This window comes from Polynucleobacter sp. Nonnen-W13 (assembly GCF_018881735.1).
Classification (GTDB): Bacteria; Pseudomonadota; Gammaproteobacteria; order Burkholderiales; family Burkholderiaceae; genus Polynucleobacter.
In genome coordinates, this window is sequence record NZ_JACVPU010000001.1 from 856673 (window position 1) to 968552 (window position 111880).

A 111880-nucleotide genomic window follows, 5' to 3' on the forward strand; every position below is an offset into this window, starting at 1 on the left:
TATACCCAGCACATTCTGCCCATAGCTCAGCTGGATAGAGCAACGCCCTTCTAAGGCGTAGGTCGCACGTTCGAATCGTGCTGGGCAGGCCAAACTCTCATATTCATTGTCACTCCAATCTTACTACTGTGCTCCATTGACAGGATTTTGGATGGGATCACCTATCCCTTAGAAATCTTCGTTTATAGTACAAAAAAGCACCCACTCGAAGCTTTTAATCCTTAAATTGCAAGATCCCTATTGGAAATGGAAAGCAGATGGGCGATTACACCAAGATGTCGGCACATTACGACACGATTATGACCTCAGGGTATTACGACTATCAGGCAATTGTTGATGGATTACTTAATCATCATCCTTTTGAGAATGTTTTAGAGATTGGGTGCGGTACGGGTCTAATTTTGGAAGAGATTGCCAAACGTGAACCAACAGCTAATATCCGTGGCATAGACTTAACTCAATCGATGCTTGACATAGCACAAAAACGTTTAGAGCCATATCCAAACATTAAGTTAAGTCAGCAAAATATTACTGAGTTAAGTCTTGAGCAGCAATATCGTTTGGCTTTCTCATACGGTGGCGTTTGGTATTTCGTGATTGATGGTAATAAAGAACCATTTCTAGTTAGCCATATTTATGATGAGCAAGCAAACCATCTTGGACTTGAAAGTTTAAGTAAATTTGTTCAGTCCGGCGGAAAATTGCTACTAGGAATTCAAGGGCCACACCATGATTATGAAAAGTCCATTTCTAATGGGATGATCTATTCACAAAAGATTGAACCTTTAGAGCTGGGGTTCACTAAGCACTATTACTTAGATGACAAAGATAATCGCGTCATGGCACAGACGATTCACTATCGCACCTATAATTTTAGCGATGCCAAGAAATTGTTATCAAGTTATGGTTTTGAGTATGAAGATCGCACAGAAAAGCACCAACATTTTCTTGAATTTAAGCGTGTTTAGTGGTGTTCACTAAGATGAATGATCCATTGATTGGCTTTATTGGTGTGGGTAATATGGGCAATCCCATGGCAGCTAATTTATTGAAAGCAGGTTACAGGGTCAGTATTTTTGATCGCGAACCTCACAAGGCGATAAATTTAGTGTCCTTAGGTGCAAGTCTTGCGGAAAATATTGCACAACTTGGTCAGAAATCGCAAGTGGTGATTTGTTCGTTGCCCGGTCCAACACAAGTCAAAGAGGTGATGTTTGGTAGTAGTGGGCTTATTGATGTAATGAAGCCAGGCTCAACTATTATTGATACTTCCACTAGTTCGGTAGAGCTTGCACAAGCATTATCGATCCTACTAGATCAAAAGAATGTAGGTTTTTTAGAGGCGCCAGTGACCAATGCCGTTGACTTTGCAGCACTTGGGAAGCTGTCAATTTTTGTTGCCGGCAAGCAATCAGATTTTGAGATATGTAAACCTATTTTTGAAGTTCTTGGCGAAAAAATATTTTATGTTGGTAAGCCTGGTAATGGGGCTACGATTAAGTTGCTTACTAATCTGCTATGGTTTACACACGCTGCGGTGATCGGTGAGGCTCTGATGTTAGGAGCTAAGGCTGATATTCCATTGGATATTGTTTCTGAAGCTATTCAATCAAGTGCTGGTAATAGCTGGGTAGCCCAACATGACATCCCTTCTATTTTTGCAGGACACTATGACCCAAGTTTTTCTTTAGCGCTATGTTGTAAAGATTTGGATTTGGTTAATCAAATTGCGCAGTCTCAGGGCTTCACGTTGACTATGGGTCAATTTGTTCAAAGCCTTTTCGAGGAGGCTCAAAAGACTTATGGCGCATCTGCGGCCGAATTACATGTGGTTAAGTTATTGGAAGATCGTGTTGGTACTTATTTGCGTCCTCACTTGCAAAATTCGCCCTCACAGCCCTTAGACAGATCATGACATTAAAGAATCAAGTCAAACTCATGCAAGAAGCTCACTTGCATATGCCTCAGGGAGTTGCAGAAAACTATCGCTATTGGGGTGATGAGCGCACTGTATTTATCTCCTCAGCCAAGGGGGCTCAGCTGACTGACTGTGATGGCAAAAAATACATTGATTTTCGTTTGGGATATGGCCCAATTATCTTGGGCTATCGCGATGATCGTGTTGATCAGGCTGTTATTCGACAAATTCAGGAAGGTGGAACGCTATCGGGCTTTTCTACCTCCTTAGATACAGAGGTGGCGAAGCAAATCAAAGCACTATGCCCACAAATTGATAAGTTACGTTTTGCTAATTCTGGTACTGAAGCAGTGATGGGTGCAGTTAGAACAGCACGTGGTTTTACTGGCAGAGATCGAATTGCTATTGTAGAAGGTAGCTTTCATGGCCTAGTTGATGAAATGATGTGGAAATCTGACATCGAGCACTGGAATGCTGACGATCTTCTTCCGCCCAAAATTATTCCATTTGGGTCAGGCATCCCTGGTAATACTCGAGAGCTGGTTGATTTTATTGAGCTCAATGATTTTGAATCTCTTGAGCAACTTTTTATGACACGGAAAGATTCTTTAGCCTGTGTTTTATTGGAGCCAATTATTGGTAATGCTGGCAGCATTGCAGCCTGTAATTGCTGGTTACAAAGGTTGCGTGATTTATGTACCGCAAACGGTACGATTCTCATTATTGATGAAGTTAAAACGGGTTTCAGGGTAGCTAAGGGTGGTGCTCAATCTTTGTATGGAATTTATGCAGACCTAACAACGTATGCCAAGGCCATGGGCAATGGCTATCCTGTAGCGGCTTTTGGTGGAAGATCCGAGGTAATGGATGTAGTTGGTTCTCATGCTGGAGGTGTTGTGCATGGTGGAACCTATACTGCCAATTTAGTCGCCTTAAGTGCAGCGCATGCAACCTTAGGTATTTTGGAAAATACCAATGCCCTCAAAACTGTGGATGAGGCGGGGCAAACGATACAGGCGCTTCTCGGGCGTGTCTTTACAGCTGCCAAAATAGAGCATGCCTTTGCTGGACCGCCTGCAATGTTTGGCATTCACTTCTCTAGGGAAGTACCCATAAATTATCGTCAGTGGCGAAAAGTTAACAATAGCCTGTATCAAAAATTTGCTTGGAAATTGATTGAGTATGGAGTGATGCTAGAGCCAGACTCAAGAGAGCCTTGGTTTATTTGCGAGGCACATAGCCAAATAGACTTTGCTTGGTTAGAGGATGTAGCCACTAAGGCAATTAAATCTGCGCTTTAGGGTTAGTAGTCAAACGACCTACGTCATTGCACGGTTGATCACACGGTACCAATTATAGGCAGTAACCACTTGAATTCATTGAATTTTCGAGTAAAAGCGATTTCTTCTAAGGCGTAGGCTGCACGTTTAAATCGTGTTAGTCAGGACAAATTTCAGGCTCAAAAGCAAATAAAACCAGCATTTTGAATCTTAAATTTGGATGTCACAGAAGTTTCATTTAATTGGTGCAGAATAAAATTCGGGAATTAAATTTACCTATAAGTTCCCTCAATGAATCATAAGATAACCATCCATTTAACAGAAATATGAGACCCGACTGGTGATCAATAAGCTTTAGGAAATAGATATGCAACACAAGCCAAACAAGCATCATAAACTCGAGAAGCACGATAAGCTAACTGTGAAGCACAAACCAAGCTTTTATGTCACTGCTTCCGCCATTTTAGTTTTTACTGCTGCTTTAAGTACTGCCGCCTTTGCTGCCTACGGTGTCATATCAACTGGTATCAAAATTCTTACTCTTTAGAGAAAAGATTTAAATCAATTAATTAATAACGTAGAGCTACAAAAAACCCCCTGATACCCTCATCAGAATTGGTGGGGGTGTTGACCTCAAAGGGACACACTAAATAATACTTATGCATTGCACAGCCGCTTTCACGCTATAAATCATCAAAATATATAGACTATTTGGCGGTTATGAATTCTTCTAAGGCTTAGGTCGCACGTTCGAACCGTGCTGGGCAGGCCAAAAAAGTTCTACCCCCTCCCTTTAAATCATAGCTTTTGTCAGTCTTTCTATTAGAGACGGCACTCTCTTAGTTACCCAAGATAGCAAAAACTTGTCCGAAGGGCCAGTTACATTAAAAAACCTTGAATCAGTTTCAATATTGAGGATATACTTTTGACAAGCAGGAGAGTGAGATCTGATCTCCACCGAAGGCGCAAACTCCCATGAACGCTCAGGTATCCATTAGGAAGGTACTGCTTATCCTAAATAGCCGTCTGGAGAGACACCATTTTTATGGTGCACCGAAGGAGCAAGCACTCAGCCACGCTGTAGTGTGAATCTCTCAGGTATCAGGGACAGGGGGAGCGGCAGCCATATTGATATGGCACTTTAGGAGATTTCGCATGCACACACTTCCGAGCTAATTCAGTTTTTGCTAACGCAGATCAATTGATTCAATTTTCACTTACTGAATAAGGATATACATCATGAGCAATAAACTAGTCCAAGAGGCTCCTTTCCATCCTGGATATGAGGACGCTTCATATAAAAATGAAGTTCCACCAGTGATTGCTGAATTAGAGAGCTTTAGAAAAACGAATGCTCGACATCTTGGCTTTTCGGAGCTAATAGTAGATTTCTGCAAGTCTTCAAAGTCGTTTACTCCAGCCTAATTGCTAATTAACAGCCCCAGTTAGAAATAGCTGGGGTTTTTTCAAGGCATATCTGGCGCGTTCGAATCCTGATGGGCGGGCCAAAATTTCATGTATACCTCATTCTGGAGTAGTCCATAACTAAAGCTAAGTTAATTCAATATCAATGTCATGAAACTTACCATTCATAGTTAGAGACATTCGGGTCTCCTGTGCTGTTTCGGATTGCCTTAAAGCACCGACTATCTGTAGAACATTCAGGGGTAATCCCTACGATGACGATGTTAGCTCGCATGTTAGATTGTTGGTAGTCAAAAACTTTTATAACAAGCATTGAATATGGAGAGAATATGGGCAACCAAAGACGTGAATTCTTAAAAGTATCTGCCATAGCTGGCGGTGCCGCGCTAACTACCCCCTTTATTGCAAATCAGGCTGAGGCAGCTGGACCTGGTGCGGGCGCTGTAAGGCTTGCTAATCCTGACATGGCAAAGAACATGACTGTTCTAAATTACAAAGTGGACAACAAATATGTTCTCGGCGTCAAGACAGACAAAGGCATTTTAGATGTTGCTAAGGCTGCAAAACAATTCAAAGTGAAGGCGCCAATTAATACTGATGATTTGATTCAGAATGGTGATCAAGGTTTAGGTAAGCTAGTGGGTCAGGCATTGAGCAAGGGCGGCCCAAATTTGTTTTTGGACGAATCTAAAATCGAATATGCACCTGCTGTTACCAACCCCGAGAAAATTATCTGCGTGGGATTGAACTATGCAAAGCATGCTAAAGAAACCAATAATCCCATACCAACCTTACCAATTTTATTCAATAAATTTAATAACACACTCAACAGCCATAACGGCGTTGTAAAGGCATCATTAGTCAACGCAGAAAAGTTTGATTACGAAGCGGAGTTAGTTATTGTGATGGGTAGGCGTGCGTATAACGTTAGTGAGGCCGATGCTTTGTCATATGTATTTGGTTATGCTACTGGACAAGACTTTACAGCGCGTGAATTACAGCAACGCAGTAGCCAGTGGATGATTGGTAAAACTAATGATGGTTTTGCGCCTATAGGCCCATATATTTTGACATCAGATTTAGTTGGAAATCCAAATCAACTAAAAATTGAGCAATACGTTAATGGTGAGGTTCGTCAGTCATCCAATACTAATGATATGGTTTTTAATTGCGCTCAAATCATTAGCTATGCCTCCAAAATTTTTACTCTAGAGCCAGGCGATATTATTTTTACTGGCACCCCAGAAGGAGTGATAACGGGGTATCCAAAAGATAAGCAGGTTTGGCTAAAGCCTGGCGACAAGCTCGAGACACGCATTGAAAAGTTGGGTAATCTCAAATTTACCGTGGCCTGATTCAGAATCTAAAACCCTCATCAGAAATGGTGGGGCCTTTTAAGCTGTAACCCATTCAAATAACAGGCGATTCGAGCAAAGGCGAATTCTTCTAGCGCTTAGGTCATATGCTCAAATCGTGCAGAGCAGTCCAAATCCCCACATTCTGCATGCTTAGCTACTCTGACCTTACTGGGGATATTGCCCTATTCATTTTGATATCTATATATACTAATGCTGTTATTTTTGATGTTAATGGAAGATAGAAGATATTCATGAAAAGCAAAAAAATTGGTTGTAATTGTTTGATCGCCGCAACGTTTTTGTTGGGTGCTGTAAATGCTCATGCTGCAAGCCAGACGATGGATAAAATTAAATCTACCGGAGCGGTCACTATGGGTGTTCGTGAATCCTCTATTCCAATGTCATACACTATTGGTGATAGTCGCTTTGACGGCTATCACGTTGAGGTATGTCGCATGATTTTGGCTGACATAAAAGCTAATCTTGGACTAAGTACTTTGCGCATTAATTACCAGCCCGTTACATCTCAGAACCGTGTACCTTTGGTTCAAAACGGCACGGTTGATATTGAGTGTGGAACAACAACTAACAATACTGCGCGTGCTAAGGATGTGGGTTTTGCAAATACGCTGTATGTTGAAGAAGTTCGGATCGCAGTAAAAGCAAACTCGGGCATCACTTCAATCGCTCAGCTAGCCGGCAAAAAAGTTGCTACAACTACCGGCACTACTTCAGTACAGTTATTGCGTAAACATGAAAAAGCCAATGGCGTAAATTTTGACGAAGTATTTGGTAAGGATCATGCCGATAGCTTCTTATTGCTAGAGTCGGGTCGTGCAGATGCATTCGTCATGGATGGTTCAATCCTGGCTGGCAATATCGCTAACTCTAAAAATCCAAAGGACTATAAGATTGTTGGTGAGGTACTTTCAACTGAGCCTATCGCTATCATGGTTCCAAAGAATGACCCCGAGTTTAAGGCGGCCGTCAATGCTGCGATTGCTAAGATTGTGGCTAACGGCAATATGCCTAAGCTTTGGAATAAATGGTTTTTAGCCCCAATCCCGCCAAAAAATATTGTTGTAGGTCTTGAGTTGTCACCGGCAACGAAAAATGCGTGGGCCAATCTCAACGACAAGCCTGCCGAAGACTACAATAAAAAATAATCGATTGCCCTCACTAAATACGAGCCAATAATATGTCCTTAGATTTAGGTGTTTTTTGTAAGAACACCTTAGATGGAGAGGTGGTAGATCACTGCTTCTCCGCAGTGTTTGGTTTAGCTCAAAATAGTGATCCTAGTTATTTGGATTGGCTGATGAAGGCTTGGGCCTGGACCTTGGCTGTAGCGGCTCTTAGTTTGACGATTGCTTTAATTCTGGGGGCAGTGATGGGCACTCTACGTACTCTGCCCACCACCAACTCGCTGCATAAATGGCTGATTCGGATTTCTACTGCTTGGGTAGAGTTATTCAGAAACATCCCTATCTTGGTACAAGTCTTTCTTTGGTATCACGTCATTCCATCTTTTGTATTGCCCTTAAAGTCTCTGCCATCGTATTGGTTGGTGAGTATTGCTCTTGGTTTCTTTACATCTGCTCGCATAGCTGAGCAGGTGAGGGCGGGTATTCAGGCTCTGCCCAGTGGGCAAAGGGCTGCCGCAACCGCCTTAGGTTTAACAACCGTACAAAGTTACCGTTACATTATTTTGCCAATGGCATTACGAATTGTGATGCCACCACTAACTTCGGAGAGTATGAATCTCATTAAAAACTCCTCAGTGGCTTTTGCAGTTTCCGTACCAGAGCTGACCTTATTTGCAATGCAGGCTCAAGAAGAAACATCGAAGGGTGTTGAAATCTACTTAGCAGTGACCTTGTTATATGCGCTCTCGGCATTTGCGGTTAATCGAGTGATGACTCTAATTGAAAAGCGTAGTCGCATTCCGGGTTTTATTGTTTCTAATGATGCAAGCTTGGCTCACTAGGTGTTAATAGGATTAATGACATGCTGAGCTTAGATCTGAGTTTTTATAATTGGGAATTATTTACCAACTATATTTTGAAAGGCTTGGTATTTAGTGTTCAGTTAACTATCTTTGCAACAGTCGGCGGCATTTTAGTTGGGACATTTTTGGCTTTAATGCGTTTGTCTGGACGGCCCGCATTGGTATATCCCGCTACCTTCTATGTGAACACCATGCGATCCATTCCCTTAGTCATGGTGATTCTGTGGTTTTTCTTGCTAATCCCTATGTTGATTGGCAGACCCATTGGCGCAGATCTCTCGGCCACGATTACTTTCATCGCATTTGAGGCAGCATTTTTCTCGGAGATTGTGCGCGCTGGCATTCAATCCGTACCGAGGGGGCAGAGCTATGCAGGAGAAGCTTTGGGTATGACTTATGGCCAGAATATGCGTCTTGTAGTTTTGCCTCAAGCTTTCAGAAACATGATCCCCGTTTTTATGACCCAGACCATTGTCTTGTTTCAAGATACCTCATTAGTCTATGCCATCGGCGCATACGACTTACTTAAAGGATTTGAGATTGCTGGTAAAAATTATGGCCGCCCAATTGAAACCTATATTTTGGCTGCAGCAAGCTATTTTGTAATTTGCTTCTCGCTTTCTAAAGTAGTGCGCAAGATACAAGCTAGAGTCGCTATTATTCACTAACCTCATTCAGTACAAATTCAATAAATCCACATGATTGAACTTCAAAACGTATCCAAATGGTATGGCTCATTTCAGGTTCTTACTGATTGCTCTACATCGATTAAAAAAGGTGAGGTGGTGGTAATTTGCGGGCCCTCTGGTTCAGGCAAATCCACTCTGATTAAAACTATTAACGCTCTCGAGCCTTTTCAGGCGGGTGAGATTAGGGTTGATGGGGTTGCGCTACATGACCCAAAAACCAATTTACCAAAACTACGTTCACGTGTTGGCATGGTCTTTCAACACTTTGAGCTTTTCCCGCACCTCAGTGTTACCGAAAATCTGACGCTTGCTCAAATGAAGGTTTTAGGTAGATCGGCAGATGAAGCCAAGACGCATGGCCTCAAGTATTTAGAGCGTGTTGGACTCATGGCTCAAAAAGATCAGTTTCCTGGACAGTTGTCTGGTGGCCAGCAGCAACGAGTCGCGATTGCCCGTGCCTTGAGTATGGATCCGATTGTGATGTTATTTGATGAGCCAACTTCAGCCTTAGACCCAGAGATGGTGGGCGAGGTGCTAGATGTCATGGTGAAGCTCGCAAATGAGGGAATGACAATGTGCTGCGTTACCCATGAAATGGGTTTCGCTCGCAAAGTGAGTCACCGCGTGATCTTTATGGATCAAGGCAAAATTATTGAGGACTGTAGCAAAGATGAGTTCTTTGGCAATCCTGAAGCGAGATCACCTAGAGCCAAGGATTTCCTCTCAAAAATTTTAGATTACTGATCTAAATTCCCATCTCAGTAAAGACTTCTTTGGCGCACCTGAAGCTATCGATCGCTGCTGGTACTCCACAGTAAATCGCGGCCTGCAAAAATACTTCCTGAATATCCTCTTTACTTAACCCATTATTAACGGCGCCTCGCACATGAAGCTTGAGCTCATGCGGTCGATTTAAAGCAGTGATCATAGATAGATTAATGATGCTTCTGGTTCTGCGGTCTAGACCAGGGCGATTCCAGATTTCATTCCAACAATACTCGGTGACTAGTTCTTGCATCGGCATATTGAATGCGTCTGCATTCTGAATGGAGTTGTCTACATACTCTGCTCCCAGAACTTCGCGGCGAGTTTTGAGGCCCTTTTCAAATGCTTCTTTATTCATGCTGATCTCCTATGCTGTTGCCATGTTTTGAATAGATTGCATATATTGCCACTATTCAGGCGCTCCCGTTTAGCCTAGAATGATCTGCATGAACAGGATTCTTTCTTTGCGTGTAGCTTTCTTATTTTTTATTTTGGCTCTTCTTAGCGCCTGCACTGTTGATAAGCTCGAGGCAAGGTTACAGGCTGACCCACAATGTAAATCAGTTATGAATGCTAAAACCGGAGCTTTAATGCCATGCCCTGGCACCGATAAAGAATTTTATAAATCAGTTCCAGCCTTAAATACGACAGCACCTATGTTTGCTCAAGCTGAGGTGGTGCAAGCATCTGCTTCTGGCTCAGCGCTAACTCCAAAAACTATTGCCGCACCAGTAGAGTGCATGCCACAACTGCATCAAAAGTCAGGAATCCTGATGCCCTGCCCAGCACCGTAATCAAAGATCACTTAGATCATTTACCGAAAGAAAATGTGAACAAATCAGGCGCTTTAATTGCAGCAATCTCTTTAGCTACTTTGTTGACTGCCTGTAGTAATACGCCTAAATTGGCAAGCCAGCCAATGCCTAGGTCTGGGTTTTTACCCAATTACTCAGTGCTGGTGCCGATGGCGACATCTGAAGCTGATACTCGTATTTGGAGATACCGTAAAGACGGCGTTAATCCAGGAGCCTACACTGCAGTGATCTTGGATCCAATTTACTTAAACCAAAACGCTACGAAAGAAATTTCTCCAGAGGTGATTAATCAAGCGCAGATTGCATTGCAAGATTCCATGGTGAATGCAGTTAATAGTCGTGGGAATATCAAGATCGTAAATCAATCCGGCCCAGGCGTTGCTCGTATCTCTGTTGGTATTACTGGTGCAGAGAGTTCAGCAGATAGTTTGCAGCCATGGAATTTCACGCCGATTGGCTTAGCAATGAATGCAGCTGCTTATGCTGGAGGTGTGAACTCTAAAACACCAGCAATGTTAGTAGAGAGCAAGATTACCGATAGCCAAACTAAAGAAGTCATTGGCGAGGGCTTAGTCACCATTCAGGGTGAATCCTTTCGCACAGGCGGCGGTTCGGTTGAATCATTTGTAGCTATGGCTAAGAAGGTGGTCAAGGTGGCAATGGAGACTTCTGCTGATCCAAGAGCAACTGGAACAAAATAAGAGCCTCAATGCGATTCCTGATCGGTAACTTATGCCTCATCTGCACGGCAGCATTCCTGTTTCTAGCAGCTCCTGTTTCTGCTGATGAAGCCTCACGTAATAGAGAGATCCAAGAGCGCTTCGCTAAATGCGATATCAATCGAGACGGTAAGTTGACCATGGAAGAGGCTAAGGGCTGCATGCCTCGAATCTATGACCATTTCAGTAGAATTGACGAGCAGCGAAGAGGCTATGTCACCGTTGCTCAAATTCAGGCGATGGCAGATCGTTAAGCTATTGAGCGAGCTTAGGTAACTTTTTAGAATCTGCAGGCCAAGTCAGCACAATCTTCGCATCAATCTTTAAGATCTTCTTATCTTTGTCTGGGTAGTCCATTCGTGACAATAAATCGGCAATCAGATTGAGGTGTGCAAGCTTTTTATCATTAGCACTTACAACTGTCCATGGGGCATCTGATGAGCTAGTTTTTTTGAGCATGCTATCCCTAGCGTCTGAGTAGGCGCCCCACATCTTTTGTGCTTTTTGATCTATCGGGCTAATCTTCCATTGCTTAAGTGGATCCTTCGCGCGATCCTTGAGTCGAGAAGCTTGCTCTTCTTTACTGATATCCAGGTAATACTTCATTAGCTGGATATCTGATCCGACAAGTAGAGATTCAAAATCATTCACCGTATGCATAAACTGCTTGTACTGCGCATCAGTGCAAAATCCCATGACTTTTTCAACGCCCGCACGGTTATACCAACTGCGGTTGAATAATACAAATTCACCTGCAGTTGGAAGTTGAGCAACATATCTTTGGAAGTACCATTCGCCTTCCTCGCGCGGGGAGGGCTTATTCAGGGCAACGACTCTGCTATCTCTAGGGCTTAAATGTTCCGTAATGCTTTTAATGGATCCGTCTTTGCCGGCTGTATCACGCCCTTCGAAAATGACTAAGAGTCGCTTACCCTTTTGAATAATGTGACGCTGAAGTTTGACCAATTCAATTTGAAGAAGTCTGAGGTCTGCCTCGTAAGTGTGTTCATGAATGTCAGATTTACTCACGGGCAGCCTTCACTATGCAATTGACTATGAAGCAGTTGGCGTTGCTGGAATCACTTTTTTCGCAACTACTTTCTTGGCAGGAGCCTTTTTCGCTACTACTTTCTTTGCTGGCGCTTTCTTAGCTACGACCTTTTTAGCTGGAGTCTTTTTTGCAGGGACTTTTTTGGCCGCTGCTTTTTTGGAGACTACCTTTTTAGCTGGAGCTTTTTTCTCGAGCTTGTCCAAGGCTTTTGCAAGCTTGTCGATGAGCTTTTCTCTATCTGCCTCGAGCTTATCTAGCTTTTTCAATAATTGCTTCACTAATTTTTTCTGACTCATGGTGTATTCCTTTCAATAGGATGCTGTTTATTCAATCTGCGTAAATGGCCGATGTCTCATTCCTGATCCTACTTTTTATTGGGATGAGTTTCAAGCGATTGTGACAGTCAGCGCCATATTTAATTGGGTGCTACGTGTATTTCATCCCCTGCAAGAGCAAGGAGTTAATATTTAGTCTTAGTCCCATTTTGAAAAGAAAGCATCTATATGCGCCCACCCCTGAAATACATCCTCTCCGTCAGCTTGCTGCTCCTGAGCTCTTTGGTTTCCGCGCAAAAAAATGATGCCATTATTCAGACGGGGCAAGTGCAGGAGGCCCTAGCACGAGGCGCAATTCTTTGGGATGTGCGTGATGAAAAGAGTTACCTGGAGGGGCATATCCCTGGCGCAATCAATATCGGCGATGCGGGCAATGTTCTGAGGGATGCAAATAAAGAGGACTATATCTCCACCGCAAAAATTCAATCCATTTTTAATGCTGCCGGACTCGATGTGAATAAAGACATTGTGGTTTACGGCTCCCGCGGAAATCCATATGCGTACTTTGGCCTTTATACGATTCAGTATTTTGGTGGCAAGCAAGCTCAAATCTATCACGATGGGATTGATGCCTGGAAATCGGCTGGATTACCGCTTCAAAAAGAGCGCCCGAGTCTGCCGGCTGTCTCCGTAACATTGGTGCCCCAGCCTCAGTTGCTGGTGACTAATGAGGAGATGCTGAAGTTGGTTCAATCTAAATCAGTCCAGATTATTGATGCGCGAACTCCTGATGAGTTTTCTGGAAAAGATGTTCGTGCCATTCGAGGGGGCCATATTCCCAACGCAATCAATATTCCTTACGAAGAAAATTGGCAGGATCCTGCTACGTCTATCAAGCTTGGCAAGAAGCAGGTATCTGATAATTCGGGGATGACTCTTAAAAGCCAGGCAGATTTGAAAAAGTTATATTCAAGCCTGGATCCCAATCAAGAGACAGTTGTCTACTGCCAAAGTGGTGTGCGTGCTGCCGAGACAGCCACGGTCCTCAAAAATCTTGGTTTTAAGAAGGTGAAGGTTTATGACTCATCTTGGCTGGGTTGGGGAAATAACCTCAAAGCCCAAGTGTCTGACGAAAGCTTTTTAAATGTAGGCGCCCTGAATGCAAAAATTTCCGCAATGCAAAACAAAATTAATCAACTGGAAGAGGCTTTAAAGGCCAAAGGTAATAATTAATGCCTGCTATTGATTGGCTCTAAATTGAAAAACCCCAGATTGGCGATCTTCTGGGGTTTTTTGAGTGAAGCGGATTATTCTGGATGGAAGTTATTGCTGGCCATAAAGCTAATAGTGCGCTCAAAGCCCAAAATACGGATGTAACGCCAGGCGATATCGCGGTATTTGCTGTCTAAATAGCCAATAGCGACCTCAGGCGTCCTTTTGGAAAGGTCGATCTGTTCAATGGTGCGGGCCCAACGTTTTAGTCTTGTTGACATATTTACTACCTCCATGAGCATACAACGCATGGAAAAGTAGCTGGGATGACAGAAATAAGTAATATTTTTAAAGAAAATGGCAAAAAGTGGGCTAATAAGCCCATTTACAGGCTTTACTCCTGAATTTCTGCTGCAGCCCGCTCTTTATTTGCTGCTTTAGCCCTCGCTTTGATGGGTTTGAGGAACATCAGCAGACATACAAAACCTACTGTTGCAATGGCGGTTTCTAGGGCAGCCATCCAGAAATTGACCCCAGTTTCCAAAATACGGACTAAGCCCTCGGTGATGTAGAGCAGGATCAGCATGGAGGCCCATTGCATGGTGTAGACATTGCCTTTCCATAGGCCTGGAATCGCAAATAACAAGGGGATGGCCTTGAGAATGAGCCAAGAGCCTCCTGGCCTGAGTGGTGAGATAAACCATTCCCAAGCAACGCACAGAATAAAAAGGTCAACAAAAGCTGCCGTAGCGATGAGTTGGTAGGGGTTTTTAGAGAGCCAGCTTTTGAGCATGAATTGCCTTAAATGAGTTTGAGCGCTGTAAGTGCCAAGCGTTTGCCTTGAGCAATAGCTAGGCGCTGTTCCTCGGCGCTAATGGGTGCTCGACCATCAGCATGCGCAAGGTGGGTAACGCCATATGGGCTACCACCGCTTGAGGTATTCATCAGGTCGGGCTCGCTATACGGAATGCCCATGAGCATCATGCCGTGGTGAAGCAGCGGAATCATCATGGTGAGCAGGGTGCTTTCTTGACCGCCGTGCAGGCTACCCGTACTGGTAAAGACGCAGGCTGGTTTACCAACGAGAGCTCCATTGAGCCACTCTGAGGAACTTCCATCCCAAAAGTATTTCATGGGAGCGGCCATATTGCCAAAGCGTGTAGGGGAGCCCAAAGCTAGACCAATACATTCTTTTAAATCCGCATACTCAACATAGGGGGCGCCATCAGTCGGAACAACGGCCTCAGTAGCTTCGCATACTGTAGAGATCGCTGGTACGGTGCGTAGCCTGGCGTTAACTCCCGGGACACTTTCAATGCCTTCGGCAATCAGTCGCGCTAAGTCTCGGGTTGCTCCGTAGCGTGAGTAGTACAAAACTAAAATGTCAGATTGGCTCATATTCTTCTCTTATCTCTTATGATATGGGCGATGCGCCTTATACAGAATCCTCAATTATGGCTCTCTCTTGGAAAAGAGATCTGGGAGCGTAACCGGGGTCAAAATCTAAAGCAAGTAGCGGCTAGCTTGGCCTTTACCACTACGCTTGCCTTGATTCCAATGCTCACTGTAGCTTCCATTCTGATTGGCTATCTCCCCAGTGTGGTGCGGATTAAGTATGCCTTTCAGGCCTGGCTACTAGATACCTATATGCCTGGTGGCCTAAATCAGCAGGTCTTTAATTACTTGGATCAATTTTCGGCTCAGGCCAAAGGCCTCACCTTGATTGGTTTGCTTGGCTTGGTGATTACGACCATCATGACATTGGCTGTGATTGAAAGCGCCTTTAATCAGATCTTCCGTGTCTCTGAAAGTCGACCTATTTTGAAGAAGGTCGCGATCTATTCCTCTGCAACCATATTGGGACCTATCCTATTGGGTATTGGCACCTATTTGAGTGGCCTGCTATTTAGTGCGGCAGAGGGGTGGACGGAAACCCTGAGCTTTGGTTTGGGGTTTGTGGCAACGGTAGTGCCAGTACTGCTGGCCATGTCCGTATTCTCAGTGGCTTACAAAATCCTTCCTTATACCCACATTGAGTGGCGTGACGCTTTAAGTGGTGCTTTCTTTGCAGCCCTCACGTTTGAGTTGATGAAGTTTGGCTTCGGTCTCTTTCTGACCAATGTCGCCTTTTACAAAACAGTCTATGGCGCTTTTGCGATCTTCCCCTTAGCGCTGATTTGGATTTACCTTACCTGGTGGATTACCTTGGCTGGTGCAGTCTTGGTTGCTAATCTTCCTAGCATTCGCAATGGTTTGCTTAGGGTTATTCGTTACTGAAATACTTCTGATGCCCCTTGATTCCTTTAGGGCATAAGAATATATTGGTTAAACAAGAACCAATTGCTGGAGATCAAATGAAAGTTTGCGACATACTGCGCGTTAAGGGCAGCACACTATTTACAGTGGCACCAGATACTGCTTTGCAAACTGCCGTCTTGGTCATGAGCGAGCATGACATCGGTTCATTGGTCGTGATGGAGTACGACAAGCTTGTGGGTATCCTGACATTCCGTGAAGTGATTGCAGCTTTAGCAAAACACCATGGCAAATTAGATGACCTCAAAGTGCAAAGCGTCATGAATGCCAAGCCTTTGACATGCAATATGGAAACAGAGATCGATGAGGTTCGTCGTATGATGCTAGTTGATCATGCCCGCTACTTGCCGGTGATCGATCAAAAGATGCTGATGGGTGTGATTTCTTTCTACGACGTGGCTAAATCCGTTGTTGAGGCCCAGGACTTCGAAAACTCCATGCTCAAGGCTTACATCCGCGACTGGCCAGAAGAGGCTGAAAAAGCTGCCCCATAGGCTCAGCCTAGCCCAAGCCCCCGAGCAATGACATAATGTCAATATGTCAGGAAATACTTTAGGCCTTCTTTTTACTGTCACCACTTTTGGTGAATCCCACGGTCCCGCTATTGGCGCTATTGTTGATGGCTGCCCTCCAGGCATGTCTCTGTGTGAAGCGGACTTACAGATTGATTTGGATCGTCGCAAGCCAGGAACATCTCGCCATGTGACCCAACGTCAAGAAGCCGACAGAGTGGAAATTCTGTCTGGTGTATATGAAGGCAAAACTACGGGTGCGCCCATTGGCCTACTCATTCGGAATACCGACCAACGCAGTCAAGACTACGGCAACATCCTGCAAACATTTAGACCCGGTCATGCTGATTACGCTTATCACTATAAATATGGTTTGCGTGATCCTCGTGGAGGTGGGCGCTCGTCAGCGCGATTAACTGCTCCGGTAGTAGCTGCAGCTGCAATCGCCAAGAAGTGGCTCAAAGAACAGTATGGCACTGAGTTTTATGGCTATATGAGCCAACTCGGTGAAATTGAAATCCCATTTAAAGATGCCGCGCTGATTGAGGGTAATCCTTTCTTTGCCGCTAATGCCGATATCGTTCCGCAATTAGAGGCTTATATGGATGCACTGCGTAAAGCAGGGGATTCTTGCGGAGCAAAGATTGAAGTGCGAGCACGTAATGTGCCCATCGGATTAGGCGAGCCTTTATTCGATAAGTTAGATGCCGATATTGCGCATGCCATGATGGGTATTAATGCGGTGAAGGGCGTTGAGATTGGTTCTGGCTTTAAGTCGGTAGCGCAACGCGGTAGTGAGCATGGCGATGAGTTGCATCCCAATGGATTTGCTAGCAATAATGCGGGCGGTACTTTAGGCGGCATCAGCACTGGTCAAGATTTGCGTGTGTCGATTGCCATTAAGCCAACCTCTAGTATTTTGAGTCCAAAAGAATCAGTTGATTTAGATGGTAAGCCTATTACTGTGCAAACCAAAGGTCGTCATGATCCTTGTGTTGGTATTCGGGCAACGCCGATTGCAGAAGCCATGTTGGCTTTGGTGCTGATCGATCATGCACTTCGTCACCGCGCTCAGTGTGGTGATGTGCAACACAGTATTCCGCCGATCCCAGCTGCACGTCCTGGCTCTGCAACGGATTAACACTAAATCCATTTTAGAAAACTAAAAAGAAAATGATACCTTCAGTACGTTGGGCCTTCGGGTCCTTTTTCTTTTTGTATTTCGCTTATGTTGGTTTAGTTTCTCCATATGCCAGCCTCTTTTTTCTAGATCGCGGCTTTAGCGTCATTGAGATTGCTATCTTAATGTCCATGTTGCAAATCACCCGAATAGTTGGCCCATTCTCCTGGGGATGGTTATCTGACTATCTATCTGATCGTATCGGCATTATTCGTTTTTGTGCTTGCCTTGCGGCAATTACTTTTTTATGCATCTTTCTTCTGCAAAGTTATATTGCATTCTTTATTTGGATGTTTGTGCTGCACACTATCCTCAGTAGCTTGATGCCCTTGGGCGAGTCCGCTACTGTGCATGCTTTATTTAAAGACAATTCATTTGATAAGCGTTATGGTCGTTTGCGTTTATGGGGATCGATCGGTTTTATTGCCATGGTCTTATTTGCAGGTGAGTTATTTCAGCGCAAAGGCATAGAGCTGTATCCCATTGTGGGCGCGGTAATTTTGATCTTCTTGGCATTGGTTACCTTTCGCTTGCATGAGCCCAAGATGGAGCGTCGTAAGATGGTTAAGGGTGAACTGCTGATCGTTCTATTTAATCCGGATGTGCGCTGGTTCTTGCTCTCAGGATTCTTTATGATTTTTGCGCATGCTGCTTTGTATGTGTTCTATTCGCTCTACTTGGCTGATTTAGGTTACGACAAATTACAGATTGGTTTGTTTTGGGCATTAGGCGTTGCAGCTGAAGTGATCTTCTTTTACTTCCAGAGCAAGGTGCTTAGTCGCTTAGATGCCGAGATTGTTTTGCAAATCGCTTTTGGTATTGGCGTGTTCCGATTTATCTTGATGGCCTTCTTCCCGCTAACTTGGGTACTGATTCTGGCTCAGCTCATGCATGCGGGTACTTTTGGCGCACATCACAGTGCAGCTACGAAGCTATTGCAACGTTGGTTTACTGGCCCATTGCAGGCGCGAGGGCAGGCTCTAATGGCGACCGTGTCTTACGGCTTAGGCGGAACCTTGGGTGGTTTGATGGCGGGTTGGTTATGGGATGCTACCCAGCCCCGTAATGTATTTGTGATGGCGGCTTTAGCCTGTGGTCTAGGGGGTATGGCGATTGGTAAATTGCGCCCTCGTCACTACCCCGCTAGGTAACTGAATCAGCTGTCTTTACATGGATCCATAGTTCGGGCCACCACCACCTTCAGGGGTAATCCAAACAATGTTCTGACTTGGATCCTTGATGTCACAAGTCTTGCAATGCACACAGTTTTGCGAATTAATCTGCAACTGCTGTTGCCCCTCTTTTTCTATATATTCATACACACCAGCAGGGCAGTAGCGTTGCTCTGGACCTGCATAAGTTTTGAGATTCAAGTTCACCGGCACTGATGCATCTTTTAAGGTGAGATGGATAGGTTGATTCTCAGCATGATTGGTATTGGAGATAAATACTGATGAGAGGCGATCAAAAGTAATCTTGCCATCTGGCTTTGGATAGTCAATTGCTTGGTGCTGCGCTGCTGGTTCTAGGCATTCATGGTCCGCATGCTTTACATGAATCGTCCAAGGCATGTTGCCACCCAACACTTTCTGCTCAAGGCCCACCATGAGAGTGCCAAGGTAGAGTCCTTTAGACATCCATGGCTTAAAGTTGCGTGCTTGGTTTAGTTCGGTATATAACCAGCTATTTTTAAAGGCGCTTGGATACGCAGCCAAAACATCAGCAGAGCGATTTTCGGAAAGAGCAGTTACTGCGGCTTGTGCAGCCAGCATGCCGGTCTTAATAGCTGCATGACTTCCTTTGATGCGTGAGGCATTCAGGAAGCCAGCATCACAACCAATGAGCGCACCACCGGGAAAAACTGTTTTAGGTAGGCTATTTAAGCCGCCCGCTGTCAGTGCCCGTGCACCATAGGCCAGGCGCTTACCGCCTTCAAAGGTTTCACGAATCTTTGGGTGCAACTTATAGCGTTGAAACTCCTCAAACGGAGAGAGGTATGGGTTTTTATAGGACAGTCCAACAACTAAACCAACAGCAACCTTGTTATCTCCTAAGTGATATAAGAATGAGCCACCATAGGTGTCACTCTCCAATGGCCACCCTGCGGTATGAACCACCAGACCAGGCTTACTCTTGGAGGGTTCTACTTCCCATAATTCTTTAATGCCAATACCGTAGCTTTGTGGGTCAGCATCTTTATCTAAGGCAAATTTGGCAATCAGTTGTTTGCCTAAATGTCCCCGCGAACCTTCAGCAAATAAGGTGTACTTGGCACGCAATTCCATACCAAGCTGAAATTGATCGGTGGGTTGACCTTCTTTATCCAAACCCATCGAGCCAGTGATGACGCCGCAAACTGCGCCTTGCTCGTTATAGAGAATTTCAGCAGCAGGAAAGCCTGGAAAAATTTCTACACCCAGGTTCTCGGCTTGTTGACCCAGCCAACGAGTGACATTAGCCAAACTAACAATATAGTTACCTTCGTTTTTAAAGCAATCGGGCAACAGCCAATTGGGAACTTGAAATGCGCTCTCTTTGGTCAGAAATAAAAGCTGATCTTGGCTTACTTCGGTATCTAGCGGTGCGCCTAATTCTTTCCAGTTGGGGAAGAGTTCAGTTAATGCCTTAGGGTCCATGACGGCGCCAGAGAGAATATGCGCGCCGATTTCAGATCCTTTTTCCAGCACGCAGACGCTAATGTCCTTGCCGGATTGATTGGCTAGCTGTTTTGCTTTGATGGCTGCGGATAATCCAGCTGGGCCACCCCCAACGATGACGAGGTCATAGTCCATGGATTCTCTGGGTCCAAACTGTTCGAGTAATTCCTGGGCAGTCATTTCATTTCTCCGACATTACATATCAATAGGGTGCCTTGGGCATTGTGGCTATTTGGGTATTTTGAGCATTTTTGACACCTTCAAAGCCATCAGCTACTCCTCTATTTTAGTTCCAAGGCATAAAAACCAAGTTAGTGCCCAATGCCAAGAGGCTTGGAGGTCTAAAGCGTTATGATTACTTTTTTACCTTTTTGGCAATATTAGGACGAATTTATGAACAAAACTTACCCATCGGCTGTGGATGCCTTGCGGGATATCTTGAAAGATGGCCAAAAACTGGCTGTTGGTGGTTTTGGCTTGTGCGGCATTCCTGAGGCATTGATTGCTGCTGTTAAGGATTTGGGTGCCCAGAATTTAACAGCAATTGCCAATAATGCCGGTGTAGATGGTTTTGGTTTAGGCCTATTGCTGAATTCAAGACAAGTAAAAAGGATGGTTGCATCCTACGTAGGTGAGAACAAAGAATTTGAACGTCAGTTTTTGGCGGGCGAGCTCGAGCTGGAATTTACTCCGCAAGGAACTCTAGCTGAGAAATTGCGTGCTGGTGGTTGTGGCATTCCTGCTTTCTATACCAAAACCGGTGTAGGTACTTTAGTTGCTGAGGGCAAAGAGGAAAAAGAGTTTGACGGTGAGCGCTACATCATGGAGCGTGCAATCGTTTCTGATATCTCACTCGTGAAAGCGTGGAAGGCAGATAAGTCCGGTAATTTGATTTATCGCTATACCGCCCGTAACTTCAATCCAGTGGTTGCAATGGCTGGCAAGATCACAGTTGCTGAAGTTGAAGAGATTGTAGAGAACGGTCAATTAGATCCTGATCAGATTCATACGCCAGGTATTTATGTGCATCGCTTGGTGCTGAACGCTACGCCGGAGAAGCGTATTGAGCAACGCACTTTGTCTGCTGCTTGATGCCCATAGACACCATATAAAAACAGTACAGAATATTTAGGAAGATTGATATGCCTTGGAATAGAGATGAAATGGCAGCGCGTGCTGCTAAGGAACTAAAGGATGGTTATTACGTCAATTTAGGGATTGGCATGCCAACCTTGGTGGCCAATCATGTGCCAGAGGGCATGGAAGTGTGGCTTCAGTCTGAGAATGGTTTATTGGGTATTGGGCCATTTCCAACTGAAAAAACGATTGATGCGGATTTAATTAATGCAGGCAAGCAGACGATCACTACCTTGCCTGGTTCCTCCATTTTTTCTTCTGCTGATTCCTTTGGAATGATTCGTGGTGGAAAAATTAATATCGCGATTTTGGGTGCGATGCAGGTGAGTGAACATGGTGACTTAGCGAACTGGATGATTCCCGGCAAGATGGTGAAGGGTATGGGCGGCGCCATGGACCTGGTTGCTGGCGTAAAGCATGTGGTTGTCTTGATGGAGCACGTTGCTAAGAAAAAAGACGGCACAGAAGAAATTAAGATTCTGCCGAAGTGCACTCTGCCATTAACTGGAGTGGGCGTTATTAGCCGCATCATTACTGACCTTTGCGTACTCGACATTACATCAAAGGGTTTGAGCTTGGTGGAACTGGCTCCTGGTGTAACTAAGGAAGAAGTCATATCCAAAACAGGTGCCCCTATAGACGTCGCAGGTTTCTAACCTTTTTTGATGGATAGTGAAATAATGGGGTCAATGACCCCATTTTCTTTTTTAAAGATTCCTTTATGAGCGTTGTAGATCACTCACTTCATGCACACAAGCAGGGTGATGCTAAGCATGCCCATAGCAAGGAAGTTTCCAACCAAAATCTTTTGCTGATTGCCTTGGTGCTCACACTCGGTTTTTCAGGGGTTGAGGGTGCCGCCGCTTACTTTGCGAATTCTTTAGCGCTGATATCGGATGCTGGCCACATGGTGACAGATGCTGCCGCACTAGGACTAGCCTTGTTGGCGCAAATCATTTCTCGTCGTCCGCCATCGCCAAAACATTCGTTTGGATTTGGAAGAGCTGAAGCCTTGGCAGCTTTTGTCAATAGCATTGCGATGCTGGCCTTAGTGGCATGGATTATGGTTGAGGCAATCAGTCGATTCTATGATCCGCATAAAGTCGATGGCTTAACTGTCACGATAGTGGCAGCCATTGGCCTACTAATGAATATTGTGGTGGCATGGGTACTGTCGCGCGATAAAAAGAGTGTCAACACTCGCGCTGCCTTAGTTCATGTCATGGGTGACTTGCTAGGCTCTATAGCCGCTCTGATTGCGGGTATTGTGATTCAGCTTACTGGATGGATGCCGATTGATGCCATCCTATCTATTTTGGTTTCCCTCTTAATTTTGAAGTCCACCATTTCTATTTTGAAAGAGTCTTATCACTTCCTTATGGAAGGGGTGCCTCTACACATAGACTATTTGCAAGTTGGCCAGGATTTAAAAAAGGTGCCAGGTGTTTTGGCAGTGCATGATCTGCATGTTTGGGAGATGACTCCCAGCTTTCCAGCGCTGATCGGCCATATTGAAATTGAGCGTATTGGCGAATGGCCTGAAATCATGGCGCGTATCAATGAGATGCTACTGAATAAACACGGAATTGATCACGTGACTTTGCAGCCAGAAGTTCCTGGCATGGCAGATGAGCGTACGCATGATGAACACCTCAATGCTGAGATTAAAAAGCCGAATGTTATTCAGCATGGCGATACTTTTTATGTGACTTGTACTAGCCCCGATGGCCCGCATCGGATGGCTTACCATGCTTGGGGTAATCCGAATAATGCCAAGGTCCTAGTTTGTGTTCACGGTCTGACACGCAGGGGAAGTGATTTCAAAACCCTGGCAGAGGCAATGAGTCAGGACTATTACGTTGTTTGTCCTGATGTGGTGGGCAGAGGTGATTCTGATCGACTTCAGAATCCTATGCTCTACGCTGTTCCCCAATACGTTGCGGATATGGCAAGCTTAGTTGCGCATCTCGGCGTTGCGCAAGTAGACTGGTTTGGTACCTCAATGGGTGGTTTGATTGGCATGGTCTATGCCGCAATGCCTAAGAGTCCGATTCGTCGCATGCTGATTAATGATGTAGGTCCACGCATTGAGCCTGAGGCCATCAAGCGCCTAGGTTCTTATGTTGGCCAGCCTTTTAGCTTTTCTCATCGTGCAGATGCTCTGCAGCGCCTCAATGAGATCTGTGCGTCTTTTGGTAGTCATACCCCAGAGGAGTGGGAGATTTATAACGGTCCCATGCTCGTTCAAAAAGATGGACTTTGGGTAATGCATTACGACCCTAATATTTCTGTGCCGTTTGCATCGGTTAATCCGATTATGGCAAAGGCGGGAGAAATGGCGATGTGGCATGCTTTCAAGCAAATCCATATTCCGATGTTGATCGTGCGAGGTGGTGACTCAGATTTGCTTTCCGCTAAAACTGTAGCCGAGATGTGCAAGGTCAATCCTTACATTCGGAGTATTGAAATTCCAGGAGTTGGGCATGCACCGGCTTTTGTGAAGTTGGAGCAAGTGGCTTTAGCAAAAGAATTCTTCAGTTAAGGATTTGAATCGCCCATGTCAAATGCTGCTTCTGCATCTGAGAGCATCAAAATTATTGATGGTTGGTACGGTGAGCCTTCTGAAAATCATGCATCTGGCGTTCTCAGCATACTGAAGCTGCTTCACCTAGATGAAGCAACGCTCACCGCTGCACATAATATTGCCCGCACCCATGGCAAAGAGTCGCTCACCAAACTGATTGGCGATGAGTCAGCCAGACTGTTGATTGGCTACCGGGGCCTGAGACAGGCTCAAGCCAAGCTGGTGCGCAATGATGGCGGTCTGAGTATTTCTGGGCAAGAAGAAATGCTGAGAAAGATGTTGCTCGCTTTTGGTGATGATCTACGCGTCGTTCTCATTTATCTTGCTTCACGCTTGCAAACACTGCGTTGGATTACTCATGAAAAAATTGAGATGCCAAAAGCTTGGGCGCAAGAGATTCTTAATATTGATGCATCACTTGCGAATCGCCTCGGTATTTGGCAAATGAAATGGGAGATGGAGGATTTGGCATTTCGAGTTCTCTCTCCAGAAACCTACCGCGACATTGCCAAGATGTTAGATGGCAAGCGTATTGAGCGCGAATCTTTTATTAATCAGATTGTTACTAAGCTTAAAGAAGAATTAAATGCTGCCCATATTGAGGGTGAGGTTCAAGGTCGCCCAAAGCACATCTACAGCATTTGGAAAAAGATGCAGGGCAAGTCATTAGACTTTGCCAATCTCTATGACGTCAGGGCATTTAGAGTTTTAGTAGATGACGTTAAATCCTGTTACGCAATTTTAGGAATAGTACATAACGTCTGGCAGCCTGTGCCACGGGAATTTGATGACTACATTGCTAGGCCAAAGCCAAACGGATATCAATCTTTGCATACCGTAGTGATGGATGAGCATGGGACAGCATTTGAGATTCAGGTACGTACTAATGAAATGCATCAACAGGCCGAGTATGGATTGGCTGCTCATTGGCGCTACAAGGAGGGTGCTTATATTGGCGCTGCAACTCCGCCAAAAAATAAGTCCAATGATGCAAATCCAAGTCATCAAATTGGCACCCACAGTGCGGCAGTTGCCTATGAGCGCCAAATTGCTTGGGCAAGACAACTTATCTCCTGGAAAGAAGACGCTTGGGAGCAACTCAAACACCATGAGATCGATGACCATATTTATGTGCTCACTCCATTAGGAAAAGTCATTTCCTTAGAGAAGGGTTCATCGCCTATCGACTTTGCATACGCAGTTCATACCGACCTCGGTCACCGTTGTCGAGGTGCTCGAGTAGATGGCGCGATGGTGCCTTTAGATACCTCATTGCAGAATGGTCAAACGGTTGAAATCGTCGCGGTAAAACATGGCGGCCCCTCGCGAGATTGGATTAGTCCCAGCCGCAATTACTTGCGCTCACAGCGTGCTCGCACACGTGTACGCGCTTGGTTCAATGCTTTGGATGATGAAGAGGCGGGGTCTAAGTCTAGTGACGCCAAGCTGGAGCAAAAGACAGAAGCGAAGGTCATTGCTCCAGCCCCGGAAATTATTCTTAAACAAAGCGCTCGTAAGCAAGGTCAGGCAAGTGATGTGTTGGTGGTGGGGGTAGATTCATTGATGACACAGTTGGCGCGGTGCTGCCGGCCGGTACCACCCGATGCGATTGCCGGTTTTGTGACCCAGGGTCGCGGTGTGTCGATCCATCGACGCTCTTGTAAAACGTTTAGAGGTTTATTGGAGCGAGCTCCTGAGCGCGTTATCCAAACGGCCTGGAATGATTCTGGGCTTGAAACGGCCGCCGGAAATGATCCTCGGCGTGTATTTCCTGCAGATTTAGCTGTTACCGGGCTAGATCGTCCTGAGTTGATGCGCGAGTTGTTTGAGATTCTGACAAGGCAGGGTGTCCACGTGATTGATCTTCGTAAATCTGCCAAGCGAGGCCTTGCTCAAATACTATTGACAGTGGAGATTAAAGACTCAGAAGCCTTGCGGCTCATCCAAAACGCCCTAGAAGAAGTCAAAGGGGTGACCCAAGTACGCCGCCGGTGATAAACTCTATGGCTTATATAGGCTCGTAGCTCAGCTGGTTAGAGCACCACCTTGACATGGTGGGGGTCGTTGGTTCGAGTCCAATCGAGCCTACCAACGAATAAAGACCCAAAAGTGCGCGGTTGCCGAAAAGCTCCCGCGCTTTCTTTTTGGTAGATGTTGTGCAGTAAATCAGTCTTTTGGCTGAATCTTAATAAGATGGAGCGGTCATGCTTGTAGTTACTCTGCCAGATGGATCTAAACGTGAGTTCGAAGCTCCCGTACGCGTTCTTGATGTTGCCCAAAGCATTGGAAGCGGTCTTGCTAAAGCTGCCCTCGGCGGCATAGTGGACGGCAAGATGGTAGATGCCAGTTTTGTGATTGACAAAGATAGTCAGCTGGCAATCATTACCGATAAAAGCCCAGAAGCGCTGGAGATTGTGCGTCACTCCACGGCGCACTTATTAGCTTATGCTGTTAAAGAGCTATTCCCGGAGGCGCAAGTCACTATTGGCCCTGTCATCGAAAACGGTTTTTATTACGACTTCTCGTTTCACCGCCCATTCACACCGGAAGATTTGGTAGCAATTGAGAAGAAAATGGCTGAGCTGGCTAAGAAAGACGAGTCAGTGATTCGTACAGTGATGCCGCGTGATGAGGCTGTGAAGTTCTTCAAGGATCAAGGCGAAAACTACAAAGCGGAAATTATTTCTAGCATCCCACAGGGTGAAGATGTGTCTTTGTATGCTGAGGGTAAGTTCACTGACTTATGTCGCGGACCCCATGTGCCATCCACTGGCAAGCTCAAAGTATTTAAGCTTCTGAGCGTTGCTGGTGCTTACTGGCGTGGCGATAGCAAGAATGAGATGTTGCAACGGATCTACGGTACAGCTTGGCTGAAAAAAGAAGATCAAGATGCGCATTTGCATATGCTTGAAGAGGCCGAGAAGCGCGACCACCGTCGCCTTGGTAAGTTCTTAGATTTATTTCACTTTCAAGCTGAAGCGCCTGGGTTAATTTTCTGGCATCCAAAAGGCTGGTCTATTTGGCAAGAGGTTGAACAGTACATGCGCCGTGTTTATCAGCGCGAAGGCTACCAAGAAGTAAAGGCCCCACAAATTTTGGATCGTGGTCTTTGGGAAAAGTCTGGCCACTGGGATAACTACAAAGAAAACATGTTTACAACGGAGTCGGAGAATCGTGCATATGCATTAAAGCCGATGAACTGCCCAGGACATGTGCAGATTTTTAATTCCGGCTTACATAGTTATCGTGAATTGCCATTGCGATACGGCGAGTTTGGTCAGTGTCACCGCAACGAACCGTCAGGTGCATTACATGGTTTGATGCGCGTCCGTGGTTTCACACAAGATGATGGCCATATTTTCTGTACTGAAGATCAGATTCAGTCTGAAGTGGCTGCGTTTGATAAGGCAGTTCGTGAGGTTTATCAAGATTTTGGCTTTACTGAAGTTGCCGTCAAGCTCGCCTTGCGCCCAGTAAAACGCGTTGGCGATGACGCTATTTGGGATAAAGCGGAGGCTGCCTTGCGTGGCGCCTTGACCGCTTCAGGCCAAGAATGGGAAGAATTGCCAGGAGAGGGTGCTTTTTATGGTCCGAAGATCGAATATCACCTTAAGGACTCGATTGGTCGTACTTGGCAGTGCGGTACGATTCAGGTAGATTTCTCGATGCCAGCCCGTTTAGGCGCTGAATATGTCACCGAAGAGAACACTCGCAAGGCTCCAGTGATGCTGCACAGAGCGATTGTGGGCTCTTTGGAGCGTTTTATCGGCATTTTGATCGAAAACCATGCTGGAAATATGCCAGTTTGGCTTGCCCCGACTCAGGCTGTAGTCCTTAATATCTCGGATAATTCTGCTGCATATGCCCAAAAAGTCCAGCAATCTCTGAAAAAACAAGGGTTTAGAGTCGAATCGGATTTGCGGAATGAGAAAATTACGTATAAAATACGCGAGCACGCATTACAGAAGCTCCCATTTTTGTTAGTTGTAGGGGATAAAGAAGCAGAAAGTAATTCGGTGGCCGTTCGTGCCCGTGGCGGAGTGGATTTAGGGGTAATGCCTCTTGATGCCTTCGTTGCCCGACTCCAGCAGGATATTTCTCAGAAAGTCGGACCCGAGCTTAGCTAGGGGTGGAATGGTTTTTATTGTTTTTTTAAAGGAATTAAGAAGATCGCTACTGATAAATCGCAGCGCATAAATCGGGAGATTACTGCTCCTGAAGTGCGTCTGATTGGACTGGATGGAGAACCCATCGGTGTAGTTAAGTTGAGTGAAGCCCTGGCTTTGGCAGAAGAGAAAGAGACCGATTTGGTTGAAATTGCTCCGACGGCTGTGCCACCTGTAGTCCGGATCATGGACTTCGGCAAATTCAAATACCAAGAAGCCAAACGTTTGCATGAAGCTAAGCTCAAGCAAAAAGTGATTCAGGTGAAGGAAGTTAAATTCCGTCCCGGCACAGATGATGGTGACTATGGTGTGAAGCTACGCAATCTAATCCGCTTTTTGGAAGATGGCGATAAGACAAAGATTACGCTGCGGTTTCGGGGTCGTGAAATGGCTCACCAAGAAATCGGAGTCAGAATGTTGGAACGTTTGAAGTCAGACCTGATTGAGCATGGTCAAGTAGAACAGTTTCCAAAGATGGAGGGTCGCCAAATGGTGATGGTGTTGGCCCCCATTCGTAAGGCTAAGTAATAAACCAAATCGCAAGATGAGGTTTGTTGTTTAAGTAGGGAGGGGTCGTAGACCCTGGTAGCAAGAAGTGCTTCTAGGTACAGGAAGCGTAACCGTCGGTTACCACCTAAGTTGCACATGCAGAAGAAGGGGTGCTTTATGCCCAAGATGAAGAGCAAGAGTAGCGCTAAAAAGCGCTTCACAGTTCGCGCAGGCGGAACGATCAAACGAGGCCAGGCTTTCAAACGCCACATCCTCACCAAGAAGACCACAAAGAATAAGCGTCACCTACGTGGTACTACCGAAGTTGCGAAGGCAGACGTTAAGTCAATTCGCTCTATGCTTCCTTACGCTTAACCTCAGACTAGATTAGGAGAATTAAATGCCAAGAGTCAAACGTGGGGTTACAGCAAGAGCCCGTCATAAGAAAATCACCGATGCCGCAACAGGCTATCGTGGACGTCGTAAAAACGTATTCCGTATTGCTAAGCAAGCAGTTATGCGTGCTGGTCAATATGCATACCGCGACCGTCGTAATAAGAAACGTGTATTCCGCGCATTGTGGATAGCTCGTATCAACGCGGCAGTTCGTCAACATGACATGACCTATAGCGTATTCATGAATGGTATGAAGAAAGCTGCGATCGAACTCGACCGCAAAGTGCTTTCTGATATGGCCATTGCTGACAAGGCGGCTTTTGCTGCTTTGGTTACTCGGATCAAATCCGTAGTAAGCGCTGCAGCTTAATTCTTAGTTCATTTAAAAAACTAAGCTGCAATGGTTTCTCTCGACCACATTGTCGAGGATGCTAAACGTGATTTCCTCGGAGCTGCCGATTCGGCGGCTCTAGAGGACGCGAAAGCCAAGTATCTCGGTAAGTCAGGTGTTCTCACTGAGCGTTTAAAAGCGCTTGGTGGAATGTCGCCTGATGAACGTAAGAGTGCTGGCGCCCAAATTAATCAAATCAAAACTCAAGTAGAGACTGCATTGCAGGAACGTCGCCAAGCATTGGCTGATGCGGTATTGCTGCAAAGGCTTGCAGCGGAATCCATTGACGTCTCTTTGCCTGGTCGTGGCCAATCTGTAGGTAGCTTGCATCCTGTGATGCGTACCTGGGAGCGCGTTGAAGAGATCTTCCGCTCTATTGGTTTTGATGTAGCTGACGGCCCTGAAATTGAAACTGATTGGTTTAACTTCACCGCCTTAAATAGCCCCGAGAATCATCCTGCGCGCTCCATGCAGGATACCTTCTACATTGATGGCAAAGATTCCAATGGAAAGCCTTTGTTATTGCGTACGCATACTAGTCCGATTCAGGTTCGTTATGCGAGTGAGCATGTCAAGAAATATGCTCACGCCGCTGTGATGCCGCCAATTAAAGTGATCGCACCAGGCAGAACCTATCGCGTAGATAGCGATGCAACCCACTCACCGATGTTTCATCAAGTTGAGGGCTTATGGATTGCAGAGAGTGTTTCCTTTGCTGATTTAAAAGGTGTGTACACCGATTTCTTAAGAACTTTTTTCGAGACCAATGAACTGCAAGTTCGCTTCCGTCCTTCGTACTTCCCATTCACTGAGCCTTCAGCAGAAATCGATATGGCTTTCGGAAGCGGCAAGCTAGCTGGCCGTTGGCTAGAGATTTCTGGTGCTGGGCAGGTTCATCCAAATGTATTGCGCAATATGGGTATTGATCCAGAGCGCTATACCGGTTTTGCTTTTGGCTCTGGCTTAGAGCGTTTGACGATGTTGCGTTACGGCGTGGATGATTTACGCCTTTTCTTTGAGAACGATCTCCGTTTCTTAGCGCAATTTCCGGCTTAACCGGCCAACCTTCTAATAGTAGATAGCGCATATGCAATTTTCTGAATCTTGGTTACGCCAATATGTAAACCCTTCGCTGGATAGCGATGCCTTAGGCCATGCAATGACGATGGCAGGCCTCGAGGTGGAAGAGCAGCATTCAGTAGCGCCTGCATTCACGAAAATTGTAGTTGCTCAAATTCTTTCTGCTGAGCAGCATCCTGATGCAGATCGCTTACGTGTTTGCAAAGTTGACGCAGGAACTGGCCAAGAATTACAAATAGTATGTGGTGCACCGAATGCACGCGCTGGCATCAAAATTCCTTGCGCCATGGTTGGCGCAGAGTTGCCGCCAGCAGAAACTGGTGGCAAGCCTTTCATGATTAAGCTTGGCAAGCTACGCGGTGTAGAAAGCCAGGGTATGTTGTGCTCCGGCCGCGAGCTCGGTTTAGGCGATGACCATGAAGGCATTCTCGAGTTGCCAGCGGATGCACCAGTTGGCGAGGATATCCGAAAGTATCTAAACCTAGACGACCAGATCTTTGTTATTAAGCTAACTCCTAATAAGGCTGATTGTTTATCTCTAATGGGTATGGCACGTGAAGTGTCGGCAATCACAGGCGCTGCCTTGTGTGCACCCAAGTGGACGCCAGTAAACGTCACTATTGCCGATAAGCTCAAAGTGACCGTTGAAAATTCAGATCTTTGCGGACGCTTTGCAGGACGCGTGATTCGTGGCGTTAATCCAAAAGCACAAACACCAGATTGGATGATTCAGCGACTTTGCAATGCTGGTCAAAGAAGTATTTCTCCATTGGTGGATCTTTCTAACTATGTCATGTTGGAAATGGGTCAGCCGACCCATGTGTTCGACATTGATAAATTGACTGGTGACTTATCTGTTCGATGGGCGAAGACGGGTGAAAGTCTTGAGTTATTGAACGGCCAGACGGTGACTTTGCAAGGTCCAGATTCTGCGGGCAAGATCCAGGATGCTGGTGTGGTTGCCGATCAAAATGGTCCTGTAGCGTTAGCTGGGATTATGGGTGGCAATCATTGCGCCGTGACTGATGACACTAAAAATATTTATGTTGAGGCCGCTTATTGGCAGCCTTTGGCAATTCAGGGGCGTGCTCGTCGTTTTAATTTCAGCACCGATGCGGCGCATCGCTTTGAGCGTGGTGTTGATCCACAAAATACGGCTAACTGTCTGGAATATTTAACTGCTCTGATTGTTGAGGTATGTGGTGGTCGAGTTGGTCCAATTGATGATCAAGTGTTATCTATTCCTGAGCGCAAACCAGTCAATATGCGTTTTGCTCGTGCTATGAAAGTCATCGGTATCCCACTCACGACTGAAATTGTTGCTGATGTATTTAAGCGTCTCGGTTTTGAGTTCAAGCAAGAAGCGGGTGATCTATTTGTTGTAACACCGCCAAGCTATCGCTTTGATATCGAAATTGAAGAAGATTTGATTGAAGAAGTCGCGCGCATGTACGGCTTTGAAAATATTCCTGATGTACCACCAATCTCCTCTTTAAAAATGAGCGCTAAGCCGGAGGCAAAGCGTGGCGTGCATTTATTGCGCCAGCGTTTAGCCCTACAAGGCTATCAAGAAGCTGTGAACTTTGGATTTACTGATCTAGAGAGTGAGCAACGATTGGTTGCGGCCACTGAAAAAGATCTCATTGCCGTACTCAATCCGATTGCTAATCAGTATGGTGTCATGCGCAGCAATCTGTGGGGCGGTTTATTGGCTAACCTGAAGTCAAACTTAAATCGTGGTGCTGGCCGTGTCCGTTTATTTGAAACAGGTCGCGTATTTAAGCGTGATGCTAGCGTACAAGAAGAGGCTGGCAAGGTTGCAGGATTTCATCAGCCGCAGCAGCTTGGCGGCTTGGCTTACGGCTCATTTGTAGCGGAGCAGTGGGCAAGTGCTGATCGAGCAGTCGATTTCTTTGATGTAAAGGGTGATTTGGAGCGTGTGCTCAATCCATTGCATTTCACGACCGAGGCTGCCGTTCATCCTGCACTACATCCAGGTCGCAGCGCACAAATTCACCTGATAACCTCGACTGGAAAACACCATATTGGCTGGATTGGTGAATTACATCCTGGCTTACAGCAAACCTACGAGTTGCCACAGGCTCCAGTTCTGTTTGAGATGGATTTAGAGGCTATTCGCAATTTAGGAATTCCACAGCCGGAAGAGTTGAGTAAATTTCCTGCTGTACAGCGAGATCTGGCGGTGGTGGTAAAGCAAGCTGTTTCTTCACAGACTTTGCTTGATGCAATGCATGCGACGAAGCAGAATTTTGTGAAGGCAATTGAGTTGTTTGATGAGTTCAAGCCAAAGGCTGGCTCTAGCAGCATGGCTGACGACGAGAAAAGCTTAGCCTACCGTGTAACCTTACTCAACTCGCAGGAAACCCTGCAGGATGCTCAAATTGAAGCTGTTATGAGTGCTTTATTAGCGACACTTGAGAAAAATTGCGCAGCTCGTCTGCGCTAGGTTTAATATTAGCAACAGATCTTGTCAGAAGAGACTTTCGCCATGAATGATTTAGTTAGCAACGATACCGTTACCAAGAATGAGCTCTCGGAAGCCCTCTTTGATCAAGTTGGCCTGAACAAGCGTGAAGCTAAGGACATGATTGATGCCTTCTTTGATCGTATTGGAAAGTCTCTGGAGACTGGTGTTGAGGTGAAGATTTCAGGATTTGGTAATTTCCAGTTACGCAATAAATCTGCTCGCCCAGGTCGTAATCCGAAAACTGGTCAAATGATTCCAATTGCCGCTCGTCGCGTTGTGACGTTTCATGCAAGTCAAAAGCTCAAGGATGTAGTTGAGTCTCATGCTCGAGAAAACAGCATTTGATGCTGGGACGGTGCTGCTGAGTTCGCAGCTCCCCCCAATTCCCTCTAAGCGTTATTTCACGATCGGTGAGGTATCTGATCTTTGTGGCGTCCGTTCTCATGTATTGCGCTATTGGGAGCAAGAGTTCACTCAGTTAAGTCCACAAAAGCGTCGCGGTAATCGTCGCTACTATCAACACCATGAAGTTGTCTTAATTCGGAAGATTAGGGCGCTTTTGTATGAAGAGGGCTTCACAATCAGTGGTGCCCGCAATCGTCTTGATGAGGCTCGTGGCGAGCTTCGCTTGCGTGATGAGTTGCAAGCTGTCCTGCAAATTCTCTCCAAATAGTTACTGATACAATTTCGTTTCTCGTCGGGGCGTAGCGCAGCCTGGTAGCGTACATGCATGGGGTGCATGTGGTCGGAGGTTCAAATCCTCTCGCCCCGACCATTCATTTGCACATCTCCTTCCTATGACATCAAACTCAAACAACACTACGTATTTTGGATTGACCATCCCATTTTTGGCGCACTTGGGAGTTGTTCCTGAGTATGCTGAAGGCGGTAAATCACGTATCAGCCTGGTCATCAAACCAGAATTCGAGAATAGCTTTCAGATTGCTCATGGTGGTGTTGTGATGACCCTGTTGGACTTTGCGATGGGAGCGGCAGCTCGCAGCACTGTGAACCAGCAACTTGGCGCCATGACAATTGATATGAACGTTAGCTTCTTGCGCCCTAGTACTGGCAAGATTGTGGTGGAGGGTAGCGTTCTCAAGTTTGGAAAAACGATTTATTACTGCGAGGCCGTAGTATTGAACGAGGCTGGCGAAGTTACCGCTAAATCTAGCGGCACATTTATGCTGAGACGGTAATGTTTATATACTTATTATAAATATAGTATTTATAATGATTATGCTGGTTATCTGATTAATTACTGCAATATAGGCTTATTTCTATAAGGTTATAAGCAGCATTTGAATATATATCATGATGACTTCAATATATGGATATAATAGTTAATCAGGAATAGCTAATCCTTTGTTATTCCATCAATCGATTATCTGGATAAACTAAAAATGTCATCTTATAAAGAGTTGTTAGCTCAACGTGATTTGTTGGATAAACAGATTAAAGAAGCGGTTTTACGTGAAAAGGCCGACGGTATTGCCAAGGCCAAGCTCATTATTGAGCAGTACGACTTAACAGCATCAGACTTATTCAGTCGCAAAGCGGGTGCCCGCAGTTCTGGTGGCAAGGTTGCTCCAAAGTACCGCAATCCTTCTACAGGTGATACCTGGACTGGTCGCGGTAAGGCGCCAAAATGGATTGAAGGTAGAGATCGCAGTAACTTTTTGATCTAAGATATTGATTTAATTAGACTTATTATTTAAAAAAGCCGCTCAGTACCAAAATTGAGCGGCTTTTTTGTGTTTTAAAGAACTGGTTTAGTATCTAGGCGCATTTTCTATTGAGCGCCTGGATAAATATAGGCTCTAAGAGTTCGTGGCGATTTTTATCTCCCACGGTGTTTTCAAGTTCTGGATTAGTAGCTGGATAGCCAATAATCAGCGGATTTTGGTCAATTAGGCCATTTTCAAGCTCCTCCTGAAGAACTTCAGGGTAGCGCGACTTCACCCCAACCGTATTTTCATCAGCTAGGCCTATTACCCCCGGATGAAGGCGAATAAATCCTTCATCCACTAAAATAGGAATACGCTGTGTGTCCTTGTTTTTGCTCAAATAATGGATGAGATGCACCTGCTCAACTGGTGGAATCAGGGCGTCTAGAAATATCAGGTCGGGGGCAATTGAAACTGCCTTCATTAGACCCTCAAGACTATCTACAGATACCTCCATATCCACTTTTAACTGCCAACATTGAATAGATTCGATTAATTCATGGCTATTTTCAGCTCTTCTGAATATGCCCATCGCAATACAGTTTTGGGTAGTTTTTTGGCGCATGGCTCTTTTACGGCGTGCTAGCTGCTGATCTAGAGAGCTTGCCAAGATACGTCGGTGACCCCCACGCGTCTTCCAGGCGATTAATTCACCTAATTCAACCATTTTCTGGACGGTGCCAAGTGACACCTGCAGTACTTTTGCGCTTTGACGGGTGCTTAGATATTCCAATTCTGGGGTAATCGCTTTCATATGTCCCTAATCTCATTAATTTATTTGGAGATTTAGAGAATACGAATCAAGTCTGTGGGAATCTGTCAGGCATGGTTTAAATCCGAGTAGGAAAATTCTTATTTGGACCTTATAAAGTGAGGATAAGCCTCTAAGCCCCTTAAATCAGGGAAAGCCCTTTATGAATCAATGGGTAATCGTGTTAAATTAGAGTGTAAGAGTATTCGCACAGATCAATTCGTAAAGCGGTTTAGCCGCTGAGCGAATGGTTTTAACCACAGTCTTTATTCGGGAAACCCGATGAAAGGTGAGCATCATGATGCAAGATCAAAGAGATAGCTCCTATCTCTTCGGTGGAAACGCCCCTTACGTAGAGGAACTCTACGAATCTTATTTGCACGATCCAGGCTCTGTAGCCGATCATTGGCGAGATTATTTTGATAGTGTGAAGCAAGTCCCGGCGTTCGATGGTTCGTCTAGGGCTGATGTCGCCCACGGTCCTATTGTTGCTTCCTTCGCTGAGCGGGCTAAGCAAGGTCCCATCAGAACAGTTTCTGATTCGGCTGACTCTGAGATGGGGCGCAAACGCGTTGCCGTTCAGCAGTTAATTGCCGCATATCGTAACGTTGGTAACCGCTGGGCTGATATTGATCCTTTGAAGCGAATCGAGCGCAAGGATATTCCAGAGCTAGATCCTGCTTTTTATGGTTTTACTGATGGCGATATGGATATCGTCTTCAATACGAGCAATACCTTCTTTGGCCGCAACGAAATGACCTTGCGTGATTTGCTGCAAGCATTGCGTCAAACTTATTGCGGCACCTTGGGTGCTGAGTACATGTTTATTGCTGACCAGACTATCAAGAAATGGTGGCAAGAAAAATTAGAGTCAATTCGTTCAACCCCTAGATTTAATATGGATGAGAAACGCCATATTTTGGATCGCGTCACTTCAGCAGAAGGTTTGGAGCGCTATCTTCAAGCAAAGTATGTTGGTCAAAAGCGTTTCTCCCTTGAAGGCGGTGAGAGCTTTATTGCCTGTATGGATGAATTGATTCGTGAGTCCGGTTCTAAAGGCGTGCAAGAGATTGTGATTGGTATGGCCCATCGTGGCCGTCTGAATGTGCTGGTGAATGTTTTAGGAAAAATGCCCTCAGATCTTTTTGCTGAGTTTGAGCATAAGGGCCCAGAAACATTGCCTGCGGGTGATGTGAAGTATCACCAAGGTTTCTCGAGCGACATTTCTACTCCAGCGGGACCTGTTCATCTATCGCTTGCATTTAATCCCTCTCATTTAGAAATCGTGAACCCGGTAGTAGAGGGCTCCGCACGCGCTCGCATGGAGCGTCGTGGTGATATGTTGGGTGAGCAAGTTTTGCCAGTATTAGTTCATGGAGATGCCGCTATTGCAGGCCAAGGTGTGATGCAAGAAACCTTAGCAATGGCAGAGGTGCGCGGCTATTACACTGGCGGCACGATTCATATCGTAATTAATAACCAAATTGGTTTCACCACATCCGATCCTCGCGATTTGCGTTCTAGTTTGTATTGCACAGACATCATGAAGGTGATTGATGCGCCTGTATTGCATGTGAACGGTGATGATCCAGAGGCGGTTGTTCTAGCTACCAAACTAGCTGTTGAGTTCCGCACACAGTTCCACAAAGATGTGGCTATTGATATTGTTTGCTTCAGAAAGCTGGGTCATAACGAGCAAGACACTCCTGCTATGACGCAACCTTTGATGTACAAAATCATCGCATCTCATCCGGGCACACGTAAGTTGTATGCGGATAAATTGGAGGCTCAAGGTGTTTTGCCTGCTGGCACCGGTGAACTGATGGTCAAAGAGTATCGCGCGGCGATGGACGCTGGTAAGCAGACTTCAGACCCCGTTCTCAGTAACTTCAAAGGTAAGTTTGCCGTTGATTGGTCACCATTTCTCAATAAGCGTTGGACTGATGAAGCTGATACTGCCATTCCATTGACTGAGTGGAAGCGTCTAGCAGAACGAGTTTCTACCGCTCGAGAAGGATTCAAGGTTCACCCCTTGGTTGAAAAGGTCTTAAAAGATCGTGCTGCCATGGGCCGTGGTGAAACTAATGTTGACTGGGGCATGGGTGAGCATATGGCTTTCGCATCCCTAGTGGCTAGTGGCTATCCAGTTCGCTTATCTGGCGAGGATAGTGGTCGCGGCACTTTTACCCATCGTCATGCAGTTTTGCATAATCAAAACCGCGAAAAATGGGATACAGGGGTCTACATTCCTCTGCGCCATATCGCTAAGGATCAGGCTCCTTTTTTAGTGATTGATTCCATCCTCTCCGAAGAGGCTGTGCTGGGTTTTGAGTATGGTTATGCCGCTGCAGAGCCAAATACACTGACTATTTGGGAAGCTCAGTTCGGCGACTTTGCGAACGGCGCTCAAGTAGTGATCGACCAATTTATCGCTTCGGGAGAAGTGAAATGGGGTCGTGCAAACGGATTAGTCATGATGTTGCCTCACGGCTATGAGGGTCAAGGGCCGGAGCACTCATCTGCACGTTTAGAACGCTTTATGCAGTTATGCGCTGACACAAATATGCAAGTGATTCAGCCAACAACTGCATCGCAGATCTTCCACGTCTTGCGTCGCCAAATGATTCGTCAGTTCCGCAAGCCGCTGATCTTAATGACACCAAAATCATTGCTACGTAATAAAGAGGCTGCTTCGCCATTAACGGAGTTTACAAAGGGTGGTTTTCATACCATTCTTCCCGAGCGTGATGAGAGTATCGATGGCAAAAAGGTCACTCGGTTAATCATGTGTTCTGGCAAAGTCTATTACGACTTAGCCAAAGTACGTGCTGATAAAAAACAAGAGGATGTAGCGATTATTCGTTTGGAGCAGCTCTATCCATTCCCGCATAAGGCATTGACTGTTGAGTTAAAGAAATATCCAAACTTAGAAGAGGTAGTGTGGTGTCAAGATGAGCCACAAAACCAAGGTGCTTGGTTCTTTGTTCAGCACAATATTTTGGAGAATATGTCTGAGGGGATGAAGTTGGCATATGCCGGCCGTCCAGCTTCTGCCTCACCAGCTTGTGGCTACGCCCATCTCCATCAAGAACAACAGAAGTCACTTCTCAACGCAGCATTCGCAAAACTCAAGGGTTATGTCATTACGAAATAATCGTAGACCTTACTCACATATAAATACTAAACAGGATTAATCATGGCTATTTTTGAAGTTAAAGTCCCCCAGCTCTCCGAGTCAGTAGCAGAAGCTACTTTGTTGCAATGGAAAAAGCAAGTCGGTGATGCGGTCGGTCAAGATGAGATCTTGATTGAAATTGAAACTGACAAAGTTGTACTAGAAGTTCCTTCACCATCTGCTGGCGTGATTACAGAAATCGTTGTTGCTGATGGTGGCACCGTTGTTGCTGAGCAATTGATTGCGAAAATTGATAGTACGGCTGTTGCTGCAGCGGCTCCTGCCGCCGCTGTACCAGCACCTGCAGCTGCACCAACCAAAGCTGCGCCTGCAGCAAAATCATCTGGTGCTGCTGCACCTTCTGCAGCAAAAATTTTGGCCGAAAACAATATGACCACAGGTCAAGTTGCAGGTTCTGGCCGTGATGGTCGCGTGACGAAGGGTGATGCACTTAATGCTGTCGCTGGAGGCTCAACCTCCGCTGCATTGCCGAGCGCACCAATTCCGCTGGGCAATCGCCCAGAAGAGCGCGTGCCAATGAGCCGCTTGCGTGCTCGTATTGCTGAGCGTTTACTCGAGTCTCAAGCAAACAACGCCATCTTGACTACTTTTAATGAAGTCAATATGGCCCCAGTAATTGCCATGCGTAACAAGTACAAAGATCAGTTTGAAAAAGTGCACGGCGTTAAGTTGGGCTTTATGTCCTTCTTTGTGAAAGCAGCTACCCACGCATTGAAGAAATTCCCATTATTAAACGCATCTGTTGACGGTAATGACATCGTGTATCACGGCTACTTTGATATTGGTATTGCAGTGAGCTCACCACGAGGCTTGGTAGTCCCAATTCTGCGCGATGTGGATCAAATGAATTTGGCTGATATCGAGAAGAAGATTGCTGAGTTTGGTGCAAAAGCTCGCGAAGGTAAGCTGTCATTGGAAGATTTAACCGGGGGTACATTCTCCATCTCTAATGGTGGTGTGTTTGGTTCGATGCTTTCTACCCCAATTATTAATCCTCCGCAGTCTGCGATTTTGGGTATTCATGCAACTAAAGAGCGTGCGGTTGTTGAGAACGGTCAAATCGTGATTCGTCCGATTAACTACTTAGCTTTGTCATATGACCACCGCATTATTGACGGTCGTGAGGCAGTACTTGGCTTGGTTGCCATGAAGGACGCATTAGAAGATCCTTCACGTCTTCTCCTTGATTTGTAAGAGGGAAGAATATGAGCCAATCATTTGACGTAGTAGTAATCGGTGGCGGCCCCGGTGGTTATATCGCTGCGATTCGTGCGGCGCAACTCGGCTTTAAAGTTGCCTGCGCCGAATCAAATGCTTATGACGATCCAAAGGGTGAGACACGTCTTGGTGGAACTTGCTTAAATGTCGGTTGTATTCCTTCTAAAGCTTTACTTGCCTCTTCAGAAGAGTTTGAGAAGATTAGCCATCATGTAGCCGATCACGGTATTACCGTTGGATCGGTGAAGTTAGACTCTGGCAAGATGATCGCTCGTAAGGATGCGATTGTGACTAAGATGACTGCTGGTATTCAGTTCTTGTTCCGTAAAAACAAAATTACCTTACTAAAAGGCCATGCGTCTTTTGAAGGTAAGAGTGCTGACGGCTACCAAGTCAAAATTGACGGTAAAGATAAAGAAGTAGTTAGCGCTAAAAATGTGATCATTGCTACTGGATCTAAAGCACGTCACTTGCCAGGCATTCCGGTTGACAACGTGTTGATTAGTGATAACGAAGGCGGTCTCAAGTTTGATTCTATTCCGAAGAAGCTTGGGGTCATTGGCGCAGGTGTCATTGGCTTAGAGCTCGGTTCGGTATGGCGACGTGTTGGTTCTGATGTGACTATTCTTGAGGCGCTCCCAACTTTCTTAGGCGCATGTGATCAAGGTATTGCAAAAGAAGCTCACAAGATCTTTACTAAGCAAGGCCTCAAAATCAATATGGGCGTCAAAATTGGTGAAGTGAAGGCAGATAAAAAAGGTGTTGTTGTTAACTATACCGATAGTGAAGGTAAGGCTCAGAAATTAGAATGTGATCGTTTAATCGTTTCTGTTGGCCGGGTTCCAAATACGGATAAATTAGGTCTCGATAAGATTGGTCTGAAAGTGGATGAGCGTGGTTTCATTCCAATTGATGATCACACTTGCGCAACAGCAGCGCCTAGCGTTTACGCTGTGGGTGATGTGGTACGTGGACCTATGTTGGCTCATAAGGCTGAAGATGAAGGTGTGCTCGTTGCTGAAACGATCGCAGGTCAAAAGCCACATATTGACTACAACTGCATTCCTTGGGTGATCTACACCGATCCTGAAATTGCCTGGGTTGGTAAAACCGAAGAGCAACTCAAACAAGCTGGTATTGCCTACAAAGCCGGACAGTTTCCATTTGCAGCTAACGGTCGTGCATTAGGTATGGATCGTGCGGATGGTTTCGTCAAAGTATTGGCCGATGAGAAAACAGATGAAATCTTAGGTGTTCACATCATTGGACCAAATGCATCGGATTTAATTGCTGAAGCGGCCGTAGCTATGGAATTTAAAGCAGCAGCTGAAGATATTGCTCGTATCTGTCATCCACATCCAAGCCTATCGGAAGTGGTTCGCGAGGCTGCATTAGCGACGGATAAACGTGCATTAAACATGTAATTGAAAGCATTAGAGTTTTATCATCAAGAGTTAAAGGCGCGCGGGTATCAAAGTGATCCCGCGCAGCTTGCTGCCATTGAGCGCTTGCAGCGCTGTGAAGATGAGTGGGTTGCTTATAAAGAAATCCGCAGCAGCGGTTTAAAAAAGAAACTCTTTAAACCAAAACTCCCTCGCGGCGTCTATTTGTGGGGCGGAGTAGGTCGGGGCAAATCTTTTTTGATGGATGTCTTTTTTGCGGCATCTCCCCTAGAGAAAAAGATCCGCATCCATTTTCATGAATTTATGCGAGAAGTGCATCGTGAACTTCATGAGCTCTCTGGTATGGCAGATCCACTAGATGAACTTGCCAAAAGAATTGCCAATAGATATCGACTCATCTGTTTTGATGAGTTTCACATCAATGACATAGCTGATGCCATGATTTTGTATCGCTTGCTGAGCGCGCTCTTCGAAGACCGCGTCCAGTTTGTGATGACCTCAAATTATCAACCCAGTCAGCTTTACCCCAACGGCTTGCATCGCGATCGCTTGCTACCGGCCATCAAGCTATTGGAAGAGCAGCTCGATGTGATGAATGTCGATGCTGGTAATGACTATCGTCGCGTGCAGATGGCTCAAGTTGAGGCCTATTTAACACCAGTGAATGCCGCAACTCATGCGGTTTTGATGCAGATGTTTCAAACCTTAATTGGCAATCAAAAAGAAACTGTCCGTCCAGTGTTGCGGATTGAATCCCGCGAACTCAGACCTCTGCATATGGCCGAGGGGGTGGTTTGGTTTGATTTCCAAACCTTATGCTGTGGCCCTAGGTCACAAAATGACTATCTGGAGATTGCCAAGCAGTTTCATACTTTAATTTTGTCTGGGGTGCCCTATATGCCCCCTAGAATGACTAATGAAGCCCGCCGCTTTATTTGGCTGATTGACGTCCTCTATGACCATAAAATCAAGCTAATCATCTCTGCAGAGGTCCCGGCAGTCGATTTATATACCGAAGGCCAGATTACCAGTGAGTTTTCTAGAACGGTTTCTCGTTTAATTGAGATGCAGTCTCGTGACTATCTAGATGCGCCTCGTCGGGTAATTGACACCAGCTTGACCTAAAATAGGGTCATGACTAGCAATTCGAGCCTAAACGCAGATTTACACTGCCATTCCGTTGTTTCTGATGGAACGCTAACGCCTGAGCAGTTGGCTGAGCGAGCCTTTGCTAATGGCGTGCGTTTATGGGCATTGACCGATCACGATGAGCTAGGTGGTCAAGAGAGGGCACAGCTAGCTGCAAGCGCGCTTGGTATGGACTACCTGCCTGGGGTCGAGATTTCGGTAAGCTGGATGGGGCAAACCATCCACATCGTTGGCTTGGGAATTGATGCTGCCCATGCAGGAATTCTAGAAGGCTTGCGTCGCACTCGCGAAGGTCGCGGTAATCGTGCAAAGCAGATGGCCGAACAATTATTAAAAGCCGGGATACCTGGCGCCTATGAAGGTGCATTGCATTTTGCGGGCAATCAAGAACTCATTTCTCGTACACACTTTGCGCGCTTTCTGGTAGAACAGGGCGTTTGCAAAGATACTGAGCAAGTCTTTAAAAGATATCTGGTTGAAGACAAGCCGGGCTACGTTCCGCATCTTTGGGCAACACTAGATGATGCAGTTGCTTGGATTAAAGGGGCAGGAGGTGCTGCTGTGATTGCACATCCTGGCCGTTATAAGTTAAGCGCTATGCAGATGGATGAACTCTACAAGCACTTTAAAGAAATTGGCGGCATGGCGATTGAAGTCATTACCGGCAGTCATAGTCCAAATCAATATCAAACCTATGGCAAGATTGCTCAGCACTATGGATTTTTAGCTTCTCGAGGATCAGATTTTCATGACCCAGAGGAAAGTTATATTGACCTTGGCACCTTGCCTCATTTGCCAGATCACCTCACTCCAGTGTGGTCGCTGTTTCATTAAGCGGCCTCTCCACACTTAACCCTTTTAAATACTCTTAAAGAATAAAGATCAAGATGTTTGCAGAACGCGTTCTCTCTGGCATGCGACCAACAGGTAGCTTGCACCTCGGCCATTACCATGGTGTTTTAAAGAATTGGGTTCGCTTGCAATCTGAGTATCCCTGCTACTTTTTTGTCGCAGACTGGCATGCCTTAACGACCCACTATGAAACTCCGGATGTGATCGAGAAATCAGTATGGGACATGGTGATTGACTGGTTAGCATGCGGCGTTGATCCAAACCAAGCGACTTTATTCATTCAGAGCAAAGTGCCTGAGCATGCAGAACTTTTTTTATTGCTGGCGATGGGTACTCCTTTGGGTTGGTTAGAACGCGTTCCAACATATAAGGATCAAATCGAAAAACTTAAAGAGAAAGATTTGCAGACTTATGGTTTCTTGGGCTACCCCTTGCTGCAAGCCGCTGATATTTTGATGTACCGCGCTCAATTTGTACCGGTAGGTGAAGATCAAGTACCGCACGTAGAGATGACCCGTGAAGTAGCGCGTCGTTTTAATTATCTCTACGGTCGCGAACCTGGCTTTGAAGAGAAGGCACTAGAGGCGGTTAAGAAATTGGGTAGTAAGCGCGCCAAAATGTACGCTGAATTGCGTGTCGCTTTTCAGGAGCGGGGAGATGAAGAGGCTCTAGAGCAAGCTCAAGCGCTATTACAAGAAGCGCAAAGTCTGTCGATGGCCGATCGCGAGAGACTGTTTGGTTTCTTAGAGGGTGCTCGCAAAATTATTTTGCCAGAGCCACAAGCTTTGTTAACTACTGCATCCCGCATGCCGGGTATTGATGGGCAGAAGATGTCCAAGTCTTATGGCAACACGATTAGCATTCGCGAAAAACCTGAAGAGGTAATTCGCTCAATCCGCACCATGCCAACTGATCCTGCTCGGGTGCGCAGAACGGATCCAGGCGATCCTGCGCGTTGTCCTGTGTGGCAACTTCACACCGTATATTCGAATGAAGACACTAAAACTTGGGTTCAAAAAGAATGTCAATCTGCAGGTATCGGCTGCTTAGAGTGCAAGCAGCCCGTGATTGATGCCATTCTTGCTGAGCAGCAGCCTATGTTTGAGCGTGCCCAGAAATACCTGGATGATCCCAGCTTATTGCGCTCCATCATTGCAGATGGATCCGATAAAGCGCGTAAGGTTGCCCAAGAAACAATGCGTGAGGTCCGAGAATCCATGGGCCTAGCGTACGACTAAGGCCGCCACTTGACTGCAAAGCATGACGCAATTGCAGCTGCCTCGCCTTGGGTGCGACGTTTTGCTGCGGCGATACCAACAGATGGGGTAGTGCTTGACCTAGCCTGCGGCTCCGGTCGGCATACAGCATTACTGGCTTCCTTAGGCCATCAGCTGATGGCGGTTGACCAAGATATTTCTGCTCTTGAGTTGCTGCAAAGTGCTACAGTCCAAATCCAGAAGCTTGATTTGGAGGGCTCGGATTGGCCCTTACTAGGTCATCAGTTTTCAGGCATTGTGGTGACGAATTATCTTTATCGTCCATTTCTGGAGGAATTACCCAAGATGCTGGTCGAGGGTGGCGTCCTCATCTATGAGACTTTTGCCGATGGGAATGCGGTATTCGGTAAACCCTCAAACCCCAATTTCCTGCTTAATCCAGGGGAATTACTGGCTTTGGCGCAGCGTTCCGGTCTGAAAGTGATTGCCTATGAGGATATTTACCTCGATCAACCTAAACCAGCTATGGTTCAGCGGATTTGTGCCGTAAAAGGGCATTTAAAAGGATGCGTTCCGTTACAATTTGTTGGTTAACATTCAGAAAATTCAGACACATTCAGTGACTAATACAACACAATCTAAAGCCAATAAAAAGCCTATCGCAGGCAGTATGCCTGCCATTGTGACGCCGATGTTCGAGGACGGAAGTCTGGATTTCCCTGCTTTACGTTCCTTGCTAGATTGGCATGTTGCCGAAGGTTCTGATGGCATTGTCATTGTTGGTACTAGCGGGGAATCTCCGACGGTGTCTGTAGAAGAACACTGTGAGCTGATTAAAGTGACCGTAGATCATATTGCCGGGCGTATCCCGGTAATTGCTGGTACTGGTGGCAATTCCACTACCGAGGCAATCGAGTTAACCCATTTTGCTAAGTCGGTTGGTGCTGATGCCAGCCTCCAAGTGGTTCCTTATTACAACAAGCCGACACAAGAGGGGATGTATGCCCACTTCAAAAAAATTGCGGAGTCGGTTGATTTGCCTGTCATTTTATATAACGTTCCTGGTAGAACGGTTGCTGATCTTGCTGGCGAGACCACTGTTCGCCTAGCGGGAGTCCCAGGAATTATCGGCATTAAAGATGCCACTGGAAGTATTGAGCGCGGCACTTTGTTGCTAGCTGATCTAAAGCGTGCCGGACATCAAGATTTCTCTGTATTTTCTGGCGACGATCTGAGTGCGGCAATGCTGATGCTCATGGGTGGCAAGGGTAATATTTCTGTAACGGCCAATATTGCACCCCGTTTGATGCATGAGCTTTGTCAGGCTGCCATGTCCGATGATGTCGTCAAGACGCGCACAATTCAATATCAATTACTGGCTGTTCATAAAGCTATGTTTACTGAGGCAAATCCGATTCCTGTGAAATGGGCTCTGCATCAAATGGGTAAAGTGACCTCAGGCATTCGATTACCTTTAACCCCTTTGAGTGTTGCCTTGCGCGAACCTTTGAAGGCTGCATTGAAACAGGCTGGCTTACTATGATGAATTCGATGCAACTCCTGCGCCAACACTGTACAACTCTACTAATGATCTCTTTAGTAGGTGTTGTTTTGTTTGGCTGTAAATCCTTAACAACGAATGATACTGTCGACTACAAGTCTTCTGGTGCTGTGCGTGGACCGAATTTGTCTTATCCACCAGATCTCATTACCGCCCAAGCTGATCGTCGTTACATTGTTCAGGATGGTTCTGCCACCATGTCTGAGTACAACGCTGCGGTAAAAAAATCGGTACAGACTCGCAATAACGTCATGACCGGTATTCCAGGTATGCGTATCGCTCGTGATGGTGAGCGTCGTTGGTTGGTCGTTGAAAAGCCAGCCCCAGAGCTCTATCCGCAAATTAAAGATTTCTGGCAAGAGAATGGTTTCCTATTGGTAATTGACTCACCTTCCACTGGCATTATGGAAACTGATTGGGCTGAGAACCGGGCGAAGATTGCGCAAGACTTTATTCGTAAGGCTCTTGGCGGTGCATTGGATTCTATTTATGACACTGGCGAGAGGGATCGTTATAAAACTCGTCTGGAGGTAAGTAGCCCCAATCAAACTGAGATTTTTATCACTCAACGTGGCGCTATCGAGAAATGCGTCAGTGATAACAGTGGTGCTTGCAACTCTACCATTTGGACATCGCGCCCAAATGATCCTGAGCTCGAAGCAGTATTTTTGGCTCGCTTGATGGAGCGTTTGGGTATGTCCCAAGAAATGGCTAAGGCCCAGGTTGCAGCGCCACTAGATCTAAAGGCCCCTAAAGCAAAGTTGATTCAAGAGGGTGTGAATACTGCTCATATTGAAATGGCTCTCGGCTTCGATCGCGCATGGCGTGATACTGGACTTGCCTTGGATCGCTCCAACTTTACCGTTGAAGATCGTAATCGTGCCAACGGCATTTACTATGTACGTTATGTCAATGCCAAGGACTTGGGTGACACCAAAGGATTTTTCACTAACCTGTTCAGCAGCAAGGATGACTCTAGCTTGAAAGCTAAGAAATACCTCGTGGTGGTCAAATCGACTGGTGATAATTCTGCAAGTGTGTATGTTCAGAATGCAGATGGCAAGCCCGAAAATACCGCAGCTGGATTGCAACTCTTAACATTGCTGACAGAGCAAATGGCTAGATAGTATTGAAGCTAAAAAAAATTTGTTAATAAAAAAGCCGCTAATAAGCGGCTTTTTTTCTTCAAGAAGAAGATTACTTCTTAGCGTCAGCAGCAGGTGCAGCAGGAGCGGCTGGAGCAGCAGGTGCAGCAGCAGGAGCGTCAGCAGCTGGAGCGGCAGCAGGTGCAGCAGGAGCGGCTTCAACAGGTTTTGCTTCTTCTTTTTTACCGCAAGCGGCCAAAGCGATTGCCAACATTGCTACGAGTGCTAGTGACTTCTTCATTTGTGATTTCCTCTTAAAAAATATCATTAATAACCGGTTATTAATACTTGGTAAGTACAGGGTTAGACCCTAAGTACTTTCCAGCACCCATTATAGCTTTCTACTAATTGAGCCTTCAAAAATCAGCCATCCGGCTTCAAAAGCCTCAAAAAGGCTGTTATTTATTCCAATTTTCCCCAAGGAGCCCTTGAACTGTTTGCTACTTGCCAGTGAGCGCCAGGCCGCTTGTACAGAGGCGGTTTGACCGTGGGTCATTTCCTCGCCATTGCAGTAAATTCTTGAGCCTAAAGCGAGCAGCCTTGTATAGGGGTGTGCTTGTAAAACTTGCTTGGAAAGTTGGCGTCTAAATTGTTCTGGCGAGAGTGCATTGGCTGTTCCATCAAAGTAGGCCTGTGGCTTTGGTTCGCTAAGGTAGGCAGCTATGCCGGGAAGAAATGTGTCTACGCGATCAAGTTTTAGGCCTTTCAACTTTTGCTCTACTTGTGCAATGATTTCTGTTGGAAGCTGTTCTGCGCAATGCGTTGCCGTTTGCTTGGGGTCTGCAAAGCGCTTATTTAGCTCAGGAATATCCTCTAGTGATTCAGCTAAACGCCATAGACCCTCTTGTAAGATTTCTTTATAGCTTTGCGATCTAAAGCCAACTGACCAAGTTTGACAGCCTGCATCCAACGCAATGCCATCATGAGCAATATGTGGGGGCAAATAAAGCATGTCACCTGGTTCCAGATCCCACTCCTGATCCACTCTAAAGTCCTGCAGAATTTTCATGGGCAGGCTTGGATTTAGGGTTAAATCTTTTTGCTCAGAAATGCGCCAACGTCTGCGTCCCGACATCTGAATTAAAAAGACATCATAAGAATCAAAGTGGGGGCCAACGCCGCCGCCTAGTCCTGCGATGCTGATCATCAGATCATCTAAGCGCGCATCCGGAATAAAGCGAAACCAAGATAGTACTTTTGCAGCTGCAGGATGTTTTGCCTCCATACCTTGGAGTAGCAGTGTCCAATTCGCCTTATCGATGGAGGGAATCAATTTCTTTTTAAATGGGCCGTGGGCAAAAGTCCAAGGCTTTGCCTTAATTAATCTAGACTCCACTGCATCATCGCCTGCTATTTTGAACAACTCTTCAGGAGAAATCGCGCTAGCCAGCGGCTCGCCTATTTTTTTGGCAAGCTCAAAGGCGGGGATGGCGCCGCGCACTAGCAGTGGTTTCTTATGCCAATAGGATTTCATAAACTGTTGAGGGCTATTGCCTCCCAGAAGAGCCCATGGGCGATCTAGCGGTAGGTTTTGGGGTGCCTGTGGTGGATCGTAGGCGTTGCTCAAGTAAAATGCTGTCATATCAGTAATAAGCTGTTTAAAACACAATGTTGAATGAATTACGCATGAAGATCGAAAAAAATACCGTTGTATCCCTGCGCTACAAATTAACTGATGCGCAAAATAATATTATCGAGGAACCAGACTCTCCGATGGTATACCTGCATGGCGGATATGAGGGCACTTTTCCCAAAATTGAAACCTTATTGGATGGCCAGGATGTCGGCTATGAAGCTAGTATCCAGCTTGAACCTAGCGAAGCCTTTGGAGAGTACGACCCTGAATTACTCAAGATTGAGCCGCGCGCACGCTTTCCTGAACCTTTGGAGGTTGGCATGCAGTTTGAGGGCGTTCCTGATGAAGAGGGGGAAGACCCCGGTGATGAAGATGAGGAGCCCTTAATCTATACCGTAACGGATGTGGCTGATAGTCAAGTCGTCTTAGATGGGAATCATCCGCTTGCTGGTATGGCTTTACGCTTCTGGGTTCAAGTGGAGGATATCCGAAACGCTACAGATGAAGAGATTGAAAATCGACACCCTGTCGGTGCAGAAGCATTTGCATTTGGGATGCCGGATGGTTTAGATGATGGCGAGGATGACGCTTCTAATGAAATCTCTCATCCTGGCAGCTCATCACCAACTCTGCATTAAGACTAGGGATTACTCCTTAAGCCACTCTTTTAGGACTCCAAGATCACGCTTGGTATCACTGGATTCATCCGCATGTGATGACGGCATATTGCTCAATTTGGCTAGCGCTTTTTCAAGTGCAGCGATCTTAGCTTCTTGTTCTAGAGTGGCATCAATTAAACCTTTTAATGCCATAGAAACTGGATCATCTACGTTTGGTGTTACCCCATAGGCTGAGAAATATTCTTTAGCCTTGCTATCTGGAGAGCTAGCTTGGGGCAAATCAGGATGCAATATACGAGCAGGAATTCCGACGGCAGTTGCTCCCGCTGGGATTTCTTTTAGTACTACAGCATTAGATCCAACACGAGCGCCATCACCTACGGTAAAGCCCCCAAGAACCTTAGCTCCTGCACTGATGACTACGCCTTTGCCTAGTGTGGGGTGACGCTTTACACCTTTATATAGAGAGGTCCCGCCTAAGGTAACGCCTTGATAGATGGTGCAGTCATCACCAATTTCAGTAGTCTCTCCAATCACAATGCCAAGACCATGATCTAAAAATACCCTGCGACCGATCTTGGCTCCAGGATGAATTTCAATACCGGTAATGAAGCGGGCTAGCAGCGATAGCAAGCGGGCTATCCACTTCAAACCCAAGTTCCATAGACCATGAGATATCCGATGTATCCAAACAGCATGTAAGCCTGGATAGCAGGTAATGACCTCTAAGCGATTTCTTGCAGCAGGGTCACGAGCAATGATGGAGTCGACTTGGTCGAAAAGCGAATTAATCATATTTGGATTTTAACGGGTAAAGCCCAATCTATTTTTTCAAGAGCATCTGTTTGGCAATGCCACGGAGTAGGTCGATTTCTTCTTTATGGAGGCGCGTTCTGGCAAATAGCGCTTGTAAGCGGGGCATGAGCTTTTTGGGATTAGCGGGATCAAGGTAGCCAATAGCCTCTAAGCCCTCGCGCCAGTGCTCTAGCATGGCTGCTACAGCTGCGGGATCCGCATAATCTACCGACTCAGTGATGGAGTCTGATGACAAAAGCCCCAAATCCTCTCCGAGGGATTCTCTGAGGGTAAAAGCGCAAACCATGATCGCTTGGGCTAAGTTTAGGGAGGGGTAGAGTGGGTTCGCATCAAGCCATACGCGGTGAGTACACAGTGAGAGGTGGTGGTTATCTAGTCCTGTGCGCTCTGGCCCAAAGAGAAGGGCGACTCGCTGATGACCCGCGATAGCCGCCTGAACCAATGGGCGAGCATCTTGCCAATTTAATGCTGGCGGCCCAAATTCACGATCACGACTGGTGAGCCCCAAGACAAGCGTGCAGCCTTGAACGGCTGATTCCAAGGATGAAGTCTCTTGACTGGATTCCAAGATATCGACTGCGCCACTGGCTAGAGCAATAGCCTCAGGCGTCTGGGCAACCCCTGCAATTTTCGGTGAAATTAGGTGCAGATCACTAAAGCCCATGGTTTTCAGTGCGCGAGCAGCGGACCCCACGTTTCCGGGGTGGCTGGTTTCAACTAAAACCCAGCGTAGTAACTGTGCTTGTGAGGCCTTCATATCAACAGGAGTTCTCTAGTGGCTTGGGAGTTAGATATAGCAATCGTTTAGAATCAGCGTGTTAGCTCCTTATTGTCCCGCAGTTTGCAATCCGGTGAGCTTGTTCTTATTTAATTTGTCCATCAATACTATGCATCCCATGTTAAATGTGGCCGTTAAGGCTGCCCGTCGTGCCGGAACCGTGATTAATAGAGCCTCTCTCAATTTAGAGCGACTTCAGGTTGACCGCAAACAACATAATGATTTCGTAACTGAGGTGGACAGACAGGCTGAAGCAGCCATTATCGAAACGCTCAGCGAGGCCTATCCTTCGCATGGATTCTTAGCCGAAGAAACTGGTGCCCAAAACACGGACGCTGAAAATGTTTGGATCATCGATCCGCTGGATGGGACAACTAACTTCATTCACGGTTTCCCGCAATATGCAGTCTCTATTGCATTGTCTGTAAATGGTGTAACCCAACAGGCCGTAGTGTACGACCCGACTCGTGATGAGTTATTCACTGCTACGCGTGGTGCTGGTGCTTATTTAGACCGTCGGCGTTTACGTGTTGCCACGCAAGATCGTTTGGCTAATTCCTTATTGGGCACAGGCTTTCCTTATCGTGAGGATCAAGATCTGGAAAAGTATTTAAAAATCTTCGCAGATATGTCGCGCCAATGTGCCGGCCTGCGTCGTCCTGGAGCCGCTTCTCTTGACTTAGCCTATGTAGCTGCTGGTCGTTATGATGGGTTTTTTGAGAGCGATCTCAAGCCATGGGATATGGCTGCAGGAGCTTTACTGATTACTGAGTCTGGCGGACTTGTTGGTAACTACCGCGGTGAAGAAGGCTTCCTGCAAAGCGGTGAAGTGATGTGCGCGAACCCACGCATTTTTGCTCAGATGGTGCAGTGCTTATCTAAATATTCCACCTGCTAATGAGGCGGCAGTATTAAATCTTGATCAGATCGATGTAACGTACACCGTCTTGATTAATCAATAGGGCGCTTGCACGCGGTCGCCCACTCTCAGGGTGATCTAAATCCCAGTCTGATAAGACCCAGCGTTGCCATTCTTGATCTTGTAGATGCTCTTGATGGTGTTTAGGGAGATGGGTGTGACCATGTATCAATTGATTCCCAGCTTGATCTCTGAGAACTGCTGCGCAGGCAGCCAAGGTGACGTTTGTTTTGGCTTGCGCACCTTCAACTGAAGATTTCATTGACCGTTGATATTGCACACTGCTATTACTGCGTAGATGATTGGCAATAGAGCGACGCCAGTTCAAAGGCATTTTCAAGAATACTTTTTGGATCCAAGGTTTGCGAACCCAGCTACGGAAAACTTGATAGCCAATATCTGCAGTGCAAAGAGAGTCACCGTGACAGAGAACATATTCAGATCCAGCAATACTGATCTTGCTGGGATCAGACATTAGGGTCATGCCGGTTTTACTTAAAAAATGCTTGCCAACTAAAAAGTCCCGATTACCGTGAAGGTAATAGGTTTTTACTTTAGTTGACAGCGTTGCAAGCGCATTTTTTACCTCTTGTTGAAAAGGTGAATGTAGCGCAGCATCATCCCCAACCCAATACTCAAATAGATCGCCCAAGATCAATACCGCTTCTACTTTAGGGGCATCTTTTTCACAAAAATCAAAGAAGCGTTGTGCCGTCAAGGGCATTGACGGCGTGAGATGTAAATCAGAAATGAGCAGTGCGCTCGCGAATTGCGGAATCATTCCTCGAGAACACTGGCCTTTTCAATGAGGACGTCTTCCGCAGGAACATCTTGATGAAAGCCAGCATTACCAGTTTTAACTTTACGAATAGCGTCAACCACATCAAGACCATCGGTGACTTTGCCAAAAACAGCGTAACCCCAACCTTGAGCATTAGGAGCGGTATGGTTTAAGAAATCATTGTCATTGACGTTAATGAAAAATTGCGCGGTAGCAGAGTGTGGGTCGCTAGTGCGAGCCATAGCTACTGTGCCACGTTCGTTCTTGAGGCCGTTATTTGCCTCATTCTCAATTTGGGCGCCAGACGATTTTTCTTTTAAGCCAGTAGTCATGCCACCACCTTGAATCATAAAATTATCAATCACGCGATGGAAAATTGTGCCATCGTAGTGACCACTTTTGACGTACTGCACAAAATTAGCAACAGTCTTTGGCGCTTTAGCAGCATCCAGTGTGAGGGTGATGTCGCCCTTATTTGTCTTAAGCAGAACCTTAGTCATGATGAATTCACTTTCTGTGTGTTAGAGGATAAAAATACTAAAAAATTATTTTGAGACGGGTGCCATGGGTTCAACCACCTTTTTTGGTGGTTTCAGTATCTCCATCAATGCTTTTGCACGATTGGTGTATTGACGCTGATTTAAGACTGCATCCTTCGCGGCATTGTCATAGGCTTGCGTAGCAAGGCGAATATAGACCTCACCCAAGTTAGCAGAGGCAACTGTATAGCTCGGACGTAATTTCAAGGCGAGCTCTAAATAATCTCTTGCCTCGATCCAGCTACCTTGATTTGCGGCTAGCGCGGCTAAGTTGTTATAGGGCTCAGGTAGTTCCGGAAATTGCTGGGTAATCTTAATTAGAGTCTTTTTAGCCTCTACCCACTGACGCATTTCTATCTGCATACGTGCTTTGACGTAACGTAACTGCACATTACCCGGCGTTTTCTTTAGTTGCTTATTAATACTTTCGATGGCTTCAGGATATTTTTTGGCTTTGACTAACTTTTCAATATCGGACGGTACCCCATTTTTAGTGACGGGATCGGGCTCAATAATTAAAAAGGATAAAAACGGCACAGCGACAGAGTCTGACAGCTCAGCGTTAAATTGATCATATCCAGCGTCATTACCAGCAAGTCTTGGAGGGTCATTGGGGCCATAAGATCCCAGATAGGGTGCTTGGGTGCCTTGAGCACTAGCGGGGGCACTATTTAACGCCTTAATTTCAGCCTCTGCTAACTGTTGTCCAGGGGTGCTGCAGCCCGTGAGTGACAAAATGACAAAAATGGCGCACAAGCCACCCAGCTGGGCTGGACGTAGTGAAAAATGGTTAGCTGGCATAGGGTGTGGGGTGAAAAACGGGCTCATTCGATATACTCAGCGCTCAGTCTAACAAATTGGCGCTACTTGCCCACCCTTTATAGCCTCTATGCTGCAAATCTATAACACTCTCAGTCGTTCCAAGCAGGACTTTAAACCCATTGAACCAGGCAAGGTGAAGATGTATGTCTGCGGAATGACGGTTTATGACTTTTGCCACATTGGTCACGCCCGAGTGATGATTGTGTTTGATATGGTGGTGCGCTGGTTACGTGCCAGTGCTTATGAGGTTGTGTACGTCCGCAATATTACCGATATCGACGATAAGATTATTAATCGCGCGATTGAGAATGGTGAGCCCATTTCCGTGCTAACGCAGCGTTTTATCGATGCGATGCATGCCGACTCAAATGAATTGGGCTTAATGCACCCCGACCATGAGCCTCGCGCAACCGATTACATCGTGCAAATGCAGGGCATCATTGGTCGCTTGATTGAAAAAGAATTGGCCTATCAAGGTGAGGATGGTGATGTCAATTTCGCCGTTCGATTGTTCCCAGAATATGGTCGTCTTTCTGGTAAATCTCTGGATGAATTAAATGCCGGTGAGCGCGTTGCTGTTGGTGGTGGCAAAAGAGATCCATTGGATTTTGTTCTATGGAAAAGCGCTAAACCGGAAGAACCTGCGGATACCCGTTGGAAATCTCCCTGGGGTGAAGGTCGCCCTGGATGGCATATTGAATGCTCTGCCATGTCATGCGACTTATTAGGTCAACATTTTGATATCCATGGTGGTGGCGCTGATTTGCAGTTTCCACACCATGAGAATGAGATTGCCCAGAGCGAGGGGGCTCTCTACGGTCAAGATCACCAGGCTAGCGATGAGCCTTTTGTCAATTACTGGATGCATAACGGACATATTCGGGTAAATGAAGAAAAGATGTCCAAGTCATTGGGTAATTTTTTCCTCATTCGTGATGTCTTGAAGAGCTTCGACCCTGAGGTCCTGCGTTTCTTCATGCTACGTGCCCACTATCGTAGCCCAATTAACTATAGTGATGCACAGCTTGAAGAGGCGCGCGCTGGACTGGTTCGTCTGTACACGGCTTTAGCGCAAGTGACAACAAGCGATAAACCTGTAGATACCCATTCATCATGGTCTCAGCGCTTTACTGATGCGATGAATGATGACTTTAATACACCTGAGGCGATAGCAGTTCTGTTTGATTTAGCTAGTGAAGTGAACCGTACTCAGGGTGAAGAGAAGGTACAGTTAGCTAGCATTCTCAAAAGCTTGGCTGGAGCTCTGAATTTCTTGCAACGTGACCCAATTGAATTTTTGCAAGAAGGATCCCGTGGTGGCGATACTAGCTTATCTGCCGCTGCTATTGAAGAGCGGATTGCGGCACGAGTGGCTGCAAAACTGGCTAAAGATTTTGCTCAAGCTGATTTAATTCGCAAGACTTTATTAGATCAGGGCGTAGTATTGGAAGATAAGCCTGGTGGAATTACCGAATGGCGCAAAAGCTAATTAAAGAATATCTATTTTGAGTAAAGTTGCACAGCAAGTCATCATTGAAGAAGTTGCCCCCGATTATTGGGAGCAAGCTTGTACTGAGTTGATGAAGCATGATCGTATTTTAAAAAAACTGATTCCAAAATATGGCTCAGGTTTTTTGCAAACACGTGGTGATGCATTTACTACTCTAGCTAGGGCTATCGTTGGCCAGCAAATTTCGGTTGCTGCAGCTCAATCTGTCTGGACTAAAGTTTTACTCGCATCTAAAAATAAGGTAAACCCTAAAAATATTCTTGCCTTAAGCATTGAGGATTTGCGTGCAGCGGGATTATCGGGGCGTAAGGTGGAGTACATCCGTGATTTGGCTGAACACTTTGATTCTGGCCGTTTACATGCAAATCAGTGGAAAGGCATGGAAGATGAGGTCATCATCAAAGAATTGTGCGGGATTCGGGGAATTGGTCGCTGGACGGCGGAAATGTTCCTGATTTTCAATATGATTAGACCTAATATTCTCCCCTTAGACGATGTTGGGCTGATTAAGGCCATTTCCCTCAATTATTTCAGTGGAGAGCCTGTGAGCAGGCATGAAGCCCGTGAAGTAGCTGCAAATTGGGCCCCATGGCGCACGGTAGCCACTTGGTATATGTGGAGAAGTATCGACCCCAAGCCCGTTGAATATTAAAATCGAACTATGAAAACGACTTTCCTGGATTTTGAGCAGTCAATCGCTGAATTAGAGTCAAAGATTGAAGAGCTCCAATTTGTGCAAGATGAATCATCAGTAGACATTTCTGATGAGATCAAAACGCTGACTGAAAAAAGTCAGCAACTAACTAAAGATGTCTATGCCAATTTAAGTCCATGGCAAGTTTCTCAAGTGGCGCGTCATCCTCAGCGTCCTTACACATTAGATTACGTCAGTGCATTGTTTACCGATTTTCATGAACTCCATGGTGATCGTAATTTTGCAGACGATCAATCCATCATTACTGGCTTAGCTCGTTTTCAGGATCAGCCTTGTATGGTCATTGGCCACCAAAAAGGCCGTGATACCAAAGAGCGTGCTTTAAGAAACTTTGGTATGAGTCGCCCTGAGGGTTACCGAAAAGCAAAGCGCGTCATGCGCTTGGCAGAAAAATTTAAATTACCGGTATTTACGTTTGTCGATACGCCAGGTGCCTTTCCTGGGATTGATGCAGAAGAGCGTAACCAGTCTGAAGCGATTGGCCATAATCTTTATGTTCAAGCGGAACTAGAAGTGCCGATCATCGCCACCATTATTGGTGAGGGTGGTTCCGGTGGCGCACTAGCGATTGCGATGGGTGATGTAGTGTTGATGTTGCAAAACTCTACTTACTCAGTAATTTCACCAGAAGGCTGTGCATCCATTCTATGGAAGACTGCAGATAAGGCACCTGAAGCTGCTGAGCAATTGGGCTTGACCGCACAACGTTTAAAAGCGATTGGCTTAATCGATAAGATTGTCCCTGAGCCTATTGGTGGCGCACATCGTGATTACGACACGATGATGAATAATATGCGTAAAGCTTTGGCTGATTCACTAAAGACTTTTGATGGGATGAAGGTGGATGCGCTTCTAGAGCGTCGCCATGAACGCTTGATGAGCTATGGCAAGTTCAAGGAAATCGAAGTCAAGTCTTAAGGCGGCTTCACCAGCAGCCAAACGTATTGGGCTTGCCTTAAGCGGTGGGCTTGATTCTGTTGTGTTGCTCGATACTGTTTGTAAAGCGCTCAAAGCTAATTCTCATGACCTAACTGAGGTTTGGGTATTTCATATCCATCATGGATTGCAAAAGTCTGCTGATCAATGGTTGGAGTTTTGTGAGCGTCTAGCCAAAAAATACCAGGTACATTTTGATTTTCGTCTACTGCATTTTGCTAATTCAGCTCAGGGCAATATTGAAGCTCGAGCGAGGGTGGAGCGCTACGATGCCTTGACTGATTTATGTATCGAGCATGACGTCGAAGATTTGTTGCTTGCACACCATCAAAACGACCAAGCTGAAACTGTGCTCTTGCAACTCCTACGTGGCTCTGGGGTGGCTGGTCTGTCTGGCATGCCTCTCCATCGCACCAACGTAAACCAAGGCAATCCAATTACTCTTTGGCGCCCATTGCTCAATCAAAGCAGAGCAGAGTTAGAAGCCTACGCTAAGGAACATAAACTTCGATGGGTAGAAGATCCTAGCAATCAAAACACGCGCTATCGTCGCAATGCTATTCGTAAAGAAATCATTCCGAAGTTAGAGAAAATTCAGCCTGGTGCAATTGCCAACCTAGCTCGCAGTGCTGCTTTACTGGCTCAATCCCAAGTGTTACTCGATCGTCTAGCTAAGCAAGATGGGAAAGGTATTTTTCAAGGCAATAAGGTAAAGCTAGCGCCTCTCTTAGCCTTTGCAAAGACAGATCAACCAGCGGCGAATAATGTGATGCGCTATTGGTTGAAGTTAAATGATCTAGCAATGCCATCTCAGGAACGTCTTGAGTCTTGGTGGAAAGACCTGAAGCTTGTAAAAACCGACTCCAGCTTGGAGTGGCAGCATGATGAGGCGAATATTTATTTGTGGCGCGGAGTCTTGCAGGTCACTCAATGCATGGCGGGGCGGTGGGTGTTCCAAAATGTGCCAGCACGAAGCAAGTTACTTGGCCTGTCTGCTGATTGGGTCAATACAGCTCAAGAGCAAGGCTTGATTGAGGAAAGACCGCGCCAGGGCGCAGAAAAGCTTCAAATCAAACCTAATACCCCGCGCAAAACGCTCAAGAACCTCTTTCAGGAATCAGATACGCCACCTTGGGAGCGACAGGCCCCGCTTCTTTATATCAACGACCAGCTCGTAGCCATTGCTGGGGTAGGGGCGAGTTACCCGCATCTGGTCTCGATTGGCAAGCGAGTGCTCCCCGTATGGCTTGAGAAGCCATAGCAAAGCATAAAACCCTGTAAAATAAGCCCCTTTTAGACCCTAGGGAATGTAATTCCCTGTAAATAGACAATACAACGGTTTTTATGGCTCTTATCGTTCATAAGTATGGTGGCACCTCAATGGGCTCGGTTGAGCGCATTCAAAATGTCGCTAAACGCGTTGCTAAGTGGATGCGTGCAGGTCACCAGGTGGTTGTGGTGCCTTCAGCGATGTCCGGCGAAACCAATCGTTTGCTTGGCTTAGCAAAAGACATTAATCCTGATGCAAATCCTCGCGAACTCGATCAAATTGCCTCCACGGGCGAGCAAGTTAGTTCTGGCTTATTGGCCTTGGCATTGCTGCGTGAAGGTGTTGATGCTGTGAGCTATGCCGGTTGGCAGGTAACTGTCCATACGGACTCCTCATTTACTAAAGCACGCATCAAGAGTATTGATGACAAAAAAATCCTTGCTGATCTCAATGCAGGGCGTGCCGTAGTAGTCACTGGTTTTCAGGGGGTTGACCCCAATGGCAATATCACTACCTTAGGCCGTGGCGGCTCTGATACATCGGCTGTTGCAATGGCTGCAGCGCTTAAAGCTGATGAGTGCTTGATCTACACCGATGTGGATGGTGTCTATACGACTGATCCGCGTGTTTGTGAAGATGCGCGTCGCTTGGATAAGATTACCTTTGAAGAGATGCTAGAGATGGCAAGTCTAGGATCAAAGGTATTGCAAATTCGTTCAGTTGAGTTTGCCGGTAAGTACAAAGTTAAAACCCGTGTTCTGTCATCGCTGACAGATCCACTGATGCCCTTAGACCAAGAGATGAAGTCGGGCACCTTGATTACATTTGAAGAGGACAGCACTATGGAAGCCGCAGTTATTTCCGGCATCGCCTTTGCGCGTGATGAAGCAAAAATTACCGTTCTGGGGGTTCCTGATCGCCCAGGTATCGCCTATCAAATCTTGGGTCCGATTGCAGATGCCAATATTGATGTGGACATGATTATTCAGAATCAATCATTTGAAGGTAAGACAGACTTTACTTTTACAGTTCCGCGCGCTGATTATCAAAAAGCATTGGACTTGCTCAAGAAGAATGTGCAAGCCCATATTGAAGCAAAAGAAATTAATGGCGATCCCAAGGTCTCTAAAGTATCTGTAGTTGGTGTCGGCATGCGCTCTCATGTAGGTGTTGCTAGCAAAATGTTCCGCACATTGTCGGAAGAGGGCATTAATATCCTTATGATCTCTACTAGCGAAATCAAGATTTCAGTGGTGATCGACGAGAAATACATGGAGCTAGCTGTGCGCGCCTTGCATAAGGCGTTTGAGCTTGATCAGAAGTAAAAGAAACCCCTTGGGAGCGGTTATCCGTTAAACTGTGGGGCGTTGTAATAGTTTGAAATACGGAGACGTGGCCGAGCTGGTCGAAGGCACTCCCCTGCTAAGGGAGCATCGGGGCTAAAACTCTGATCGGAGGTTCGAATCCTCTCGTCTCCGCCAAGTGCTATAGAAGAGCCCCTAACCACGGGGCTCTATTTTTTTGACTCTGACATTGCATTAATAGAGTTTAGTCAAGAGAAGCTCCCGATGCTTTAACGATCTTCGCCCAGCGCGTAATATCTTCTTGAAGCTGTTTGGCAAATTCTGATGGAGTCGTGTTCGCAAGCTCTACCCCAGTGGCCTGCAGTTTTTCTCTCAACTCGGGATTAGTCAGGGTTAACTGCATCTCTTTTTGTAATTGATTGATGACGGCCTTCGGCGTGCCTTTTGGGGCAAATAAACCTATCCAAAGTGTTCCAGAGAAACCTGGAATCTTTTCTGATATGGATGGGACATCAGGCAGAAGGGGTGAGCGCTTTGCAGAGCTCACACCAAGGGCAATTAATTTTTGAGTATTGATGTATTGCAAAACAGATGGCAAGCTCGCAAAAGCAATTTGAATTTGCCCACCCAAGAGATCATTGAGTGCTGGTGCAACCCCTTTATAGGGGATGTGTTGCAAAGTTATCCCGTAGCTTTGATTGAGCATTTCACCTAAGAGGTGATTTAGCGTTCCATTACCAGCTGATGCAAATTGGTAAGTCTCCGGGGGTTTTGATTTAACCAGCTTTAAAAAATCATCTAGATTCTTAGCTGGAAAATTAGCATTCACTACTAGAACATTCGGAACTGAACCGACCATGGCTAGAGGAATAAAGTCATTGACTGGATCGAAACCTGGATTTTTATAGAGGGCAGGATTAATTGCTTGGGCGCTACTAATGGTCATTAAAAGCGTGTGACCATCCTTTGGGGCATTGGCAACAAACTGAGTGCCAATATTACCGCCAGCACCTGGCTTATTCTCGACGATCACAGAGGATTTGATTTGTTCTCCGAGTCGCTGCGCAACTACTCGACCCACAATATCATTTGTGCCGCCAGGTGCTTGGGGAACAATGATGGTGATGGGTTTATTTGGATAAGCAGTGGCTGAGCCGCAAAACAGGTAAAAACAGGTGAGGAGTCCTAATTGTAGGAGGCGGTTCATTGGAGTCCCTTTGATTTGGAAGAAGCTTAAAAATATCTTAATATGGCTTAACTGGAAAATGGGTGCCTACCCTTAGTTTTGCTGGGTGTATCTACCGGTAAGGCCGCCATCTACAACCAGCTCAGTGCCCGTGATGTAGGCAGCTGCATCCGATACTAGGAAGGCGCAGGCATGAGCCACATCCCATGCTGTTCCTGACCGACCCATAGGCACCTGCTTATCCCTCGCAGCACGAGCCTCCTCCAGGCTATTTTCAGAGAACATCTTCGCTACGGTATTGGCAATGCGTGGGGTATCAATTAAACCAGGCACCACTGTGTTGGCGCGAATGCCTTGACTAGCGTACTGTTGAGCAATCATCCGAATAAATTGGGTATTCGCTGCCTTGGTAACGCTGTAAGCCAGATGCGGGTAGCCCAAATAGCGCATACCCGCTACCGATGAGATCGCGACAATATTTCCCGTGCCTCGGGATGTCATCTCTGGCAAGACCTCTTGGGCTGCCAGTAAGAGGCTACGAACATTCACCTTATGAATGCGATCAAAATCTTCGGCGCTCGTTTCCATGGGCCCGCCAACTTTTCCAATACCTACGTTGTGATGCAAAACATCAATAGGTCCAAATTGATTGCGAGCTTCACTAAAGAGTCGCTTCACCTCATCTTCTTCAGAAATATCGCCGACAAAAGTCTGAGCAGTACCACCTTCTTGCAGAATGATCTTGGTGGTTTCTTCTGCGGAGGCTGCATCTCGATCAACTACGCAGACTTTGGCACCTAGTCTGGCGTAGGTGACACAAGATGCTCTACCAATACTCCAGCCCGGCCCGGCTGAACCGCCACCAGAGACAAAAATGATGCGACCGGTGAGGTCAAGTGGTAAGCCGGCAGGATGTGTAATTGAGCTCATTTATTGGTGTAGTCCTACAGTCATGCCACCACAAACATATACTACTTGGCCAGTAGTAAATCCGGCGCGTTGATCTAGTAGTGAGGCAGCAATATGCGCCACTTCCTCTGGTTGGCCAATGCGACCCAAGGGTACGCTGCCTAAAATGTGTTGCGTAGCAGGCGCACTCGGAGGGTTTGCACTCTGAAAGAGCTCTGTGGCAATGGGGCCGGGTCCAATGGCATTCACGGTAATACCATCAGCCGCAAGCTCTAAAGCCAATGTGCGCGTCAACCCCAGCAAGCCTGCCTTAGAAGTGGCATATGCAATGCGCTCTTCTTTACCCAAGGCGGCACGACTAGAGATATTCACAATACGCCCAAAGTGAGCGGCCTTCATGGCAGGGAGGAGTCCCTGTACGCAAATAATGGCTGCTGCGACATTCACATTCATCACTGCATAAAAATCTTCAGTGCTTGTTTGTTCAATTGTGGCGGGGCGCACAATGCCTGCATTATTTACTAAGCGGGTGATTGGGTGCTTCAATGTCGCCTCTATCAGAGCGCTCCGTAATACCGTTTCATTTGATACATCAACCTCATAGAAGTTCTCATGAGCAAAGCTTTCTTTAGGGGCTATCTTGTCAAAGTTAATGACATGCATACCATCGGCAATCAAGCGCTTAGCAATTGCTCGTCCGATGCCACGGCTAGCACCGGTAATCAATACATACTCTTTTGCTACCTGATTTTGAGAGTCCATTTTTAGTCAATCTTATTGGCACCATCCACGAAAGGAATGGCATGCTCAACGGTATCCCAAATAAAACGACCAGAGGGGCTTTGTTGTTCTTCAACGATGTGTGCCACCAAACCAGCTGAGCGCGATATGACGGCAAAGCCACGCATTACTGCAGTAGGAATGCCAATCTCACCAAGCAATGCAGCTACCGCACCAGTTGCATTGATCGTAATCGGACGACCTGCCACTGTGTCGACTGCTTTCGATAGGATTTCCAGTGCGCGGATCTTATTACCCTGGAGATCTGGTTCAGCCCGACCCATTTCCAATAATTTATAGGCACGTGGGTCTACAGGTTTATGGAGATGATGCCCAAATCCTGGAACTGCTGCCTTAATAGACTTGTAATGTTGCGCTATCTCCAGTGCTTCAGCTTCGGGGTTACTTGCCGCTGTAATTCGATCTAACAAGCCAGAGCAATTTTCCATGGTGCCAATGAAAGAGCTCCCGACAGCCAGCAAGCCAGCTGATACGGCTCCTTGAAGATTTTCTGGTGCGCTCATGTAAATCAATCGCGTCGCAATTGCACTGGGTGTGAGGCCATGTTCCATGAGAACAATGAGTACAACGTCAGTGATTCGGATATCTACAGGTCGTGGAGTTCTTCCTAAGATTTGCATCAACATCACTTCGGTAAACGTTTTTTTACCCATCAAGTCTTCGACAAGGTCTGCATCGCGATAGTGCAGACTGGTAAGAGTATGGGTGCACAAACTAGTTACTGGCGTTTTGTTGGATGAATTAGTCATGATTACTTGATTAAGAATTTGTTGAGGGATGAAGAATATCTTGAAGGACGGCGCTCTTGAGTAACTTACCTACATTAGAGCGAGGCAAACTCTCATAAAAGTGGATACGTTTTGGTGTCTGAACCGGCCCCAAGAGTTCGCGCACAAAAGAAATGAGGGCTGCCTCATCAACCTGTTGGCCAGGGCGAAGTTGTACTGCTGCTTGCACGCTTTCTCCCCACTTATCATCTGGAACGCCAAAGACAAGACATTCGTGAACGGAGGGGTGTTGAGTTAAAGCATTTTCAACATCTACTGGATACACATTAAATCCTCCAGTAATCACGATATCCTTGAGGCGGTCTTTTAGATAGAGGTAGCCACGCTGATCAATGAAACCGCGATCTCCAGTGTGCAGCCAGCCATCAATAATTGTTTCCGCAGTTTTTTCTGGCATACGCCAGTAGCCTGTCATGAGAAGATCGCCGCGAACCACTACCTCACCAATTTCGCCTGTTGGTAAGAAACTTCCATCAGGCGCCATGATTGCGACATCACTAAACCAGGTAGCGCAACCAACTGCAGCCCAATTTTGAGGATCTTCAAAATCCTCTGGTTTCATAATGGTTAATATTTGAGGGGCCTCAGTTTGACCATAAGTAGTACAAAGTACGGGACCAAAAAATTCACGGACAATACGCACTTTTTCAGCGGGCATTGGTGCGCCACCATATATCAGTCTGCGTAGCTTGGGAAAATCCTTACGCGAGGCATTGGGTAATGCCATCAACATGTATAGCATTGTTGGTGGCATAAAGGAGGCAGTGCCACCACGCTCTCTAAAGGCTGTGCGAACTACTTCAGCACCAGCCCCATCTAGGATGACATGGCATCCGCCTTGCGCTAGGATGGGCAAAATATAAGTTGATGTGCCATGAGTAATTGGCGCAGCGACAATATAGCGCTCATCTTCATCAAAGCCCCACGACTGAATCTGGTTAGTTATATTAGCCAGCCAGGCGCGATAGGGTTGCATCACTCCTTTTGGAGCGCCCGTAGTGCCACCAGTAAATTTGATCGCTTGGGTTGCATCTAAAGGTAAATCAAAGGATGGTAGCGGGGCGCTATCATGCAGTTGGATCAAGCCACCCATCGTTTTGTTTGATGCCTGCCCATCATCCATGCCGGTAAGAATAAAAATACCTGGGGCATCGGTTAACAATTCACCTAAGGCTTGATCATGAATGACTAGGCTTGGTTCTGTGATGTCGATAATGCGTCGTATTTCAGGTCGGGTACTTTTAGGGTTCAGCGGAACCCATACTTTGCCTGAGGCAAGCACCGCCAGTAGGGCGATGATGTGATCCGCGCTATTACCGGAGCAAATTGCGACGCGACTTTGAAGCTTGGGATCTAATTCCACAAGAGCACTAGCAAGCGCCTTCACTTTGGATGCCAATTCTTCATAGCTAATCGGGCCGTTAGGCGTATCAATGGCTATACGATTTGGCCAGCGCAAAGATGCTCGCCAAAAGAAGTCGATTGGAAACATGCTGGGACTTCCTTCTTTCTGGTGTGTTTTATTCGGCTTTTGCGCCAGATGCTTTCACTACTTCACGCCAGCGTTTTACCTCGGCTGTTGCGAAGTCACGCATTTTCTCTGGGGAGCCTGGTTCAGGTGTTGCCCCCAATTCTTGAAGGCGTTGACGGACATCTGGTGCTGTGAGGGCCTTATTCAGTGCAGCATTGAGCTTTTCAATGATCGGCTTCGGAGTTCCTGCAGGGGCAGCCAAGGCAAACCATGACTGCACGTCAAAATTGGGGTAGCCAGATTCAGCAAGTGTAGGAACTTCGGGCAGCAATGGGGATCGTTGTGCGCTTGTAATGCCAACTGGACGCAGCTTGCCACTTTGAATATGAGGCATTGCGGACGGGGCGTTATCAAACATAGAGTCTACCTGACCCCCAAGTAAATCTGTGACAGCAGGAGCGCTACCCTTATACGGGATATGTAGCATTTGGATTTTGGATTGCATCTTAAACATTTCACCGGAGAGATGAATCGATGAGCCGCTACCAGAAGATGCAAAAGTGACACCATCTTTTGATTCCTTGGCATAACGCACATATTCTGCGACTGTTTTAATTGGAAGGTTTGGGTTAACCACCAATATATTGGGGATCTTGGCAATCATGCCAATCGGATCTAAATCTTTGAGCGCGTCGTATCCTAGTTTTGGATATAGCGACATATTGATGGTGTTGGCAATTGAAAAGGCGTAAAGGGTATAACCGTCAGCCGGTGACCGTGCAACGAGTTCTGCGCCTACATTGCTATTGGCGCCAGGCTTGTTTTCCACAATCACAGACTGACCCAATGTGGTACCCATTTTTACTGCAACTAAACGTGCCAATATATCTGTAGCCCCTCCAGCGGAGTAACCAACAATGATCTTGATGGGCTTATCAGGCCAACTGACGTTCGTTTGGGCGTGCGCTACTCCTATCGTTGAGCAGGCTAGGGCAGTGAGTAATACAAGTAACCCTCTACGCTTCTCGAAATATAAAGACATGACACTCCTCCTGAATTCAGTTCTTCCCACACCCCAGATTGATATCTGGCCATGGTTCATTTATAACACCGCCAATTACCCGAGAACTCTGAGCTCGTAGATTCTTGAGAACATCATTGGCCCTCAAATTTGGTGCAATGTGTACAAATACAGTTCTTTCTGCACCACTATAGATAGTGATGGGGTGCAGAGTGATTGATCAACCCCATATACTTTAAGAAATCACACTTGTTTGTTTATGAGCCATAGGGATAATTATCTAGGGTTAACGAGCATAAGAAAGGGGTGATTCAGATCAATATTTATAAAACAAAATATTGATACACTGATTCGTAGATTGTTATAAAAAATTCCTAGGAGATTAGTTATGAAATCCATTGTTTCAGCTTTAGTTCTCGCTTTTTGTTCCAGCCTTTCCTTAAGCGTTTCAGCTAAAGACACTGTAAAGATAGCCTACATTGGGCCTTTGACTGGCGGCGTATCTGCTAATGGCATTGGCGGTCGAAACTCGGCTGATCTTGCGGTTCGCCTCCGTAACCAAGATCCCAACGCTAAATATAAGTATGAACTTGTTTCTGCAGATGATGAATGCAAGCCAAACGTTGGCGTTCAAGTTGCTACAAAGATTGCTGCTGATAACTCAATCATTGCTGGCGTAACTCACTATTGCTCAGCAGTCGCAATGAGCACTGTGGATGTTTATCATAAATTTGGCCTGCCAGTAATGGTCTGGGGAGCAGTATTGCCAGAGATTACGTATGGCAACGACTATAAAGAGATTCATCGTGTCAATGGCACCATGATTAATCAGAATGAGGTTGCGGCTAAATTTCTTACAGGCCTTGGTTATAAAAAGTGGGTCATTATTCATGACACTACAGATTACGGTAAGGGCCATAACAAATACTTCACTCAATATTTAACCAAAAATGGTGGGCAAATTTTGGGTACTTTCGGCGTTACCGCTGATCAACAAGACTTTACTGCTGAGTTGACGAAGATTAAAGACTTGAAACCCGAGGTTGTTTATTTTGGCGGCCTAACTCCAATCGGTATTCGTATTCGTACACAAATGGATCGCCTGGGCATCAAGGCTGTATTCGAAGGAACATCTGGAATTAAGTCTGATGCCTATATTGAAGGTTTGGGCAAATTGTCAGAGGGCTCACTTTCTTTCATCGAGGGCGCTCCTTGGGAGAAGCTGCCAGGTGGCTTGGAATTTACAGCCAAGTACAACCAACAGAAATATCCAGACGCGCCTGAAGCTTATGGTCCTTTTGCATATACAGCCGCTAACTTGATTATGGATGCCATTGAAAAAGCTGGCCCAAATCGGAAGAAGGTAATGGATGTTCTTAACAAGACAAATAATGTTGATACGATTATCGGCAAGGTTAGTTTTGATGATCGCCGCCAGAACATCGTTCCATTAATTTCTAAGTACGTTGCACAAGATGGTAAGTGGGTTGTTTGGGAAGATAGCTTGTATGCCAAGAAGCAGCGTAAGTTAGGGCAATAAGCTTATATTTACTGTTTTGTAACCGAAGTAAAGAGGGTAAAAGTGCATGTCGTTTGATATATTTTTGCAGTATCTGCTTAACGGCTTAATGTTAGGCGTCATTTATGCGATTGTTGCAGTGGGTTTTACTCTCTACTTCGGTGTTTTAGATGTAATTAAGTTTTCGCACGGCGATATTTTGATGGTGGGTGCTTTTGCTGGACTCACTGCTTATATTGGCATAGCGGGTACCTTTGACTCCCCATGGCTGCAACTATTAATACTTGTCTTAATTAGTCTCTCGGTGGCAGCATTCTTGGGTGCTCTGATTGCTCGTTACTTAATTCTGCCTTTGCAAAAGGCTCCCCCCATTAATACATTACTCGTCACGTTGATGTTGGGCTTAGCCTTACGCGAAGCAGTGCGCCTTTTTTACCCAAATGGCTCTAATCCAAAACCTTTCCCAAGACTTCTGCCAACAGATGGGATCGCCCTTGGGGAGTTTACCTTGCGCTCAGACAGCCTCATTTTGTTGCTAACGGGAATCATCTGTATTGTGGCTGTTCAAAGGTTGATTACCCGCAGTAAGATCGGGTTAGCTATCAGAGCAGTGGCACAGGATAGCGAGACGGCTCGAATCATGGGGATTAACTTTCGTCAAATTGTTTTAATCACATTTATGCTTGGGTCTGCCTTGGCGGCCCTGGCTGGCTTAATGAACGGCTTGTATTACAACGAAGTGAACTTCAGTATGGGGCTTTTGCTAGGCGTCATTGGTTTTTCTGCAGCTGTTGTAGGTGGCCTTGGAAATTTTTACGGGGCAATTGTGGGTGGCTTTCTTTTTGCGGCACTGCAGACTATTGGCGCTGTGTTGCTACCAGCGATTTTCCCTGATGTTCCTAGTGCCTATAAGGATGTATTTGCATTTACTGTAATTATTATCATCATGGGATTAAAGCCAACCGGTTTGATTTCTGAAAAATCAAGCGAGCGAGTGTAAGAATGAAGTTACTAATTACTACTTTTATATTGAGCTTGCTCTACAGTATTTTATTGCTGGGATCAGAAAGTCAGATTGAGGTTGGCGGCCTAGTCTTTTTGGCTTTTGCTGTTAGTGTTGTTGGTAAAAAAATGGGTCTGATGGACCGCTTGGCTGCTGCCGTGCGAGAACATCCGCAGTTCCCGGCATACGCTTCTGTTGCTGGCGTGCTCATTACCATGGTGGTGTTTCATAACTCTCACTTTGCTCTACTAATGCTGGCTACAGTGCTTATTTATTCTGTAGTTTGTCTCGGTTTAAATATTCAGTTTGGGTATGTTGGAATAGTTAACTTTGCTGGAGCAGCTTTTTTTGGCATCGGGAGCTACACAGCGGCAATCTTAGCAACCTATACTGCCGTTCCACATATTTTGATCTTAGTACTGGCCGCATGCGTATCTGCCTTGATTGGATCAATTCTCATTTATCCAGTCTTGAGAACCCGAGGCCACTATGCGGCTTTGGTAACCATTGCATTTGGTATTTTATTTAGAAATTTTCTAGAGGTAAACGATAGTTTAGGCGGCCCTCAAGGAATGAAGATTCCAGCCATGAACTTATTTGGCTGGAATCTCTCGAATGGAATTGAGATCGCTGGATATGAGATTTCCTTCTACATCCCTTATTTATTAATTGCTTTAGTCCTGTTAATTTTAAGTTTCAAGCTTACTCGTAATTTAGAGCGCTCATGGATAGGATTAAGTATGGACATGGTGCGTACTGATGAGATTGCCGCTAGCACATTTGGTGTCAAGATTGCGCATTGGAAAATTGTGGCATTCACATTGGGTAATTTGATAGCGGGTATGGCTGGTGCCCTATATGGAATGATGACTGCCTATGTAGCTCCTAATAATTTTACTTTTGCCGACTCGTTGATTATGGTCTCCATTGTTATTTTGGGCGGAATTGGCAATCCTTGGGGCATCATTCCTGCTGCAGCTATTGTGGTTATTCTTCCAGAGAAGCTGCAGTTTATTCAGGAATATCGTTTTTTGCTGTACGCAATTGTTGTGATTTTAATTTTGTTATTCCGTCCTGATGGCCTATTGCCCCGAAGAATCCGAGAGTATTTCCCTGGCAATAAAGCGGGGGGTGAAAAATGAGTCAAGTTAAAAATAAAATTCTGGAGGCTCACAATCTAACCATGCGCTTTGGTGGTGTTACAGCGCTGGATTCTCTGAATTTGCATGTAAATGAGGGCGAGGTTCTCGGCCTTTTGGGTCCAAATGGCTCCGGTAAAACTACATTCTTTAATGTGATCACTGGTCTTTATAGAGCAACCGCTGGCAATGTGACGTTCAGGGGGCGTGATCTTACTGATGCGAGTGCTCAGGAAGTCTATCGCGAGGCCATTACGAGAACCTTTCAACGCTCTAGACTGTCTTTGCCCCTCACTGTTTTTGACAATATTGCGATTGGTGATAATCGCCGTCTAAATACCGGATTAATTTTTAATCTCTTCAAGCGAAAGCAATTTAGACAGGAGTATGACCATGTGGTGGAGCAGGTAAATCAACTACTCCTAACCTTTAATCCGAAATTAGCGGGAAAAATATTCGAGCCTGTTGCCAGCCTACCGATGATTGACCGCCGTCGTATCGAGATTTGTCGCGCCTTAATTAGCGAGCCAGATCTTTTGTTGCTAGATGAGCCCTCTGCTGGAATGACCCATGATGAAACTGTTGAGGTGATGGATGATATTTTGCAGGTTCGTAGCAAAATAAAGCCATTCACAATCATTTTGATTGAGCATGAAATGGGCTTAATTCAGCGCATGACTGAGCGTTGCATTGTATTAAATTACGGTAAAAAAATTGCTGAGGGCACCTACGATGAGATTGTTAATAATCCTGAGGTTCAGGTGGCCTACTTAGGACAAGAGTGATCATGAACTTGCTAAATATTCATAATATTTATACGGCTTACGATCGTATTGATGTTCTCGAGGATGTATCAATCGAAGTTAAACAAGGCGAGATCACCTGCATCTTGGGCGCTAATGGCGCAGGAAAATCAACTTTAATTCGATCTATCTTAGGATTAACGCCAGCAAATCGGGGTCAAATTCTATTCAAGGGTGTAGACATCACGCATTTACCTTCCCACAAAATTATTGAACAAGGCATTGCCTGCGTTCCAGAGGGGCGCCGTGTTTTTCCTCGAATGACGGTTGATGAAAACTTGTCTGCTGGCGCTTATTTAGTCAAAGACAAGAATGTAATCGAGGAACGTCGCTTACATGTGAAGACGCTATTTCCTCGATTGGCTGAGCGCTCTTCGCAAGTAGCTGGAACAATGTCAGGTGGTGAGCAGGCTATGCTGGCTATTAGCCGCAGTTTAATGAGTTCGCCTGATCTGCTGATTTTTGATGAACCTTCATTGGGATTATCGCCGCTATTTGTTAAAGAGAATTTCAAAATCATCAAAGAAATAAATCAGATGGGAACTACTGTGCTCTTAGTCGAGCAGAATGTACGCCAAACTTTGGCAATTGCGCATCGAGGGTATGTAATCTCTAAAGGTCAAGTTGTTGCCAAGGGTAATGCAAAGGAACTTGCCGATAACGCGGAAGTTCAAGCCGCCTATTTTGGATAACTTACTGTGAACGCTAAACTAAACCCCGTCGCATTAACTCAAGAGCTCATTCGTTTTAATACGGTGAACCCGCCTGGCAATGAAGATCAAATTTGCGAATACTTGAAAACTCTCTTAGAGTCGGCGGGCTATGAGTGTCGTCTGATTGAGTTTGCCCCAAGACGAACAAGCTTAGTTGCAAAAATTGGTTCTTGTAGCACTGATAAACCGAGTATTTGCTTTACAGGCCACGTTGATGTTGTGCCCTTAGGTGCGCGTCCTTGGAAGTTTGAGCCCTTTGCTGGTCTGATTAATGATGGCAAGCTCTATGGTCGTGGTTCAAGCGATATGAAAAGCGGTATCTCTGCATTTGTAGTGGCGGGTATAGAGATGGCACATCAAGCTAAGCAGGGTGCTGGTGTGACTATGATCATTACTGCAGGTGAAGAAACAGGCTGTGAAGGTGCATTTCATCTTGCTGCCAATAAAGAGATTGTAGATTTCTTAGGCCCGGCCGGTTGCTTTGTTGTTGCTGAGCCTACCGCTAATGAGCCGCTGCTTGGTCATAAGGGCGCCTACTGGCTAAGAGCTAAAACGGAGGGAGTAACTGCTCATGGCTCGATGCCCGAGAGAGGCGATAACGCATTCTATAAGCTTGCTAAAGCAGCATTAAAACTGGAGCAATTTAGTTTTGATACACCCCCACATGAAATGATGGGGCAGGGAACATTGAACATTGGTACTGCTAAAGCTGGATTGAACATCAACTCTGTTCCAGATGCTGCAGAAATGACCTTAGATATTCGTACGGTAGCTGGGCAAAGCCATTCTCATATTTATGGTTGTTTATGCAAGGCCTTAGGCCCAACAGTGCAACTTGACACCATTATTGATATTGAGGGTGTTTTTACTCCAGCCAATGATCCATGGATGGCGAAAGTATTTGAGCATTGCACAAAACTGAATGGTATTCGGCCAATAGAGAAAACGGTATCTTATTTTACCGATGCATCGGCTTTAAAATCCGTGATCGGCAACCCTCCCACTGTTATTTTAGGCCCGGGCCAACCTGAGATGGCGCATCAGACCGATGAATTTTGCTATGTCGATAAGATTGAAGATGCGACTAAATTATTTGCCAACCTTATTTCCGATTGGCAAAAACCCTAAGACTGCCCACCCGCCGTCTTAATGCATTCTTCAGCAAACTGTGCGATGTTGAGCAATTTTTCATCTTCTCTGTAATTGCCAATAAGTTGAATTCCTAGTGGTAGCCCATTGCTTGATTTTGTGACTGGAAGTGCAATTGCTGGTGCACCAATAAAGGTCCAAAGAGAGCAAAAGATGGGGTTTCCAGTAAAACTGAGACCCTTAGGCGCTTCTCCTGTTGCTGGAGCCGCCAATATCGCATCAAATCTTTGAAAATATTCAGCCAGAGAGAGGCGTAATTTTGCCTGGAGATTTTTTGCCTTGATGTAATTGCCGACCGAACAGGCATTTCCTTTCTCGATGAGTTCTCTCATGTCCAGGCTTAGTAAATCAGGAAATTTCTCCAAGTGCTTTTCATGAACTACCGCAGCTTCACATGCCATTAAAACCGCTAAAGCCTCTATTCCATCCCAGTAAATTTGTGGGAGTGTGATTTCTTCCGTGCTGACACCAGACGCATTAAGTGATGATTCAGCTATCTTTATTGTTTTGATCTGCTCTTGGCTTAATAATCCATCAAAGGGTGTTTTTAGGATACCAATTCGAGGCTTGTGATTTTTTAGAGCCTCACTTAGGGATTTCTGAGTCAGCTCCTCTAAAACAATTGCATCTTCCTCATCGATGACGGTATTGCGGAGTAAGTTAAATGCAAATCTCGCATCCGCCACAGATCTTGTAAAAAATCCGATATGGTCTAGCGAGCCAGAAACCGGGTGGACGCCTTTACGTGGAACGCTTCCAAAGCTGGCTTTATAGCCAACAACACCGCAAAATGATGCTGGCCTAATAATCGATCCAGCAGTTTGGGAACCCAAGCCTAAGGGCACAATTCCGCACGCTACAGCGGCAGCCGAGCCGCTTGATGAGCCCCCGGGAGTATGGGCGCTATTCCATGGATTGGTTGTGGCACCGGCATGACGCCAGGCAAATTCAGTTGTTACGCTTTTGCCAAAGATAACGCCACCTAAACTACGGATTTTTTTGACAATTTCAGCATCTTCACTCGGGACAAAATCCTTATATATCGCTGAGCCATTGCTTGTAACAAAATCCTTCGTTGCAATGATGTCTTTTACAGCCACCGGAATGCCCATTAATGGACCCGTTCCCGATTGGCGCTGCAGCTCTTGTAATGATGCTCTTGCCGTAAACGCCTTTAATTCCGGCTCAACTTGTTCTGCTCGCGCTGTACATTGCGCCAAATAGTCATCAACTTTGAGCTGTTTTTGTTGTATTTGTTGGCATGCCTGCAATAAATCTAAGGATGGCTTCATGAGTTTTGCGTTTGTATTCATTTAATCACCTTACTTTATCACCGTCGTCGTCCTATCGCTCTTCTAGGCATCTCAACATCCCTTTCCCTATTAAACCTGCTATTTCAATCCTAGCAAAATTATAAATAAAGTTCACAACTTCACAACTTCTGTAGTATAGTATTGTCAAAGGAGGCGAAATGAGAAGAGCGATACCAAAAACACATCAAGCTTTAGATTGGATAGGGAAGGGAATGACCGCAGCTCAGGCCGCTAGAAAGATGGAAATTTCAGAATCTAGCGTCTATGCCGCCTTAAGAAAAACAAAAGCAAAAGATTTAGGTTGTTGTCCAACATGTGGTCATAAATTAAGGAAATAAGATGAAGAAGACTCTATTGGCCGTTGTCTCAATTTCTGTAGCTGCGTTGGCATACGCAAATACCTCATCGGATTCTTCGGAGCTGCTAAACCAGCAATGCAAGATTTCTGCTGAAGCAGTTTCTACATTAAAGGGCTTACGCTATGGCAATACCTCTATTCGTAAGGATGTAGGAGGCTTGATTAACTTAAATCTTAAAGTCCAAGAGAACAAAGATGCAGCGCAAACAACCCTGAACCGAATGGTTGATGATCAGGCCAACTCAACATCTGCTTTAGAGGCTAAGTATTGTTCTTAATAGTGTTTGATAGGTTATTGCCCAATCATCTGTAAAGGCGTTTAATGGCCCATTCATTTGAATGTCCAGAATGTGGCAATCCCCGAGGAATGCTTGGGAAATGTCGTCAATGCGGAAGTCAGGAGCTTCCTTTACCGCATAGTGACACGATGGTATTGAATTTAAAATTTGATAATCCAAGTGCTGAGGAGGCATTGGATCGCTTAACTATTGGGCTACGTAGAGCCTCAGAAGTGGGCATCAAGGCAATGATACTGATACATGGCTATGGAGCCAGTGGTGAGGGTGGCAAAATTAAATGGGCTGTACATGACGCCTTAGACAATAACTATTTCTCCGACCGTGTTGATGAATATCACTTCGGTGAGCAAACCGCATTTGGTAGCGAGGCTTACCATGCACTTTTGAGAAGAAGGCCTGGATTAAAAGCTTATCTAAAGCACTTCAAGGAGGGAAACGCTGGGATGACGGTATTAATACTGTGATTTCAGTCGGAATTGCTTAGAATGGACCACTATATCAAATTCGATGACATCAGCAAGGAGCGGCAATGACTGCTAAAAAATCAACAACCGTGCATGAAGATCTTCAAATCAATTCTGAAAACTTAATTGGTGACTTCAAAGCGCTTATGGCGGATGCTGAGGATCTCATTAAGGCAACGGCAAGTCATAACGATGGACCGCTTGGCGCAATCCGTTCAAAGGCCATGGAGACGCTCAACAGCGCCAAAGAAAGTCTTTCCTCTGTTGAAGGCACTGTGACTGAAAAGGCCAAAGTTATCGCTGAGCGCACTGATGAGTTTGTCCATAGAAATCCCTGGGAGGCGGTAGGTGTTGCTGCTGGGATTGGCTTGTTGGTTGGTCTATTTATTCGTCGTCGCTAGGAATTCATGTCACAAGAAAATCTTTTCTCCTCACTAAAAAATCTTGTCTCCACAGGGGCATCCATTGCTCAGACCCGTCTAGAGTTAATCTCTACTGATGTGCAGATTGCGCGTTCTCAGTTTTTGAGTCTTTTGGTTATGGTGATCTTTACATTGTTTTTCTTGTTCTTTGGATTGGTAATGCTGGCTTTACTTATTGTGATTTACAGCTGGGAGACTGATCGGGTCTTAGCGCTAAGCTTACTAACTAGTGGCTTCTTGGCAGTGGGCATCATTTTGGCGCTGGTAGTCTTGCGCTCACTCAAAACCATGCCTAAATTATTTCAGGCAACGATTACAGAGTTGGCTAAGGATCGCCAGGAACTTGCAAAACGATGAGTCAAAAACTGGCAGAACTTCAGGCAAGGCAAAGGGTGCTGCAAGAACGAGCAGCCCAAGAGCGTGCTGACTTCGCTCTGCATTTTGAGCCTCTTGAAAAGCCACTGTCTTGGGCTGACAAAGGCATAGATACTTTTAATTTCATGAAGAGCACACCGATCTTGTGGACTAGTGCTTTTGCCGTATTGGCACACTACCAGCCTAAGTTAGCTAGGAAAGTGCTTGCTGTAGGCTGGGGTACTGTCAAACTTCTCAAGGGCGTTAAGAGTCTTTTGTAAGACTCGCTTTAGGCAATGAAGACTGTCTTATTGGCTATCCCGTTCTGGCTCAGGACTTCGCCTCCACGTAAACCAGCAATCTCTAAAAAAGTGATGGCACCAGCAACTTGAAAGCCAGCCTTTTTGAGTAATTTACTGGCTGCGATGATAGTTCCGCCGGTGGCCAGTACATCATCCACAATCAGCACTCGTGAATCAGCTGGCAAAGTAGACTCCTGAATTTCTAGGGAATCGGAGCCGTACTCCAAGCCATAGGATTCTCGATGGCTAGCTAAAGGCAGCTTATTGGGTTTCCGGGCTAAAGCGAGGCCTTTATGGGCTTTGTAGGCGAGGGCGGTGCCAAAGATAAAGCCACGTGATTCAATGCTTAAAATATGGCTGTAATCAAATTGCTGAGCAAGTGCCTCTAGCTGTATCGTAGCCTCTTTAAATGCACTCGGATCGGCTAATAAAGGGGAGATGTCCCTAAAGAGGATGCCTGGCTTAGGAAAGTCGGGGACTCCAGGTAGATAATCTAATAAATTCATTATTGGCTGATATGAAAACACAATTGCTCATTATTACCGCATTAGAGTCCGAGCTGGATAAAAGCGCACTACCGGCGGGTATCGATATTGTGTATTCTGGGGTTGGCAAAATCAATGCAACCGCGGCAAGTATTCAGGCTATTCATCAATATCAGCCTCAGAGGATAGTGAACTTTGGTACCGTTGGAAAAATTAACCCCGCTCTTCAGGGTTTATTAGAAATCGGCAAAGTAATACAGCGCGACATGATGACAGACCCTCTGGCGCCTCGAGGGCAAACTCCGTTTTGCCCCAAGCCATCCCAATACCTGTCTCTTGGGGGTGAGCATACTTGTGGTACTGGCGATAGTTTTGTTACTGCCCATGATCCTTGGCTAACATCTCAGGGTGTAGATGTGGTGGACATGGAGTTGTTTGCGATTGCTAATATCGCACATCAATTTCACATTCCATGGCAATCATTTAAATACGTGACTGATGATGCCAACGCTGACTCTGGAAACGAATGGACTCACCGCGTCAATCATGGTCAAGAGCTATATTTAGATAAGCTCAAAGAGCTGATGAGCGCTTAAGGCGCGCCCAACACCATTATCAAATTACTCTTGAAGATGAATACTCAAAAACCTTGGCTGAAAAACTATCTCGAGGGCGTTCCCCATGAGATCGATTTAGCGGGCTATTCATCAATTGCTGATTTGATAGAGGATTCTTTTAAAAATTACCCCAATCGGATAGCAATGGAGTCGATGGGGTACACCATCAGCTATCGTCAACTCGATATTCTGTCCAAGGACTTTGCTGCTTATTTACAAACCTTAGGTCTTGAAGCGGGCTCGCGTATCGCCATCATGTTCCCGAATGTGCCGCAATACTTAATTGCAATGCTAGGGACTCTACGTGCAGGGTTTGTCGTAGTCAATATCAATCCGCTCTATACCGCTCGCGAGCTGGAGCATCAACTCCAAGATAGCGGTGCATCTATCTTGGTGATGTTAGAAAACTTTGCTCATGTATATCAGGAGATTGCCAATCTAGGACTTATAAAGAAGGTTATTGTCAGTAGCCTAGGAGAGAGTCTAGGGCCGAAGGGTGTCATCATTAATTTGATCGCTCGCCATATTAAAAAGCTGATTCCGCATTGGAACTTTCCTTGCGTTAAATTGAATCAAGCTCTCAAAATTGGCTCTGGCCATGGCTTCACTAAACCAAACCTAAGGCAGGACGGTATAGCTTTTTTACAATACACGGGCGGAACTACAGGGGTTTCTAAAGGCGCAGTTTTATTACACCGCAACATATTAGCCAATATCATTCAGATTGAATCTTGGCTCGACCCTGCTTTAAAAAATCGGCAGCAACAGTTGGTTTTTTTATGTGCCTTGCCGATGACCCATATCTTTGCACTGACCGCCTGCGGTCTGCTTGGAATGCGTAAAGGCGCCAAATTGTTATTGGTCGCCAATCCACGTGATATTACCGGCTTTATTAAGCTGCTGATAAAGCACCCGGATATCAATATTTTTCCAGGCGTTAATACGCTATTTCATGCCTTGATACATCGTCCAGAATTTAAACGTGTGCGCCTACCCAATCTTTTGGTCACCATTGGCGGTGGCATGGCAGTTCAAAAAAAGACGGCGGAGCTTTGGCAGAAAATGATGGGGGTGCCGATTGCTCAAGGGTATGGGCTATCAGAAACTTCACCAGTGGTGTGTGTCAATACGCCATTCGTAAAAGAATTTACTGGATCCATTGGCATGCCAGTGCCTGGTACAGATGTATTGATACTAGGTGACGATGGCATAGAAGTTCCATTTGGCTCGCCTGGAGAGATTTGCATCAAGGGTCCACAGGTGATGGCGGGCTACTGGAATAGACCAGATGAGACTGCGCAATCTATTACGCCAGAGGGATATTTTAAGTCTGGCGATATTGGCATCATGAATCCCGATGGCTTTGTACAGATTGTCGATCGTAAAAAGGACATGATCGTAGTAGCCGGTTATAAAGTATTTCCTAATGAAATTGAGGAAGTGATTTCTCAAATTCCCGGTGTCAGGGAATGTGCTGTGATTGGACTGTCGCACCGCAAGCTCGGTGAGATCGTCAAGGCCTATATTGTTAAAGACAAGCCTGAGCTAACTGAGGCTCAAGTCATTCAGTATTGCAAAGAGCAAATGACCAGTTACAAGCGCCCCAGAAAGATTGCTTTTATTACTGAAATGCCCAAGTCTAATGTGGGCAAGATATTGCGCCGTCATCTGCGCGACTTGTAAATAATTACAGGCCACCGCCAAAGCGGTACTGAAAAGAAATCCCGTATAAGTCATAACTATTATTGGTTCTAGAGTACGCACCTGTGCTCGCCGATAGCCGAATCGAATTATGTTTATTTACTGGGTAGGACATCGTTGTGCCAAAGCGCCAATTCTCTTGACTACCACTAATCGGGTTGCCATTGAGGTAGGATTGCCCGCCAGTAAAGTAGGTGGCATCTACAGAGATCCAAGCAGTATTCTGAAAGTAATAAATCGCGTGTGTTTGAGTCGAGTAAACCGGGTTTTGAGATAGCGAGTTACCGCCCATGAAGTTGGTATTGCTGGTGTAGAAAATACCAGCACCAGCGAGCTCAAATCGCCAAGGACCAAGCGCTTTAGAAACTCCAAGGCCTGGCTGGATAAACCAACGATTTGCTCCCACATTAATGAGTTGGTTATCGTCATACTTACCCCATGGCACTGATGCCGCAAGACTGACTCCAATAATCAGATCCTGCTGGTAACTCTTAAATTGATCTAGCGTTAATGCTGGTGCGCCATAGAGATTAATTGCTGCCTTGATCAGTGGATCTGATAATCCCTCAGTACTGGCATTTACTGTGCGCCCACCAATCGAACTCGATCCAGTCAGTTGACCATAAGGAAGTACTAGAGTGAGCTTGCCAGATTGACCCCCTGCATCAAAGATATGGGTGAGGCCCATGACTTCACTAGTCAGCGTGTAATTGCCGGCCTTTGCTTGTGCAACCCCAGCGCTAATAAAGTTAATCCCAACAGGTGCATTGGAATAAGTGCGTGCTTCGATTTCTTGTGAATGAGATAGGGTTGGTAGTAAAGCGCCTGAAGTAAGGAATAGCCAAGTGCCTATTGCAAAAACTCGACCTTGAGTAAGGCAGGCGAAATTAATCATCCGAGTTACATCACTCAAGTTAGATTAGTTGAGTTTTGATTTGTCGCCAAACAAAATCTTTAGGGTAGCGTTGCTACCAAGCATGATGGTCATTCCCGTTAGGAGTAAATAAGGCCACACAATTAACCAATACACAATCGACATGGCCACTACGCGCAAAGGATTAGATTGGCCAAATTCAGTCATGGAGATCAAAAACGCTTTTCCATGAATTAATCCATGAACTCCGGCCTCTAAATAATTTAAGCCCAAAACAACCAGAAGGTAGATTAGGGACTCCAAGAGAAGTGAGCTGACGATTCCATGCTTTTCATTGACTTTGATTGGGAATGCAGCCTGAGCGATCAACATGAATTTGGCGCAGATTGCCGCTTTGAATAAAGCAAAGCCAAAGATAGATAAAGGGATAGGCCTCTCATCTAGGGAGGTTGCTGCTAAAAAGGCAAGAGCACAAAACCAAGATCCAAAGTAAATAGTTAACTGAAACGCTTTGACAAATTCTTCCTTAGCTTTAGCTTTGAAACCATGTGCAGAATCTAAATTAGGCGGGATTGCACTCATAAAAACTTTCTAAGATGCTTAATTAGCAGTTGCTGCAAGAGTTAGCCTCAACAGGTGCTGGTTCTTGGGTGTAGCGCGCAATAAATGCATGCTTACTCTTGAGTGGCAATTGAATCCACACAAAGTGACCTGAGCCGGGGGCAACATCAATTGGCTCGTCTTTGAGATTCCACATGGCATCCAAGACCATATCTTGATTACCCTCGGGTTCAATGATTTCTAACTTATCACCAATCGAGAAACGATTTTTGACATCTACCTTGACGCGACCTGAGGCCTCATCAATCTCTAAGGTCTCGCCAACATACAAACTTCTACCCGAGAGGGAGTGACCACGCATATAGAGTTGATATTCTTTATCGTGGTGACGCTCATAGAAGCCATCGGTATAGCCACGATTTGCAAGGCCTTCCAAATTACCAATTAGAGACATATTCATTGGACGACCGGCTACTGCATCATCAATCGCAGTGCGATAGGATTGGCAGGTACGAGAAACATAATAGGGCGACTTGGTGCGACCCTCAATCTTGAATGAATCGACGCCCATCTTGGTCAAGCGTTCAATATGTTCAATAGCACGCAAATCTTTTGAGTTCATGATGTAAGTGCCGTGCTCATCTTCTTCCATGGGCATTAAATCATCTGGACGACGTGCCTCCTGAAGAAGAACTACATCACCACTAGTATTTTGTTGTCCGGGCTTGACCTTGTAATCCCAACGACAGGCATTAGTACAAGCACCTTGATTGGAGTCGCGATGAGACATGTAGCCAGATAGTAGGCAGCGGCCAGAGTAGGCAATACACAAAGCACCATGTACAAATACTTCTAATTCCATTTCTGGACAGTCTTGACGCACTTCTTCAATTTCATCAAAAGATAGCTCGCGTGACAGAATCACTCGACTGATACCAACAGAGCGCCAGAATTTTGCAGAAGCGCCATTGACCGTATTGGCTTGTACCGATAAATGGATCGGCATATCTGGCCATGCTTCTCTGGCCATCATGATGAGGCCAGGATCTGACATGATCATCGCATCAGGCTTTAATGCAACTACAGGATCCATATCCTTAATATAGGTGCGCGTCTTACCACCATGAGGCAGGAGGTTGGATACGAGATAAAACTTTTTACCTAAAGCATGGGCAGTATCAATACCCTCTTTGAGCGTCTCCATTTTTCCGAAGTCATTATTACGTACTCGCAGGGAATAACGCGGCTGCCCAGCATAAATAGCGTCAGCACCAAAGTCAAAGGCAGTACGCAGCATGGAGAGGCTGCCGGCAGGGGCGAGAAGTTCTGGAATCTTGGTCATGGCGCTATTTTAAGGTCTACCGAGATGTTCTGCTAACAGACAAAGCCTGCTCGCTGACACTTTTTGACCAATTGGCAGCTTATTTAGGGCTTTAGCTCAATTACTCATCCGCTATAGAGTTGCGCAGTATTCCAATAGATTCAATTTCAATCTCACAAATATCGCCTGGTTTCATGAAAACAGGGGGTGTCCTTGCATAGCCAACGCCAGCCGGGGTTCCGGTAATGACCAGATCGCCAGGCTCCAGCGTCATACACTCTGTTATCAGCACTATGGTCTCTGCCACGTTCCATAGAAAGTCTTTGGTATTGGCGTTTTGCATAACCTGACCATTTAAGCGCGACTGAATTTTCAAGCCATCGCAGCCAAGGGGAAGCTCATCTGGCGTCACTAACCATGGCCCGAAAGCACCAGTTTGATCAAAGTTTTTACCAATGGTCCATTGGGTCGTTTTACGTTGGTAATCTCGAATACTGCCATCATTAAAAATGCTGTATCCCGCTACACATTCCAAAGCGTTTTCTAATGTCAGATGGCGCGCCTTTTTACCAACCACAAAGGCGAGCTCTGCTTCGTAATCTAACTTATCGGAAACCTGAGGTCGAATGATGGGACTTAAGTGCGCTGTTAATGAGCTGGGGCCACGCATAAAAAAACTGGGGTATTCAGGTCTTGCATTGCCACCTTCTTTTGCATGGTCGGCATAGTTCAGACCCATACAGATAATTTTTCCGGGCCTCTCAATGGGCGATCTAAAAGTGATAGCGTCTATCTCCCCTTTAATTGCTTTGGAATTTTGGATCGCTGCTCCAGCACGATTTAAGATTTCTTGAGATTCAATAATGGCTTGCAAGTTATTGGGTATCAATGGATCTGTGGCAGATAGATTAATGAAGCTATTAGCGCTCCCCACTAAAAGAGCCCCTACACCGTCTTGGCCACTTGAATCTCGATAACTAAATAGTCTCATTGCAAAGCCTCCAATTAAATTGGTTTATTGGTTGTTAGTGATGGCAGTATAGGGCAGTCTCTAAGGTTGATAAGTCTCTTCGATGAGGCATTCTTTCAGCTCCATTGCTTGATAAAGTGTGATAACTTTCTGATACTAGTCACACACATCCAAAATCTTTAGAAAGCCAATCAACATCATGGAGACCCCAAGTAAAGTGCTAAATGGCGGCCAAATCCTCGCAAATGCATTGGCAAGGCAGGGCGTAGATATAGCCTTTGGCGTTCCTGGTGAGAGTTTTCTGCCATTATTAAATGGCTTAGTTGATCACCCTGATTTTCGATTCATCACCTGTCGACAAGAAGGTGGCGCCGCTTATATGGCAGAGGCCTATGCAAAATTAACAGGCCGCCCTGGCGTCCTCATGGTAACTCGTGGGCCTGGAGCCTCGAATGCCATGATTGGAATGCATACGGCTTATCAAGACTCAAGCCCAATGGTTTTATTGGTCGGACAAGTAGGCACTGATATGGTTGAGCGTGAGGCCTTTCAGGAAATTGACTATCGCCGCATGTACTCAGAATGCGCTAAATGGGTTGGTAGCATCGATCGCGTCGACCGGATTGATGAATTTGTTTCCCATGCCTTCCATGTGGCTCAGGCAGGTCGAAAAGGCCCTGTTGTATTGGCTTTGCCAGAAGATGTGCTGTATATGACTGGTCAAGAAAACCCTGTCAAAGCTGCCCATGTCGTTCAGCCAGGCTTAGATCTCCATAGTTTTAATCAAGCAATGGCTGCCTTTACCTCTGCTAAAAATCCAATGGTGATCGCTGGCGGTGGTAATTGGAACCATACTGCATGCGAAGCTTTACGTTCTTGGGCAAACGCGCAGGCCATACCAGTTGCCACCAGCTTTCGTTCTCAAGATGTGATTGACAATCAAGATCCTGCATTTGCAGGTGACCTGGGTATTGGCGCTAATCCTGCCTTGGTGAAGCGTATTCAAGAGGCGGATGTTTTGCTAGTCATCGGAGAACGCCTTGGAGAGATGACAACCGCTGGCTACAGCATATTGACTGTGCCTCAAGCAAAAGCAAAATTAATTCACGTGCTGTCGGGCCCAGAAGAGTTAGGCCGTGTATATCGACCTGACTTTGCCCTCAATTGCAGCCCGGAAAATTTCTGTTCAGCATTAAAAATAGTGCAGATGAATGCTCAGCATGATCGCACTGCCATGAAGCAGGCTCATGATGAGTATCTCGCTTTTTCTAGCCCAGTGACTGTTCAAGGTGAATTGCAATTAGCATTCATCATGGACTCTTTACCAAATCTCATACCACGTGACGCAGTTATCACCAATGGTGCTGGGAATTTTGCAACCTGGGTCCATCGTTTTTATCCCTACGGGGCATATAAAACCCAATTGGCGCCTGCCAATGGATCCATGGGCTATGGTCTACCTGCCGCAATTGCTGCAAAGATTGCTAGCCCAGAAAAAGTGGTGATTGCAGTATGTGGTGATGGCGACTTTATGATGAATTGCCAAGAGCTAGCTACTGCTGCTCGTTACGATGCATACCCAATTGTTTTAGTGGTGAATAACAGCATGCTTGGCACTATTCGTATGCATCAAGAGAGAGAGTTTAAGTCTCGCGTGATTGCGACTGGTTTAACCAATCCTAATTTTGTGAAGTTTGCAGATAGTTTTGGAATGCCTGGTTTTAGAGTCAGCAAGACCGAGGAATTTGCACCGGCATTTGCAAAGGCACTGGCTAGTAAAAAAGGTGCTTTGATTGAACTAGTCTTGGATCCAGAAGTGATTACCCCAACTAAACTGCTTTCTCAATTAGGGTAATAAAAAAAGAGGAGCGATGCTCCTCTTTCAGTAAGTCAGCTGGAAACTTAATCTACCTTTGCACCAGAATCTTTGACAACTTTTGTCCACTTCGCAATTTCATTTTTAATGAAAGTTGAGAATTGAGCGGGTGTATTGCCAACTGGCTGTGCACCCATTGCTAAATATTTTTCTCTGACAGCAGCACTGTTGATAGCAGCCATCAGTACGGCGCTATCCTTATTGAGAATATCTGCCTGCATATTCGCGGGGCCGACAACACCGAACCAAGAAGTTGCCTCATAGCCAGGTAAGTTTGCTGCCTCAGCTATGGTTGGTAGATCTGGAAATGCAGGTGAGCGTTTGGCACTAGTAACTGCCAATGCCTTTAAACGACCAGCACGAATAAAGTTAATTGAAGAAGGGAGATTGTCGAACATGATGTCTACATTTCCTGCCATTAAATCGGTGACTGCTGGAGGACTGCCCTTATAAGGTAAGTGCACCATATACGTTTTTGTCATGGATTTAAATAATTCTCCCGCCATATGAATCGAAGTGCCATTGCCACTTGAAGCCATATTGACTTTACCTGGGTTAGCTCTAGCGTATGCAATTAAATCATTCACGCTATTGATTTTGTTTTTAGCGGCAAATTCAGGATTCAGCACTAAGACATTAGGCAACTCCGCTACCAAAGTAATGGGAGTGAAATCCTTAACTGGATCAAATGGTAACTTTCCGCCACCTTGGGTGTAGAGAGGAAGATTAATACCGTGCGTGCCCACGGAGGCCATGAGCCAGGTATAGCCATCTGGAGCGGATTTAGAAACTATTTCTGCGCCAATATTGCCGCCTGCACCTGGCTTGTTGTCAATTACAACATTCCACTTCGGGGTATTTAATAGCTCGCTTTGGAGTGGTCTGGCAATGTTATCGGTTGCCCCGCCAGGAGGAAAGGGAACAATAAAACGTATTGGTTTATTTGGATAGTCTGATTGAGCGAGGGAAATGTGACTAGTGCCAAGCAATATGGCGATCACTGCTGCAAAGAATAGGGGTATACGAATAAATACGTTTAAAAGCTTGCTTTGAATCATGTCTATCTCCCGTTTACTAAATTCACTCTAATGATGATTTTTAATTCAGTGCTAAAAGCATAACAGAGCAAATGGCAATTGGGTTCTGGGAGATTAAAAGACCTCATTTGGACTCAATCTACCCTAATGAAGAGTATCCTACGGGGTCTGTGGCGAGCCTTTCCATCCTACGTTGAAGGCACCCACTCAAGAATACAGAAAGAACACAATGACCAAACTCACATCCAAGCCAATCCTGAAAAAAGCGAGCGGCATTTTGGCGCAAGAGTTTGCTATACCTAAAGATATCGCCTGGGCTTGGGTCACTTTGCTACTTTCTCAGGAAGAGCAAAAGCGCGATAGTGAAGAAACGCGCTATGCCCGTATTGCAGAATTCGAAGCTTGGATTGTGGAATTAAACCTCCCGACTGACCCAAAAAATCTCGAGGGTGGTGCAGTCAGCCCAGAGTCAGTAAAAAATTCAGCTAGAAATGTATTTGAGTGGCCACATGAATACAGCTTTGATGAGCCAGCAGCACCAAAACATCCAGACTCTAAAGTCAGCTATGGCGATACGATTACTAAGCCTATCCTGGATGCCATTATAGATGCCGGAGGATCGGATGATCGCCCAGCGCTCATTGCTATTTTGGAAGGCTATGCAAAAGAGAGTAAGGAGCCTTTTGCCAACATCACATCAGAAGGTATTGAGTGGAAAGGCAGTAATTGGTCTGAGGGGGATAAATTCAATCTTCTCACCATCAAAACATTAAATAACCGCCTTGCTAATCTAAAAAAGAAGGGATTGGTCTAGAGTCAATCGATTCATCTTGACCTGCAAAGAAAAAACCACCTAAAAGGTGGTTTTCTTGTATTTGGCTCCTCGACGTGGGATCGAACCACGGACCAACAGATTAACAGTCTGCTGCTCTACCGCTGAGCTATCGAGGAATAAGCCGATATTATAGCAAGATGAAATCATCTACTCCAAGTTCTGTACAGATCCCTAAAGTATTGACCATCGCTGGGTCCGATAGTGGCGGTGGCGCTGGCATACAGGCTGACCTCAAAGTCATCACAGCCCTTGGTGGATATGGGATGACGGTGATCACTGCCATCACAGCCCAGAACACCTTGGGGGTAAGCCGTATTCAGGATATTGATCTTGATGTGGTTGAGGCTCAGATTGATGCGGTATTTATGGATATTGGGGTAGACATCGTCAAGATTGGTATGTTGGCTAGTCCAGAAATCGTTCGCACTGTGGCATCTGCTCTCAAGCGTCATGGCGCCAAAAGAATAGTCCTAGATCCTGTTCTGAGAGCTACTTCAGGCGCCAGTCTTGGTGGAGACGATACCGCTCAAGCCATGATTAAAGAGTTATTTCCGATGGCTAGCTTAATCACTCCCAATTTGGAAGAGGCTGGCTTGCTCTTGGGTCGCGAGATCGAAGGAGTGAAGGATTTCAAGTTGGCGGCAGAAGAGTTGCTTGAGATGGGTCCTCAGGCAGTCTTGATCAAAGGAGGACATCTGGATGCCAGTCATACTCAGCTGACAGATTTTCTGATGTGGCGAACTATTGAAGATGGGCTTGAGGTGGTTCAATCAAAAGAATTCAAGCACTACCGGGTTAACACGCCTAATACCCATGGCACTGGCTGCTCACTATCATCTGCTATCGCGACTTATTTAGCGGATGGTCACGATCTTTCTCATGCTGTTGCTAAGGCAATAGCTTATGTTGAGGCGGGGTTGGAAAAAGGTCGCTTCTTAAGTATTGGTGAGGGTCCAGGACCTTTATGGCACATGCATGATTTTTATCCAACTGCATTGCCAGAAGAAGAGGGTAAGTATTAAAGATTCAGTGCGAAAGATTTTAAGTACTAGGTTTTCATCAACTCTTGCAGTCTCTTGACTGCCGCCTTGAGATCACTCGACCCATTAATTGCCCTGACAACTGCAACCGAGCCAACGCCACTTTGTGCTACCGCATGAATACTACTTTCATCAATGCCGCCAATAGCCACTAAAGGGTAGTGACTCATTAATTGAGCATATTTATATAAACGGCCCAAACCTTGGGGAGCAGTAGCCATTTTTTTCAGATTGGTTGCAAAGACTGCGCCCATAGCGATATAACTCGGGCAGAAACGATCTGCATGAACCATCTCAGCATAGCCGTGGGTACTCAGGCCTAAGCGTAGACCCGCAGATCGAATTGCATCCAAGTCTGCCACTTCTAGATCCTCTTGCCCCAGATGCACGCCGTAGGCATCAGCTTCAATCGCCTCTTGCCAATAATCATTAATAAAGAGCAAAGTCTTGCTGCCTTTGACCGCCTCAACAGATTGCGCGATCTGCTTACGAATCAGTCTGCGATCATCTGATTTAAGTCGTAGTTGCACTGTTGGCACATCAGCCTCAATAGCACGCTTAACCCAATCAGCATCGGGCATTACAGCATATAAACCCAAGCGCTGAGGACACTCGGCAAATGCATTGGGGTTCATGTTGCGAGTCCAAGGGAGTAAATCAAAATGCTCAGGTCTAGAGGGCCATTTCAATGGGTTAAATCCACCATCTTGGTGAGCCATACGTGACCAAGCCTTACCTAATACCTTAGCATCACATTCGATAAAGCCCATTTCAATCGATGCCAGTGCGCCTGCTAGCTCATAGTGATCTGCCGCATGCTCATTATCAATTTTTGGTGGCGGTGATGACATACTGTACGCTGGGATCGGCAAGCACATCCCATCCTTGGCGTGGGCTGCAACAATTTGATCGGCAAGGTCGCGCACTAAGCTCATTTAATTAACTTCTTAACTTTGGTGCCAAAAAGGCGTACCAACTAATGGGGTGCTAGCTTGGGCAGACTGTTGTGCTGTCATGGCACCAGAGAGGTAGGCAGTGCGGCCAGCATCGACTGACATTGCAAATGCTTTAGCCATCGCTACCGGGTCATCGGCTAGTGCTACGGCCGTATTGAGTAATACGCCATCAAAACCCCATTCCATCACACTGCATGCATGCGAGGGAAGGCCTAGTCCAGCATCCACTAGAAGCGGAACCTTTAAGCGGTCACGTAAGAGTTTCAATGCATAAGGATTTAAAGGGCCCTTTCCAGTGCCAATTGGAGCGGCCCACGGCATCACCGCTTGGCATCCTACGTCAACTAAGCGTTGGCACAAGATGAGATCTTCAGTGCAATAAGGCAAGACCTTAAAACCATCTTTAATTAAAGTTTCTGCTGTAGAGACTAAACGAAGGGTATCGGGCTGTAAGGTGTAGTCATCGCCGATGAGTTCTAACTTGATCCAGCTAGTTTCAAAAACCTCGCGTGCCATCTGCGCCGTAGCAATGACCTCTTTAGGGCTATGACATCCTGCGGTATTCGGTAAAACCGGTACAGCCATTTTCTTCAAGAGATCCCAAAAACCAGAATGCGCTTCAGTTGTAGAAGTGCCTTGCCTACGCAGGCTTACTGTAATCATTCCAGGATTGGATTGCTTCACAGCATTTTCCAATACCTGTGGAGAAGGGTAACGTGAGGTTCCTAGCAATAAGCGACTAGCAAAAGACTCGCCATACAGTAGCAATGGATCGGCTGTATTTAAAGTGTTTGGTAATGGGGCTGTCATGTTAATCAATTACTTTTATTTAGATATTTTTTGATATGTTCGTTACAAAATTAGCCGCCAGTGACAGGCGCTATGACTTCCATTTCATCACCTTCACGCAACACTTCTTCTGCATGCTTGGTCTTGGGAATAAATTCATAATTGACGGCAACGGCAAACGGTGGCCTGGCGTCGATGAGTAGCAATACATCATCAATCGTGCTGTGATCTGGAACCTCTTTAGCAACTTGATTCACCATTATGCGCATGTACTGAGCTCCTGTTCAGCTGAAGCTGTCATCTGCAAGCCTAAGTCGATTGCTGTCTTACTAGATCCCGAATCCAACACTTCTAATGCGCAATCCAAAATCGCTGGTGAGATCATGAAGCCATGTCGATAGAGTCCATTGATCATCATCAGACCGGCTTGATTTGGTTTTCGATCAAGGGCTATCTCCGGTAGATTATCTTTGAGTGTAGGTCGGCATTGCGTTGCCATTTCTAAAATACGTGCTTCAGCAAAGCCGCTATGAACGGTATAAACCGCACTGAGTAATTCCAATGCGGAGCGCACACTCATGGGAGAGACATCTTCAGATTCAATTTCTGTTGCACCAACAACGTAGACATCATCCTCTTTAGGAGCGATATAAATTGGGTAGCGCGGATGGATGAGGCGAGTAGGACGTCGTAGCTTTACTTCAGGCGCATGTAGGCGAATCACCTCACCACGCACTCCTCGTAAATCTTTGGATCTACCGGCATTACCCCAAGAAGCCTTGGCACCAAGACCACGACAATCGATGACCCAATCATAGCCATTCTTTTGAGTGCGAAGTAGATCGGGGTCGGCCGCTTGATTCCAATGACAGGGCACCTTCATTAATGTCAGCTCAACTAACAACGCTTCTAGCAGTTGGCGGTTATCGAGCTGGCCTTCATTGGGTAGATAGAGCCCTTGGTTAAATCGCTCAGCAACACTAGGCTCGATTTCTGCGAGAGACTGACTATCCAAATGAATCGGTTTAGCAAGCGTCTGATTGTGATCGCAGTTTCTCCCCAGATGGGAGGCAAATCGCTCGGCATCACTGGCATCTTGTCGATGCCATAGGATGAGCGTGCCATTCTGTTGAAAATAAACCGGCTTTGCTAATTCATTAATGAGTTGCTTCCAGCGTGGCAGGCTGTAAACACCCATACGCACCACGTTATCTTCTGTAATGGCAGACTCTGCCAGTGGAGCCAACATAGCAGCCGCAATTCGAGCTGCTGCTAAGTTACCATCCGAACCACCTTTCTCAAACAGCTCTACCTGAGCACCGCGCTTAGCAAGTGCGACCGCTAGCAGCCGACCCATGAGGCCGGCGCCAATGATGGCGTATTTGCCGTTTGAGAAGACGTGATTCACTTATTGATAAATCTCACTACCGCGCTTACGAAACTCAGCGGACATCTCTTCCATTCCTTTTTGTGGATCAGTAGAGGCTTCTGCAGTAATTGGAATGACTTTCGACTTAGGATTGCCATCCGCATCTAATGTGGCCGCATAGTCACGCACTTCTTGTGTGATTTTCATCGAGCAGAACTTTGGCCCACACATTGAGCAAAAATGCGCTATCTTCGCGCCTTCTGCTGGCAGGGTGGCATCGTGGTACTCACGAGCACGCTCAGGGTCTAAGCCAAGATTAAATTGGTCTTCCCAACGGAACTCAAAGCGGGCTTTTGATAAGGCGTTATCTCGCACTTGAGCACCCGGTAAACCTTTGGCTAAGTCTGCGCCATGGGCTGCAATTTTGTAAGTGATGATGCCGGTACGCACATCTTCTTTATCCGGCAAACCTAAATGCTCTTTTGGTGTGACATAGCAAAGCATCGCTGTACCGTACCAGCCAATTTGAGCCGCACCAATACCGCTGGTGATGTGATCGTAACCAGGAGCGATATCGGTAATCAATGGTCCGAGAGTGTAGAAGGGCGCCTCAAGACAGTGCTTCAACTCTTCAGTCATATTTTCTTCAATGCGCTGCATTGGCACGTGACCAGGACCTTCGATCATGACTTGCACATCATGCTTCCAGGCCTTGGCAGTGAGCTCACCAAGGGTATGCAATTCACCAAACTGGGCAGCATCATTCGAGTCAGCAATACAACCTGGGCGCAAGCCATCACCCAAGCTAAATGACACGTCATAGGCTTTCATGATTTCACAAATCTCATCAAACTTCGTATAGAGGAAGTTTTCTTTATGGTGGGCCAAGCACCATTTCGCCATGATGGAGCCGCCACGAGAGACGATGCCAGTAATGCGGTCAGCAGTTAAAGGAACATAGCGCAGTAACACGCCAGCATGAATCGTAAAGTAGTCAACCCCTTGCTCAGCTTGTTCTACTAGGGTGTCGCGGAACATTTCCCAGGTGAGATCTTCTGCAATGCCACCTGTCTTGTCGAGTGCTTGGTAGATTGGTACCGTACCAATTGGAACTGGTGAGTTACGAATAATCCACTCACGAGTTTCATGAATATGCTTTCCTGTAGAAAGATCCATGATGGTGTCTGCACCCCAACGGATTGACCACACCATTTTTTCTACTTCTTCATTAATAGAAGAAGTCACAGCAGAATTACCCAAGTTGCCGTTAATCTTCACGCGGAAATTGCGGCCGATAATCATTGGCTCTAGTTCAGGGTGGTTAATATTGGCTGGAATAATCGCACGACCGGCAGCGATTTCAGAACGCACAAATTCACCGGTAACGATGTCAGGTAGATTTGCGCCATAGCTCTTACCTGGGTGTTGCTTAAGCAGTTGTTTGTATTCTGGATTCTTACGCAATTGCTCAAGACCCATGGATTCACGCAGAGCAACGTATTCCATTTCGGGAGTCACGATACCTTTGCGAGCGTAATACATTTGACTTACATTCTGGCCCGCCTTAGCGACGCGTGGGGGATTGATATGGGCAAAACGCAAATTCTGCGTAGCCGCATCTTGTGAGCGGGCAACACCGTACTCGGAACTTGGTCCAGATAATTGAACTGTGTCACCACGTTCTTCAATCCAGTTCTTACGCAATAAAGGCAAACCCTTTTCAAGATTGATCACGATCTCGGGATCGCTATAAGGGCCGGATGTGTCATAAACTGGCACAGGAGGATTGGGAACCATCTCTTCACCAACGCGCGTGGATAATTGCTCGATCATGCGAATCGGCGCTTTAATATCTGGACGCGAACCCTCTAGGTAAGTTTTGGTAGAGGCGGGGTAGGCAAATTTTTGGCCAAAGTCACGCTCTAAGCTTTTTAAGCTAGGAATTTCTTGTTTTGATTTAGTGTTGGTATCGCTCATGTCCATCTCCTGACTGTTTTTAGATGGACGAAACCGGGTGACGGTCTGATGGAAAACTCCCCACGCCAGCATTACCTGGATCGGGTTATAGGGTCTTTCTCAGCGCCTCGCAATCAAAATCTTTTGAGGGCACCCCTGTTTCATCCTTAGCTCTTATTTAACCACGAAATGCCTAAAAGCTGGGTGATCAAAATCAAGCGCTGAAACCCAATTTGGGGGCTTTAGTCCACTCTGGTGTTGCGCAAAATGAAATCCGCAGTCACAAAGGCGGCATCGCTAGTAAATTCATCGGCCAAAATGCGGGCTGCAGCCTCTGAAAGGGGGATTTCAATAAAACCACTCACTTCTCCATCATGATTGGTGGGTATAAAGTTCTCCGCTAGCTCTAGGTCATAAATATAGAGTTGCTCATCATGAAATCCCCGTCCTTGTATGGGGCGGCGCATGTGTATACGACCCACGGGCTCAATGTGATCGGAAATCTGTGGTGGCACACCCGCTTCTTCCCATAATTCTCTCCGAGCATTAACCCAAGGGGTTTCATCCGCCCCAATACCACCTGCGGCCAGGTTGTCGAGACGGCCGGGATCTGTAGATTTAGTTTCGCTACGTCGTCCAAGCCATAGATTACCGGCTTTGGTATAGCCATTAATGTGGGTTGCCATGCTGCGAAAGCCAAAAGCACGAAAGGCAGAGCGTTCTAAACGGAAGTATTCATGGCCATTTTGGTCAATCCAGGCAAAATTCTCGTTTCTCCAGCCGGGAATCAGTCCGCCTTCACGCATCCGATCTGCCATATTCAAGAGACTCTCGGATAACTCTATGGGCCTTGCATGGTCAATAGTTAGGCGATCGTGACCTATTTTGATATGAGGAATGGGTTTCCCACCCAAGGATTCTTGTAAATAGCTTGTGAAATCAGGGTTTAAGTGCCCAATGACCTGTCCGGCTGTGTAGCCACCTAAAAAATGGATGGGTAAGTAGTCTGGTGGAGCAGGCCTTGCCGTATTTTGAAGCATTTCCTCTAGGGCGGCGATGGTGCTGGGTGTGAGCTTGGTGTTGAGCTTTTGCATGGCCTAAGTGTAAGAGAAATTAAAAATACCAAAATAGTCATCTAAAAATCTATAAATGAATTTGAGATGTCAATCATTTTTTACGCATATTTTTTCTTATAGGCAGATGCTCATAAATTAAGCAAGCTAGGTCACTCTATACAAATCTGCGACTTACGAAAACTTTTGGGTATTTATCCACACAAGCTGTGGATAAGTTCTGATTGAGAAGTGGTCCCGCCGACAGGAATCGAACCTGTATCCCACGCTTAGGAGGCATGTGCACTATCCATTGTGCTACGGCAAGAATGAAAAAAAGTAAAACGTTTTATCAGAAAGATGTTAATGCGCTCTTCATTATCCACTGATTACCAGCCACACAGTGCCCACACTTGATTCGTGATTGCGACCATCAACTCTGGTGCAAAGTATGCAGAGAAAATAATTCCTAGTATCGCTACTGATAGGGCATATACAAGGAAGCGTGAAATAGAAAAGCGCATAAAAAAATTATGTAGCAGCAAGGCGATGAATTGCCTGCTCTTTCACTGGCAGATTGATTAAGAATGCAAATACACCTAAGGCAATCGCAATATTCCAAACGATCAGATAGGAGCCGGTGCGATCAAATAGATAGCCGCCAAAATAAGCTCCGCAGAAGCTGCCAAGCTGATGGGAAAAGAATACTAAACCAGAGAGCATGGTCAGGTACTTCACGCCAAAAATCTGCGCAACGATTGCATTGGTCAATGGGATAGTAGATAGCCACAAGAAGCCCATGATAGCGGCAAAGATATAGGTAGTAGTTGGGCTTAGAGGTAGATAAACAAAGGCGATGATTGCCACGGACCGACTAATATAGATACCCGATAAGAGATAGCGCTTTGGCAAGCGTTGCCCGAATATTCCGGCGGCATAGGTTCCAAAAATATTAAATAGGCCAATCAATGCAAGGGCGGTAGTTGCTACAAAAGGCGCTCCAACATCGGGATATATCTTTGATAAATCTTTTAGATAAGGTGCTAAGTGAACCGCGATAAATACCACCTGAAAACCGCAAACAAAATAACCCAAAGTGAGCAATCTAAAACTAGGGTTGCCCATCGCCTCTCTTAAGGCTTCTGTAATAGTTTGATTGCTAGCTTGCTGCATATTCGCAGCATTAGGTTCGCGCAACATGAACGCAATCGGAATCATGAGACTTGCCATGATTGCCAATGCGAGTAGCGCATCATTGGCGCCAAAGTTTGACAGCAAACCTTGTTCAACGGGAATCATTAAAAATTGTCCGAATGATCCAGCAGCTGCAGTGATACCCATAGCCCACACTCTTTTTTCGGGAGCAACGTTGCGACCTAAGATGCCATACACCACGCTATAGGTGGTTGCAGTTTGTGCAAGACCGATGAGTAAACCACCCGCAAATGCAAAACTCAAAGCATCAGTAGAGATTGCCATGCCGGCTAAACCCAATGCATAAAGTGCGCCCCCGGCAATCATAATTTTGAGTGCGCCATAACGATCCGCCAATGCGCCTGTCACTGGCTGAACTGCACCCCAAATCAAATTTTGTAGGGCGATAGTCAGTGCAAAAGTTTCGCGTCCCCAACCATTGGCAGAAGTGATGGGTAGGTTAAAGAGTCCAAATCCATGGCGTATGCCCATGGAAAAAGTCACCATCAGCCCGCCAAAGATCAGTAGATTCTTCAGTGTGAGGGTATTCGATGGGCTAATTTGCACTGTCATAGATGCTTTCTTGATAAATCAAGCGCTTAGGATAGCTTGATTATCTGTTTGCCCAAACACCTGCCTTCAAGTAAGTCAATGAAGGTCTGGGGCGCATTTTGAAGGCCCTCAGTGATTTTTTCATACACCTGGATCTTTTGTTTGACTATGAGGTCTATCAGTTGCTTTTGGATCTCCCGCCATCGAGAAACATGATCAGAGACGATAAACCCTTTAATTAACATTCGTTTGGCCAGTAAAGTGCGCAGATTGATGCTGTGGAAATGCTCTTCAAGGCCTTCGGCAATCAGTCCGCAGATGGCAATGCGGGAGAAGGGGTTCATTTGAGGAATGAGCTCATCAAATAGCGTGCCCCCAACATTCTCAAATATCCCGTCGATGCCATTGGGAGCAGATTGTTTCAAATTGCTAGGCCAACTGCTGTGCTTATAAGATAGGCAGCTATCAAAATTCAAAACATCTTGAACATAAGCGCATTTTTCCTTGGAGCCCACAACTCCCACGACATTGGCGCCCTGTAGTTTGGCAAGTTGACCTGCGACACTCCCCACGGATCCTGCGGCAGAGCTAATGAATAGGGTTTGACCAGCCTGAGGCTTACAAATATCCATCATTCCAATCCAGGCGGTTATTCCTGGCATTCCCGCAGCTCCCAGTAGCCAGGTTTCAGAAAAAGGCGTATGAGGGATGAGTTTGATCGCAGTGGAATTCATGATGGCATGGGTCTGCCATCCCAGCATGCCAATGACTTTATCTCCTGCTTTAAATTGATCAGACTGAGAATCTAAGACGATTCCAATGCCTTCGCCTATAACAACATCACCCAGCTCCATGGAGGGTGCATATGACTTTCGCTCACTCATTCTGCCGCGCACATAGGGATCAAGCGAAAGCCATTGATTTAATACTAGGACTTGACCGCTCTTCAGTGGCTCTATATCAGCGTCAATGCATTGAAAGTTATCTTTTGTTACAGTTTGATTTGGCCTGTTGCGGAGAATAATTTTAGTATTCATTTTTATTGCAAAAATTTTCTTCGTAAGCAAATCATCAGCGGATTAGGAGGGTTGTATTTTCCTAGGGTTTTTACTGATCCGTGGGGCCACAACACTTTTTAAATGAATTAGCAATTTTGCCACTTACAAGATTCTTTGGAGTATTTATTTATGTCAGCAGTAAATCACATTAGTTCGTTATTGAAAGATAAAAATCTCCTGAAGGGTGATGCATTTATCGGCGGTAAATGGCTTAAAGCTAAATCAGGCAAAGTATTCTCAGTAAACAATCCCGCAACTGGCGAAGAAATTGCTCAGGTTCCTAACCTCGATGTAGCTGATGCACTAGATGCCGTTGCATCAGCCGAAAATGCATTTGCCTTATGGCGAACGAAAACTGGCAAGGAACGTGCCGCAGTTTTGCGCAAGTGGTTTGAGTTGATTACGGAGCACACCGAAGATCTTGGGATCATCATGTCTTTGGAGCAGGGTAAGCCTTTGGCTGAAGCTAAGGGCGAGATCCATTATGGATCCTCGTTTATTGAATGGTTTGCTGAAGAAGCAAAACGGGTAACCGGCGCCATTCCTAGTTCAACTTGGGAAGATAAGCGTCTGATGGTTCTCAAGCAACCAATCGGAGTGTGTGTAGCGATTACTCCTTGGAATTTCCCAAGTGCCATGATCACTAGAAAAGTATCTCCAGCATTGGCTGCGGGTTGCTCCATTGTGATCAAGCCTGCTGAGCAAACACCCTTATCAGCATTGGCATTGGCTGAACTAGCCTCACGTGCTGGCGTCCCTGATGGGGTGATCAATATTTTGACTGCCGATGCGCACAATTCCATTGCTATTGGTAAGGCCCTTTGCGATTCTCAGGTGGTTAAGCATCTCTCGTTCACTGGATCTACTGAGGTTGGCAAGTTGCTGATGATGCAGTGCGCTCCCACAGTGAAAAAGATTGCCCTTGAGCTCGGCGGTCATGCGCCATTTATTGTTTTTGAAGACGCTAATATTGACAATGCTGTTGCTGGCGCCATGTTTGCTAAGTACCGTAATGCTGGCCAAGCTTGCGTTGCAGCCAATCGCTTTTATGTCCATAAAAAAGTTCACAATGAATTTGTAGAAAAATTTGCTGCTGCTACCAAAGGGCTCAAAGTAGGCCATGGTTTAGAGCCTGGTGTTACCCAAGGACCATTGATTGATGAGCAGGCACTGGCTAAAGTCCAGAGGCATATTGCTGATGCCCTTTCTAAGGGGGCGACCTTAGTTACCGGTGGCAAGTCTTCCGAGCGAGGCGGCACTTTCTTTGAGCCCACTATTTTGGCTGATGTAAATAATGCCATGCTGGTGGTTACTGAAGAAACATTTGGACCAGTTGCCCCAGTGATTACTTTTGAGTCTGATGAGGAGGTTGTCAAGCTGGCTAATAACAGTCAATTTGGATTAGCTTCTTATTTTTACAGCCGTGATATTGGTCGGATCTGGAAGGTTGCTGAGGCCCTAGAGTTTGGCATGGTGGGCGTAAACACAGGCCTCTTTTCTAATGAGGTCGGCCCATTTGGAGGTGTCAAGCAATCCGGTCTAGGCAGAGAGGGCAGCTCTTGGGGTATCGATGAATACCTCGAGATGAAGTATGTCTGCGTAGGCCTATAAAAAAATAGATGGAGGAGACAAAATAATGCATTCCAAGAAAAAACAAAAAATCGGAATCTTATTAGGCTGTTTAATTGCTTCAGTATCGCTGTTTAGCCAGAGCGCTTCTGGTCAGTCGGCGCCTGCTGAAGAGTCATGGCCTAACAGACCGATTTCAATGATCATTCCGTTTCCGCCAGGCGGGGTTGCTACTGTTGTTGGCAGACCCATTGCTGATGGCATGGCTAAAAATCTTGAAAAGCCCATCATCATGGAAAACAAACCTGGTGCAGGTGGTGGAATTGGTAATGCCTATGTAGCCAAAGCAAAACCGGATGGCTATAACGTTTTATTTGCCATGTCTTCTGTTTCAACGATTCCAGAGACAGATAAGATTGCTGGCAAAACCGCTTCGTACTCAACGAATCAGCTTAGACCCATTGGCCGCATTACTTCGGATCCACTAGTGATTGTTGTGAAGAGTGATGCACCATGGAAAACAATGGCAGAGTTCGTTGCTGATGCTAAAAAGTATCCTGGTAAATACAATTTCAGCTCGTCTGGTAATTATGGAACTATGCAGTTACCAATGGAGATGCTGAAGACGAATCAGAATATTTTCGTTGTTCATATTCCCTATGGCGGTGCTGGTCCTGCTGTGTTGGCTGTGCTCAGTGGAGAGGTTGATATTGTCGCAAGCGGGCCATCAACGGTAGTGCAAAATATTAAAGCCGGAAAACTGAGGGCTTTAGCACACACCGGATCAGGCAAGATGGCTGCGCTTCCAGATGTTCCATCTCTCAAAGAACTTGGAATACCAGTTGAATACAATCAATGGACCGGAATCTTTGTGCCTAAGAGTACGCCTGAGCCGATTGTCAAAAAATATCGCGATGCATTGAGAGTTGCCGTCAATGACAACTCCATTCGCTCAACCATTGGTAATGCAGGCAGTCCAATTGACTATCTTGACGAACCTGAATTCCAAGTCTTTTGGGATAAGGACATTGCCAAGATGAATGAAGTAGTCAGAAAAATTGGCAAGCTCGATTAGATCGAACCATTTTCTCTTAGTACAAGGATATCCTGCGCGCTAAGACCCAGTCTCTCGCGTAGGATCTCATCAGTGTGTTGTCCTAGTGTAGGGGGTGCCATCCTTACTTCTACTGGAGTTTTAGAGAGTCGCATAGGACTTGCCACTAACTTCATCTTGCCAGCTGTGGGGTGGGGCACATTGATTTGAATATCACGGGCTTTAACCTGTTCATTTTCAAAGACCTCTTGAAAATTATTAATTGGCCCACAGGGTACATTTGCTTTCTCAAGTAAGGCGATCCATTCTGCCTTAGTCTTCTTTCTCGTCATCTCCTCAAGCAGGGGCACTAGCTGTTCGCGATGCTTGACCCGCATTGGATTCTCTGAGTACAGAGGATTGTCGGCTAAATGGGCTTCACCACCCGCTGTGACGAAATGCCTAAATTGACCATTATTCCCAGCAGCAACAATCATCCAACCATCTGATGTTGGAAGCGTTTGATACGGCACTATCGTTGGGGATGCATTACCCCAGCGCTTGGGGACTTCATCAGAACATAAATAGGCGCTAGCCACATTTGCCATGACTGCTATTTGTGTATCCAACAGGGCCAAGTCAATACATTGACCTTCGCCAGTATGGTTTTTATGGGCAATGGCAGCCAAGATAGAGGTGGTAGCGTACATCCCAGTAAAAATATCGGCGATCGCAACCCCAGCTTTTTGTGGGCTAGCCCCTGGAAAGCCGTCAGCTTCACCGGTAACGCTCATAAAGCCCCCCATTCCTTGGACAATAAAATCATATCCAGGACGTTTTGAGTAGGGCCCAAATTGGCCGAATCCAGTAATAGAGCAGTAAATGAGATCAGACTTCACTTTTCTCAAACTCTCGTAATCAAGCCCGTACTTCGCCAGTTGCCCAACTTTGTAGTTTTCAATGACAACATCGGACTCTTTTGCCAGCTGGCGAATGATATCTTGGCCCTCTGGCTTGCTAATATCCACCGTAATAGAGCGTTTATTGCGGTTAATTGATATGAAATACGCAGTTTCAGCCGTATCTTTACCACTTTGATCTCTAGCAAAAGGAGGGCCCCAGTGACGCGTATCGTCGCCTTCACCTGGCTTTTCAACCTTGATGACGTCTGCGCCGAGGTCGGCGAGGTTTTGTGTACACCACGGGCCGGCAAGAACACGGCTGAGGTCTAAAACGCGAATATGACTTAAGGCTCCCATCCTGCGATTTTGGCATGAAAAAAAGGGTAATTCAGGAAAATTCAGGTTTTCGTTCAGACATGACTACAATTTGCGCGCATGGCTACCCGTAAAACATCCGAATACAGCGAATCATCGATTCAAGTCCTAAAAGGGCTCGAACCCGTCCGTCAGCGGCCGGGAATGTACACCCGAACTGATAATCCCTTGCACATCATTCAAGAGGTGCTTGATAACGCTTCCGACGAGGCATTAGGTGGGTTTGGTAAACATATTATTGTCACTTTGCATACTGATGGCAGTGTGAGCGTGGAGGATGATGGTCGCGGTATTCCAGTGGGCATTCATCCGACTGAGAGACTACCGGTAGTAGAAATCGTCTTCACCCAACTTCATGCTGGCGGTAAATTTGAAAAAGGTACCGGTGGTGCGTATGCCTTCTCTGGTGGTTTGCACGGTGTTGGTGTCTCCGTTACTAATGCCTTATCCAAGCGACTAGAGGTCACTGTGTGGCGTGAGGGTCAAGTTTCGACACTGACCTTTGCGGATGGCAAAGTGATTGAAAAGCTCAAAACCAGCGCCGCTGAAAAAGAAGATAAATCGCACGGTACACGTGTGCGCGCATGGCCTGATGGTAAGTACTTTGACAGTGCAGCGATTCCTATGCCTGAGCTTATTCGTTTGTTGCGCTCTAAGGCGGTCTTATTGCCAGGCGTAAAAGTGACCCTGATTCAAGAAAAGTCTGGCGAGAGCCAAACTTGGCAATATGCCCAAGGCTTGCGCGGCTACTTAAATGAAGCGATGGCTCAAGCAGGTCACGGTGCAGAAGTGATTCCTCCGTTTGAAGGTGAGCAATACGCAACTGGTAACGGCGATGATGATTCCTTTGCTGAAGGCGAGGGCGCAGCCTGGGTTGTTACTTGGACTGAAGATGGTGCACCTGTGCGAGAGAGTTATGTGAACTTAATTCCAACTCCTGCAGGTGGAACGCATGAAAGTGGTTTACGTGAAGGTCTCTTTAATGCCGTGAAAGGCTTCATCGAGATGCATGCTTTACAACCAAAAGGTGTCAAGTTAATGCCTGAGGATGTGTTTGCGCGCGCTTCATTCATTTTGTCTGCCAAGGTATTGGATCCCCAATTCCAAGGGCAAATTAAAGAGCGCCTGAACTCTAGAGACGCAGTGCGTTTGGTTTCTGGTTATGCTAAATCTGCATTAGAGCTTTGGCTCAATGAGCACGTGGACTACGGTCGCAAACTAGCCGACTTAGTCATTAAGCAAGCCCAAGCCAGAACCCGTGCCGGCCAAAAAGTAGAGAAGAAGAAATCTTCTGGTGTAGCAGTTCTCCCCGGAAAGTTGACTGATTGTGAGAGCCAAGATATTGGTCTGAATGAAATTTTCTTGGTTGAGGGTGATTCGGCAGGTGGCTCAGCCAAGATGGGTCGTAATAAGGAGTATCAAGCGATTCTGCCTTTGCGCGGTAAGGTTCTCAATACCTGGGAAGCCGAGCGTGATCGCTTGTTTGCCAATAATGAAGTGCATGACATTGCTGTAGCGATTGGCGTTGATCCGCATGGTGCTAATGACTTGCCTGATTTATCGAACTTGCGTTACGGCAAGGTATGCATCTTGTCTGATGCGGACGTGGATGGTGCGCATATTCAGGTTTTGCTGCTCACCTTGTTCTACAAACATTTTCCCAAGTTAATTGAATTGGGGCATATTCATATTTCTCGGCCACCCTTATTTAGAGTGGATGCGCCAGCTCGTGGCAAAAAGCCAGCCCAAAAGATTTACGCTTTAGATGCAAGCGAGCTGCAAGCAATTGAAGACAAGTTGCGTAAAGATGGTGTCAAAGAGTCTGCGTGGCAAATTTCCCGTTTTAAAGGTTTGGGTGAGATGAGCGCTGAACAACTGTGGGACACCACTCTTAATCCTGATACACGCCGCCTCTTACCGGTGACCTTGGGCGCATGGACAGAAGATGAAACAATTAAAACAATGGATATGTTGATGGGTAAATCCGAATCCGGGGCGCGTCGTGATTGGTTAGAAGAGCGCGGCAACGAAGTAGAGGCGGACATCTAATGGCGATTAAAAAAACTCCAGGTGGTAATAAGCCAGCAGAGCAAGCTGACTTATTTGCAGTTGAGCCAATTGAAATGAATATCGTTGAAGTGGATAAGCCTATGCCGGTGAAAACAGGCGGACCGAATGACCCACACGATCCAAAAAAGATTGAGCTCAATGAGGATGACAAAGATAGTTTGACGCTGGCTGTTTATGCTGAACGCGCTTACTTGGATTACGCGATTAGCGTTGTCAAAGGTCGTGCATTACCGGATGTATCTGATGGCCAAAAGCCAGTTCAACGCCGCATTCTGTTCTCGATGAGCGAAATGGGTTTGCGTGCTGATGCTAAGCCCGTAAAGAGCGCTCGTGTTGTTGGTGATGTGTTGGGTAAATTCCATCCACATGGTGATCAATCTGCCTATGACGCATTAGTGCGTCTTGCCCAGAGCTTCTCCTTGCGTTATCCATTGATTGATGGTCAGGGTAACTTTGGCTCACGTGATGGTGATGGCGCAGCGGCAATGCGATACACCGAAGCACGCTTAACTAAGATTGCTGGTTTGTTGCTCAGTGAGATTGATGAGGGTACGGTTGATTTTGCACCGAACTACGATGGATCTTTCCAAGAGCCTAAGTTGTTACCAGCACGCTTACCCTTTGTTCTATTGAACGGCGCATCGGGTATTGCGGTAGGCATGGCAACGGAGATTCCTTCACATAATTTACGTGAAGTGGCTAGCGCAGCTATCGCTCTAATGAAGTCTCCGAAAATGAGCACTGCAGAGTTGCTGGAAATCATGCCTGGTCCAGATTACCCAGGTGGTGGTCAAATTATTTCTTCCCCAGCAGAAATTGCCCAGATTTATGAGGCAGGTCGCGGCAGTTTAAAAGTTCGTGCACGCTGGTCTGTTGAGGAATTAGCTCGTGGCCAGTGGCAGATTGTGGTCAATGAACTACCGCCATCAACCTCATCTCAGCGCGTATTGCAAGAGATTGAAGAGATTACCAATCCTAAGGTGAAAGTTGGTAAAAAGACTTTAACTCCCGATCAAAGCAATCTCAAGTCCACTATTCTGAATGTCCTTGATGGCGTTCGTGATGAGTCGAGCAAAGATGCGGCTGTGCGTTTGGTCTTTGAGCCTAAGAGCAAAAATATTGATGTCAATGAGTTTGCCAATCTACTGCTAGCCCACACATCACTAGAGTCCAATGCGCCAATGAACTTGGTCATGATCGGTACTGATGGTCGCCCACGGCAAAAAGGCCTTAAAGAAATTATTTCTGAGTGGATTTCTTTCAGGGTTAGTACGGTTACGCGGCGTACTCAGCACCGTTTAGGCAAGGTGAATGATCGAATGCATATTCTAGAAGGGCGCTTAACTGTTCTTCTGAATATTGATAAGGTTATTAAGATCATTCGCAATAGCGATGAACCTAAGGCTGATCTCATCAAAGAGTTCAAGCTGAGTGACCGTCAGGCAGAAGATATCTTAGATATTCGCTTGCGTCAGTTGGCCCGCCTTGAAGGCATCAAGATTGAGCAAGAGTTGAAAGAACTGAAGTCTGAGCGTGATGATCTTGAAGGTTTATTGCAGAGCGATACCGTTCTACGCAAACGCATCATCAAAGAAATCGAATCTGATATGAAGGATTTTGGCGACGATCGCCGAACTCTCATTCAGGAAGATAAGCGCGCTATCGCTGAGACCAAAGTTTTGGATGAGCCAGTTACGGTGATCGTGTCACAAAAGGGTTGGGTGCGCGTACGTCAAGGTCATGAACATGATGCAACGCAGTTTGCCTTTAAGTCAGGCGATGCCTTATATGGCACATTTGAGTGCCGCACAGTCGATGTGATGCAAGGTTTTGGTAGTGATGGTCGCGTATATACCGTGCCAGTGAGTGAATTGCCTGGCGCTCGTGGGGATGGCTCGCCATTAACCAGTTTTGTAAATTTAGCTGCTGGATCACAAATGGTTGCCTACTATGCTGGTCAGCCAGATGATCTGGTGCTGATTTCTACTAGATCAGGTAATGGCTTCCTTGCAAACGTGGCAGACATGTCTACCCGTAATAAGGCCGGTAAATCGTTTGTTGGTATTGATAGTAAATTTCCAGGCGGTGATGCACCTCTCGGAGCTGCTAAGGTCACGGCGGGGATGAAGCAGGTAGCCTGCTTATCTGAAAGCTCTAAGTTATTGGTCTTCCCGCTTGATGAACTGAAGCGTTTGCCTACTGGTGGCAAAGGCGTCATTCTGATGGGCTTGGATGATAAAGAGAAGCTGGCTTCTGCAATCGCCGTTGGACCGGATGGTGCCACCTATTCCGGTGCTGGACGTGCTGGTAAGCCAACGGAGTTAAGTCTTGATGCGAAAACCTTGAAGTCGTTTGCAGGTAATCGTGCCCGCAAAGGCCACTTTGTAGAGCCAAGACTCAAAGACGGAAAACTCAAAGCGAACTAAGAATTAAAAAACCCGGTCATGAGTTGATCGGATTTTTTTATTGTTGCTTAAACTTTCTGGGAGACTGCTACGCCGTACTTCACGGCAATAACTTCAGCCAAGATCGATACGGCGATTTCTGGTGGAGTCAAGGCACCGATAAATAGACCGACAGGTCCATGGAGACGTTCAACTTGCTCCTGTGTAACATCAAATTCTAGTAAGCGGGCTTTGCGCTTTTGAGTATTGATTCTGCTACCCAGTGCGCCCACGTAAAATGCAGGGGACTTCAATGCCTCCATTAAGGCCATGTCATCAAGCTTGGGATCATGCGTTAAGGCAACCACCGCCGTATGGGAGTCAACTCCAATTTCTAGCAGCACATCATCTGGCATGCCCTTGATAAACTGAATCTGATCACGATTAATGCCTTCTGCGTATTCTTCGCGCGGATCAATCACGATCACTTCAAAGTCCGATGCGAGCGCAAAATCAGCGGTGTAAAGTGATAACTGCCCCGCGCCAATGATGACCATGCGCCAACGAGGACCATATGTGGTTTTCATCAATCGCTCGTCACAGACGAATGCCTCATGACGATTGCCAGCCTCGAGCATAGATTTGCCGGTCGCAAGATCCACTGTGCGTGACGTAATTTGGTGATTGCTGATGGACTCCAGAATGTCCTCCAAAATAGCCAACTCTGGTTTTGGCTCGACGAGCAATCGCAGCGTTCCACCACAGGGCAGGCCAAAGCGAGCGGCCTCTTGTTGACTAACACCATAGACCACCATTTCCGGCAAATCTCTGGTCAGGATTTCGGTTTGCACTCGGCGAATCAGATCATCTTCTACGCATCCGCCAGAAACTGATCCAGTGACTTGCCCATCACCTCGAATGGCCAGCCAGGACCCGACAGGTCTTGGAGCAGAGCCCCATGTCTGCACAACTGTGGCAATAGCTACGGGATGACCCAATTTGAGCCAATCCACCGCAGCTTTTAATACGCTTAAATCGGTACTATTCATTTCCTGTCTTTAATTTCTGGTATTTCTGATTTTTGACTAGCAATCTATTTATTATCACTCTAATGCCAAGTTCTAGCCCATCAACCCAAGATTCAAAATTACGCACAGCTGTCCTGTTATTGGCAGCTGGCGAAGGCAGTCGGCTAGGTACTCATCCGAAAGCTTTGCTGCACCGTGAAGGTAAGACCCTTTTAGAGTGTTTTTCAAAGGCAATTCAGGGATTTGATCCCGTCGAATGCATCGTGGTCACTGGATTTCACGCACAATTGATTGAGTCTGAGATTAGCAAGTTAAATACCGCTTTGGCTCATCCGATGAAGATTATTAGAAATGCTTCGCCGGAAGAGGGTCAGCCATCTTCTGTTCGCTTGGGGCTTGAATCCCTCCGAGCTGACTTTGATGTCTTGCTACTCGCGCTATCAGATCAGCCTGAAGTTGGTGCAAAGGAGATACAAGCATTACTTGATGAATACCTTAAGCGAGAAGATGGTCAGGAAATTATTCTGCCAACGGTGGAGGGAAGACGCGGTAATCCAGTTTTATTTTCTGATAAAGCGATCTCGGATGTGCTGCAAATCCCAGGTATGTTTTGTCGATCCTATATGGATCTTCATCCCGACAAGGTAAGGATTATGCCCACCAGTAACAAGGCATTTGTTATGGATGTCGACACACCGGAAGACATCCAAAGACACAAACTCAACCGATTTAGTTTTTAAATCTCTGCAATCAGTTCGATTTCAACGCAAGCACCCAGTGGGATTTGTGCCACACCAAATGCGCTACGAGCATGTTTTCCTGCATCACCAAAAACCTCAAAGAGTAGTTCCGAGCATCCGTTGACTACTAAGTGTTGCTCTGTAAATTCAGAAGTTGAATTGACTAAACCCATCACTTTGACTATGCGCTTTACTTTATCGAGTGAGCCTAAGTGATTTTGTAGAGTGGCAATTAAATCAATCGCAATCGATTTAGCTGCAGCTTTACCGGTTTCGGTGTTCATATCAAGACCCAGCTTACCAACCCACGGCTTGCCATCTTGCTTGGCAATATGACCTGATAGAAAAACAGTATTGCCAGTCGTTGCAGCCATGACATAGGCGGCAGCAGGTGGTCCAGGCGGAGGTAAGTCAATACCCAGAGTTTTCAGGCGATCGCTAATGTGATTTGTCATAGAGTTTCAGTGAAGAAAAAATAAAGGAAAATAAAGAGTCTTGATGTAAATCTTACTGGATTACTTGGATAGTTGACGCATGGCATTCTCGAGACCATTTAAGGTCACCGGATACATACGGTCTTTCATGAGACCTTTCATGATATCGATCGATTGTCGATATTGCCAAACGGATTCTGGCTCTGGGTTGAGCCAGGCAAAGTGAGGGAAGTGATCAATGAGGCGATTAATCCACGATGCACCAGTTTCCCGGTTGTTGTACTCAACCGATCCATTGGGACTCAGAATCTCATAAGGAGACATGGTCGCATCTCCAATGAAAATGAGCTTGTAATCTGGACCATATTTATTAATGATGTCTTGGGTTGCGGTGACTTGATCGCGTCTGCGGCGATTACTTTGCCAGAGATGTTCATATACGCAGTTATGAAAGTAGTAATACTCCAGGTGTTTGAATTCTGTTTTGACGGCTGTAAATAATTCAGAGATGCGCGCAATGTGATCATCCATCGATCCGCCCACATCCATCAGTAACAAGACTTTAACTTGGTTGTGACGCTCAGGGCGCATTTGAATATCGAGCATTCCTGCATTTGCAGCAGTAAAGTGGATCGTTTTATCAAGATCTAACTCTAGATTCGAGCCTTCTCTGGCAAAACGACGTAAGCGCCGTAAAGCCATTTTGATATTACGTGTTCCCAAACTAAGATCGCTGTCGTAGTCTTTGAATTCTCGGGCTTCCCACACTTTGATGGCTGTACGATTGCCCGCGCTCTCGCCACCAATGCGTATGCCCTCTGGGTGGTAGCCGCTATGCCCAAACGGAGATGAACCACCTGCACCAATCCATTTATTGCCACCACCATGCCATTCTTTTTGCTCTTTTAAAAGCTCTTGAAGGCGCTTTTGTAAAGCTTCAGGCCCACCCAGTTTTTTGAGCGCCGCTTTTTCTTCTTCGGTTAATACGCGTTGCAATTTTTTCTCAAGCCAGTCCAAAGGGATATCAGGGGCTAAGGCCATGATTTGCTCTACACCATTGAAGTAGGAGCCAAAGACTTGATCGAAGCGATCAAAGTGCTGCTCATCCTTGACTAAGGTCATCCTGGCCAATTGGTAAAACTCATCAATCGAGGGTTCAATAACACCTTCCTTTAGAGCTTCTAGCAGCGTTAAAAATTCCCGAACGGAAACCGGTACCTTGGCTTCTTTGAGATTGAGAAAGAACTGAATCAACATAATTGGGCTATCGAAAAATATCGGCCCGTGAAATTAGCGATGATTGCGGTTCATCATGACTAAACGCTCAAAGAGGTGTATGTCTTGCTCGTTTTTGAGAAGCGCACCATGCAGTGGGGGAATCGTTATTTTGTCATCACCACTATGGAGAGCCTCAGCAGGAATTTCTTCCGCAAGCAATAGCTTTAACCAATCGATGAGCTCAGAAGTGGAGGGCTTCTTCTTTAAGCCCGGTAAAGAGCGGATTTGATAAAAAGATTGGAGTGCAGCCTCTAACAATTCTTGCTGAATGTTCGGATGGTGGACATCAACAATGCTTTGCATTGTTCCTGCGTCTGGAAAAGAGATGTAATGAAAGAAGCAGCGACGCAAAAATGCATCGGGCAATTCTTTTTCATTATTTGAGGTGATGATGACAAGAGGGCGGTGCTTCGCTTTGATCAACTCACGAGTTTCATATACGTAAAACTCCATACGGTCAATTTCTCGTAAGAGGTCGTTTGGAAATTCAATATCGGCCTTATCAATCTCATCAATTAGCAAAACAACAGGTTCATCCGCTTCAAATGCTTGCCAAAGAACGCCTTTAACAATGTAATTGCGAATGTCATTCACCTTTTCATCGCCAAGTTGGGAGTCTCTTAGTCTGCTGACGGCATCGTATTCATAAAGACCTTGTTGAGCCTTGGTGGTCGATTTAATATGCCATTGCATTAGAGGCATGTTTAGGGCTGCAGCGACTTCCTCGGCCAGCATAGTTTTGCCTGTTCCGGGCTCTCCTTTAATTAGAAGGGGGCGCTGAAGTTGTATCGCGGCATTGACAGCCAATTTCAAGTCATCTGTAGCCACATAGCTTTGGGAGCCATCGAAGCGGGATTGGTTCTTAGTCATGGTGGGGGCAATCAATTTGTCTGTGAATAGCCGTCAAGTATAGGTAATACAGTCCGTATTTTCAGTGTTTTTAATCATTTCAAGGGGTGAAAACAGGGTGTCTTGGCTCGTCTCCGCTATACTCTCTCCAAATTGATTTGAATCAAACAAGTTACCGATGATTTCTATGAAAAAACACCTCATTCTTTCCCAATTGACCCTCTGTGCTGGTTTGGCCTTTGCTGGATTCTCTGCTCAAGCTCAAGACGTTAAAGGCTCTGCCCAAGCTGGACAGGGCAAGGTTTGGCTTTGTATTGGTTGCCACGCTATCCCCGACTACCGCGCTGACTATCCTTTGGTTTATAAAGTGCCAATGATTGGTGGTCAAAATGCCGCTTACATTGCCAGCTCCTTAGCGGCATACAAGAAAGGTGAAAGAAAGCATCCAACGATGCGTTCGATTGCGGGTAGCCTGTCTGATCAGGACATGGCTGATCTCGGCGAATACTATGCTGCGCAAACTGCCAGCTCACCAAATAACCCATTGAAGTGATATTTAGAGGCATGTTTATGAAATTCGCACTAATTACCGCCATGTTGTTATCTAGCATTGGCTTGGCTCAAGCAGCTAACGTCGAAAAAGGCCAAGCACTAGTAGAGAAGGGCAACTGTGCTTCCTGCCATGGTGCCGGACTCAATGCGCCGATCTTGCCTGCTTATCCAAAGTTAGCTGGTCAGCATGCTGATTACCTTTATTACGCTTTGCGTGCTTACCAGGTCGGGGGCTCTAATCCACAGTTTGGTCGTAATAATGCGGTAATGTCTTCTCAAGCTAAGCCATACAGCGATGCCGATCTTCACGACATGGCTGCTTATATCGCTAAATTGCCAGGAAACTTTGTTATCAAAAAGTAACTTTCTGACTTAGCTAGATTTTCTTTAAAAGGCTTAGGTTAATTACCTAAGCCTTTGTTCTTTATGGCTTTTGTAGTGCATCTCTTACTTTGTAGCCTCAAGCCCTCTAGCAAGGTGATTGCGCATAGCCATCTCCGCCGCTATGGGATCTCTTTTGAGAATGGCCTGAAGAATTTCCCGATGTTCAAGCAGTGAGCTTAAAAGGCGATCCCCTCTACTTAAAGAGTCACGCCTTTGGAGTTTGAGCACCTTACGCAGGTCATCAATCACCCCGTTCATCCACTTATTTCCTGCGATTTCTTGGATCAATTCATGAAATTTGACATTAAATTCAAAAAACTGCTCGATATCTCGATCTGCTGCAGCCTTTTCTAGCCGGTGGTGCAGGTCATCTAATTGGGTCAGCTCTGCTTCGGTAGCCTTTATTGCGGTTTCTTTAGCTGCCTGGCCCTCTAATAGGGAGAGAACAGTAAAGATTTGCTCTAAATCACGCCGATCAACCTCGGTGACATATGAGCCTTTGTTCATCTTGCTAATTACCAGACCTTCTGAAGCAAGTACCTTAATGGCCTCTCGCATGGGCGTTCTGCTAATTCCAAAGGCAGCCGCTAGGCTCTGCTCATCTAGCCAACTTCCCGGGGCTAATTCATGGGAGAAGATTTGCGCGCGCAATCGTTCGGCAACATCTTCATATAGTGGTCTATTAATTAGTTTTGTATTCATAATTATGTATACAGTATCTAGACAAATCAAAAAAAGTCAAGCAAAATAGCCCTACAAGATTAGTGATGATGTAAAAAGCCAACCGGGAGTGCTTTGTGAGTACAAGTGAGAATAAGTCTGCATCGAATTCATCCAATACTTGGCCCAATGTGCCAGATTCGGATTTAGATGCTTGGAAAAAATCCGCCCAAAAGTCAGCGCCGAATGGTGATGTTGATAAATTGGGGTGGCAAACGCCGGACGGTATTCACCTAAAGGCTTTATACACAGCTCAAGATACTGAGGGTCTGCAGTACACACATTCATTACCAGGCTTTGAGCCATTCGTACGTGGGCCACAAGCAACCATGTATTCAGTGCGTCCTTGGACCATTCGCCAATACGCTGGTTTCTCAACTGCAGAAGAGTCCAATGCGTTTTATCGCAAGGCGCTGGATGCAGGTGGCCAAGGAGTTTCTGTTGCTTTCGACTTGGCTACTCATCGTGGCTACGACTCTGATCATCCACGCGTGACTGGTGATGTTGGTAAGGCAGGCGTTGCGATTGACTCAGTGGAAGACATGAAAATCTTGTTTGATGGGATTCCGTTAGACAAAGTATCTGTTTCGATGACGATGAACGGGGCAGTATTGCCAGTATTAGCTGGATACATTGTTGCCGGTGAAGAGCAGGGCGTTAAGCAAGAGTTGCTATCAGGCACGATTCAGAATGACATTCTGAAAGAGTTTATGGTGCGCAATACCTATATCTATCCGCCAGAGCCATCCATACGCATCATCGGTGACATTATTGAATACACCGCTAAACATATGCCGAAATTTAACTCGATCTCGATTTCGGGTTATCACATGCAAGAAGCAGGCGCAAATCAAGTTCTCGAATTAGCGTTTACATTGGCTGACGGTAAAGAGTATGTCAAAACCGCTTTGGCAAAAGGCTTGGATGTAGACGGCTTTGCTGGGCGCCTCTCATTCTTCTTTGCTATCGGCATGAACTTTTACTTAGAAGTTGCTAAGTTAAGGGCTGCACGTCTTCTCTGGTGGCGCATCATGAAGTCCTTCGAGCCAAAGAATCCAAAGTCGTTGATGCTGCGTACGCATTGCCAAACATCCGGCTGGTCTTTAACTGAGCAGGATCCGTATAACAACGTTGTGCGCACCACAGTTGAAGCAATGGCCGCTGTATTTGGTGGCACGCAATCGTTACATACCAACTCCTTTGATGAAGCGATTGCATTGCCCTCCGAGTTCTCTAGCCGTATAGCCCGTAACACTCAATTAATTCTGCAGGAAGAAACTCATATCACTAGCGTGATCGATCCATGGGCTGGCTCTTACATGATGGAAAGTCTTACGCAAGAGATGGCTGATAAAGCCTGGGAGATCGTGCAAGAAGTCGATGCTATGGGCGGCATGACTAAGGCTGTCGAGAGTGGCTGGGCTAAGCTCAAGATTGAAGCGGCGGCGGCTGAAAAACAAGCAAAGATTGACTCAGGTTCTGATGTGATTGTAGGTGTCAATAAATACAAGCTTGGAAAAGAAGACTTGGTTGATGTTTTGATGATTGACAACGACAAGGTTCGAGAAAGCCAAGTTGCTCGCTTAAAA

The 111880-nt window shown here is 45.9% G+C and carries 116 protein-coding genes, 6 tRNA genes, 1 pseudogene and 2 riboswitches (1 of these 125 only partly in view); of the genes and pseudogenes, 79 read left to right on the forward strand and 44 right to left on the reverse strand.

Going from position 1 to position 111880, the window contains the following annotated elements; all coding sequences use genetic code 11:
• Nucleotides 1–15 precede the first annotated feature (15 nt).
• The 11 genes from ICN27_RS04465 to ICN27_RS04515 all read left to right on the forward strand — a co-directional run bounded on the left by ICN27_RS04465 (nucleotide 16) and on the right by ICN27_RS04515 (nucleotide 9422).
• A tRNA-Arg gene (locus ICN27_RS04465) sits at nucleotides 16–92 on the forward strand.
• Nucleotides 93–257: 165 nt separating this feature from the next.
• A complete protein-coding gene (locus tag ICN27_RS04470) occupies nucleotides 258–968 on the forward strand; it encodes a trans-aconitate 2-methyltransferase (protein WP_216269112.1) in 711 nt (236 codons plus the stop codon).
• 14 nt (nucleotides 969–982) lie between these two features.
• Nucleotides 983–1915, forward strand: a complete 933-nt coding sequence (locus tag ICN27_RS04475) for an NAD(P)-dependent oxidoreductase (RefSeq protein WP_216269113.1) — start codon at nucleotides 983–985, stop codon at nucleotides 1913–1915.
• A complete protein-coding gene (locus ICN27_RS04480) occupies nucleotides 1912–3219 on the forward strand; it encodes an aspartate aminotransferase family protein (RefSeq protein WP_216269114.1) in 1308 nt (435 codons plus the stop codon). Before ICN27_RS04475 ends, ICN27_RS04480 begins: the two co-directional genes overlap by 4 nt.
• A 346-nt stretch (nucleotides 3220–3565) precedes the next feature.
• Complete coding sequence (locus ICN27_RS04485) at nucleotides 3566–3745, forward strand: hypothetical protein (protein WP_216269115.1); 180 nt, start codon at nucleotides 3566–3568, stop codon at nucleotides 3743–3745.
• 469 nt (nucleotides 3746–4214) lie between these two features.
• Nucleotides 4215–4319: riboswitch (glycine riboswitch) on the forward strand.
• Between the two features lie 118 nt (nucleotides 4320–4437).
• Complete coding sequence (locus ICN27_RS04490) at nucleotides 4438–4623, forward strand: hypothetical protein (protein WP_216269116.1); 186 nt, start codon at nucleotides 4438–4440, stop codon at nucleotides 4621–4623.
• 329 nt (nucleotides 4624–4952) lie between these two features.
• Nucleotides 4953–5978: a fumarylacetoacetate hydrolase family protein gene (locus ICN27_RS04495; protein WP_216269117.1), complete on the forward strand. Its 1026-nt coding sequence runs from the start codon at nucleotides 4953–4955 to the stop codon at nucleotides 5976–5978.
• A 254-nt stretch (nucleotides 5979–6232) separates the two neighbouring features.
• Complete coding sequence (locus ICN27_RS04500; protein WP_255534981.1) at nucleotides 6233–7147, forward strand: amino acid ABC transporter substrate-binding protein; 915 nt, start codon at nucleotides 6233–6235, stop codon at nucleotides 7145–7147.
• A gap of 32 nt (nucleotides 7148–7179) precedes the next feature.
• Nucleotides 7180–7968, forward strand: coding sequence for an amino acid ABC transporter permease (locus ICN27_RS04505; protein WP_216269118.1), 789 nt, complete (start codon nucleotides 7180–7182; stop codon nucleotides 7966–7968).
• A gap of 20 nt (nucleotides 7969–7988) precedes the next feature.
• Nucleotides 7989–8657 (forward strand): amino acid ABC transporter permease, encoded by a 669-nt coding sequence (locus ICN27_RS04510; protein WP_216269119.1) that lies wholly within the window; start codon nucleotides 7989–7991, stop codon nucleotides 8655–8657.
• Nucleotides 8658–8687: 30 nt separating this feature from the next.
• Nucleotides 8688–9422 carry an amino acid ABC transporter ATP-binding protein gene (locus ICN27_RS04515; protein ID WP_216269120.1) on the forward strand — a complete coding sequence of 245 codons (735 nt, stop codon included), beginning with the start codon at nucleotides 8688–8690 and terminating at the stop codon, nucleotides 9420–9422.
• Nucleotide 9423: 1 nt separating this feature from the next.
• Here ICN27_RS04515 and pcaC read toward each other — a convergent pair whose 3' ends face one another.
• The gene (gene pcaC, locus ICN27_RS04520) at nucleotides 9424–9801 is read right to left on the reverse strand and encodes a 4-carboxymuconolactone decarboxylase (protein WP_216269121.1); all 378 of its coding nucleotides are present in this window, start codon (nucleotides 9799–9801) and stop codon (nucleotides 9424–9426) included.
• A gap of 88 nt (nucleotides 9802–9889) precedes the next feature.
• Here pcaC and ICN27_RS04525 point away from each other — a divergent pair, with 88 nt between their 5' ends.
• From ICN27_RS04525 to ICN27_RS04535, 3 genes are read left to right on the forward strand one after another with little or no spacing between them, the layout of a single operon-like run.
• A complete protein-coding gene (locus ICN27_RS04525; RefSeq protein WP_216269122.1) occupies nucleotides 9890–10237 on the forward strand; it encodes a hypothetical protein in 348 nt (115 codons plus the stop codon).
• Nucleotides 10238–10272: 35 nt separating this feature from the next.
• Nucleotides 10273–10959, forward strand: coding sequence for a DUF3313 domain-containing protein (locus ICN27_RS04530; protein WP_370624474.1), 687 nt, complete (start codon nucleotides 10273–10275; stop codon nucleotides 10957–10959).
• Between the two features lie 8 nt (nucleotides 10960–10967).
• Nucleotides 10968–11231 carry a hypothetical protein gene (locus tag ICN27_RS04535; RefSeq protein WP_216269281.1) on the forward strand — a complete coding sequence of 88 codons (264 nt, stop codon included), beginning with the start codon at nucleotides 10968–10970 and terminating at the stop codon, nucleotides 11229–11231.
• 1 nt (nucleotide 11232) lies between these two features.
• Here the strand turns inward: ICN27_RS04535 and ppk2 are convergent, their stop codons facing one another.
• Both ppk2 and ICN27_RS04545 read right to left on the reverse strand, forming a co-directional pair.
• Nucleotides 11233–12006 carry a polyphosphate kinase 2 gene (gene ppk2, locus ICN27_RS04540; RefSeq protein ID WP_370624475.1) on the reverse strand — a complete coding sequence of 258 codons (774 nt, stop codon included), beginning with the start codon at nucleotides 12004–12006 and terminating at the stop codon, nucleotides 11233–11235.
• Between the two features lie 24 nt (nucleotides 12007–12030).
• Nucleotides 12031–12324, reverse strand: coding sequence for a serine/threonine protein kinase (locus tag ICN27_RS04545; RefSeq protein WP_215326980.1), 294 nt, complete (start codon nucleotides 12322–12324; stop codon nucleotides 12031–12033).
• A 207-nt stretch (nucleotides 12325–12531) separates the two neighbouring features.
• Here ICN27_RS04545 and ICN27_RS04550 point away from each other — a divergent pair, with 207 nt between their 5' ends.
• On the forward strand, nucleotides 12532–13536 hold the full coding sequence (locus tag ICN27_RS04550) for a sulfurtransferase (RefSeq protein ID WP_216269123.1): 1005 nt from the start codon (nucleotides 12532–12534) through the stop codon (nucleotides 13534–13536).
• Nucleotides 13537–13610: 74 nt separating this feature from the next.
• On the opposite strand, the gene ICN27_RS04555 is transcribed toward ICN27_RS04550, so the two are convergent.
• The 3 genes from ICN27_RS04555 to wrbA form a co-directional block, all read right to left on the reverse strand.
• Nucleotides 13611–13796: a hypothetical protein gene (locus ICN27_RS04555; RefSeq protein WP_046330073.1), complete on the reverse strand. Its 186-nt coding sequence runs from the start codon at nucleotides 13794–13796 to the stop codon at nucleotides 13611–13613.
• A 113-nt stretch (nucleotides 13797–13909) separates the two neighbouring features.
• Complete coding sequence (locus ICN27_RS04560) at nucleotides 13910–14308, reverse strand: DUF2069 domain-containing protein (protein ID WP_216269124.1); 399 nt, start codon at nucleotides 14306–14308, stop codon at nucleotides 13910–13912.
• Nucleotides 14309–14316: 8 nt separating this feature from the next.
• Complete coding sequence (gene wrbA / locus ICN27_RS04565) at nucleotides 14317–14913, reverse strand: NAD(P)H:quinone oxidoreductase (RefSeq protein ID WP_216269125.1); 597 nt, start codon at nucleotides 14911–14913, stop codon at nucleotides 14317–14319.
• A 30-nt stretch (nucleotides 14914–14943) separates the two neighbouring features.
• Here wrbA and ICN27_RS04570 point away from each other — a divergent pair, with 30 nt between their 5' ends.
• The 4 genes from ICN27_RS04570 (at nucleotide 14944) to ICN27_RS04585 (ending at nucleotide 18674) form a co-directional block, all read left to right on the forward strand.
• The gene (locus tag ICN27_RS04570; RefSeq protein WP_215310107.1) at nucleotides 14944–15792 is read left to right on the forward strand and encodes a YhjD/YihY/BrkB family envelope integrity protein; all 849 of its coding nucleotides are present in this window, start codon (nucleotides 14944–14946) and stop codon (nucleotides 15790–15792) included.
• A gap of 77 nt (nucleotides 15793–15869) precedes the next feature.
• Nucleotides 15870–16325: a CBS domain-containing protein gene (locus ICN27_RS04575; RefSeq protein ID WP_215310321.1), complete on the forward strand. Its 456-nt coding sequence runs from the start codon at nucleotides 15870–15872 to the stop codon at nucleotides 16323–16325.
• Nucleotides 16326–16368: 43 nt separating this feature from the next.
• Nucleotides 16369–17484, forward strand: coding sequence for a chorismate synthase (gene aroC, locus ICN27_RS04580; RefSeq protein ID WP_216269126.1), 1116 nt, complete (start codon nucleotides 16369–16371; stop codon nucleotides 17482–17484).
• Between the two features lie 32 nt (nucleotides 17485–17516).
• Nucleotides 17517–18674: an MFS transporter gene (locus ICN27_RS04585; protein ID WP_216269127.1), complete on the forward strand. Its 1158-nt coding sequence runs from the start codon at nucleotides 17517–17519 to the stop codon at nucleotides 18672–18674.
• Nucleotides 18675–18689: 15 nt separating this feature from the next.
• Here ICN27_RS04585 and ICN27_RS04590 read toward each other — a convergent pair whose 3' ends face one another.
• Nucleotides 18690–20360 carry an electron transfer flavoprotein-ubiquinone oxidoreductase gene (locus ICN27_RS04590; protein ID WP_216269128.1) on the reverse strand — a complete coding sequence of 557 codons (1671 nt, stop codon included), beginning with the start codon at nucleotides 20358–20360 and terminating at the stop codon, nucleotides 18690–18692.
• 213 nt (nucleotides 20361–20573) lie between these two features.
• On the opposite strand from ICN27_RS04590, the gene ICN27_RS04595 reads away from it, so the two are divergent.
• The 16 genes from ICN27_RS04595 to ICN27_RS04670 all read left to right on the forward strand — a co-directional run bounded on the left by ICN27_RS04595 (nucleotide 20574) and on the right by ICN27_RS04670 (nucleotide 34599).
• Nucleotides 20574–21272, forward strand: a complete 699-nt coding sequence (locus ICN27_RS04595; RefSeq protein ID WP_216269129.1) for a CoA transferase subunit A — start codon at nucleotides 20574–20576, stop codon at nucleotides 21270–21272.
• 50 nt (nucleotides 21273–21322) lie between these two features.
• Complete coding sequence (locus tag ICN27_RS04600) at nucleotides 21323–21973, forward strand: CoA transferase subunit B (RefSeq protein ID WP_216269130.1); 651 nt, start codon at nucleotides 21323–21325, stop codon at nucleotides 21971–21973.
• Between the two features lie 65 nt (nucleotides 21974–22038).
• The gene (locus ICN27_RS10495) at nucleotides 22039–23859 is read left to right on the forward strand and encodes an alpha/beta fold hydrolase (protein ID WP_216269131.1); all 1821 of its coding nucleotides are present in this window, start codon (nucleotides 22039–22041) and stop codon (nucleotides 23857–23859) included.
• Between the two features lie 15 nt (nucleotides 23860–23874).
• Nucleotides 23875–25896, forward strand: a complete 2022-nt coding sequence (locus tag ICN27_RS04610; RefSeq protein WP_216269132.1) for a bifunctional (p)ppGpp synthetase/guanosine-3',5'-bis(diphosphate) 3'-pyrophosphohydrolase — start codon at nucleotides 23875–23877, stop codon at nucleotides 25894–25896.
• Nucleotides 25897–25915: 19 nt separating this feature from the next.
• Nucleotides 25916–25992 (forward strand) — tRNA-Val (locus ICN27_RS04615).
• A gap of 113 nt (nucleotides 25993–26105) precedes the next feature.
• On the forward strand, nucleotides 26106–28028 hold the full coding sequence (thrS, locus tag ICN27_RS04620) for a threonine--tRNA ligase (protein ID WP_215310122.1): 1923 nt from the start codon (nucleotides 26106–26108) through the stop codon (nucleotides 28026–28028).
• Between the two features lie 33 nt (nucleotides 28029–28061).
• Nucleotides 28062–28595, forward strand: coding sequence for a translation initiation factor IF-3 (gene infC / locus ICN27_RS04625; protein ID WP_370624483.1), 534 nt, complete (start codon nucleotides 28062–28064; stop codon nucleotides 28593–28595).
• 138 nt (nucleotides 28596–28733) lie between these two features.
• Nucleotides 28734–28931: a 50S ribosomal protein L35 gene (gene rpmI, locus ICN27_RS04630; protein ID WP_046330084.1), complete on the forward strand. Its 198-nt coding sequence runs from the start codon at nucleotides 28734–28736 to the stop codon at nucleotides 28929–28931.
• A 25-nt stretch (nucleotides 28932–28956) separates the two neighbouring features.
• Nucleotides 28957–29322 (forward strand): 50S ribosomal protein L20, encoded by a 366-nt coding sequence (gene rplT / locus ICN27_RS04635; protein ID WP_015421011.1) that lies wholly within the window; start codon nucleotides 28957–28959, stop codon nucleotides 29320–29322.
• A 30-nt stretch (nucleotides 29323–29352) separates the two neighbouring features.
• The gene (pheS, locus tag ICN27_RS04640) at nucleotides 29353–30399 is read left to right on the forward strand and encodes a phenylalanine--tRNA ligase subunit alpha (protein WP_215310124.1); all 1047 of its coding nucleotides are present in this window, start codon (nucleotides 29353–29355) and stop codon (nucleotides 30397–30399) included.
• 31 nt (nucleotides 30400–30430) lie between these two features.
• Nucleotides 30431–32890, forward strand: coding sequence for a phenylalanine--tRNA ligase subunit beta (gene pheT, locus ICN27_RS04645; RefSeq protein ID WP_216269133.1), 2460 nt, complete (start codon nucleotides 30431–30433; stop codon nucleotides 32888–32890).
• 42 nt (nucleotides 32891–32932) lie between these two features.
• Complete coding sequence (locus ICN27_RS04650) at nucleotides 32933–33256, forward strand: integration host factor subunit alpha (RefSeq protein ID WP_046330087.1); 324 nt, start codon at nucleotides 32933–32935, stop codon at nucleotides 33254–33256.
• Nucleotides 33234–33584, forward strand: coding sequence for a MerR family transcriptional regulator (locus ICN27_RS04655; RefSeq protein ID WP_215310128.1), 351 nt, complete (start codon nucleotides 33234–33236; stop codon nucleotides 33582–33584). Before ICN27_RS04650 ends, ICN27_RS04655 begins: the two co-directional genes overlap by 23 nt.
• A gap of 25 nt (nucleotides 33585–33609) precedes the next feature.
• Nucleotides 33610–33686 (forward strand) — tRNA-Pro (locus tag ICN27_RS04660).
• Between the two features lie 22 nt (nucleotides 33687–33708).
• The gene (locus tag ICN27_RS04665) at nucleotides 33709–34110 is read left to right on the forward strand and encodes a PaaI family thioesterase (protein ID WP_215310129.1); all 402 of its coding nucleotides are present in this window, start codon (nucleotides 33709–33711) and stop codon (nucleotides 34108–34110) included.
• 204 nt (nucleotides 34111–34314) lie between these two features.
• Nucleotides 34315–34599 (forward strand): H-NS family nucleoid-associated regulatory protein, encoded by a 285-nt coding sequence (locus tag ICN27_RS04670; RefSeq protein WP_215310131.1) that lies wholly within the window; start codon nucleotides 34315–34317, stop codon nucleotides 34597–34599.
• Nucleotides 34600–34690: 91 nt separating this feature from the next.
• Here ICN27_RS04670 and ICN27_RS04675 read toward each other — a convergent pair whose 3' ends face one another.
• Nucleotides 34691–35392 (reverse strand): excisionase family DNA-binding protein, encoded by a 702-nt coding sequence (locus ICN27_RS04675; RefSeq protein ID WP_215310132.1) that lies wholly within the window; start codon nucleotides 35390–35392, stop codon nucleotides 34691–34693.
• Nucleotides 35393–35687: 295 nt separating this feature from the next.
• Here ICN27_RS04675 and ICN27_RS04680 point away from each other — a divergent pair, with 295 nt between their 5' ends.
• The 9 genes from ICN27_RS04680 to bamC all read left to right on the forward strand — a co-directional run bounded on the left by ICN27_RS04680 (nucleotide 35688) and on the right by bamC (nucleotide 47112).
• Entirely contained in the window at nucleotides 35688–38543 is a 2856-nt protein-coding gene (locus tag ICN27_RS04680; RefSeq protein WP_216269134.1) for a 2-oxoglutarate dehydrogenase E1 component, read from the forward strand.
• Between the two features lie 42 nt (nucleotides 38544–38585).
• A complete protein-coding gene (gene odhB / locus ICN27_RS04685; protein WP_216269135.1) occupies nucleotides 38586–39779 on the forward strand; it encodes a 2-oxoglutarate dehydrogenase complex dihydrolipoyllysine-residue succinyltransferase in 1194 nt (397 codons plus the stop codon).
• Nucleotides 39780–39790: 11 nt separating this feature from the next.
• Nucleotides 39791–41227, forward strand: coding sequence for a dihydrolipoyl dehydrogenase (gene lpdA, locus ICN27_RS04690; protein WP_215310135.1), 1437 nt, complete (start codon nucleotides 39791–39793; stop codon nucleotides 41225–41227).
• The gene (gene zapE, locus ICN27_RS04695) at nucleotides 41228–42331 is read left to right on the forward strand and encodes a cell division protein ZapE (protein ID WP_215310136.1); all 1104 of its coding nucleotides are present in this window, start codon (nucleotides 41228–41230) and stop codon (nucleotides 42329–42331) included. It abuts the gene before it with no gap.
• A 9-nt stretch (nucleotides 42332–42340) separates the two neighbouring features.
• Nucleotides 42341–43189: a 3',5'-nucleoside bisphosphate phosphatase gene (locus ICN27_RS04700; RefSeq protein ID WP_215310137.1), complete on the forward strand. Its 849-nt coding sequence runs from the start codon at nucleotides 42341–42343 to the stop codon at nucleotides 43187–43189.
• A 53-nt stretch (nucleotides 43190–43242) separates the two neighbouring features.
• The gene (locus tag ICN27_RS04705; protein ID WP_046330106.1) at nucleotides 43243–44445 is read left to right on the forward strand and encodes a tryptophan--tRNA ligase; all 1203 of its coding nucleotides are present in this window, start codon (nucleotides 43243–43245) and stop codon (nucleotides 44443–44445) included.
• A gap of 9 nt (nucleotides 44446–44454) precedes the next feature.
• Nucleotides 44455–45018 (forward strand): bifunctional 2-polyprenyl-6-hydroxyphenol methylase/3-demethylubiquinol 3-O-methyltransferase UbiG, encoded by a 564-nt coding sequence (locus tag ICN27_RS04710; protein ID WP_216861221.1) that lies wholly within the window; start codon nucleotides 44455–44457, stop codon nucleotides 45016–45018.
• A gap of 76 nt (nucleotides 45019–45094) precedes the next feature.
• Nucleotides 45095–45967 (forward strand): 4-hydroxy-tetrahydrodipicolinate synthase, encoded by an 873-nt coding sequence (gene dapA / locus ICN27_RS04715; protein WP_215310323.1) that lies wholly within the window; start codon nucleotides 45095–45097, stop codon nucleotides 45965–45967.
• Nucleotides 45964–47112, forward strand: coding sequence for an outer membrane protein assembly factor BamC (gene bamC, locus ICN27_RS04720; RefSeq protein WP_216269136.1), 1149 nt, complete (start codon nucleotides 45964–45966; stop codon nucleotides 47110–47112). Before dapA ends, bamC begins: the two co-directional genes overlap by 4 nt.
• A 70-nt stretch (nucleotides 47113–47182) precedes the next feature.
• Here bamC and ICN27_RS04725 read toward each other — a convergent pair whose 3' ends face one another.
• Nucleotides 47183–47371, reverse strand: a complete 189-nt coding sequence (locus ICN27_RS04725; protein ID WP_215310139.1) for a hypothetical protein — start codon at nucleotides 47369–47371, stop codon at nucleotides 47183–47185.
• Nucleotides 47372–47461: 90 nt separating this feature from the next.
• On the reverse strand, nucleotides 47462–48712 hold the full coding sequence (locus ICN27_RS04730; protein ID WP_216269137.1) for a cupin domain-containing protein: 1251 nt from the start codon (nucleotides 48710–48712) through the stop codon (nucleotides 47462–47464).
• 44 nt (nucleotides 48713–48756) lie between these two features.
• Here ICN27_RS04730 and ICN27_RS04735 point away from each other — a divergent pair, with 44 nt between their 5' ends.
• Nucleotides 48757–49344 carry a peptidylprolyl isomerase gene (locus ICN27_RS04735; protein ID WP_216269270.1) on the forward strand — a complete coding sequence of 196 codons (588 nt, stop codon included), beginning with the start codon at nucleotides 48757–48759 and terminating at the stop codon, nucleotides 49342–49344.
• Between the two features lie 9 nt (nucleotides 49345–49353).
• Here ICN27_RS04735 and cysE read toward each other — a convergent pair whose 3' ends face one another.
• Entirely contained in the window at nucleotides 49354–50121 is a 768-nt protein-coding gene (gene cysE / locus ICN27_RS04740; protein WP_216269138.1) for a serine O-acetyltransferase, read from the reverse strand.
• Nucleotides 50122–50149: 28 nt separating this feature from the next.
• Nucleotides 50150–50899, reverse strand: a complete 750-nt coding sequence (locus tag ICN27_RS04745; protein ID WP_216269139.1) for an RNA methyltransferase — start codon at nucleotides 50897–50899, stop codon at nucleotides 50150–50152.
• A 130-nt stretch (nucleotides 50900–51029) separates the two neighbouring features.
• On the opposite strand from ICN27_RS04745, the gene ICN27_RS04750 reads away from it, so the two are divergent.
• A complete protein-coding gene (locus ICN27_RS04750) occupies nucleotides 51030–51818 on the forward strand; it encodes an inositol monophosphatase family protein (protein WP_216269140.1) in 789 nt (262 codons plus the stop codon).
• A 13-nt stretch (nucleotides 51819–51831) separates the two neighbouring features.
• Here ICN27_RS04750 and ICN27_RS04755 read toward each other — a convergent pair whose 3' ends face one another.
• The 3 genes from ICN27_RS04755 to ICN27_RS04765 are packed head-to-tail and all read right to left on the reverse strand — an operon-like array spanning nucleotide 51832 to nucleotide 53987.
• Nucleotides 51832–52620 (reverse strand): UDP-2,3-diacylglucosamine diphosphatase, encoded by a 789-nt coding sequence (locus ICN27_RS04755; RefSeq protein ID WP_216269141.1) that lies wholly within the window; start codon nucleotides 52618–52620, stop codon nucleotides 51832–51834.
• Complete coding sequence (locus tag ICN27_RS04760) at nucleotides 52617–53120, reverse strand: peptidylprolyl isomerase (RefSeq protein WP_216269142.1); 504 nt, start codon at nucleotides 53118–53120, stop codon at nucleotides 52617–52619. Before ICN27_RS04760 ends, ICN27_RS04755 begins: the two co-directional genes overlap by 4 nt.
• 45 nt (nucleotides 53121–53165) lie before the next feature.
• A complete protein-coding gene (locus ICN27_RS04765) occupies nucleotides 53166–53987 on the reverse strand; it encodes a tetratricopeptide repeat protein (protein WP_216269143.1) in 822 nt (273 codons plus the stop codon).
• Nucleotides 53988–54048: 61 nt separating this feature from the next.
• Here ICN27_RS04765 and cysS point away from each other — a divergent pair, with 61 nt between their 5' ends.
• From cysS to ICN27_RS04795, 8 genes and pseudogenes are all read left to right on the forward strand, one after another.
• Entirely contained in the window at nucleotides 54049–55470 is a 1422-nt protein-coding gene (gene cysS, locus ICN27_RS04770; RefSeq protein WP_216269144.1) for a cysteine--tRNA ligase, read from the forward strand.
• Between the two features lie 16 nt (nucleotides 55471–55486).
• A complete protein-coding gene (locus ICN27_RS04775; protein WP_216861222.1) occupies nucleotides 55487–56143 on the forward strand; it encodes a DNA-3-methyladenine glycosylase in 657 nt (218 codons plus the stop codon).
• Nucleotides 56144–56152: 9 nt separating this feature from the next.
• Nucleotides 56153–57124, forward strand: a complete 972-nt coding sequence (locus ICN27_RS04780) for an acetyl-CoA carboxylase carboxyltransferase subunit alpha (protein ID WP_215310149.1) — start codon at nucleotides 56153–56155, stop codon at nucleotides 57122–57124.
• Nucleotides 57090–58049: pseudogene (gene tilS, locus ICN27_RS04785) on the forward strand (tRNA lysidine(34) synthetase TilS); the annotation flags it as partial. The gene ICN27_RS04780 and the pseudogene tilS (ICN27_RS04785), both read left to right, overlap by 35 nt.
• On the forward strand, nucleotides 58027–58173 hold the full coding sequence (locus ICN27_RS10500) for a hypothetical protein (protein ID WP_370624484.1): 147 nt from the start codon (nucleotides 58027–58029) through the stop codon (nucleotides 58171–58173). The pseudogene tilS (ICN27_RS04785) and the gene ICN27_RS10500, both read left to right, overlap by 23 nt.
• Nucleotides 58104–58403 carry a tRNA lysidine(34) synthetase TilS gene (gene tilS / locus ICN27_RS10505; RefSeq protein WP_370624485.1) on the forward strand — a complete coding sequence of 100 codons (300 nt, stop codon included), beginning with the start codon at nucleotides 58104–58106 and terminating at the stop codon, nucleotides 58401–58403. Before ICN27_RS10500 ends, tilS (ICN27_RS10505) begins: the two co-directional genes overlap by 70 nt.
• Before the next feature lie 83 nt (nucleotides 58404–58486).
• Nucleotides 58487–59737, forward strand: coding sequence for an aspartate kinase (locus tag ICN27_RS04790; protein ID WP_215327025.1), 1251 nt, complete (start codon nucleotides 58487–58489; stop codon nucleotides 59735–59737).
• 61 nt (nucleotides 59738–59798) lie between these two features.
• Nucleotides 59799–59893 (forward strand) — tRNA-Ser (locus tag ICN27_RS04795).
• 67 nt (nucleotides 59894–59960) lie between these two features.
• On the opposite strand, the gene ICN27_RS04800 is transcribed toward ICN27_RS04795, so the two are convergent.
• From ICN27_RS04800 to ICN27_RS04825, 6 genes are all read right to left on the reverse strand, one after another.
• Nucleotides 59961–60923: a tripartite tricarboxylate transporter substrate binding protein gene (locus ICN27_RS04800; RefSeq protein WP_215310152.1), complete on the reverse strand. Its 963-nt coding sequence runs from the start codon at nucleotides 60921–60923 to the stop codon at nucleotides 59961–59963.
• A gap of 72 nt (nucleotides 60924–60995) precedes the next feature.
• Nucleotides 60996–61832, reverse strand: a complete 837-nt coding sequence (locus tag ICN27_RS04805; protein ID WP_216269146.1) for an SDR family NAD(P)-dependent oxidoreductase — start codon at nucleotides 61830–61832, stop codon at nucleotides 60996–60998.
• Nucleotides 61833–62573 carry an SDR family NAD(P)-dependent oxidoreductase gene (locus ICN27_RS04810; RefSeq protein ID WP_216269147.1) on the reverse strand — a complete coding sequence of 247 codons (741 nt, stop codon included), beginning with the start codon at nucleotides 62571–62573 and terminating at the stop codon, nucleotides 61833–61835. It abuts the gene before it with no gap.
• A 2-nt stretch (nucleotides 62574–62575) separates the two neighbouring features.
• A complete protein-coding gene (locus ICN27_RS04815) occupies nucleotides 62576–63361 on the reverse strand; it encodes a citryl-CoA lyase (protein ID WP_216269148.1) in 786 nt (261 codons plus the stop codon).
• A 10-nt stretch (nucleotides 63362–63371) separates the two neighbouring features.
• A complete protein-coding gene (locus ICN27_RS04820; RefSeq protein WP_216269149.1) occupies nucleotides 63372–64892 on the reverse strand; it encodes a class I adenylate-forming enzyme family protein in 1521 nt (506 codons plus the stop codon).
• Nucleotides 64893–64920: 28 nt separating this feature from the next.
• Nucleotides 64921–65913 (reverse strand): tripartite tricarboxylate transporter substrate binding protein, encoded by a 993-nt coding sequence (locus ICN27_RS04825; RefSeq protein WP_216269150.1) that lies wholly within the window; start codon nucleotides 65911–65913, stop codon nucleotides 64921–64923.
• Between the two features lie 367 nt (nucleotides 65914–66280).
• On the opposite strand from ICN27_RS04825, the gene ICN27_RS04830 reads away from it, so the two are divergent.
• From ICN27_RS04830 to ICN27_RS04855, 6 genes are read left to right on the forward strand one after another with little or no spacing between them, the layout of a single operon-like run.
• A complete protein-coding gene (locus ICN27_RS04830; RefSeq protein WP_216269151.1) occupies nucleotides 66281–67432 on the forward strand; it encodes a branched-chain amino acid ABC transporter substrate-binding protein in 1152 nt (383 codons plus the stop codon).
• Nucleotides 67433–67478: 46 nt separating this feature from the next.
• Nucleotides 67479–68411 carry a branched-chain amino acid ABC transporter permease gene (locus ICN27_RS04835; RefSeq protein WP_216269152.1) on the forward strand — a complete coding sequence of 311 codons (933 nt, stop codon included), beginning with the start codon at nucleotides 67479–67481 and terminating at the stop codon, nucleotides 68409–68411.
• A 2-nt stretch (nucleotides 68412–68413) separates the two neighbouring features.
• Nucleotides 68414–69556, forward strand: coding sequence for a branched-chain amino acid ABC transporter permease (locus ICN27_RS04840; protein WP_216269153.1), 1143 nt, complete (start codon nucleotides 68414–68416; stop codon nucleotides 69554–69556).
• Nucleotides 69553–70338, forward strand: a complete 786-nt coding sequence (locus tag ICN27_RS04845; RefSeq protein ID WP_215310161.1) for an ABC transporter ATP-binding protein — start codon at nucleotides 69553–69555, stop codon at nucleotides 70336–70338. Before ICN27_RS04840 ends, ICN27_RS04845 begins: the two co-directional genes overlap by 4 nt.
• Before the next feature lie 2 nt (nucleotides 70339–70340).
• A complete protein-coding gene (locus ICN27_RS04850; protein WP_216269154.1) occupies nucleotides 70341–71048 on the forward strand; it encodes an ABC transporter ATP-binding protein in 708 nt (235 codons plus the stop codon).
• A 6-nt stretch (nucleotides 71049–71054) separates the two neighbouring features.
• Complete coding sequence (locus ICN27_RS04855; RefSeq protein WP_216269155.1) at nucleotides 71055–72197, forward strand: M20 family metallopeptidase; 1143 nt, start codon at nucleotides 71055–71057, stop codon at nucleotides 72195–72197.
• Here the strand turns inward: ICN27_RS04855 and ICN27_RS04860 are convergent.
• Nucleotides 72194–73531, reverse strand: a complete 1338-nt coding sequence (locus ICN27_RS04860) for an amidase (protein ID WP_255534982.1) — start codon at nucleotides 73529–73531, stop codon at nucleotides 72194–72196. The genes ICN27_RS04855 and ICN27_RS04860 overlap by 4 nt on opposite strands.
• Nucleotides 73532–73689: 158 nt before the next feature.
• Between ICN27_RS04860 and ICN27_RS04865 the strand changes: the two genes are divergently transcribed.
• From ICN27_RS04865 to ICN27_RS04890, 6 genes are all read left to right on the forward strand, one after another.
• Nucleotides 73690–73869 carry a hypothetical protein gene (locus ICN27_RS04865; protein ID WP_046330120.1) on the forward strand — a complete coding sequence of 60 codons (180 nt, stop codon included), beginning with the start codon at nucleotides 73690–73692 and terminating at the stop codon, nucleotides 73867–73869.
• A gap of 1 nt (nucleotide 73870) precedes the next feature.
• Nucleotides 73871–74167, forward strand: a complete 297-nt coding sequence (locus ICN27_RS04870; protein WP_215310164.1) for a hypothetical protein — start codon at nucleotides 73871–73873, stop codon at nucleotides 74165–74167.
• A gap of 44 nt (nucleotides 74168–74211) precedes the next feature.
• On the forward strand, nucleotides 74212–74652 hold the full coding sequence (locus ICN27_RS04875) for a Smr/MutS family protein (RefSeq protein WP_216269156.1): 441 nt from the start codon (nucleotides 74212–74214) through the stop codon (nucleotides 74650–74652).
• Between the two features lie 65 nt (nucleotides 74653–74717).
• Complete coding sequence (locus ICN27_RS04880) at nucleotides 74718–75053, forward strand: YqjD family protein (RefSeq protein ID WP_216269157.1); 336 nt, start codon at nucleotides 74718–74720, stop codon at nucleotides 75051–75053.
• A 6-nt stretch (nucleotides 75054–75059) separates the two neighbouring features.
• Nucleotides 75060–75431, forward strand: coding sequence for a phage holin family protein (locus ICN27_RS04885; protein ID WP_216269158.1), 372 nt, complete (start codon nucleotides 75060–75062; stop codon nucleotides 75429–75431).
• Nucleotides 75428–75709: a YqjK-like family protein gene (locus ICN27_RS04890; protein WP_216269159.1), complete on the forward strand. Its 282-nt coding sequence runs from the start codon at nucleotides 75428–75430 to the stop codon at nucleotides 75707–75709. Before ICN27_RS04885 ends, ICN27_RS04890 begins: the two co-directional genes overlap by 4 nt.
• Nucleotides 75710–75717: 8 nt before the next feature.
• Here the strand turns inward: ICN27_RS04890 and ICN27_RS04895 are convergent, their stop codons facing one another.
• On the reverse strand, nucleotides 75718–76236 hold the full coding sequence (locus tag ICN27_RS04895) for an adenine phosphoribosyltransferase (RefSeq protein WP_216269160.1): 519 nt from the start codon (nucleotides 76234–76236) through the stop codon (nucleotides 75718–75720).
• An 11-nt stretch (nucleotides 76237–76247) separates the two neighbouring features.
• On the opposite strand from ICN27_RS04895, the gene ICN27_RS04900 reads away from it, so the two are divergent.
• Together ICN27_RS04900 and ICN27_RS04905 are read left to right on the forward strand one after the other, a co-directional pair.
• A complete protein-coding gene (locus tag ICN27_RS04900) occupies nucleotides 76248–76811 on the forward strand; it encodes a 5'-methylthioadenosine nucleosidase (protein ID WP_216269161.1) in 564 nt (187 codons plus the stop codon).
• 36 nt (nucleotides 76812–76847) lie between these two features.
• Complete coding sequence (locus ICN27_RS04905; RefSeq protein ID WP_216269162.1) at nucleotides 76848–78515, forward strand: AMP-binding protein; 1668 nt, start codon at nucleotides 76848–76850, stop codon at nucleotides 78513–78515.
• 4 nt (nucleotides 78516–78519) lie between these two features.
• On the opposite strand, the gene ICN27_RS04910 is transcribed toward ICN27_RS04905, so the two are convergent.
• The 4 genes from ICN27_RS04910 to ICN27_RS04925 all read right to left on the reverse strand — a co-directional run bounded on the left by ICN27_RS04910 (nucleotide 78520) and on the right by ICN27_RS04925 (nucleotide 82280).
• Nucleotides 78520–79428 carry a transporter gene (locus tag ICN27_RS04910; RefSeq protein WP_216269163.1) on the reverse strand — a complete coding sequence of 303 codons (909 nt, stop codon included), beginning with the start codon at nucleotides 79426–79428 and terminating at the stop codon, nucleotides 78520–78522.
• 24 nt (nucleotides 79429–79452) lie between these two features.
• Complete coding sequence (locus tag ICN27_RS04915) at nucleotides 79453–79989, reverse strand: hypothetical protein (RefSeq protein WP_215310173.1); 537 nt, start codon at nucleotides 79987–79989, stop codon at nucleotides 79453–79455.
• Between the two features lie 22 nt (nucleotides 79990–80011).
• Nucleotides 80012–81310 (reverse strand): U32 family peptidase, encoded by a 1299-nt coding sequence (locus ICN27_RS04920; protein ID WP_215310174.1) that lies wholly within the window; start codon nucleotides 81308–81310, stop codon nucleotides 80012–80014.
• Nucleotides 81311–81410: 100 nt separating this feature from the next.
• A complete protein-coding gene (locus tag ICN27_RS04925; RefSeq protein WP_216269164.1) occupies nucleotides 81411–82280 on the reverse strand; it encodes a fumarylacetoacetate hydrolase family protein in 870 nt (289 codons plus the stop codon).
• Nucleotides 82281–82458: 178 nt separating this feature from the next.
• On the opposite strand from ICN27_RS04925, the gene ICN27_RS04930 reads away from it, so the two are divergent.
• Nucleotides 82459–84114: a thiamine pyrophosphate-binding protein gene (locus ICN27_RS04930; protein ID WP_216269165.1), complete on the forward strand. Its 1656-nt coding sequence runs from the start codon at nucleotides 82459–82461 to the stop codon at nucleotides 84112–84114.
• Nucleotides 84115–84161: 47 nt separating this feature from the next.
• Here the strand turns inward: ICN27_RS04930 and ICN27_RS04935 are convergent, their stop codons facing one another.
• A complete protein-coding gene (locus tag ICN27_RS04935) occupies nucleotides 84162–85193 on the reverse strand; it encodes a tripartite tricarboxylate transporter substrate binding protein (protein ID WP_216269166.1) in 1032 nt (343 codons plus the stop codon).
• Nucleotides 85194–85401: 208 nt separating this feature from the next.
• Between ICN27_RS04935 and ICN27_RS04940 the strand changes: the two genes are divergently transcribed.
• Nucleotides 85402–85986 carry a hypothetical protein gene (locus ICN27_RS04940; RefSeq protein ID WP_216269167.1) on the forward strand — a complete coding sequence of 195 codons (585 nt, stop codon included), beginning with the start codon at nucleotides 85402–85404 and terminating at the stop codon, nucleotides 85984–85986.
• 62 nt (nucleotides 85987–86048) lie between these two features.
• On the opposite strand, the gene ICN27_RS04945 is transcribed toward ICN27_RS04940, so the two are convergent.
• A tRNA-Asn gene (locus ICN27_RS04945) sits at nucleotides 86049–86123 on the reverse strand.
• Between the two features lie 21 nt (nucleotides 86124–86144).
• Here ICN27_RS04945 and thiD point away from each other — a divergent pair.
• Complete coding sequence (thiD, locus tag ICN27_RS04950) at nucleotides 86145–87029, forward strand: bifunctional hydroxymethylpyrimidine kinase/phosphomethylpyrimidine kinase (protein ID WP_216269168.1); 885 nt, start codon at nucleotides 86145–86147, stop codon at nucleotides 87027–87029.
• 26 nt (nucleotides 87030–87055) lie between these two features.
• On the opposite strand, the gene thiE is transcribed toward thiD, so the two are convergent.
• The 9 genes from thiE to ICN27_RS04995 all read right to left on the reverse strand — a co-directional run bounded on the left by thiE (nucleotide 87056) and on the right by ICN27_RS04995 (nucleotide 95952).
• Nucleotides 87056–87982, reverse strand: a complete 927-nt coding sequence (thiE, locus tag ICN27_RS04955; RefSeq protein ID WP_216269169.1) for a thiamine phosphate synthase — start codon at nucleotides 87980–87982, stop codon at nucleotides 87056–87058.
• Between the two features lie 12 nt (nucleotides 87983–87994).
• Complete coding sequence (locus ICN27_RS04960) at nucleotides 87995–88813, reverse strand: thiazole synthase (RefSeq protein ID WP_216269170.1); 819 nt, start codon at nucleotides 88811–88813, stop codon at nucleotides 87995–87997.
• A gap of 50 nt (nucleotides 88814–88863) precedes the next feature.
• Nucleotides 88864–89061 (reverse strand): sulfur carrier protein ThiS, encoded by a 198-nt coding sequence (gene thiS / locus ICN27_RS04965; protein ID WP_216269171.1) that lies wholly within the window; start codon nucleotides 89059–89061, stop codon nucleotides 88864–88866.
• Nucleotides 89052–90200, reverse strand: a complete 1149-nt coding sequence (locus ICN27_RS04970) for an FAD-dependent oxidoreductase (RefSeq protein ID WP_370624476.1) — start codon at nucleotides 90198–90200, stop codon at nucleotides 89052–89054. Before ICN27_RS04970 ends, thiS begins: the two co-directional genes overlap by 10 nt.
• A complete protein-coding gene (thiC, locus tag ICN27_RS04975; RefSeq protein ID WP_216861223.1) occupies nucleotides 90201–92138 on the reverse strand; it encodes a phosphomethylpyrimidine synthase ThiC in 1938 nt (645 codons plus the stop codon). It abuts the gene before it with no gap.
• A 40-nt stretch (nucleotides 92139–92178) separates the two neighbouring features.
• Nucleotides 92179–92285, reverse strand: a riboswitch (TPP riboswitch).
• 74 nt (nucleotides 92286–92359) lie between these two features.
• Entirely contained in the window at nucleotides 92360–93211 is an 852-nt protein-coding gene (locus ICN27_RS04980; protein ID WP_216269172.1) for an NUDIX hydrolase family protein, read from the reverse strand.
• 211 nt (nucleotides 93212–93422) lie between these two features.
• A tRNA-Arg gene (locus ICN27_RS04985) sits at nucleotides 93423–93497 on the reverse strand.
• A gap of 203 nt (nucleotides 93498–93700) precedes the next feature.
• Complete coding sequence (locus ICN27_RS04990) at nucleotides 93701–94936, reverse strand: MFS transporter (protein ID WP_216269173.1); 1236 nt, start codon at nucleotides 94934–94936, stop codon at nucleotides 93701–93703.
• 26 nt (nucleotides 94937–94962) lie between these two features.
• On the reverse strand, nucleotides 94963–95952 hold the full coding sequence (locus ICN27_RS04995) for an NADP-dependent oxidoreductase (protein WP_216269174.1): 990 nt from the start codon (nucleotides 95950–95952) through the stop codon (nucleotides 94963–94965).
• A gap of 150 nt (nucleotides 95953–96102) precedes the next feature.
• Here ICN27_RS04995 and ICN27_RS05000 point away from each other — a divergent pair, with 150 nt between their 5' ends.
• Entirely contained in the window at nucleotides 96103–97584 is a 1482-nt protein-coding gene (locus ICN27_RS05000; RefSeq protein ID WP_216269175.1) for an NAD-dependent succinate-semialdehyde dehydrogenase, read from the forward strand.
• A gap of 25 nt (nucleotides 97585–97609) precedes the next feature.
• Nucleotides 97610–98617 (forward strand): tripartite tricarboxylate transporter substrate binding protein, encoded by a 1008-nt coding sequence (locus ICN27_RS05005; RefSeq protein ID WP_216269176.1) that lies wholly within the window; start codon nucleotides 97610–97612, stop codon nucleotides 98615–98617.
• Here the strand turns inward: ICN27_RS05005 and ICN27_RS05010 are convergent.
• Nucleotides 98614–99834, reverse strand: a complete 1221-nt coding sequence (locus ICN27_RS05010) for a CaiB/BaiF CoA-transferase family protein (RefSeq protein WP_216269177.1) — start codon at nucleotides 99832–99834, stop codon at nucleotides 98614–98616. The genes ICN27_RS05005 and ICN27_RS05010 overlap by 4 nt on opposite strands.
• Nucleotides 99835–99912: 78 nt before the next feature.
• Here ICN27_RS05010 and ICN27_RS05015 point away from each other — a divergent pair, with 78 nt between their 5' ends.
• Both ICN27_RS05015 and parC read left to right on the forward strand, forming a co-directional pair.
• On the forward strand, nucleotides 99913–101901 hold the full coding sequence (locus tag ICN27_RS05015) for a DNA topoisomerase IV subunit B (protein ID WP_216269178.1): 1989 nt from the start codon (nucleotides 99913–99915) through the stop codon (nucleotides 101899–101901).
• Between the two features lie 101 nt (nucleotides 101902–102002).
• The gene (parC, locus tag ICN27_RS05020) at nucleotides 102003–104348 is read left to right on the forward strand and encodes a DNA topoisomerase IV subunit A (protein WP_370624486.1); all 2346 of its coding nucleotides are present in this window, start codon (nucleotides 102003–102005) and stop codon (nucleotides 104346–104348) included.
• Nucleotides 104349–104395: 47 nt separating this feature from the next.
• On the opposite strand, the gene ICN27_RS05025 is transcribed toward parC, so the two are convergent.
• A complete protein-coding gene (locus ICN27_RS05025) occupies nucleotides 104396–105355 on the reverse strand; it encodes an XdhC family protein (protein WP_215310190.1) in 960 nt (319 codons plus the stop codon).
• Nucleotides 105356–105417: 62 nt separating this feature from the next.
• Here ICN27_RS05025 and ICN27_RS05030 point away from each other — a divergent pair, with 62 nt between their 5' ends.
• Entirely contained in the window at nucleotides 105418–106074 is a 657-nt protein-coding gene (locus tag ICN27_RS05030) for an NTP transferase domain-containing protein (RefSeq protein ID WP_215310191.1), read from the forward strand.
• On the opposite strand, the gene ICN27_RS05035 is transcribed toward ICN27_RS05030, so the two are convergent.
• From ICN27_RS05035 to ICN27_RS05045, 3 genes are read right to left on the reverse strand one after another with little or no spacing between them, the layout of a single operon-like run.
• Nucleotides 106071–106529: a RidA family protein gene (locus ICN27_RS05035; RefSeq protein WP_216269179.1), complete on the reverse strand. Its 459-nt coding sequence runs from the start codon at nucleotides 106527–106529 to the stop codon at nucleotides 106071–106073. The genes ICN27_RS05030 and ICN27_RS05035 overlap by 4 nt on opposite strands.
• Nucleotides 106530–106589: 60 nt before the next feature.
• Entirely contained in the window at nucleotides 106590–107765 is a 1176-nt protein-coding gene (locus tag ICN27_RS05040) for a VWA domain-containing protein (protein ID WP_216269180.1), read from the reverse strand.
• A gap of 33 nt (nucleotides 107766–107798) precedes the next feature.
• Nucleotides 107799–108656, reverse strand: a complete 858-nt coding sequence (locus ICN27_RS05045) for a MoxR family ATPase (protein ID WP_216269181.1) — start codon at nucleotides 108654–108656, stop codon at nucleotides 107799–107801.
• A gap of 166 nt (nucleotides 108657–108822) precedes the next feature.
• Between ICN27_RS05045 and ICN27_RS05050 the strand changes: the two genes are divergently transcribed.
• Complete coding sequence (locus tag ICN27_RS05050) at nucleotides 108823–109188, forward strand: cytochrome c (protein WP_216269182.1); 366 nt, start codon at nucleotides 108823–108825, stop codon at nucleotides 109186–109188.
• 17 nt (nucleotides 109189–109205) lie between these two features.
• Nucleotides 109206–109550, forward strand: coding sequence for a cytochrome c (locus tag ICN27_RS05055; RefSeq protein WP_215310196.1), 345 nt, complete (start codon nucleotides 109206–109208; stop codon nucleotides 109548–109550).
• Nucleotides 109551–109634: 84 nt separating this feature from the next.
• Here the strand turns inward: ICN27_RS05055 and ICN27_RS05060 are convergent, their stop codons facing one another.
• Nucleotides 109635–110273, reverse strand: a complete 639-nt coding sequence (locus tag ICN27_RS05060; protein WP_216269183.1) for a GntR family transcriptional regulator — start codon at nucleotides 110271–110273, stop codon at nucleotides 109635–109637.
• Between the two features lie 149 nt (nucleotides 110274–110422).
• Between ICN27_RS05060 and scpA the strand changes: the two genes are divergently transcribed.
• Nucleotides 110423–111880, forward strand: the 5' portion of a protein-coding gene (gene scpA, locus ICN27_RS05065) for a methylmalonyl-CoA mutase (protein ID WP_216269276.1). Its footprint extends 684 nt past the window's final position; 1458 of the gene's 2142 nt are visible here — the first part of the coding sequence; the start codon lies at nucleotides 110423–110425; its stop codon lies beyond the right edge, outside the window.

Excerpts from the sequence above, each read along its gene's own strand:
- ICN27_RS04800 (WP_215310152.1), bottom strand. The coding sequence starts at position 60,923 with ATGAACCGCCTCCTACAATTAGGACTCCTCACCTGTTTTTACCTGTTT.
- ICN27_RS04995 (WP_216269174.1), bottom strand. The coding sequence starts at position 95,952 with ATGAATACTAAAATTATTCTCCGCAACAGGCCAAATCAAACTGTAACA.
- thiD (WP_216269168.1), top strand. The coding sequence starts at position 86,145 with ATGAAATCATCTACTCCAAGTTCTGTACAGATCCCTAAAGTATTGACC.
- pheT (WP_216269133.1), top strand. The coding sequence starts at position 30,431 with ATGCAATTTTCTGAATCTTGGTTACGCCAATATGTAAACCCTTCGCTG.
- ICN27_RS04725 (WP_215310139.1), bottom strand. The coding sequence starts at position 47,371 with ATGAAGAAGTCACTAGCACTCGTAGCAATGTTGGCAATCGCTTTGGCC.
- ICN27_RS04910 (WP_216269163.1), bottom strand. The coding sequence starts at position 79,428 with ATGATTAATTTCGCCTGCCTTACTCAAGGTCGAGTTTTTGCAATAGGC.
- ICN27_RS05025 (WP_215310190.1), bottom strand. The coding sequence starts at position 105,355 with ATGAATAGTACCGATTTAAGCGTATTAAAAGCTGCGGTGGATTGGCTC.
- pcaC (WP_216269121.1), bottom strand. The coding sequence starts at position 9,801 with ATGAATAAAGAAGCATTTGAAAAGGGCCTCAAAACTCGCCGCGAAGTT.
- thiE (WP_216269169.1), bottom strand. The coding sequence starts at position 87,982 with ATGAGCTTAGTGCGCGACCTTGCCGATCAAATTGTTGCAGCCCACGCC.
- ICN27_RS04825 (WP_216269150.1), bottom strand. The coding sequence starts at position 65,913 with ATGTCTTTATATTTCGAGAAGCGTAGAGGGTTACTTGTATTACTCACT.
- ICN27_RS04475 (WP_216269113.1), top strand. The coding sequence starts at position 983 with ATGAATGATCCATTGATTGGCTTTATTGGTGTGGGTAATATGGGCAAT.
- ICN27_RS04905 (WP_216269162.1), top strand. The coding sequence starts at position 76,848 with ATGAATACTCAAAAACCTTGGCTGAAAAACTATCTCGAGGGCGTTCCC.
- ICN27_RS04560 (WP_216269124.1), bottom strand. The coding sequence starts at position 14,308 with ATGCTCAAAAGCTGGCTCTCTAAAAACCCCTACCAACTCATCGCTACG.
- ICN27_RS05050 (WP_216269182.1), top strand. The coding sequence starts at position 108,823 with ATGAAAAAACACCTCATTCTTTCCCAATTGACCCTCTGTGCTGGTTTG.
- ICN27_RS04915 (WP_215310173.1), bottom strand. The coding sequence starts at position 79,989 with ATGAGTGCAATCCCGCCTAATTTAGATTCTGCACATGGTTTCAAAGCT.
- ICN27_RS04525 (WP_216269122.1), top strand. The coding sequence starts at position 9,890 with ATGAACAGGATTCTTTCTTTGCGTGTAGCTTTCTTATTTTTTATTTTG.
- ICN27_RS04900 (WP_216269161.1), top strand. The coding sequence starts at position 76,248 with ATGAAAACACAATTGCTCATTATTACCGCATTAGAGTCCGAGCTGGAT.
- ICN27_RS05040 (WP_216269180.1), bottom strand. The coding sequence starts at position 107,765 with ATGTTGATTCAGTTCTTTCTCAATCTCAAAGAAGCCAAGGTACCGGTT.
- ICN27_RS04575 (WP_215310321.1), top strand. The coding sequence starts at position 15,870 with ATGAAAGTTTGCGACATACTGCGCGTTAAGGGCAGCACACTATTTACA.
- parC (WP_370624486.1), top strand. The coding sequence starts at position 102,003 with ATGCCGGTGAAAACAGGCGGACCGAATGACCCACACGATCCAAAAAAG.
- ICN27_RS05005 (WP_216269176.1), top strand. The coding sequence starts at position 97,610 with ATGCATTCCAAGAAAAAACAAAAAATCGGAATCTTATTAGGCTGTTTA.
- cysE (WP_216269138.1), bottom strand. The coding sequence starts at position 50,121 with ATGATTAATTCGCTTTTCGACCAAGTCGACTCCATCATTGCTCGTGAC.
- ICN27_RS04490 (WP_216269116.1), top strand. The coding sequence starts at position 4,438 with ATGAGCAATAAACTAGTCCAAGAGGCTCCTTTCCATCCTGGATATGAG.
- ICN27_RS10495 (WP_216269131.1), top strand. The coding sequence starts at position 22,039 with ATGAGCGTTGTAGATCACTCACTTCATGCACACAAGCAGGGTGATGCT.
- ICN27_RS04805 (WP_216269146.1), bottom strand. The coding sequence starts at position 61,832 with ATGAGCTCAATTACACATCCTGCCGGCTTACCACTTGACCTCACCGGT.
- ICN27_RS04980 (WP_216269172.1), bottom strand. The coding sequence starts at position 93,211 with ATGCAAAAGCTCAACACCAAGCTCACACCCAGCACCATCGCCGCCCTA.
- ICN27_RS04850 (WP_216269154.1), top strand. The coding sequence starts at position 70,341 with ATGAACTTGCTAAATATTCATAATATTTATACGGCTTACGATCGTATT.
- ICN27_RS04755 (WP_216269141.1), bottom strand. The coding sequence starts at position 52,620 with ATGATTCCGCAATTCGCGAGCGCACTGCTCATTTCTGATTTACATCTC.
- ICN27_RS04790 (WP_215327025.1), top strand. The coding sequence starts at position 58,487 with ATGGCTCTTATCGTTCATAAGTATGGTGGCACCTCAATGGGCTCGGTT.
- ICN27_RS04845 (WP_215310161.1), top strand. The coding sequence starts at position 69,553 with ATGAGTCAAGTTAAAAATAAAATTCTGGAGGCTCACAATCTAACCATG.
- ICN27_RS04810 (WP_216269147.1), bottom strand. The coding sequence starts at position 62,573 with ATGGACTCTCAAAATCAGGTAGCAAAAGAGTATGTATTGATTACCGGT.
- ICN27_RS04500 (WP_255534981.1), top strand. The coding sequence starts at position 6,233 with ATGAAAAGCAAAAAAATTGGTTGTAATTGTTTGATCGCCGCAACGTTT.
- ICN27_RS04585 (WP_216269127.1), top strand. The coding sequence starts at position 17,517 with ATGATACCTTCAGTACGTTGGGCCTTCGGGTCCTTTTTCTTTTTGTAT.
- ICN27_RS04670 (WP_215310131.1), top strand. The coding sequence starts at position 34,315 with ATGTCATCTTATAAAGAGTTGTTAGCTCAACGTGATTTGTTGGATAAA.
- ICN27_RS04705 (WP_046330106.1), top strand. The coding sequence starts at position 43,243 with ATGTTTGCAGAACGCGTTCTCTCTGGCATGCGACCAACAGGTAGCTTG.
- ICN27_RS04555 (WP_046330073.1), bottom strand. The coding sequence starts at position 13,796 with ATGTCAACAAGACTAAAACGTTGGGCCCGCACCATTGAACAGATCGAC.
- ICN27_RS04765 (WP_216269143.1), bottom strand. The coding sequence starts at position 53,987 with ATGAGCCCGTTTTTCACCCCACACCCTATGCCAGCTAACCATTTTTCA.
- ICN27_RS04935 (WP_216269166.1), bottom strand. The coding sequence starts at position 85,193 with ATGATTCAAAGCAAGCTTTTAAACGTATTTATTCGTATACCCCTATTC.
- ICN27_RS04680 (WP_216269134.1), top strand. The coding sequence starts at position 35,688 with ATGATGCAAGATCAAAGAGATAGCTCCTATCTCTTCGGTGGAAACGCC.
- ICN27_RS05055 (WP_215310196.1), top strand. The coding sequence starts at position 109,206 with ATGAAATTCGCACTAATTACCGCCATGTTGTTATCTAGCATTGGCTTG.
- ICN27_RS04930 (WP_216269165.1), top strand. The coding sequence starts at position 82,459 with ATGGAGACCCCAAGTAAAGTGCTAAATGGCGGCCAAATCCTCGCAAAT.
- ICN27_RS04495 (WP_216269117.1), top strand. The coding sequence starts at position 4,953 with ATGGGCAACCAAAGACGTGAATTCTTAAAAGTATCTGCCATAGCTGGC.
- ICN27_RS05060 (WP_216269183.1), bottom strand. The coding sequence starts at position 110,273 with ATGAATACAAAACTAATTAATAGACCACTATATGAAGATGTTGCCGAA.
- lpdA (WP_215310135.1), top strand. The coding sequence starts at position 39,791 with ATGAGCCAATCATTTGACGTAGTAGTAATCGGTGGCGGCCCCGGTGGT.
- ICN27_RS04940 (WP_216269167.1), top strand. The coding sequence starts at position 85,402 with ATGACCAAACTCACATCCAAGCCAATCCTGAAAAAAGCGAGCGGCATT.
- wrbA (WP_216269125.1), bottom strand. The coding sequence starts at position 14,913 with ATGAGCCAATCTGACATTTTAGTTTTGTACTACTCACGCTACGGAGCA.
- pheS (WP_215310124.1), top strand. The coding sequence starts at position 29,353 with ATGGTTTCTCTCGACCACATTGTCGAGGATGCTAAACGTGATTTCCTC.
- ICN27_RS04485 (WP_216269115.1), top strand. The coding sequence starts at position 3,566 with ATGCAACACAAGCCAAACAAGCATCATAAACTCGAGAAGCACGATAAG.
- rpmI (WP_046330084.1), top strand. The coding sequence starts at position 28,734 with ATGCCCAAGATGAAGAGCAAGAGTAGCGCTAAAAAGCGCTTCACAGTT.
- thiC (WP_216861223.1), bottom strand. The coding sequence starts at position 92,138 with ATGAGCGATACCAACACTAAATCAAAACAAGAAATTCCTAGCTTAAAA.
- ICN27_RS04875 (WP_216269156.1), top strand. The coding sequence starts at position 74,212 with ATGGCCCATTCATTTGAATGTCCAGAATGTGGCAATCCCCGAGGAATG.
- ICN27_RS04700 (WP_215310137.1), top strand. The coding sequence starts at position 42,341 with ATGACTAGCAATTCGAGCCTAAACGCAGATTTACACTGCCATTCCGTT.
- ICN27_RS04550 (WP_216269123.1), top strand. The coding sequence starts at position 12,532 with ATGCGCCCACCCCTGAAATACATCCTCTCCGTCAGCTTGCTGCTCCTG.
- ICN27_RS04815 (WP_216269148.1), bottom strand. The coding sequence starts at position 63,361 with ATGACTAATTCATCCAACAAAACGCCAGTAACTAGTTTGTGCACCCAT.
- ICN27_RS05035 (WP_216269179.1), bottom strand. The coding sequence starts at position 106,529 with ATGACAAATCACATTAGCGATCGCCTGAAAACTCTGGGTATTGACTTA.
- ICN27_RS04595 (WP_216269129.1), top strand. The coding sequence starts at position 20,574 with ATGAACAAAACTTACCCATCGGCTGTGGATGCCTTGCGGGATATCTTG.
- ICN27_RS04655 (WP_215310128.1), top strand. The coding sequence starts at position 33,234 with ATGCTCGAGAAAACAGCATTTGATGCTGGGACGGTGCTGCTGAGTTCG.
- ICN27_RS04545 (WP_215326980.1), bottom strand. The coding sequence starts at position 12,324 with ATGAGTCAGAAAAAATTAGTGAAGCAATTATTGAAAAAGCTAGATAAG.
- ICN27_RS04865 (WP_046330120.1), top strand. The coding sequence starts at position 73,690 with ATGAGAAGAGCGATACCAAAAACACATCAAGCTTTAGATTGGATAGGG.
- odhB (WP_216269135.1), top strand. The coding sequence starts at position 38,586 with ATGGCTATTTTTGAAGTTAAAGTCCCCCAGCTCTCCGAGTCAGTAGCA.
- ICN27_RS05015 (WP_216269178.1), top strand. The coding sequence starts at position 99,913 with ATGGCTACCCGTAAAACATCCGAATACAGCGAATCATCGATTCAAGTC.
- ICN27_RS04870 (WP_215310164.1), top strand. The coding sequence starts at position 73,871 with ATGAAGAAGACTCTATTGGCCGTTGTCTCAATTTCTGTAGCTGCGTTG.
- ICN27_RS04835 (WP_216269152.1), top strand. The coding sequence starts at position 67,479 with ATGTCGTTTGATATATTTTTGCAGTATCTGCTTAACGGCTTAATGTTA.
- ICN27_RS04750 (WP_216269140.1), top strand. The coding sequence starts at position 51,030 with ATGCATCCCATGTTAAATGTGGCCGTTAAGGCTGCCCGTCGTGCCGGA.
- ICN27_RS04925 (WP_216269164.1), bottom strand. The coding sequence starts at position 82,280 with ATGAGACTATTTAGTTATCGAGATTCAAGTGGCCAAGACGGTGTAGGG.
- thiS (WP_216269171.1), bottom strand. The coding sequence starts at position 89,061 with ATGCGCATAATGGTGAATCAAGTTGCTAAAGAGGTTCCAGATCACAGC.
- ICN27_RS04470 (WP_216269112.1), top strand. The coding sequence starts at position 258 with ATGGGCGATTACACCAAGATGTCGGCACATTACGACACGATTATGACC.
- ICN27_RS04610 (WP_216269132.1), top strand. The coding sequence starts at position 23,875 with ATGTCAAATGCTGCTTCTGCATCTGAGAGCATCAAAATTATTGATGGT.
- ICN27_RS04735 (WP_216269270.1), top strand. The coding sequence starts at position 48,757 with ATGAAGATCGAAAAAAATACCGTTGTATCCCTGCGCTACAAATTAACT.
- ICN27_RS04480 (WP_216269114.1), top strand. The coding sequence starts at position 1,912 with ATGACATTAAAGAATCAAGTCAAACTCATGCAAGAAGCTCACTTGCAT.
- ICN27_RS04535 (WP_216269281.1), top strand. The coding sequence starts at position 10,968 with ATGCGATTCCTGATCGGTAACTTATGCCTCATCTGCACGGCAGCATTC.
- ICN27_RS05010 (WP_216269177.1), bottom strand. The coding sequence starts at position 99,834 with ATGGGAGCCTTAAGTCATATTCGCGTTTTAGACCTCAGCCGTGTTCTT.
- dapA (WP_215310323.1), top strand. The coding sequence starts at position 45,095 with ATGCCTGCCATTGTGACGCCGATGTTCGAGGACGGAAGTCTGGATTTC.
- ICN27_RS04505 (WP_216269118.1), top strand. The coding sequence starts at position 7,180 with ATGTCCTTAGATTTAGGTGTTTTTTGTAAGAACACCTTAGATGGAGAG.
- thrS (WP_215310122.1), top strand. The coding sequence starts at position 26,106 with ATGCTTGTAGTTACTCTGCCAGATGGATCTAAACGTGAGTTCGAAGCT.
- ICN27_RS05045 (WP_216269181.1), bottom strand. The coding sequence starts at position 108,656 with ATGACTAAGAACCAATCCCGCTTCGATGGCTCCCAAAGCTATGTGGCT.
- ICN27_RS10500 (WP_370624484.1), top strand. The coding sequence starts at position 58,027 with ATGAGGCGAATATTTATTTGTGGCGCGGAGTCTTGCAGGTCACTCAAT.
- bamC (WP_216269136.1), top strand. The coding sequence starts at position 45,964 with ATGATGAATTCGATGCAACTCCTGCGCCAACACTGTACAACTCTACTA.
- ICN27_RS04675 (WP_215310132.1), bottom strand. The coding sequence starts at position 35,392 with ATGAAAGCGATTACCCCAGAATTGGAATATCTAAGCACCCGTCAAAGC.
- ICN27_RS04990 (WP_216269173.1), bottom strand. The coding sequence starts at position 94,936 with ATGACAGTGCAAATTAGCCCATCGAATACCCTCACACTGAAGAATCTA.
- ICN27_RS04960 (WP_216269170.1), bottom strand. The coding sequence starts at position 88,813 with ATGACAGCCCCATTACCAAACACTTTAAATACAGCCGATCCATTGCTA.
- ICN27_RS04515 (WP_216269120.1), top strand. The coding sequence starts at position 8,688 with ATGATTGAACTTCAAAACGTATCCAAATGGTATGGCTCATTTCAGGTT.
- ICN27_RS04780 (WP_215310149.1), top strand. The coding sequence starts at position 56,153 with ATGAAAACGACTTTCCTGGATTTTGAGCAGTCAATCGCTGAATTAGAG.
- aroC (WP_216269126.1), top strand. The coding sequence starts at position 16,369 with ATGTCAGGAAATACTTTAGGCCTTCTTTTTACTGTCACCACTTTTGGT.
- ICN27_RS04745 (WP_216269139.1), bottom strand. The coding sequence starts at position 50,899 with ATGAAGGCCTCACAAGCACAGTTACTACGCTGGGTTTTAGTTGAAACC.
- rplT (WP_015421011.1), top strand. The coding sequence starts at position 28,957 with ATGCCAAGAGTCAAACGTGGGGTTACAGCAAGAGCCCGTCATAAGAAA.
- ICN27_RS04895 (WP_216269160.1), bottom strand. The coding sequence starts at position 76,236 with ATGAATTTATTAGATTATCTACCTGGAGTCCCCGACTTTCCTAAGCCA.
- ICN27_RS05000 (WP_216269175.1), top strand. The coding sequence starts at position 96,103 with ATGTCAGCAGTAAATCACATTAGTTCGTTATTGAAAGATAAAAATCTC.
- ICN27_RS04820 (WP_216269149.1), bottom strand. The coding sequence starts at position 64,892 with ATGTTTCCAATCGACTTCTTTTGGCGAGCATCTTTGCGCTGGCCAAAT.
- ICN27_RS04590 (WP_216269128.1), bottom strand. The coding sequence starts at position 20,360 with ATGACTGCCCAGGAATTACTCGAACAGTTTGGACCCAGAGAATCCATG.
- ICN27_RS04890 (WP_216269159.1), top strand. The coding sequence starts at position 75,428 with ATGAGTCAAAAACTGGCAGAACTTCAGGCAAGGCAAAGGGTGCTGCAA.
- ICN27_RS04880 (WP_216269157.1), top strand. The coding sequence starts at position 74,718 with ATGACTGCTAAAAAATCAACAACCGTGCATGAAGATCTTCAAATCAAT.
- ICN27_RS04830 (WP_216269151.1), top strand. The coding sequence starts at position 66,281 with ATGAAATCCATTGTTTCAGCTTTAGTTCTCGCTTTTTGTTCCAGCCTT.
- ICN27_RS04510 (WP_216269119.1), top strand. The coding sequence starts at position 7,989 with ATGCTGAGCTTAGATCTGAGTTTTTATAATTGGGAATTATTTACCAAC.
- ICN27_RS04840 (WP_216269153.1), top strand. The coding sequence starts at position 68,414 with ATGAAGTTACTAATTACTACTTTTATATTGAGCTTGCTCTACAGTATT.
- ICN27_RS04860 (WP_255534982.1), bottom strand. The coding sequence starts at position 73,531 with ATGAATACAAACGCAAAACTCATGAAGCCATCCTTAGATTTATTGCAG.
- ICN27_RS04665 (WP_215310129.1), top strand. The coding sequence starts at position 33,709 with ATGACATCAAACTCAAACAACACTACGTATTTTGGATTGACCATCCCA.
- ICN27_RS05030 (WP_215310191.1), top strand. The coding sequence starts at position 105,418 with ATGCCAAGTTCTAGCCCATCAACCCAAGATTCAAAATTACGCACAGCT.
- ICN27_RS04650 (WP_046330087.1), top strand. The coding sequence starts at position 32,933 with ATGAATGATTTAGTTAGCAACGATACCGTTACCAAGAATGAGCTCTCG.
- ICN27_RS04760 (WP_216269142.1), bottom strand. The coding sequence starts at position 53,120 with ATGACTAAGGTTCTGCTTAAGACAAATAAGGGCGACATCACCCTCACA.
- ICN27_RS04570 (WP_215310107.1), top strand. The coding sequence starts at position 14,944 with ATGCGCCTTATACAGAATCCTCAATTATGGCTCTCTCTTGGAAAAGAG.
- ICN27_RS04730 (WP_216269137.1), bottom strand. The coding sequence starts at position 48,712 with ATGACAGCATTTTACTTGAGCAACGCCTACGATCCACCACAGGCACCC.
- cysS (WP_216269144.1), top strand. The coding sequence starts at position 54,049 with ATGCTGCAAATCTATAACACTCTCAGTCGTTCCAAGCAGGACTTTAAA.
- ICN27_RS04600 (WP_216269130.1), top strand. The coding sequence starts at position 21,323 with ATGCCTTGGAATAGAGATGAAATGGCAGCGCGTGCTGCTAAGGAACTA.
- ICN27_RS04920 (WP_215310174.1), bottom strand. The coding sequence starts at position 81,310 with ATGACCAAGATTCCAGAACTTCTCGCCCCTGCCGGCAGCCTCTCCATG.
- ICN27_RS04885 (WP_216269158.1), top strand. The coding sequence starts at position 75,060 with ATGTCACAAGAAAATCTTTTCTCCTCACTAAAAAATCTTGTCTCCACA.